This window comes from Gluconobacter sp. GP1, assembly GCF_032913585.1.
Taxonomy (GTDB): Bacteria; Pseudomonadota; Alphaproteobacteria; order Acetobacterales; family Acetobacteraceae; genus Gluconobacter; species Gluconobacter cerinus.
The window spans coordinates 172,601-286,511 of record NZ_JASGXC010000002.1 but is presented as its reverse complement, the minus strand read 5'-3'; the positions used below and the strand labels follow the sequence as shown (position 1 = coordinate 286,511).

Genomic DNA, 113,911 nt, shown 5'->3' with positions numbered 1-113,911 from the left:
CACGCCTCTCCCATGCACTGCAGACGAACCGGATGCATGCCGTCCGTTTCCGTCAGAACATAAAATGCTGAGTACTTTCCAGTAGGTTTGCCGGGCCGGCTTTTCAGCCAGTTGAAAACACTTCGATCTGCCGTCATCCCTCCCTGATCCTGCGGAAGAGGCTGATTCCAGAGATCCAGAACCTCCGGAACTCTCGTCCGATCAATCATCAGACAATTCGGGTCTACAAACCCTCCAAAGGACTCACGGAAGAGCCCCCCGCCCGGGCCCACAGATTCCCACTGATCTTCACAAACCGGCCTTAACGTTTTGGGATGTACAAACCATCGACCTGACCAGGCCCAGTCCTTTCCATCAATCGCTTCAAGAAGAGATGACAGATGATCTGGTGCCCACCAGTTGTCATCATCCAGATAAGCCACCCGACGCGCATTGGAGAGCTGGCTCAAGACACTCCGCAGCACGCCTCCATCACGTGCGCGGCCAAACCCTCCATGCCGCACAGACGTGGAATATCCGGGCCATAGCACGTCCACTGACCAGCCCTCCGGACGCGCCTGACAGGCACTCTCCAGCATCTCCTGCGCTCCATCTGGTGGCGTAGTATCCGCACCGATCATGACCTGCACGCGCAGGTCACCACTCTGGGCGAAGATCGACCGCAAAGCGTGAAATAATGAGGGCCTCAGCAGGCTGGGCATGACAACAGCGACATCAAACGACTGCTGGTCCGGCTGACCATCGTCAGCGAAAATATGAAGTCCAGGACGCATCCTGCAAGACTACGGCGTGCAGCACTCTCCGTCCATGCTACTCAACCCGGCACTTAATCTCGTCCTTACACAAAGAGCCACACCAACCTCACTAGAGCGAGGGTCCATCCACCTCAGACGCCCCCAGGCATGCTCTTGCACTTCGGTCGTGCAGCCCCCACGATGAAAAACAGAATTCCACTGCGAAAGAGCAAGATGTGTCCGCTACTTCCCAATTTTCGCACGAGCAGCTTCTTGACCGCCTTGGCGAAGTCGCAGTTCGCGTCGGACTGAACATCAAGCCGGGGCAGCAGCTCCTCATTACAGCCCCGCTGGATGCCGTTCCGCTTGTCCGGCGCGTTACCGAACACGCCTACAAGGCTGGAGCATCTCTCGTCACAACGCTGTACGCCGATGATGAAACGACACTCGCCCGTTACGTCCATGCCTCTGATGCCGCCTTCGATACAGCCCCGACCTGGCTGGCTGACGGTATTGCCCGCGCCTTCCGTGAAGGGGCAGCGCGCATGGCCATTACTGGCGCCAACCCAACCCTCCTTGCAGGCCAGGATCCAGAGCGCATTTCACGCGCAAACCGCGCAAACTCAGCAGCCAACCGCCCGGCGATGGAAATCATTACCCAGTTCGCAGTGAACTGGAACATCATCGCCTGCGCCACCCCGGCATGGGCCGCACAGGTCTTCCCCGATCTGGCTCCAGAAGATGCACTGACGGCGCTGTGGAACGGCATCTTCAAAGCTTCGCGCGTGGATGTCCCAGATCCGGTAGCAGACTGGAAGGCCCACAACGCCCGCCTGCATGCCCGTGCAAAATTCATGAACGACACACGCTTTGACGCTCTGCACTTCACCGGTCCCGGTACTGATCTTACGGTTGGCCTTGCAGATGGCCATGCCTGGGCTGGCGGATCGGAAGAGGCACTGAACGGCATTGTCTGCAATCCGAACATCCCGACCGAAGAAATCTTCACAACCCCGCATCGCTCCCGCGTAAACGGCACCGTCTGCAGTACTAAGCCGCTATTCCATCAGGGCACACTGATTGACGATATTTCCGTCCGTTTTGAAGATGGCCGCATCGTTGAAGCGCACGCGAGCAAGGGTGAAAACGTTCTCCATCGTATTCTGGACACCGATGAAGGCGCACGCCGGATTGGCGAGGTGGCTCTTGTGCCCCACTCGTCGCCAATTTCTGCAAGCGAAATTCTCTATCGGAACACCTTGTTCGATGAGAATGCATCCAGCCACATTGCGCTGGGCCAAGCCTACACCAAGTGCATGGTCGACATTGAAGGTCTGACGCCGGAACAGCTTCTGGAGCGTGGCGTTAATGACTCCCTGATCCATATCGACTGGATGATTGGCTCGGATAAAATCGATCTCGATGGGATCAAAAACGGCAGCCGCACGCCTCTGATGCGTTCCGGCGAATGGGTAAACGCATGACTTTGAACATCAAAACGCTCACAGCGCTCGCTCTCTTCGCCAGCGCGGCTCTTCCTTTTTCTGCACACGCACAGGGCTACCCAAGCCAGACACAGGTTGATGGGCAGCAAGCCCAGCAGCCGGCGCAGGTTCCCCCGCAGTTCAAGGCCGACACAGAGCGCGCCATGCGCTACGCCCTGCCCGCAGACTTCATGCCACGTGCAACGAGCGCGATTGGGGAGCTTCAGGCCCGCAATATTCAGCCACCCAACTCTCAGGGGCTCGGCTTGCAGGCGATGATTAGCCAGGCAGGTCAGGTTCCCGGTTTTGCCGCTGTGCTCTCATCCCATGGCTTTACGCCGGAAAGCTTCATCACGGGCATGACGACCTTTGGCATGACACTTGCCGTAAGCAACGGACAGGTTCCAGCAGGCATGCCGTCTCCCAACCCGAACAACGTTGCGCTGTTCAAAGCCCATCCGGATCAGGTCAACGCCCTGATGCAGGCCATGGGCAACCCTCCCCACTAATTTTTACGGGCGTGCCCTGACTTTATGCAGGGCGCGCCTTCTTTTCCCAATCCCTCGCTGATAAAAAGCCGACATGTCTGTCGTGCTTGATCCTTCCTCACTCCCTGCCGTCAACATTCTGGGGCTTGCCCAGTCTGGAGCTATTCTCCGTGCTGAACGGGAAACACCGCCCGATGGTGTTCCTGCGTTCATCACAAGAGAAGGATGGGACGAGCTTGTTGCCGCCCACGCCGCAGAACATGATAAGCCGCACACCATCGTGCTTCCGGCCCTCGAAAAAGCCGTAACGCGACTCTTGGCCCATGCCGCTCAGGCAGCGTCGGAAGAAGGCGGGACTGCTCCCGTCGTCAGCCTTGAAAGCGATCTTTTCCCGAGCGACGGGACTTTGATTCTCGCCTTCGTCCGTGATGAAACGCACCCTGTTGCCTGCACACTTATTGGAACGGCACACCAACTCGCAGGCGTTTTACGCTCAGCAACGTCAGTATAGGGCCCTCTGACGCAGAGCCAGTTCGTCCAGAGCGGCTTGCTCCTTACGAAGAGCGAGATAATTCATCTCAAGCCGCTGCTTATCCTGCAGTTTCTCAACAGCTTTTAGAGCTGCCTGAGCCATTAGTAGAGCCGAACGAAGACAATCCCGATCAAGGGCTGCCTCCCGGCAAAGATCCTGCGCGTCAGCGATCGCACGCTGGCCAACGGGCAACCAACGGCTGAATGCTTCTACTGCATCGTCATCAGCCTGTGGATCTGACGCCAGCCCCTGCTCCTGAATCAGGAGCAGATGGGCCTTGCTCAACACTGCTTCAGCAGCAGTCTCGCGCGCTACTGCTTCGCCAAACGCCTTCTCAACCACCTCGAGTTCATGGCGCCGCAGGCGCTTGAGCGTATCCAAGGGCATCTGCTTCATTTTACCTGCTCCCATCGTGTTCAGGCCTCGGTATTCATAATGCTGGAGAGCTGTTCAAACGCTTCCGCACAGTTAGACCGTTCGCTCTTGCCTTGAGAAAGAAACTCTTCAAGCCTGGGCATAAGCCGCACAGCCTCATCGACGTCCGGCTCTGTTCCAGCCTTGTACGCCCCCAGACGAATCATATCGGCCATCCGCTCATAGGTTGCCATGGTCGCCCGCGCCTGCTTCGTGAGCCTGTTTTCCTCATCTGAATTACATCCTGGTACGGCACGTGACAGAGACCGAAGAACGTCAATCGCGGGGTAACGCCCCTGCTCACCGATCCGCCGATCCAACACAATATGTCCGTCGAGAATTCCACGAACGGCGTCTGCAACCGGCTCGTTATGATCGTCACCTTCCACAAGCACAGTGAACAGAGCGGTAATCATGCCTTCTCCCGGATAACCAGGCCCCGCGCGTTCCAGCAATCGCGGCAGTTCAGCAAAAACAGATGGGGGATAGCCACGCGTAGCAGGAGGTTCGCCAGCTGACAGACCGATCTCACGCAGGGCCATGCAATAGCGGGTCACACTATCCATCAGCAGAAGTACGGATTTACCCTGATCACGAAAGTGCTCTGCAATCGCCATACCCGCAACGGCAGCATCCCGACGCATCAACGGCGGGGCATCTGATGTGGCAATGACCACCACACTCCGCGCCAGCCCCTCAGCCCCCAGATCGTCTTCAATGAATTCACGAACTTCACGGCCGCGCTCACCGACCAGTGCAATGACCGTTACATCGCAGTTGGCACCGCGCGCCAGCATGGACAGCAGAGTGGATTTTCCGACACCAGACCCGGCAAACAATCCCAGCCTCTGACCACGCCGACAGGTTGTAAACGCATCGAGCGCCCGCACTCCCAAATCTATGCGCTCTCCAAGCCGTGCCCGCGTTGCAGCGTTTGGAGGTGCGGCACTGACAGGCTGTTGCTGGAATGCCGGCGCTAATGGCCCCTTCCCGTCGATCGGCATCCCGAGAGGGTCCACGACTCTTCCAAGCCAGCTCTCATTCACACCCAGACCGGCGGACTGACGCCCACTCAAGGGAATACGCGCCTCACACCCAGGCCCAATCCCTTCAAGGCTCCCAAAAGCCATAACCCGGGCGTGTGCATTATGAAATCCTACAACCTCAGACTGTATCGACACTCCAGAACGTGCCTTCACGTTAATTCTATCACCGATGGAAACGAGTCCCTCAAGGCCGTGAATGGTCATGCACAACCCCGTTACATCCCGAACAACTCCGGTTGCACCGTCAACGTGCAGGGATGATAGCTCTTCGAGAAGGCTCTTCAACCCGCCTTTTCCCTGGATTTTCTGAGGGTTTCCGAGGTGTGATGTCATCAAACAACCATAAGGAGCGCAACCTTAACAAACCCTGAACACGCACCCTTTAATGAAGCAATGATGAAAATTTTACGCTTTTTGATTTGTATCTATCGACAAACACAACCTTGGGTAGTAACCATTGCTTCACCAATCCGGGAGTTGAGAAACATGCGTATCCTTCTTGTCGATAGCGATCTTCAGGCCGCAGCCCATCTGTCTCAGACCCTTCGTACGGCTGCCTTTACCGTCGATCATACGTCCTCTGGCGAGGAAGCAATCGAGATGCTCCGGCATTACGATTATGATCTGATGGTGCTGGAACTGATGCTGAACGATATCGAAGGTTACGATGTCATCCGCCGTGTCCGCGCAGCCCGGATTACAACGCCTGTTCTCGTTCTCTCTGCCCTGCTCCGCCCCCAGGCCAAAATCCGTGCCTTCTCGATGGGTGCCGATGATTACATGACAAAGCCTTATGACTCAGGCGAGCTTGTTGCCCGTCTTCAGGCCGTCATGCGTCGCTCTCGCGGCTTTTCCGAACCTTGCCTGCGCATTGGCAATCTGGAACTGGATCTGAACGGGAAAAACGTCACTGTTGAGGGCAGTCCCTTACACCTGACGGGCAAGGAATACGCCATTCTGGAGCTTCTGGTTATTCGGAAAGGCTCTGTCCTGACCAAGGATGCTTTCCTGAATCATCTTTATGGCGGCATTGATGAGCCTGAGATGAAGATCATCGATGTCTTCATCTGCAAACTTCGCCGTAAGCTTCAGAAAGCAGGGGCCAGCAACCTCATCTCTACAGTCTGGGGACGTGGTTACATTCTGCGTGAAGAAACAGCGGCGGAGCCCATGCCCGCTTCTATCAGCCCAATGACCAGAGCCGCATCTGAACTGACCGTCGCCTAAAGCGTACTCTTCAGGATTGGTACCAGTCCGGCCGGATCGTCACGCCATGATTGACCGGCCCGTGACCAGCGCCATATCCCGGCGCATTTGAGAGGGCGAGCCGTAGATAGGCATGAGCCCGACGCACCGCTGCTTCAAGATCCATGCCCTGTGCAATGCCCGTCGCAATGGCACTGGCAAGCGTACAACCCGTTCCATGAGTATGACGCGTATGAATCCGCGTCGCGCGGTGTACGTACTCATCACCATTTGGGAAGACCAGAAGATCTTCGAGATCCTCTCCCGTCATATGCCCCCCCTTAAGCAGAACGGCCGCGGCTCCCCGCTCTTGCAGGATATGAGCTGCCCGACGCATTCCTGCCAGATCATGAATGACCTCTCCCGTCATGACTTCTGCTTCGGGAATATTGGGAGTCACGATCAAGGCCCGGGGCAAAAGACGGGTCATCACAGCGTCTACAGCATCGTCGGCTAGAAGAGCTGACCCGCTGGTGGACACCATGACCGGGTCAAGCACCAACGGGAGATGCAGGTGGCATTCCAGTTCGTCAGCAACGGCATGAACAATATCTGCCGTCGCCAGCATTCCGGTTTTGCAGCAATCTGCACCCAGATCATCGAGAACGACCTGCATCTGCTGCCGAACAAATGATGGGGAAACAGCCTCCACCCCAAAGACGCCGAGTGTATTTTGTGCCGTCAGAGCTGTAAGGGCGCTCATTCCAAAGCCCCCCAGAGCGGTAATGGTCTTCAGGTCGGCCTGAATCCCGGCCCCGCCACCCGAGTCACTTCCCGCAACTGTCAGAACCCGGCCACGCATATGTCAGGCCTCCGTAATTGCTCTGATCGCCTCACAGACATGATCCACGACCTGAAGAACCAGAGCGTCGTCTTCTGCTTCCGCCATCACGCGAATCAGAGGCTCGGTGCCACTGGCCCTCAGAACCAGACGACCCCGCCCGGCGAGACGTTCTTCTGCCCAGGCTTTGGCAGCCGCCAGTTCGGGACTGCTCAACGGATTAGCCCCTGAGTAGCGAACGTTTTTGAGAAGTTGCGGGAAAGGCTGGAAGACCTGACAAATCTCACTAGCGGGCTTCTTGGTCTCCACTGAAACAGCCAGAACTTGGAGGGCGGCAATCAGCCCATCTCCGGTCGTAGCGTAATCGGACAGGACCATGTGCCCGGACTGCTCCCCGCCCAGGTTCCCACCATTCTCACGCATGCGCTCAACGACGTAGCGATCCCCGACTGCCGTCCGCTGAAGCTCCAGCCCATCTTCCGCAAGAGCCTTCTCCAGCCCCATATTGGACATGACCGTGGCCACGACCGTGTTGGTCCGCAGACGTCCATGCTGCTTCCAGAATCGGGCGATCAACCCGAGAATCTGGTCGCCATCAACCAGATTTCCGTTCTCATCGGCGATCAGAACACGATCAGCATCTCCGTCCAGCGCAATGCCGAAGTCCGCGCCATGTTCCTTCACGGCAGCACAAAGCGTCTCTGGGTGGGTAGAGCCAACACCGTCATTGATGTTCAGGCCATCCGGTGAACAACCAATCTTGATAACTTCCGCACCCAGCTCCCAGAGAGCAGTTGGGGCCACGCGATATGCGGATCCATTTGCGCAATCGAGAACAATCTTCAGACCATCCAGACGCAGCCCGCGCGGGAAGGAAGCTTTGGCATTCTCAATGTAGCGGCCAGCGGCATCGTTCAAACGAGAGGCACGACCGATTTCTGCCGGTGAAGCCAAACGCTGAGACAGGTCTTGTCCCATCATGGCTTCAATCTCCCCTTCTACTTCGTCGGAGAGCTTGAAACCGTCTGGGCCAAACAGCTTGATGCCATTGTCGGTGAAGGGATTGTGAGAAGCTGAAATCATAACACCGAGGTCCGCCCGCAAAGACCGCGTCAGCATGGCAATCGCTGGCGTCGGAAGCGGACCGACAAGGATCACATCCATACCGGCGGACAGAAAGCCCGCAACAAGAGCACATTCAATCATATACCCGGACAGGCGTGTGTCCTTGCCCAGCACAACAGTATGTCGACGGCTCTGACTGCGCATGAAATATAGGCCGGCGGCCTGTCCAAGCTTCTGGGAAACTTCCACCGTCATCGGAGCAGTGTTTGCGGTTCCCCTGATGCCGTCCGTCCCGAACAGAGCCCTCTTGCTGGCCATGGTTATGAAATCCTGCCTGTCTCGATAGATAAGAAAAAGGCGCGGCACCGGAGAGGAAATTCCCCCTCCAATGACGCGCCTTGCGGTGCGGTTAACGGTTTGATTAGCCTGCCTGAGGAGCCGGATCAAACGCACCCGGACGTGTCGTCGGCACAGAGGCGCGGCGATTATCCGGCAATTGCTCGTCATCGGACGGGCGCTCGATCGCCTCTCCCCGCATGATCCGACCGACATCGTCTCCGGTCAGGGTCTCATACTCGAGCAGAGCCGCTGTCAGACGGTGCAGATCATCAATCCGCGTCAGAAGCAGATGATGCGCCTGCTGGTAAGCCGTATCGATCAGAGCCTTGATCTCTACGTCGATATCGCGTGCGGTCTGCTCAGACAGATTCTTGTTCTGTGTAACGGAGTGCCCCAGGAAGACTTCCTGTCCGTTATCGCCATAGGAAATCATGCCGAGCTTGTCGCTCATACCCCATTCCGTGACCATTCGGCGAGCCAGATCGGTAGCGCTCTTGATATCACCAGATGCACCGGCACTGACTTCTTCCGGGCCAAAGATGATTTCTTCAGCCACACGGCCACCCATGGCAATCACCAGACGCGCCAGGCACCATTTCCGGCTATAGGAAATGTTATCTTTCTCAGGCAGCGTCATCACCAGACCCAGAGCGCGCCCACGCGGCACAATCGTAGCCTTGTGAATGGGGTCACTACCCGGCGTAAAGATCGCGCAGATGGCATGCCCGGCCTCATGATAAGCCGTCGAGCGCTTTTCGTCCTCGGTCATGACCATGGACCGACGCTCTGCGCCCATCATCACCTTGTCCTTGGCCTCTTCAAACTGAGCCATTCCGACCGTACGGCGTCCCTGACGGGCAGCCATCAGAGCAGCTTCGTTCACAAGATTGGCCAGATCAGCACCGGAGAAGCCTGGCGTACCACGAGCGATCACCTTCGGGTCCACATCTGAAGACAGCGGTACTTTCTTCATATGAACGCGCAGAATCTTTTCGCGACCAGCAACATCGGGGTTCGGCACAACGACCTGACGATCAAAACGCCCCGGACGCAGCAGAGCCGGATCCAGAACATCCGGACGGTTGGTTGCTGCAATCAGGATAACGCCCTCATTGCTCTCAAAACCATCCATCTCGACGAGCATCTGGTTGAGGGTCTGCTCGCGCTCATCATTGCCGCCACCAAGACCGGCACCACGATGGCGGCCAACGGCATCAATTTCATCGATAAAGATGATGCAGGGAGCAGCCTTCTTGCCCTGCTCGAACATGTCGCGCACACGGGATGCACCGACACCCACGAACATCTCCACGAAGTCCGAACCGGAAATCGTAAAGAACGGCACATTGGCTTCACCAGCAATCGCACGGGCCAGAAGCGTCTTACCCGTACCCGGAGGACCGACCAGCAGGGCGCCCTTGGGGATCTTGCCGCCCAGACGCGTAAACTTCTGCGGGTCTTTCAGGAATTCGACGATTTCCTCGAGCTCAGCCTTGGCTTCATCGATACCTGCCACATCGTCAAATGTGACGCGGCCCGTCTTTTCCGTCAGCAGACGAGCCTTTGACTTACCAAAACCCATCGCACGGCCACCGCCGGCCTGCATCTGGCGAAACACCATGAAGCACAGGCCGACAAGCAGAAGAACGGGAAGATAATTTCCCACATACCGCAGGATGGAGTTCTCACCGCTATCCATTGGCTTGGCTGTCACTTCGACACCCGCACCGGTCAGACGAGCCGGAAGGCCCGGATCCATTGGTGCATAGGTTTCGAAGGAGGTACCGTTCGTCAGTGTTCCAGAAATATTCTGTTCCTGGATAACCACCGAGCGCACCTGGTGCTCGTCCACATCATGGACAAAATCGGAATAGGCGATCTGCTGGGCAGCATGCTGGCTTCCACCGGGCTGGAAGGCGGTCAGCACTGCCATTCCGACCATGATGATGACCACCCAGATCGCAACGTTACGGCCTAAATTGTTCATCTCGTTCTCTGTCGTCCTTCAGACTGTCCGTCAGATGCAGCGGGGCTTCATCATCTCAACAGGCCGACGTCATAGTCTGCGTTGACTTCATAACATAGGCGGTCCTGCCCATGATCCTACCCCATCAAGGGCAGGAAAACGCATTTCCACGCATTTTGGTACGCTTTTCACCCGTTTACGCCGTTTTCGCCGGTAACTGGAACCCCTCCAGCCCAGACGAATGGAACCGTTCCGGCCCTTTCCATAAGATCTGGCAACCCTATGACATAGCCGTCGCGCCAGAGAGCGGGGAGTGCCTGTAATGCTTCGACAGGAATTCCCAATCGTCTGGCATCAAGACCCTGCGCCCCACTTCCAAGAGCTCCAATAAGAGTTCCTTCAGGCACATCCTCTTGCAGGCATCGCCAGCGCCCATCCCAGAGAGGCTGCCCGGCAGCACAGACAGATGCCTCTACAGATCGCATTTCTCTGACAAAGATAACGCCGTCCCCAAACCGCCCTGCTGCCCGCATGATCACGCCCCCGAGTGAGCCTCGTCCCTGCTTTATGAGTGACAGGACTTTCTCACGCGATGGGCGATAACGACTGCCAGAGACCAACCGCACCAGAGCAGACACACTGTCCTCGCAAACGCCGTTTTTTCTTAAGAAAACCCAGCCCGCAGGATGCCATACGGCCTCATTCGCCAGTAAGTCAGCTAAACCAGCATCTCTTACCGCGCGGTTCAGCACAGCGCCCGCTTGCCACTCGCGAGCTTGAGTCCGCTCGCTCTGCGTCAGGTCCTGGCGCCATCGCACCCGTTCAAATCGACGATTCTGATTGGAAGGATCTTCGACCCAACTCAGGCCGGCAACCCGCAGCGTCCCTCTCAGGCGTTCGGGATGACAGGCCAACAACGGCCTAACAATCCTGATCCACCCCCGAATGGCAGACGCAGAAATCCCGGCCAAACCAGCTTGTCCGCTTCCTGCACCATGCCGCATCGAGACGGTTTCATCCTGGTCATGAAGATGGTGCGCCACCAGAAGGTCCAGGCACCCTGCGTCGACACATGCCCGTTCCAGAGCATCAAATCTCGCATCCCGGGCTCGCTCCTGAAGCCGCCCCTTTGGAAATGGCGCCAGAGTTAATACCCGGGCTTCCACGCCCATCTCTGACAGCCTTTGAGCCGTTAGTCTCGCTTCTGCTGCGGACTCGGGACGCAAGGCATGGTCAACAATGAAGGCGAGAACATGCTGACGCCAACGCCGTGCAAGCCATGCGAGCGCCAGAGAATCTGCGCCTCCGGAAACGGCAAGCCCGACCGGCGCGATTGGCGTATCAGGCAACCAAGGCCCTAAAGACTCCATCCAGGCAGAAAATTCCGCCGCCTGGATGGGATTTTTCACATCAGTGACAGGCTGCACGCCCACGGAACGTCGCTGCTGCTGATTTGACGCGAGGCGTCGGTGTCGGGAATTCGGTCTTCAGCTTATCAAGTGCCTGACAGGCCGAGTTCTTATCACCCATAGCCAGCAGAGAAGCCGCAACACCCAGAAGGGAGTCCTGTGCTTTCGGCGTTTTCGGAGCTTTATTGTAGGCGTCGTAATAGGCGACCGCAGACTCACGATACTGCTTCTGCCCCGCAAGGGACTGAGCCAGTAGGAACTGAGAATCCATTTTACCCGAAGCGCTTTTGGCAGTCTTCACGGCAAAGCGTGCATTCGTTTCAGCATCTTCATACTTGCCAGCCTTGAGAGCAGCATTGCCGACCTTCAAAGCTTCAAGAGCCGTTTTGGGGGCCTCATCAGAAGACGCAGGCGCCGTCTCTGCCGCTTTAGACGTGGCTACAGCAGCACCGGCGGCGGCAGGAGCAGACGCTCCACCTCCACTGCCACCATTCTGGGAGGCGAACTGCATGTCAGAAATCTGCTTGGACAGATTGGCCTGTGTTTCTTTCTGCGCGTTGCTGAGCTGATCCAGTTCACCCCGCATCTGACGGTTTTGCTCTTCAAGCGCAGCAACACGCTCGAGAAGCTGGGCGGTCATGTTGCCATCAGCTCCCGAAGAGGAGGAACCACGCGATGATGACGAACTGGGCGCAGGCAGAGGCCCGCTATTCTGGATCTGCGAAAGCTGCTGCCTCAATGAGGCAATTTCGTCCTGAAGGGCAATCGCCTCGCGGGAGGAAATACCCCCACCATCTGACGCGTCCTGAGCCATGACTGGCAGGACAGGACAAAGCACAGAAAGCGCCGTTCCGAGCATGACGGCACGGAGGGGACGGGACAGGGCCATGCAAGATCTCCTGAAACATGTTCGACGCCCGGCCTGAGCGCCCTCTCGCAATCACCGGCGAGTTCGGCTGATGAACAGTCTTAAAACAGAAACGGCCGGGGGATAAACTCCCCCGGCCGTTCAAACTGTCAGTCCGTCAGACGGATGACCTGGGTTCAGCGAACCGAGGTGATCGCGTTACGGTTCTGAGCCCATGAGGCTTCGTCGTCACCGTCAGCCGTCGGACGATCCTTGCCGTAGGAAATCGTCGTGATGCGGGAAGCGCTCACGCCCTTGGCAACGAGGTAGTCACGAGCAGCATTCGCACGACGCTGGCCGAGAGCAATGTTGTATTCTTCGGTGCCGCGATCATCGCAGTTACCAGCGATCTGAACGCTGACCTGCGGATACTTCGCAAGCCATGCAACCTGCTTGTCCAGCGTTGCACGAGCTTCTTCAGAAAGCTGGGATACATTCAGCTCGTAGAAGATACGGTCGCCAACATTGGCAACCAGGTCAGCTTCGCTGCCCGGCGTCGGGCCGGCTTCCTGCGTGGCTGCGCCAGCACCGGTGCTGTTGCCCGTATCGGTTTTGCCGTCGGAGCAGGCTGCGAGAACAAGCGCCAGACCAAGCGCACCAAACACCTTGAACTTCATGTGTCTCAACCCTGAGAACGGTTCCGTATCAGAAACCGAAATGCGGCATATTGCCGCGTTGTTCCGGACCACACACCCTTCCACTCAGGAACGCTCAAGAATCCTTTACGAACTCTCTGCGAACCACTGGAAAAGCACTGGCCACTAGCGCCCATACCCATGACTTAAATCCGGGGTCAAGCATCCTGTGAGGGCCTACCCCCGAGCCAGAGAACGATTCTGTTTCGAAACTAGAAAATGCAACATAAATGTCACAGCAGTTAGACAGGAATGTGGCGGAATTCTGCCAGTTGTTTTGCTGAACATTCTTTAATCGTTTTATCCTCATGCAAGCCTTGCGTATCAGCCAAGCGCCGCATGCGGGGCACATTTAATCCGGGAGCTGAGGCGCTAAAGTCGATTTACAGAAGATGCGATGGAACGCCGGACTCTGACACCTGGAGAGAACGCCCAAAATCGACTCCATTCGAAGCCATTTTTTACACACTTCATCAGGACAGATGTTTCGTGCCCCTGTGTGGTCGAGCGAACGCTCCAGATCTGTTCAGGGCAAAATACTCCCCGTTGATCGTTGCCAACGGGGAGGGAAAAAGCTGCTCAGCCGTTCAGTGGAGACCAGGCTGGATCAGACGCACCTGTTGCCGTGCGAATTGGGCGCTCATTGAAGCCCGTGATGTCGATTGTACCGATGCCAGACGCAAATCCGGCACCGCCCGCACCCGAAGCGCTTTGACGGCAGAACGCCAGGACCCGGCCATTCGGGCAGAACGTCGGAGACTCAACAGTGAAGCCCTGCGTCAGGATACGTTCACCCGTACCATCTGGGTTCATGACGCCCAGAGAGAAGCCACCATGCCCAATGCGGGTAAAGGCAATCAGATCGCCACGAGGTGACCAGACCGGAGATCCATACTGGCCAGAGCCATAGGAAATCCGGCGCGCACCACCGCCCGATGCACCCATGATGTAAAGCTGCGGGCTACCACCACGATCGGAGTTGAACACGATCTGGCTGCCATCCGGGCTGAAGCACGGGCTGGTATCAATCGCACCACCAGAGCTGGTGATCTGATGCTTGCTGCGAGAAGCCAGATCCACAACAAAGATGTCAGATCCACCACCACGCGTTGCAGACAGAACAACGCGGCTTCCATCCGGAGAGAAGCGTGGCGCGAAGGAAATGCCGTCAAACTCACCCAGCATCTGCTGACGGCCAGAGCCCAGATCAAACAGATACACGCGCGGACGGTTGTTCGCATACGACATGAACGCAACCTGATCGCGCGCCGGGTTGAAGCGCGGCGTCAGGGTCAGCCACTGGCCGCCTGTCAGCATCCGGGAATTGAACCCGTCCTGATCCATCAGCGCCAAACGGGTGATCTGATGGCGACGCGGACCTGTACGGGCAATATAAGCGATACGGGTATCGAAGTACCCCTTCTCGCCCAACATCCGCTCGTAAATCACGTCAGCAATAATGTGTGCAATCCGACGCCAGTTGGATGGCGACGCCGTATAGGCCGTACCCTGAAGCTGCTCACCAGCAACAACATTCCACAGACGCATCTCAACGCGAACACTGCCCGAACCAACTGCACGTCCGGCAACAGCAGCGCGCGCGCCCTGAGCCTTGAGTGCACTGAAATCCGGTGTGCCACTGGGCGACACATCGCCTGTCATCACTTTAAACAGGCCGGTCCCAGCCAGATCGGAAGAAATGACACTGGAGATCTGTTCACCCATTCCAGCACCAAAGCTCGGAATGACAATGGGAATAGGCGCCTGACGGGCCTGATCAACAGTAATTTCAGCTTCCCCAGCCCCACCGGCCGCAGTTCCTTGCGCAAAAGCGGAAAGCGGGGTTGCAAGAAGACCACCAGCCGCGGCTGTGGCACCGAGGATGGAACGGCGCGACAGCAGCGCGCTCAGAGCATCAGCTTCGGAATCGGAAATGAAGGTCATGATGATTCCTCTAGGGTTTACGGCCTGAAGACAAAACGCAGCTGATGCGTCTGGCCTAGCAGGTTGGAAGGAATGGGGAGATGGGCACAGGTCGGGCTCAGAACCGCATCCCGTGCACGCTCCGCCAGCACACGATAGGATGGGTCTGACGCCATCTTCGCTGCCGTATCAGGAGCATACTTCACAAGACGCGCCTCACCCGTTGCATCCACCGTCACAATCAGATGCGCGACAAAGCTCGCATAGTTCCGCGCTTCCGTGTCTTCCGTATAGCAACGCCGCACGGAGCCACCGATCGCCTTCTGATCCGCCATGGACAGAGACTTGGTGATATCGCCATTTGGCACACCGCCGCCATCCGGCGCACCACCCTGTGGCGGATTGGCCTTCGCCTTGGGTGCATGCGTCTGCTTCTGGTCAGACCGGAAACTATCCAGTGTGGCCAGCAGGGAGTGACTGTCCGCCTGCGTGTTCTTGGACGCATTCGGCTGGGTCAGATGCGAGAATTTCGGCGTATCCGGCAGCTTGTCAGCCTTCTGTGTCTGCGGGCTCGGGGGAGCCACCATTGCAGACTTAGACGGCGGAGACGGCTTCGGCGGAGACGCAGGAACAGGCTCAGGCGACGGCTCCGTAATTTTTGGCGGAAGCTTCGTCGGCGGCAGAGGCTGAGGCTTTGTCTCAGGCGTAGGCGGAACCGGCTGCGGCGGCGGTGGTGGCGGAGGCGGTTCTTCCGTTGGCGCTTTCAGAGGAAGCGTCGGAGACGGAGGAGCCTCGTTCTTCACGGGCGCAGGCGCAGGAGCCGGCTTCGGAGCCGGATGGTCAGCCTTGATGGGATGGGTGGGAGGCCCTGCCTCCTCAAATTCCATCTGCACTGCCGGAGGCTCCGGCGGTTCAGGTGGTTTCTCGAACGGGATCCGCACAACCAGGTACAGGATCAGTGCCGCATGGACACCGACTGAACCCAGAAGCGCGTTGCGAAAGCGACGCCTGTCCGAACGACGTGGACGCACCACTGCGGTGTCCTCTTACTGGCCGCTCTGAGGCTGCTGAGCCAGCAGTGCCACATGCGTAAAGCCGCCAGACGTAATCTGTCCCATGACCTGCATCACGCGACCATAGTCGATATGTGCATCAGCCCGGACAAAGATCCGATGGTTCGGATCGTTCTGGGACTGGACCTTGAGCTGGTCCACAAGCTGCTCGGGTGTGATCGGGTCTTCCCCCAGGTACAACGAACCATCGTTGCGCAGGGAAACCGTGATCGGCTTGGTGTCAGCATTGACCGGGCTGGCATCCGTCTTGGGCAGATCGACATTGACGCCGCTGGTCATCATCGGCGCTGTCACCATGAAAATGATGAGCAGCACCAGCATGACGTCCACAAGCGGCGTAACGTTAATCTCAGACGCAGGGCGCCGACGACGGCCACCCATACGCCCACCTCCTCCAGCGGACATCCCCATGGATCAGGCCTTCCCGCTGGACGTCTCGTCCGCACGTTCTTCCGACTGACGGGAAAGAATGGCGGCAAATTCGGTCCCGAACGCATCCATGCGGTCCGCGAACTTGTCCAGCGAGTTGCTGATGACGTTATAGGCCACATAGGCCGGGATAGCGGTCACAAGACCGATCGCCGTTGCGAACAGAGCTTCGGAAATACCCGGAGCCACAACGGAGAGGTTGGTGTTGTGCATGGCAGCGATCGAGCCGAACGCATGCATGATACCCCAGACCGTTCCGAACAGTCCGACGAACGGCGCAACCGGGCCAATCGTGGCAAGGAAAATCACGCGGCGACCCAGACGGTCGTTTTCGCGCGAAACGGTGATGTTGATGGCACGGTCGATACGGTCCCGCACGCCACCGCGCGCCAGATCAATTCCGACAATACGTGCCGAGCGACGCCATTCGCCCATGGCAGCGCCGAACACGGCAGCCATCGGATGAGTCGGGCGTGCGCCATCAGATTCGTAAAGGTCGTCCAGCGAACCGCCGGACCAGAAACGGTCTTCAAATTCCGTTGCTTCGCGATTGACGCGACGCATCAGAAGGATTTTTTCCGCAATGATCGCCCACACGCCTGCACTGCACAGGACGAGCCCGACCATGACCAGCTTAACGACGATGGACGCGTGCAGGAACAGGTCCAGAGGCGACAGACCGGCCGCACCGACCGCCCCAAGCGCACTCGAACTTACCTCATGATCCACTGTTCTCTCCTGTCCAGATCCTGTCCCTTACGGGTCAGGACTCTCCATTGCACTTCGTGAGGAAACAGGAAAGTGGGTCAGACCTCTCCAGCCTCGAGTTTTCGAACAGCATCACACCACCGAGGCGGAATTTTGGCAGGTTTCATGGCTTCGGCAGAAAGACACGCCAGCTCTACGTCAATGACGACGGCGGTTTCGTTGCCATTCGTGCTGTTTCGAACAGTTTGTTCAAGTTTCAACCGCGTTGGCGTCATTGCAACCAGCGCTGTCTCGATTTCCATTTCATCATCGAGTCGCAACGGCGCGCGATAACGCACCCCAACCTGCCGCACGACAAACGCCAGACCAAAATCGCGCAGAAGCTCCGTCACCGAAGCCCCTGCATCGCGCATGGCTTCACTGCGCGCACGTTCCGCAAAGCCGAGATAGCGGGCATGATAGACGATGCCACCTGCATCCGTGTCTTCGTAATAAACCCGGAAACGGATCTTATGCGTTGCCATCAGTTTCTCCGCTCATTGGCAGTGGCTCTTCAGCCTGCCGTGTCGTCGTCGAGCCCGGACAGAAGATCAACCTGGCTCGCTGGCGGGTTCAGGCCCAGATGTCTCCACCCAGCCTCACCCAACATGCGCCCCCGCGCTGTCCGCAGGATGAGCCCCTCCTGAATCAGATAAGGCTCGATGACGTCTTCCAGTGTGTCACGCGCCTCTGCCAGACCGGCAGCCAGCGTCTCGACACCCACAGGGCCACCATGGTGATGCTCTGCGATACGCTGAAGATAGCGGCGGTCCATCGCATCCAGACCGCGCTCATCAACTTCAAGACGGGAAAGTGCGGCATCAGCCGTCGCGCGATCAATGATCGGCTTCTTCGCGACAAGCGCAAAATCCCGAACACGACGCAGAAGACGGCCCGCAATACGGGGCGTGCCGCGAGAACGACGGGCAATTTCCTCTGCTCCGCCATCATTCAGATGAACCCCGAGCTTCGTGGCGCCCCGTGAGACGATCGCCCGCAGCTCTTCCGGCGTGTAAAACACCAGTCGCAGGGGAATACCGAAACGATCCCGGAGAGGCGTTGCCAACAGACCTGCACGGGTTGTCGCGGCTACGAGTGTAAACGGCGCCAGATCAATCCGCACCGAACGTGCTGCCGGCCCTTCCCCGATAATCAGGTCGAGCTGGAAATCTTCCATCGCCGGATAGAGAATTTCCTCGATCGCCGGCTGAAGACGATGAATTTCATCGATGAACAGCACGTCACGAGGCTGGAGATTCGTCAGGATTGCCGCAAGATCTCCAGCGCGCTGAATCACTGGCCCAGACGTCGCCCGAAATCCAACGCCCAGTTCACGCGCTACAATCTGCGCCAGCGTGGTCTTGCCCAGACCTGGCGGTCCATGCAGCAACACATGATCCAGAGCATCTCCACGGGCCTTTGTTGCCTCGATGAAGATGGCCAGATTTTCACGGCTTGCTTTCTGCCCTGTAAAATCCGCGAGCGTTTCAGGCCGCAATCCACCTTCGGCAATATCGTCCGGCAGGCGTGCGGCGTCCGTTTCACGAAATTCGCTCATCGGGCGAGATCCTTCAGGCAAAGGCGAATTGCCAGATCAAGCGAGGCATTTTCGTTTTCGGCCAGAACACGACTGAGAACAGGCCAGGCCTCTGCCCGCCGAAAGCCGAGACCAGCCAGAGCCAGGAGCGCATCATTCTCGACGTTTGGCCCGGTCACCACGCCTGGCATCGGGGCGGACGCGCCACCACCGGGCATCTTGGCGACTTTGTTGCGAAGTTCGCTCAGAATTCGATCGGCAAGACGAGGGCCGACACCTGCCGCCCGCGTCAGAGAACCACGATCGCCCGCATTGATTGCCAAGAGAAGCTCACCGGGAGAGTTGGCCGAAAGGATCGCCAGCGCGACCTTGGCACCCACACCTTGCACGGTCGTCAACAGGCGGAACCACTCACGTTCGTCCGTTGTCACGAACCCATACAGAAGGATCGCGTCTTCCCGAACAACGGTTTCGATCAGAAGACGCACGACTTCCGGAGGCTGCGGAACGGATGAGAGTGTGCGTGTTGACGCTGACACCACATAACCAACGCCATTGACGTCAACGATGCAGCGCTCTCCTTCGATCTGCCCGACGAGCCCTGTAAGCTGTCCAATCACGCCATCCGCCTTCCAGCCGTTACATAGGCCGCACTTGCACGATAATGGGCATGGCAGATCGCTACAGCCAGCGCATCCGAAGCATCGGCCTTGTAGATGGCGACGCCCGGCAGAAGCCGCTTCACCATCATCGTGACCTGCTCCTTCGTGGCAGACCCGGTTCCCACAACAGATTTCTTGACTGTCATAGCACCATACTCTGCCACCGGGAGGCCTTCGTAGGCAGGCGTCAAAAGCGCCACGCCGCGGGCATAACCGAGCTTGAGCGTGGAGGAGCCATTGCGGTTCACGTAAGTTTCCTCAACCGCCGCCTCGGCGGGAGCATACTCACGGATCAGGTTCTGGAGTTTCCCGTGCAGCTCACAGAGCCGCAGGGGAACCGATTCATGACCATCCGTCGCAATCACACCAGAGGCCACATGCTTTAGGCGGTTGCCATCCACATCAATAATTCCCCAGCCCATGAAACGCAGGCCGGGGTCTATTCCCATCAGACGGATCAAGCGGCGAGCGCCTGCGCCACATCGTCTGGAAGATCAAAGTTGGCGTAAACAGCCTGAATATCGTCGTTATCTTCCAGAACGTCGATCAGCTTCAGAACCGTCCGGGCCTTCTCTTCGTCCAGAGAAATGCTGTTTTCCGGACGCCAGTCGAGCTTGGCGGACTGTGGCTCGCCGAAACGACCTTCAAGAGCGTCACGCACTGCGAAGAAGTTTTCCATCTCGCAGGTGATCTCGTGCCCTTCCTCGGTCAGCACGGCATTATCCGCACCAGCCTCAATGGCGGCTTCCAGCATCTCGTCTTCAGAGGCGGCATCGACCGGATACGTCACAACACCCAGGCGCTGGAACATGAAGGACACGGAGTTCGATTCACCCAGCGAGCCACCATGCTTGGAGAACGCTGCACGAACTTCACCGGCCGTCCGGTTCCGATTGTCGGTCAGACCTTCGACGATGATCGCCACGCCAGCCGGGCCGTAGCCTTCGTAGCGCACTTCCACATAGTCTTCGCCACCAGCAGCGCCAGATGCCTTCTTGATGGCACGCTCGACATTATCTTTCGGCATATTTGCTTCACGCGCTGCGGTGACAGCAGCACGCAGACGCGGGTTGGATGCCGGGTCAGGCAGACCGGACCGCGCTGCAACCGTGATTTCACGCAGGATCTTGGCGAACTGCTTGGCGCGCTTGGCATCCTGCGCACCTTTACGGTGCATGATGTTCTTAAACTGTGAATGACCGGCCATCGGTCGCTCCTTCCTCTACGGGTGTCAGAGGCTCAGACGAGCCTGCCATGACAGTGTTTGAACTTCTGGCCCGAGCCACACGGGCAAAGCGCATTGCGCGGCGTTTCTTCATACCACTGCTGAAGCGTCGCTGCATCCGGCTCGTTAACTGAGCCCGCAGCCGCAAACTGTGCCTGCGGCGCTGCAAAGCTCACTACAGGCTCTGGTTGTGTCAGTGCGGGCGCTGCTGGCGGCGCTTCGAAGCTTTCATGGTGTGCTGAGCTATCGACCACCGGATACGGCGGCGGCTCACTCACAGCCTGGATGCGGCACATCGTCTGCGTCACACGCAGGCGCATGTCATCCAGCATCGCCGTGAACATCTGGAAGGCTTCCTGCTTGTATTCGTTCAGCGGATCCCGCTGACCATACGCACGCAGGCCGATACCCTGGCGAAGCTGATCCAGCCCATGCAGATGCTCTTTCCAGACGGCATCGAACGTGGTGAGAACAACCTGCTTCTCGATCATGCGCATGAGGTCCGGCCCCATATTGGCCGTCCGGGCAGCCTGAGCCTTCTGGGCTTCAGCTTCCACGCGCTCGATCACGCTGTCAGCGTCCATGCCGTCTTCCTTCGCCCAGTCAGCGATCGGAAGCTCAAGATTCAGGACGCGGGAAATTTCAGCCGTGAGCCCGGCCGTATCCCAAGCCTCGGCAAAGGATTTCTCAGGAATATGGGCGTGAACCAGATCTTCGATTGTGTGCAGGCGCAGTTCCGCAATCACACCCGACAGATCTTCGGACGACATATATTCCTTGCGCTGGGAATACACTTCCTTGCGCTGGTCATTCATGACGTCGTCGTATTTCAGCGTGTTCTTGCGCATGTCGAAGTTACGGGCTTCAACGCGCTTCTGAGCCTTCTCTACGGCCTTGTTCAGCCAGGGGTGAACAATCGCCTCCCCTTCCTTCAGACCCATCTTCTGCATCATCGCGCCCATACGGTCGCCAGAGAAAATGCGGATCAGATCGTCTTCGAGGGACAGGAAGAAGCGGGAATTACCCGGATCACCCTGACGCCCTGAACGGCCGCGCAACTGGTTATCAACACGACGGCTCTCATGACGCTCCGTACCGATGACATATAGGCCGCCGGATTCATGAACCGCGCCATGATTGGCTTCAACGGCTGCGCGGATTTCTTCGGTGATGCGCGCACGCTCTGCGTCATCCTCGATCCCATCCGTATAAGCATGGGTCAGCATCTCGATATTGCCGCCCAGCTTAATGTCCGTTCCACGACCCGCCATGTTCGTGGCAATCGTAATCGCACCCGGCGCACCAGCCTGCGCGATGATACTGGCTTCTTTCTCATGATGACGCGCATTGAGCACGCTATGCTTGATGCCGCGCTGATCCAGAATACTGGAAAGGTACTCGCTTCTTTCGATAGACGTCGTACCCACCAGGATTGGCTGCCCCTTGGCGCTCACTTCCTGGATCAGGTCTGCAACCGCGTTATATTTTTCGCCCGCAGTCAGATAGACTTCATCGTCCGTATCAATCCGCTTGACGGCACGGTTCGTCGGAATTTCAACAACCGTCAGGTTATAGATTTCTGCGAACTCATCCGCTTCCGTCATGGCCGTACCCGTCATGCCGGAGAGCTTCGGATACAGGCGGAAGTAGTTCTGGAATGTGATGGATGCGAGCGTCTGGTTTTCCTGCTGGATCTCGACGTGCTCTTTCGCTTCGAGCGCCTGATGCAGGCCATCAGAATAACGACGGCCATCCATCATACGTCCGGTGAATTCATCAATGATGATCACCTTGCCGTCACGGACGATGTAATCAACATCTCGCGTGAACAGCGTATAGGCGCGAAGCGACTGCTGAACGTGGTGAACGACAGCCACGTTATGAATGTCGTACAGGCCACCTTCCTGCAAAACACCGTCCTGGTTCAGGAGCTCTTCGATACGGTGTGAGCCAGCTTCTGTCAGCGTAACACTGCGCAGCTTCTCATCCTTATCGTAAGCTTCCGGCTCCAGCACCAGCTTGGCCACAACCGCATCAACAGTCCGATAAAGGTCGGAGCTGTCATCTGCCGGGCCAGAGATGATCAGGGGCGTCCTGGCTTCGTCGATCAGGATGCTATCCACCTCATCCACGATTGCGTGGTTGAACGGTCGCTGCACCATATCGCCGAGCGAATATTTCATATTGTCGCGCAGATAATCGAACCCGAACTCGTTGTTCGTTCCGTAAGTAATATCTGCTGCGTAAGCTTCACGACGTTCTTCATCCCCCAGATTCGGGATGATCACGCCGGTTGTCAGACCGAGGAAGCTGTAAAGAACCGACATTTCCTCGGCATCACGACGGGCCAGATAATCGTTCACCGTCACAACATGCACGCCCTTGCCGGACAGCGCGTTCAGGTAAACAGCCAGCGTTGCAACAAGGGTCTTGCCCTCACCCGTCCGCATTTCCGCAATGCGACCGTCATGCAGAACCATCGCACCGATCAACTGCACGTCAAAATGACGCTTGCCCAGAACACGGCGAGAGGCCTCACGGCAGACGGCAAAAGCTTCAGGCAGCAGTTTATCAAGGGTTTCGCCTTGGGCGACCCGCTCCTTGAACTCTATAGTCTTGTGCTGAAGCTGCTCGTCACTGAGCCCCTGAACCGTGGGCTCCAGAGCGTTGATCTCCGGCACACGGCGCTGATACGCCTTGAGCGAACGATCATTGGCGGAGCCGAAAAGGGCGCGTGCGAGGCGTGCGAACATGCTGAACCTTGAGATGCCGAGCACCCGGCCGGAAAAGCTCTTTCCACCATCGGAAAGACCTCCCAAACCGGGCAATGACGATTTTCACGTCAGGTGGAGATAGGACCCGTGTGCCCATGGGTCAATGGAGAGGGACCAGAGAAGGCCCTCAAAATACCCATTTCCGCTACGTGACGGAATGGTAAGGGTGCGCGCACTTGCAGGGTTGAGCGGCCTTTGTCATGGTGCAGTCCATTCGGTTTTTCTTATTCTTTATGGTCCGAGGTATTTTCATGCGGCTTTCCCGCTCCACTCTCGCCTGTGCAGCTCTTCTGGCTGGCACGTCGGTTTCGGCTCCCCTCGCATTTGCTGCTCCGGCCGCACCTGCTGCAACCGCTCCGGCCCCGGCTGCTGCACCTGCTCCGAACCCGGACATGGTGATTGCAACCGTTAACGGCGAAAAAATTACCTTGGGTGACGTTCAGCAGGCTGCTGGCAACCTGCCGCCGCAGGCTCGTCAGCTTCAGCCGTCCATGCTGATCCCGCTGCTGGTCAACCAGCTCGTCGATCAGAAGGCAATCCAGATTGCCGCTGGCAAGGAAGGCCTGACCAACAAGCCTGAAGTCAAGGAAGCCATGCAGAACGCCGCCAACAGCGCGCTGCAGAATGCTTACCTTGAAACCAAGGTTGGCCCGCAGATCACGGATGCTGCCCTGCACGACTACTACCAGACGCATTACGCCAACCAGAAGCCAGAGCAGGAAGTCCACGCTCGCCACATCCTCGTGGAGACGGAAGCACAGGCCAAGGACATCATTGCCCAGCTCAACAAGGGTGCTGATTTCGCCAAGCTTGCTGGCCAGCTGTCCAAGGACAAGGGCTCCGCTGGTGCCAATGGTGGCGATCTGGGCTGGTTCAAGAAGGGCGACATGCTGCCGGCCTTCTCTGAAGCCGCTTTCTCCATGAAGCCGAACACAATCTCCCAGACGCCGGTTCACACGCAGTACGGTTACCACGTGATCCAGGTTCTGGGCTCCCGCACGGCTCCGATCCCGAGCTTTGACCAGATCCATGACCAGGTCCGTCAGGAACTGATCCGCGAGAAGGTTCGCCAGATCGTTCAGCAGGCTGAGTCCCAGGTGAAGGTTGTTCACTTCGACGCACAGGGCAAGCCGGTCACGGCCGCTCCGGCACCGGCTCCAGTCAAGAAGTAAGACTAAGACCATGGCAAAGCCGATCCCCGTCTCTCCGCTGGCCCGTCCTCTCCCGGACCTTTCAACGGTTGCTGGTGTTCGGCTTTCCGCCGTCGCCGCGGGCGTCCGCTATCAGGGACGAACAGACCTGATGCTCGCGGAATTTGTCCCCGGCACGATTGTTGCAGGCGTTTACACCAAGAACGCCTGCCCTGGCGCACCCATCCTGTGGTGCCGCCAGGCCCAGACAACTCCCTATGCGCGCGCTCTTCTGGTCAATGCCGGAAACGCCAACGTCTTCACAGGACGGGCCGGCATTCAGGCCTGCGAAGACTGTGCAGACGCGGTGAGCAAGCTGCTCGACTGCCCCCCGCAGGACGTTTTCCTCTCATCGACAGGCGTCATTGGAGAAAAACTTCCACAGGACAGAATTATTGCGGCCCTGCCCGCCGCACAGGCTGGCCTCTCGGAAGATAACTGGGCACAGGCTGCCCGCGCCATCATGACGACGGACACCTTCCCCAAGGCCGCGCGTCGCGACGTAACGATTGGTGGCAAGCCGGTTCGCCTTCAGGGTATTGCCAAGGGTTCTGGTATGGTCGCCCCCGACATGGCCACGATGCTGGCCTATGTCGCGACGGATGCGAAGCTTCCTCAGAATGTGCTCCAGTCCCTTCTGGCCTCTGGCTGCGCGCAGAGTTTCAACTCCATCACAGTCGATTCGGACACCTCCACGTCAGACACCCTGATGCTGTTCGCAACCGGCCTGGCCGATAATCCGGCCGTTGATGACGTCAACGATCCCGCTCTCGCCGAATTTACCCTCGCCCTGAATGACCTGCTTCTGGAACTTGCCCTGCTGGTTGTCCGGGATGGTGAAGGGGCGACGAAGCAGATCCGCGTTGAAGTCACCGGTGCGGATTCCAATCTTTCCGCACATCGCATTGCGCTCTCAATTGCCAACTCGCCACTGGTCAAAACGGCCATCGCTGGTGAAGACGCAAACTGGGGCCGTGTCGTGATGGCTGTAGGCAAGAGTGGTGAACCCGCAGACCGTGACCTTCTGTCCGTTGCCATCGGCGGGACCTGGATCGCGCGCGATGGTGGCGTTGTCGAGAACTACGATGAAGCCCCCGTCGTCGCACACATGAAGGGCCAGGACATCGAAATTACAGTCGATATGGGGCTTGATGATGGACAGGCCCGCGTGTGGACGTGTGACCTGACGCATGGCTACATCGACATCAATGGTTCTTACCGCAGCTAGAGCGATCAACACGAGAGCGGGAGCGGGGGTTGTGCAGCCCTCCGCCTCCCGTTAGCACAGGTATCGCTCCAATTGGCGGGCGCTTGGTATGAGGAAACTGTCCATGTCTGCTGCAACTCGTGTCGTTGTTCTCGGTGGCGGTGTCGGAGGTCTTGAGGCTGCTACGGCCCTTGGTCGCCGAAACAACATAGCCGTGACACTCGTTGACCGCAGCCCGGTCCATTACTGGAAGCCTTCCCTGCATGAATTTGCAGCAGGCACGATGCAGCATGACGGCAACTGTATTCCTTTCGCAGAAACCGCTGGAAAATTCGGTTTCAGCTTTGTCCAGAGCCTGCCCACCGCCGTTGACCGTACCGCCCAGACAGTCACGCTCGAAAACGGGAGCACCCTCCCCTACGACTATCTGGTTGTCGCGCTGGGTTCCCGCGCCAATGATTTTGGCATTCCAGGCATTCTCGATCACTGTCGCTTCATTGACAGCCTCAATGATGCAGACACTCTGTACTCCGAATTCCGCAAGGCCCTTCAGACAGCGCGCGCAGCCGGTCAGAAGCTGAGCCTCGGGATTGTCGGTGGCGGCGCCACGGGTGTTCAACTCGCTGCCGAGCTTTGCAAAGCCATTGATGAAGCGCCTGGCCTTGGCCCGTCAGTTCGCAAAACGGGTCTTGATGCTGTCCTGATTGAAACCGGGCCGCGCATCCTTCCCGCCTTCCCGGAAGCCGTGTCCACGGCAGCAGCCAGCCAGCTCGAAAAGCTTGGTATTTCTGTGCGTACGGGCGCCATGGTTGTTGGCGCTGACGAGCGTGGCTTTAATCTCAAGTCCGGCGAGCAGATTCCTGCGACCCTTCGGGTCTGGGCTGCGGGTGTTCGCGCCTCTGATGCCACAGGCCTTTTTGATGGCCTGGAACGCGGCCGTGCAGGGCAGCTTGGTGTGACACAGACTCTTCAGACAACTGAAGACGCCAAGATCTTTGCGATTGGCGACTGCGCCCGCATTGACGCCGCACCAGTGGCCCCAACGGCTCAGGCTGCCCGCCAGCAAGGCCAGTATGTTGGGCGCGTCCTGCCGCAGATCGTTGCCGGCCAGACACCTGCACCATTCGTCTATAATGATCGCGGCGCCGTCGTGGCCCTCGGCGATTATAACGGCTGGGGCATGCTGGATGCCAATCGCAGCTTCGGTGGCGGTCTGGTGTCCGGTCTGTTTGCACGCCTTATTCATGAAGGGCTGTACCGCCAGCATCAGGCTGGTATCGTGGGCCTGGTAAAGACGGCTTGCACAACGGTGAAAGAGCATCTTTCTCCCGTAAAGCCAGACCTCGGCGCCTGAAATCGCCCGACAGATGTGACCGTCGGGCCGTGGCATCACCAAGTGAGCGGACATGACCGACGCACATCTGCCTTCCACGTTCGATCAGACCATGCAGCGGGTCGAAAACGTCCTGTCTGACAAGGGCTTCAAATTTCTCCAGGCGGATACCATGCGTCCGCTTCTGGAGCACGAAGGCCTGACAGACTGGGACAGTTTTGCCGCCAGCTGGAACGACCTCGGTCTTGATCTCTACATGGCCGATGGGGGCCGCTACCGCCGCCGTCGCTATGCGACCTTTACGGTCAGTTCCGAAAACATCACGCGCAAACCAAATCAGCCCCACTACCAGAGCCGGGATCACAACCTGCTCAATGGCGGCATCGAGCGCTGGTTCGGGCCGATTGAAGACGCGATTGCCACTCATCCCGCCATGCTGGCAGCCATTCGGACAATTGGCCGATTCGCAGATGCCCTGACACCCTCCGAATCACGGCCCGAAACGTGGCATGCAGAGGTTCACCAGTTCCGGATTGAAGCCAATCCTGACAGTGAAGGGCGCCCCACCCCGGAAGGCATGCACCGCGACGGTGTGGACTGGGTGCTCGTCCTGATGATCGGCCGCCACAACGTTGAGCAGGGTGTGACGACAATCCATGATGACCAGAAAGATCTTCTGGGCTCATTCACCCTGACCAAGCCATTTGATGCTGCGATCGTGGACGATCATCGCGTTTACCATGGCGTTACAGCCGTCACCCCACAGGATGCAGACAAACCTGCCTATCGTGATGTGCTGGTTATCACCCTTCGCCACGAATAAACCTGAAATCTCCGATGGATCGACAGGCTTAATTCCGTGTTAAGAATAACATCATGACGATCCAGCAGATTCTTTCCCGTATCCGGCTTCGCCATCTGGCGCTGCTTACAGTCTCAGCCCTCTCGGTCGCCGCTACGGTGAGCGCTGCGACAACGCATCACCGGACGCATCACACGCGTCAGGCAAATGCCGTCAGCGCAGGGGCCGCACCGGTCATCCTGTCTGCCCATCCCGGCACACAGCTTGATATCGATGCCCGCAAACTGAACACAGACGATCTGGAAGATGCCGCCAAGCATCACGATCAGCCGGTCGTGCTCGTCGGCTCTGCCCCGCTCTCTGCTGGCAAGAATGACGAAGCCCTGTTCGTTCAGCTTCAGTCAGCCCGGCTCTGCGGATCTGCTGGCTGCACCACATCCGTCTATCTGCGCCACAACGACAGTTGGAAAACAGTTCTGGATTCCGTGAACGGCGATATTTCCGTTCTCCCCACACGCCATAAAGGCATGCATGACCTTCTCGTTGGCAAGAACGACAAGTGGATCTGGGACGGCAACGAGTATCAGGACACGCTCAGCGCGCCACCCATGCCCAAAATGAACGGGCCGAACTGACAATTTTCAGGAGAGTCTGGAGCGGGTGAAGGGAATCGAACCCTCGTATGCAGCTTGGGAAGCTGCCGTTCTACCATTGAACTACACCCGCGACGTCGCTGCTTATATCCCCCCCTTTGCGCCTCTGCAATCCATGCCGAAGGGGTGTTGACGCAAAACCACTCCTCGGCCCATAGTCCGCTCGTGAAATGGCCATAAAGACCGTTTCATCCTCGTGATTTGAGCGGCCGGCTTGCGGCGAGGATAAATAACTGCGCTAAAGAGGCCCTGCGGTTTTCCATCCAAGATTTCCCAGGACTTCCACGGCCCGCCACATGCTTTCCGCCTATCCGGGTGGAAACCTTATGGAGGGACTGATTAATGTCTTCAGAAAACTGGCGTACTGCCACCCGTCTCCTGCACGACGCACCGAACCGCACTGAATTCGGTGAAACGTCCGAAGCCATTTTCCTGACATCGGGCTTTGTCTACGATAGCGCCGAACAGGCTGCGGCGACGTTTACGGGTGACGTTGAGCACTTCCAGTATTCCCGCTTCGGCAACCCCACTGTCGACACGTTGCAGGAGCGTCTCGCTCTGCTCGAAGGGGCTGAAGCCTGCATCGCGACCTCTACAGGCATGGGTGCCGTTTCTTCGGCTCTTCTGGCCCATGTGAAAACCGGGGAGCGCGTCGTCGCATCCCGCGCCATCTTCGGGTCCTGTTACTGGATCGTCACCAGCCTGCTGCCGCGCTACGGCATTGAGACGGAACTGGTTGATGGTGATGACTATGAGGCATGGGAGCGCGCGCTGTCCCGCCCGACAGCTGCTGTTCTGATTGAAAGCCCGTCCAACCCAATGCTGGACGTTCTCGATATCCAGCGCATCGCAGACCTTGCTCACAAGGCAGGCGCGCTGCTGATGGTGGACAATGTGTTCGCATCCCCCATCGGACAGTCTCCCCTCAAGCTCGGCGCTGACGTGGTGCTGTATTCCTGCACGAAGCACATTGATGGTCAGGGCCGTGTCCTAGGGGGCGCCGTTCTGGGCAGCGACAAATGGGTCAAGGAAACCCTCCAGCCCTTCACCCGCAACACGGGTAACGCGCTGTCTCCGTTCAATGCATGGGTGCTGCTGAAGGGGCTGGAAACTCTCAAGCTCCGGACCGAAGCCATGGCGCGCAATGCGGCAGATGTCGCAGATGCACTTGCTGGCCTGCCGGGCGTCGTGAATGTCCGCTATCCAGGCCGTAGCGATCACCCGCAGCATGCACTTGCTCAGAAGCAAATGAGCAACGGTGGATCTCTCGTCGCTTTCGAAGTCGAGAACGGCAAGGCTGGCGCTTTCGCATGCCTGAACGCCTTCGGTCTCATCGCAATTTCCAACAACCTGGGTGACGCCCGCAGTCTGGCGACGCATCCGGCAACCACGACGCATATGCGTGTTGGCGAAGATGAACGCGCACGTCTGGGCATCACTGACGGTGTGATTCGTCTTTCCGTTGGTCTGGAAGATGCAGCCGATCTGATTGCAGACGTTACCGCCGGTGCCGCCGCTGCTCACGCTGCAAAATAAGTTTTCCTGACAAAGGCGCGGGATGACATTAGAATGGCATTATGCCTGACAAGTCATCCCAACCCCATCTCCTGGCTGATCCGGAAGCGGCAATGGCCGAAGCCATGGAAAACGCCCCCCGTTTCAGCCAGATAACGGACGACGTGACCGTAACCGTCCGCACGTTCTGGCTGGACGACCAGTCCCAGCCGGAAGACCACCGCTTTGCGTGGGCGTATCATATCTGCATTGAAAATGGTCGGAAGGACACCTTCCAGCTGATTTCCCGGAGCTGGGAAATTGTGGATGGCCTTGGACGGACCGAGCACGTTCACGGAGATGGCGTTGTTGGAGAACAGCCCATCATCGGTTCGAAAGACCAGTATGATTATACGTCTGGCGCCATGCTCACCACGCCAAGCGGTTTCATGCGCGGCACGTACCACATGCTCGAGCCGGTTTCAGGCCAGCGCTTTGACGTGCATATCCCCACGTTCAGCCTCGACAGCCCCCACGAAGCCGGGCTGCTGCACTAACTCCTAATACCTACCCTTGACGTTGCGCGCCCGGCAGCCCATTCCTGCGCGCATGCGTATTGCTGCCCTTCTTCTCGCCGCCGGTCGTGGCCGGCGCTTTGCAGCTGGCTCGCCCGAAGGTGAGGGCTCCAGCAAGCAATTCCGGATGCTGCGGGGAAAACCCGTCATCCGCCGTGCCGCTGAAGCTCTGCTTCCACACGTGGACATCCTGCTTCCCGTAGGAGATGACCCACTACTGGCTGACAGTCTGGCCGGGCTGAATGTTCTGCCGCCCGTATCAGGCGGTGCAGAGCGTCATGACAGTGTACGCAACGGACTGGAAACGCTCGCAAATCTGACAGAGCCCCCGGATCTCGTGCTTGTCCATGACGGCGCGCGCCCCTGCGTGCCGCCCGAGGTGGTTCAGAACGTCATTGAAGCACTGAAGGCCCATGCCGGTGTTATCCCTGCCGTTGCGGTCAGCGATACGATCAAGAAAGTGGAAAACGGTATCATTGTCGATACAGTCTCCCGTGAAGGGCTGTGGCGCGCACAGACCCCGCAGGGCTTTCACTTCCCGACCCTGCTCGAACTTCACCGAACCCAACGTGATGCCCGCACCGATGATGCCGCATTACTGGAACATGCAGGCCATCCGGTCGCAATCGTTCAGGGCTCGGACAACAATATCAAACTGACAGTTGCGGAGGATCTGATGCGTCTTGAAGGTGTAATCGACGGCAACCTGCTGCCCCGCGTTGGGCTTGGCTATGACGTCCACGCATTCGAGGAAGGCCGCAAGCTGATCCTCTGCGGTATTGAAGTTCCCCATACGAAGGGTCTGGCCGGTCATTCAGACGCCGATGTTGGCATCCATACGCTCTGTGACGCCATTTATGGTGCGCTGGCTGAGGGCGACATTGGCCGTCATTTCCCGCCGACTGACAACGAGTGGAAGGATATGGATTCCGCCCGCTTCCTCATCCACGCTGGCGAACGTATCCGTGCCCGTGGCGGCTTCCTCGTCAACGCAGACATCACTCTGATCTGCGAACGCCCGAAAATCGGCCCTCATGCCAAGGCGATGCAGGACCGTCTGGCAGAGCTGCTACAGGTGAATGTCAGCCGCATCTCCGTGAAGGCCACTACATCGGAACGCCTTGGCTTCACAGGCCGCGAAGAAGGGATTGCAGCAACAGCTGCCGTCAGCATTATGGTGCCGGATAACGGAGACGCCTGAGCGTCCAGGTTTACTTTCCAGGAAAATTCCAGAGCCCATTCTTCATAGCGGAGAGTGGGCTTTTTTCTTGTCGCACTAACAAAAGCGACAGGCCTGACAGGTTCTCAGGCCCAGTTCATGGCGCTTCAACCGTGGATAGCGCAGACCACGACAATAATCGGCGTAGCGGCAAGAAGAAACCATGCCCCCATAGAGCACTTTGCTACAAGACGTTTACCCATGTGACGCATGGGACGACTGACGGATACCGACATATCTTCCTCGACTCTGACATTGCAGGACAGAGCGGAAACTGCGCCATAACTCCCTGTGGAAGCCAGTCACTAATCATCTCGTTCTGTCACAGCGCCAGATGCGCCCCGATTATGGCAAGATCATGCCCTAAACCGGGAAATCAGGTGTTTCGGGCAAACTTTAGAAACTGAACGGTTTCCGCAGCATCTTTTTCCCGAATTGCCATGATGCGAATCAGCTCATCGTCCTGTCCCCAGACCAGAAGCTGCTGCCGTTCATCCGCATTTGCGACAAAAACCGCCTCTTCCAGACTGATCGCGTCGTAAAGCAGCGCCAGAGACAACAGAAGGCTTCCAAAGCACTGTGTCAGCACCCCTAGGGCCGCGAGCTCCGTTTCTCCCTGGCGGGATAGCAGACGCTCCAGCCCCGTCACGTAATCGCCAGACTGCGTTACAGGCATAAGTCCGTCTGTTACTTCCGGACGAATGCCCTGCGTCGCCAGCCAGGCAAAGACGCGCTCCACTGTCGAGTCGGCAGGACCTTTGCGATAGCAGAGCCCGTCATCCAGACCCAATCGTAGAAGCGCTTCCCGAGCCTCAATCAGATCCGGGCGAATCCGCTCGATCATGGTTCCGGCAACGCGGGTCATGGAGAGCTGTTCAGGCGTAAAGGAGGCATCCTTTGGAATAGCCTCCCATTCTGCCGCAATCGCCTTCGCCAGGCACTGCGAGGCAACGGCCAGTACAGTTCCCTGAGGAAGCCGGATGGGCCGCCCGTCCAACTCAGGAGAGAATAACCCGTCGCGCTCCCCGACTGAAACGCTCTGCCAGAATCGTTTGCGGCTGCTCAATGGAGAACTCCCAGCGCGCGCAGAATGTCACCCGCTTTGTTGTGATGATGAGACTGCTCGGGCGGCGGCGGTCCAGCCTGCCCTTCACGGGCAGCCGCAAGCGCGGCTGTGCAGGGATCAGCCAGGGCTTCCCCACCAATCGAAAGCTGGAATCGGCCACCGGCATCCCTGTCCTGCTTCGCCTGTGGCGCAGACAAGGTGCCCGTTACGATAACAGGGGTGGAAGCACCGGCACCTTCGAAGTCAATACTGGGCACGAGATGCAACTGGATTTCCTGCGATCCCAGACGGACCTCACCATGCCCAGCCGTAGAGAACCGGCCAGACTGGAGCCCAATCGTGTCCAGCGTGGCCGTATCGTTGGCAAGCGCCATGTGCAGACCGATACAACGCAGTGGCCGCACTCCGCTTCCCAGAAGAGAATCCGCGCCTGGGCCAGCAATACGGCCCAGGATCTGGCTGTCCACTTTCCCGTCCACCATGGAGACGCCCAGATGCCCGTTCAAAGACTGCCGCAGATCCTCAGCCGTCTGGCCCTGACCCGACACTTCCCCCACAAGCTGGACTGGCCCCTGAAGCAGCAATGGCAGCCCCAGGCCCTCTTCCAGCAGACCGATCGGGAGTACCAAAGGCTGGAACGTCAAATGAGTTGTGACCGGCAGATGGGATGCATCCAGATCCGCCTGTCCCGACAGGGTCAGCCCTTGGCCTTGTCCGGAAATCGGCTCAAGGCGCAGATGACCGTCTGACAGGGTCAGGTGCGTGGCCAGGTTGGTGTAGTCATGTCCATAGAACACAACCCGGTCGAGCGTCAGATGAAGGTCAAGGTCCTGGGCTCGCAGACGCTTGACCCATGAAGGCACAGCCGCGTTTTCCACAACACCTGCGTCAGACACGGCGGGAACAGAAGACTGATCCTGCATCTGAACAGGCTGTGTCGCTGCTTTTTCTACGGTCCCCGTCGCTCCCGGAATGATCGCAGGCGGAGCTTTCGCAGGCTGCTGAGCAGTTGCTTTCACATCCTTCAGCCAGACATCTCTCAGCGCATCCAGATCAAGCTGGGTCGCATGCAGATGCCCGTTAAGGAGCGGCGTAGAGTTTTCATCGGTCAGAAGATGAAGGGCGCCATCGAAGTCTGCCTCGCGGCTTTTGAAAGCCATATCATCCAGCGTGGCTTCACTCAGCCCTTTACTGCTGACCGTGCCCTGAAGCGAAACGTCATGCAAAAGAACGCGCGGCAGGTGAAGCGCTTTAGCCCCGCCCTGCACCACGAGATGACTTTTCTCGGCTCCCACCGTGCCGGAGACCGTTACTTTGGCATCATCCTGAGCATTAATGGGCGGCGTCGCGCCTTCAACATTCAACGCGGTGGACAGAGACAGCTGCATGGACCGCAGTTCAGCCTCAACAGGCACTTCCGTATGGAAATGATCACGTCTTGCGAGATCAACCTGTTCAAGGGTCCCGGCTTTACCAAGGATTCTCCAGTCCGTATCGCGCCACAGCACATCTGCTGCCACGGAAAGCGGCGCAGATGCTGCATCGGCATCAAGATGCAGATTACTGACCGCTGTTCCACGAACCGTCAGACCCGCAACATGCAGATGGATGCGGCTGGGTGCCAGACTCGCCAGTAAGGCCTGTGCCTTCTCGGTCCAGGTCGCATTCGCCACTTGCCCGGCATCACCCTGCACCGTGATGTCTCCACCCAGTCCACGCATGTCAGGCAGGCTGGCATGGGGAAACAGGCGATGAGCATCCTGCAGATTAGGCCATTCTCCCTGCGCAGTCAGAACGAGGCCGCGCAGATTCGATGCATCATGAATCTGACCGTCCACATTCAGCCAGTCGCGCTTGGCATCCGTTCCAAGCGTCGAACCCAGACTGAAAGTCCATGGCTTTGCGCCAGAGCGCAGAAGGGCCAGATCACCCACATGCCCCTGCACCGTGAAGGGGGTTCCGCCGTGGCTCCCCTGCAAATTGATCCAAGGGCTTTGGCTTCGCAGACCAGCCAGATCCATCGTGCCGATCTGGAAGCTACCGCTCATCTTCTGAGCCTGATCGCGCCAGTTCACTGCGCTGTTCGTCAGGTGCAGTGCATCCAGAGAAAGATCCCAGTGAGCCTGCACACGCTCACCAACATGCTGTCGAACCGGCAACGGAGCCTCTGCGCCACCTGCGTCTGAACGCGACGGCTGACTGAACGTCCAGTTGGCATTCCCGTCCGCATCGCGCTCCAAAGAGAGTGTGGCGCCATCCACTACGAAGTCCTGAAAGCGGACCTCGCGGTGAAGAAGCGCCAGAACGGAAAGACCCGCATGCACGGTCCTAGCCTGAAACACCGGAGCCTGGCCCGGACGCTGCAACACCAGATTGCGCGCCTCGAAAGACGGCCATGGCAGGATCTGGATGGTGGAGCTTTTCACCACCATCGAAAGACCCGTCTCTTTTTTCAGAGCCTCGGCCACACGCTGGCGCAGCGCATCCTGATCAATCAGCTCATGTGCAGCAATGCTGACGCCCACAAAGGCAACGATGACCCCGATGAGCGCGCCAGTGAGTTTCCTCATTTTGCAGGCCCTCTGCTGCCCTTGATGCGCTTCGGTGCAGGTGTATCGCCCGGCACGAACCCAAGTGAACGGAACGTTTCACGCATATGCGGCGGCAGTGGTGCCGTCACGATCAGACGACCACCGGCCGGATGCGGAATATCCAGCTGACGGGCATGCAGATGCAGCTTGTCGATAAAGCCTTCCGGATGAGCGGTTTTCCCACCGTAGCGCGGATCACCCACAATCGGCGTGCCCAGAGACTCACAGTGCACACGAAGCTGATGCGTCCGTCCTGTCAGTGGAGACAGGCCGAGCCAGGAGAACTTCTTTCCCGCAGCGTCGATCGTCTCGTATTCGCTCTTGGCAGAAACCGCATCTTCTTCACCGCGGGAAGCCGCCACGACAAGCGCAGCACCACCCGCACCGATTTTGGCCAGGGGCTGATCAATAATACCAGACGCCTGCGCCGGACGGCCGACAACAATCGCCCAGTAGGTCTTGCCAACATCACGCCCACGGAATGCTGCTGCCAGCTTGGCAGCCACACCAGGCGTACGCGCAATCAGGAGAATACCGGACGTATCCCGGTCAATCCGGTGCACAAGGCGCGGACGGTCTTCGTCTTCCTTGCGCAGGCCATCCAGCATCATGTCCACATGCTTGGTGATACCCGGGCCACCTTGCGTAGCCAGACCGGATGGCTTGTCCAGCACCAGAAGATGATCATCCTGATAGATCACCATCTTCTCGATTTCGCGCACCAGCATCGGATCTGGCGGCGGCAGCGGGGCCTGACGGGTCATGTCCGGCAGCGGCGGAATACGCACGCTCTGCCCAGGAGCAAGACGTGCGTTGCTCTGGACCCGGCCACCATCAACGCGGATCTGGCCTTTACGGCACAGCTTCTGAAGCGCGCCCTGAGTGAGATTGGGGTAGTGACGTCTGAACCAGCGATCGAGGCGCAGATCGGCTTCGTCTTCGGTTACAATGCGGTTGGAAACTTTCATGGATCGCGGGATGCCCTTTTGGCGGCCCGTATGTCCAGAAGTTTTCTGATACGGCCCTCGTAACCCCGGTCTGTCGGCTGATAGAGCGAGACCCGCTCCATGCCCTCCGGGAAATAATTCTGTCCCGAAAATGCGTCTTCGGAATCATGGTCGTACTCGTAGCCCTTCCCGTAGCCAATGTCTTTCATCAACGTTGTCGGGGCATTGAGAATATGAGACGGCGGCATGCGGCTTCCCGTCTCACGGGCCAGCTTCCGCGCCGCCTTGTAAGCCATATACACCGCATTCGACTTGGGCGCCGTCGCCAGATGAACCACGACCTGCGCCAACGCCAGCTCACCTTCCGGAGACCCCAGCCGCTCGTAAGTCTGCCAGGCGGCTACGGCCATCGGTAGAGCGTTCGGGTCCGCCTGCCCGACGTCTTCCGCTGCAAACCGGGTCAGGCGTCGGGCAATATACCGCGGATCTTCGCCACCTTCGAGCATCCGGGCGAACCAGTACAGCCCTGCATCCGGATCACTCCCCCGCAGGGATTTGTGCAGTGCAGAAATGAGATTGTAATGCTCTTCCCGGTCGCGGTCATACAGAATGGCCCGTCGGGACAGGATAGCCGCAAGATCTTTCGGGGTCAGTTCCCTGTCAGGGTCCAGAACAACCAGCTGCTCCACCATGTTCAACAGGTAGCGTCCATCGCCATCCGCCATTGCCCGAAGGCTGGCACGCGCCTCCCGATCCAGCGGCAGGCGATGGCCTACGTCTTTTTCCGCATGCGTCAGCAACGCTTCCAGACTGGCATCGTCCAACCGGTTCAGCACCAGAACCTGACATCGGGATAAAAGCGCGGCGTTCAGGGCGAAAGATGGATTCTCTGTCGTCGCCCCCACCAGCACGACCGTCCCGCGCTCGACATACGGCAGGAATCCATCCTGCTGCGCCCGGTTGAACCGATGGATTTCGTCCACGAAAAGCAACGTGCCACGGCCTGTTACTTCCTGATGCCGATCCGCCTCTTCAAAGGCTTTGCGCAGTTCAGCAACACCAGAAAAAACAGCCGAAATCTGTGCATAATGAAGATTGGCTTTGCCTGCCAGCAGGCGCGCAATGGTCGTTTTGCCACAACCAGGACCGCCCCACAGGATGAGGCTGGACAACGTGCCCCGCGCAAGCATTCGCGTCAGAGTACCTTCTGGCCCCAGCAGATGATCCTGGCCGCGCACCTCTTCCAGTGTTTTCGGGCGCAGACGATCTGCAAGGGGCTGCGTCCGTGAAGGCGAACGAGCGGGTATTTTTGGCGCCTCAATAGGGCGGGGCGATGAAGGCTGCCGAGCAGACTGCGTGTTCCCACGGGACGGCGGCTCGCGCCCCGCAGGTCCGGGATTTGTCCCGAACAGATCTGTCATGTCCGCCATGGCTGCCTCCTGATACGGGAACGATCATAGAACTCCCGTACATATTTCGGAACAGCTGTGACTTTAAGGAAGAGCGCCTACTGGAGAATTTTCCGTAAAGCTCCAGGAAGAAGCATGGAAAGCGGATTGACGGTCAACTCAGGCTGACCAACAACACCCGTCACATCAAATGTCGCGGCCAAGACACCGCCGCCCTTCTCTGGCGCCAGAATATGCCCGATCCCCGGCAGCTTCCCCGGCAGCGCGTTCAGGCCAAAGAGTGGCACAATAGTGCCATGCAGAGCCAATGCTGACGTATCCAGATCCACCGGCCCTTCTACAGTGGCGCCAAGCGCCTGATTCCCGATTGTTCCATCGCGCAGAACGAGCTTTCGCCCTTCCAGAGCAATCTTCGTGGACACGTGGCTTACGCTGAAACGATCCGTGCGGCTTTGCGACCAGTGAAGCGGGGAAAGATCGGAAACGGCTGTCAGGGTAAAGGGCGGCTGCAGGAACTGGAACGGCCCGATTTCCAGCTGCCCCCGGAAGGGCGGAAGTCCCAGCCCAAGGCCCGACGTGCCAGCTTTCTCGCGCAGGAAATTCCCATCCAGATGTGCCGCGCCGCCGCCGATCCGATCATATAAGCCCAGCCCTTTCAGCAGTGCTCCCAGATTGTCCACATCCAGAACGAAGGGCTGCCTCCGGCCTGTGTCTGCCAGAATGGCCCTCACACGCGACGGGGCATCCAGTGCAAATCGCCCGGATGTCAGGCTGCCGTTTCGCAGCTCAATATGCGACATGACGCCCCCAACCAGCCCTTTAGGACCAAAATAGACCCGCGGGGCGTGCAGATCGATGGACCAGGCGTCTCCGACACCGGAGGTCTTGTCGGCGGCAGGGCTCCCTGCTTCGCGTGACGCAGCTTCTGCCGCATCCCGGGCAGCCTTGCGCGAGGCCGGATCGAAGAGTGGCGCAAGATCCAGCGGATCAGCATCCAGAGCGATCTGAATGGGAGCGGACGGCTCCCTCGGTAAGGTAATCTGGGCGTCACCTTCGCTTCGGCCCAGACGGAATCCTTCAATAATGATGCTGCTTAAACGTCCGGCCTGCGTTACGCCGCGACCTGCGACAGAAAGCGTCTGACCATGCGCCTGCAACCCATCCAGCGCCACCATGTCATGGCCCCGAAAGCCAATATGGGCAGACGCGACAGCTGCCTCACCTTCAGGCTTGGTCCAGACCGGAACAGTAATTCCGGCCTTTTCCATGTTCAGGGAAAGAGCAAGATCCGCAAGCGTATCAGCATGCTCAATGTAATGCGCTGAAAGCGTGGCCTGCCCCGTGAACAAACCCGCCGGCACAAGGTGCGACTTCACTGCAGACAGGGGATCCAGAAGCGCCGTTGCACGAATATCCTGCAACACACGTCCCGGCGCTCCCTGCTGGAAATTTTCATCCAGCGCGACATGGACAGGGATGCCCGACAACCGCCCGTCCCCTGTCAGGTTCAGGCCGTTTTCCGTCGCCCCCAGTGTGCCGGACGCTCCATCAACAGGCCGCCCCATCAGAACATTGCCCAGATGCACGTTGGCGAATGAGGCTTTGGCCTGAACATGAATGTCACTGTTTTTGAGACGCGCCGTCAGCGGCAGCGTTAGCCGAGCCTCCGCATCAATAGTCCCGGAAGGCTCCGTGAACGGCAGCGGATGCCGTGACAGAAGATGCAGCCTAGGGTGAGAGAGAATATCCCGAAAGGCTGCGACCGATCCCTGAAGATGGGTTTTGATGTCCCCTGTCGTCGGACCTTTCTCATACAGATTGCCAATGCGCACCTGACCGTCAGGGATGCTGATGTTTCCATCTGGCGTGGCCTGCTGACCATGCTCCAGATCAAGAACCAGCGTATCAAATCCATCAAATCCGAGACGTGCATCAATCCCCGTCGCGGGCGGCACAGGCCGCAGCCAGTGCACCGTCAGGTCATGGCCGAGCAACTGACCATCCATACTGGTCGGCAGAATGTGCGACAGCCCATCGCTCGTATGAAGATGGGTTCGGACCATAAGGTCTCGGCCCTGCCCGCTGGTGATGTTAGCAGCGATCCACTTCCGGCCGCCCCTGATGATACCAGCAGGCCAAACGCTCCCGAGCGTCGCAAAATCAAACCCATCAAGACTGGCCGTCGCATCTCCATCCAGCACGTGAATATGCTGGAGATCATCGACGGTCAGATCAGCGGTCGCATGAAGGTGCGTCAGGGCATTATTGGTATCAGCAAGCGTCAGCGAACAGTCAGGAACGGAAAGTCTTGCGGCCCCCTCTGTCCCAGGTTTTGCCATAACCAGATGAAGGGATGCTTTGCCGTCACGCAGATCAACGGGCAGCGCCTCTTTCTGCGCAACATGCCCAGCTCCAAGCGCAACCTGCATCTCAATGCTGGCGGGAAGCTCTCCCATGCCATGAGGCACGACATGAATGTCCGCGCCAATGGTCAGCGGGACGTCCCATGCCGCCAGAGCCGGGGCGAACATATTCAACCCGGACGGTCGGAACGTCGTGGACGTCAAATGCCACTGACCAGTGGTCGCGGAGGTCTGCCCGCCTTTTGCCGTCAGAAGCGTCTGAAATGATCCAACGCGCACGGAACTGCGCCACCAACCATTCCATAGGTAATCATGAGCCGCAGCAGCGACTTTAAGCCGCTGCGCGTGTGCTGCAATCGGCCCTAATAAAAGTCGTTGCCCATTGGGAAGCCCCAGCAGCGTAATGCTAACGTTCTTGAGGTCCAGGGCCGCCAGTCGATCCATCTGTGTCGGAACACCACGGCCGCCGTGTTTCTGGGATGGCAGATCCAGATCGACATCACCATTCGGCTGACGACGCAGAACCAGCGTGACATCCTGCAGGCGCAATCTGCGCGGGGCGATGATGCCGTGCAGAAGTGGGGCAAGTGCCAGAACCGTATCAGCCTCACCAGCCTGTTCGGCAGGCGTGCCATCCAGCCGGGCAACCGTCAGCCCGCGCGCTTCAAGCATCAGCCCCGCAGAAATGCCGCCGGAGCTTGGTTGCCACTGAACACGCAGCCGGGACCACGAAAGGCGCCCGGCGGGATGCCCCGGCTTTTTGCCTGCGACAACAGACACCGGCTCAATGAGACGTGAAACCGCAGTGATATCGACCGGCCCATGCGCCAACTTCCACAACAGGACAGCCGACAGCGCCCCGGCCACGGCGACAGGAGCGACAAAGGCAATGCAGGCCCACCGTGCAACATGCAGATGACGGGGCAAATGAAACGGGCCGGGTGTGTAAGGATCAGGCAGGGCCATGACTGGTTTGCCGGGAAGCCTCCGGCGTTCTCCCTGTCTGTGAAAGAGATGGCTGGAGAGGCTCTCAGGCCCCTGAGGTCAGGCTCCGGAACGCTTCTGCCACGAGGGCAGAGTGCTCAGCAGGCTTAACTTTGCGCCAGATGTGACGGATTACGCCGCTCCCATCCACCAGAAAGGAACTGCGTTCCATACCCATATAGGTGCGGCCATACATGGATTTCTCAACCCACGTACCATAGGCCTCAGCCACCACATGGTCTTCATCCGACGCCAACGGGAACGTCAGTGAGTACTTTGCAGCGAAGCGCTCGATTTTCGAGACGGCGTCCGGGCTGACACCGATAATGGTGAGGCCTTCACTGTCAAAAGACGGCAGGTTCTCCTGAATGGAGCAGGCCTGCGTCGTACAGCCGGGCGTGTCAGCTTTCGGATAGAAATAAAGCAGATATGGCTTACCCTTCAGCGCATCGCTGCTGACGGTACCGCCTCCCGAGACGGGAAGCGAAAACGCAGGGGCCTGGTCGCCCACCTGAAGAGCATGATCTGTCATAGGCACCATGATTGCCTGACACCCTTCGCCCGATCAAGGCGGACGAAGGGTAAAAAGGGCTCAGTATTGCGGATAAACCACAACTGGCGGCGGCGGAGCATAGACGACCGGCGGCGGTGGCGCATAAACCACACGTGGCGGCGGGGCGTACACGACCGGCGGCGGTGGCGGCCCATAAGAGTTGCTCAGCATGGCGCCACCAACGGCACCGATCGCCAGACCGCCTAAAATGCCACCGACGACGGCACCGGTATTTCCACGATGACCGCCACGATGCCAGCCCGGTCCCGGGCCATAATATCCACGCCCTGGGCCACCGTATCCGGGGCCGCCATATCCGCCATGCCAATGAGCTTCAGCGGCGGGAACTACGGCATTCGGGGCAACTACTGCCGTGCCGATCAGCAGGGGCGCAGCCAGAAGGACTGCACGGGTGATGCGACGCATGGCAAATCTCCTCATTACGTCAGACGGGGGATCAGAAGAGATCCTGTCCGTCCTGTGAGAAGAAATCTGCCACACGAAAATGGCAGGAAAAGGCAACAATCATGGCAAGATTTTCTCAAATTATGACTATTGCCCGCCGCTCTCAGTGCTTCGGGTCAATCCGGTGATAACCAGCTGGTGGATCAAAGAGTTCTGCTGACTGAGACGATCGATTTACCAAGGCAGCCTGTACCACAAGCCGTCCGCTCTGGGTCGCGCCGAGCAGCAGACCATCCGCCGTGTAACAGAAGTCTGTGGGCTTGTTGTCGGTGTCCGCAGCTTCCCAGATGACGCACGGCTCCCCAGCAATTGTGGCCGGACCGACCTGTTTCCACGCCCCTGGCGCAGGTGTTCCCGGAGCGGAAAACGATTCGCCCGGCGCCTCGGTGACCGTGGCAGTTTTCAGAGCCGTATCCAGAACCATCAGACGATGAAGCCGGTAATCCGTCAGCATGACCGTTGCGGCCCCTTCCGGATCAACGCGCTGACGCCACATCTGCGAGTTCCAACGCATCCGCTGGTGCAGATGCTGCCCTCCCGGCCCCACCATGACGTAATCGATATCCGCATCGTGCATCGGTGTGACAAAGGGGGCTGTCATGGTGTCAGCAGCGTTCGCTGCGCCGACTACGAGAACAGCCAAGGTAAAGGCGGCGGCCAGAGAAATACGCTTCATTCTTTCATGCCACCGTTTACTGGTCCGCTTGGCGGCTGATCCGGCGATGAGACCGTTCCGTCGCCAGCCGAATCATTAGGAACAGATGGCTGGGTTGTATCCTGTGACGGCGCAACCTGCCCGGGCAAAAGCGTTGGAGCCGCAGGACCTGACGTTTCGGCAGGAGTACCTTCTGCCGCAATATGACCCGGCGTCTGCACACTGGAATCGCCTGCAGCCCCACCTTCCGGCACAGGAGACGGCGTTAGTGTGTTCGCCTGATTGCTGGCTCCCCCCTGACGGCGAGACGCCGTGCGGGGCGTAATTTCCTGGAAACCAGCCGGGGGCTGGAACGTCGCGGTAGGGAGATCCCCATAGGACAGGCTTACAGCGCGGATAGAGCCCGAGGCACCATCGGCATCCACACCATCCTCGGCGAGAATGACACCATCATCCGTCACGCAGGCCGAAGCTTTGCCATGGGCTGTCTGGATATCCCAATGATCACAAACGGCCCCGGCAATCGTCTCTTTACCGCCCTTGGTGTACTTCATGCCCAGATCCAGCATGAACGGATTATGCAGTCCGTGCTGGGGACGAATATGTGCGTACAGTTTGCGCGGCACCATTACGAGCGTCACGACCTGCCCCGGCCGGTCCAGAATCGTGATGCCTTGCCCATCCGCTGAGTCGATCCGCAGCAGATCACCCGAGCCTGAGAAATAGACCTTCACATCGCCGCCCTGAGATGCCGGAGCAGACAGGTGATAGGTCACGGTCGCATCACGCGCGGGCGCCAGTCTCGGATGGTCATCAGCGAGAGCCGATCCGCCACTGCCTGCGAGAAGCAGGCCGGTGAGAAGAGCAGACTGATGCCGCCGGAGGAATGAAATCATCAGGATTCTCCTGGATGTGGGCGCAGAGACGCGATGTCATCGCGCAGGGCGTGCAGACTGAAATCATCCGGCCAGATGGCACGGACAGTCAAAGCCTGGTTCAGCAGCGCCAGATAATCTGCCGCCGGGATACCGATGCCCCCAAGCGTTGTCAGATGGGGAGTGGTATATTGCGTATCCAGAAGGCGATACCCTCCCTTTCGCAATCCTGCAACGAGATGAACCAATGCAATCTTGGAAACATCGCGCTGGCGGGAAAACATGCTCTCCCCGAAAAATGCTCCGCTAAGGGCAACGCCATACAGCCCCCCGACCAGGGCACTGTCGTCCCAGACTTCGATCGAATGTGCAAAACCACGCTGATGCAGAGCGCCATAAAGGTCACAGATTTTCGGGCTGATCCATGTTTCCTCCCGGCCCGGCGCAGGGTCTGCACAGGCGAGCATAACATCTCCAAAGGCCCGATCCGATGTAACCTGAACCTTGCCGGACCGGATCGTACGCATCAGTTTTCGGGGAACAATCATTGCGTCGAGCGGAAGTACTCCACGCTCCTCTGGAAAATACCAGCTGAGCTCGTCACTGTCCCGATCAGGGGCCATCGGGAAAATCCCCGAGGCGTAAGCATCCAGCAGGATTTCAGGCGTAATGTCAGACATCCGGTTTCTGCTTCGCGTCGCACATGGGGGATTATTCACCTTTCTGTACCCGGATGTGGTACATAGTACTCCAATCTCGATGGAGTACTGCATTGCCTATAGCGTTTGTTTATCTGATCTGTCTGATTCCGCTCGGGCTCGCACGCTTCCTGCTCCCTGAAGCTGACGGCCTGCTGATGGCACTCGTCAAAATCTGTTTTGCAGGAATTGTGTTCTGGGGCCTACTGGACTTCTGGCGCCTTCGCCCCAAGCGAAGCTGATCGTCAGATCAGTCCGCCCAGAACCAGAAACAGCCCGATCATAGACACACCCCAGATCAGACTGCGGATGCTTCCCAGACCCAGGGCATAGGCTGGAATATAAGCCAGTCGCCCCAGGAAGTAGAGGCCTGCTCCCCAGGTCACCAGACCTCCGTCCCGACCAGCCACATGGGCCACAAGGACTGCCCCGATAAAGATCGGGAGCGTCTCCTGAAAATTTGCCTGTGCCCGCCGCATTCTGGCGGCAACGCCTGTGTATCGCGGGGCTTCGCCATCCCGGTTACTCGTGGCCCACTGCACACCATCCTGCCTGCGGCAGGCCGCTGATGTCAGAAACAGCTGCACGACAGCCAGAACCAATGTGAAACTCAGCCAGACAAGACTGCTCGGCATCATATTTCCAGCTTTCGTTCAGCGTCCTGAAAAATCAGGAAAAGGTTTCCGATGCGGCACCTGAGCGGATGTCCACGGCAGCTTCGTGAACAGCGCGACCGTGAGTGCGCTCCAGACGACGGATCGTGAAATGTGCCCGCGCAAGTGCGCGATAATGGGCGAGGAAGGCAGCGTTAAGCGAAGCACCACACAGCGCACCTGCAACAGGAACCATCTGCAACGCGAACTTCCGCGACAGGCCAATTCCATAATGAGAGGCCACTTCGGAAATCAGCATCACGACCGGGCGTCCACGCAGCAAAGCACGCGCTGAGAAGAACCCGAGCTCCCCATCTTCCTCTTCCTGACGGGCAGGAAAAGTTTTGAGTGCAAACACTTCAAGGCACGCGCGGCGTGTTCCCTCATCACGCAGGTCTTCACCCTCTTCACGGGCAATCCGCGCGATTTCCCGCATGATGGTCAGGGTTGTGAACCCGACGTCAGGGGCCAGTCCAAAAATTCCACCAAAACCACCGACGGCGCCCGATACGGCAACAGCAGCCTGCCCGGCATTCTCACGCCACGGCTCACGAACGAGCGGGACGTCATTCTTGATCCCGACAATCGCAATATTGAAAGCACGTTCAATCGCGATTTCAGCCGTCTTCTGAATTTTCTGTTGCACTGTGGGCGCAAGGCCGAGACCTTTCATCCCGAGTCGCGCAGCCTGCCCGACGGCTCCTCCCATCAGGTCCGCCAGACGGACAAGGACACCACGCCCCTGTTCGACGCGTTCCAGCACGGACTGAAGCTGGGCCAACGAGTCCCCGTCCAGCGCCAGTGATGCAAATTCGCTACTCGGAAGCTGCGAGCCATTCTCTACGGTCATGACGATCAAAACTCCTGTTCGTAAGACCTGAAACCGTTTACCCGATAGCAGGTTTCATATCGCATCACGAAAGCCCCCTGCTTGACGGGTGCCCCGGCCGGGTGTGGAGAAGGACATATTATGAAAACATTTTCCCGCTGGATCCTGTCTGCCCCGCTGGTAGCCAGCCTCCTTGTGACAGCAGCCACACCGGCTCTGTCCGCTCCACATCATGCCCATCGTAGCCACAGTACAGCCGATCTGCCACAGATCCCGCCGTCAACGGCGCATCAGCTGAACAACCCGCCAGAGAAGAACCTGACGCCGGCCCAGCAGGTTGCACTACCCGACGGTGGAGCGCCGCCGCCGCCGCACGGCTATGTTGCCGTGGAAGACTCCGAGGAAAGACTCGCAAATTTCAGCGGTGAAGTGCGGACGCACCTTCCTGTCGGCATGCCGGGCACCAATGCTGAGCAGAAAACCAACGGCACAAACAACCTGCCGTCCCACTTCAGCATTTTCGGTATGCCGGTGAAGTTCAACGCCCCCGTTACGGCGCCCTATCACAGCGAAGATCTTCCCCTCACCTACGCTGGGCACCCGTCTAACGGGCAGACCAATGTTCTCGTCAACGGGGATGCGTCAGACATTCACTGACCGGGAACGGGTCCGTCAGGCGCGGACCCACCCGCCGATTTTCGTCAAATGCCGGAACTCCTGCTCCGTCACCGGAGCGACAGAAAGGCGGGATTGCCTGAGAAGAGCCATCTCTTCCAGAGCCGGATCTGCCTTGATCTGAGCCAGGGTTACCGGAGTCGTGAAAGCACCATTCGCCTTCACATCCACGCAAACCCAACGCGGATCGTCCGCGGTCGGGTCCGGATAAGCCTCTTTCACGACCCTGACGACACCAACGATCTGCTTTTCGCTCACCGAGTGATAGAAAAACGCTAAGTCATCCGTCTTCATGGCCGCAAGATTGTTCCGCGCCTGATAGTTGCGAACGCCGGTCCATGGTTCGATGTCATTACGAACCTGTTCATTCCACGAAAAGGCTTCGGGTTCGGATTTTATCAGCCAGTACGCCACGTCTTTCTCCTGCGGAAAGTTCCCATTTCGCGCTCATTTCCGTGAAACGTGATAACAGTCATAGGAACAATGGGACAATGCGCCCCTTCCGAATGCGTGGGGTTCGGACTATTTCAAGTAGAAATATTTCTCCGAGTTGAGAGTTCCCGTGCGCCCTACGCCCAATCTGCTCCATCGTTATGCCAATCCGGGGCAATTCCTGCGTCTGGCCCGTGCGCTTCAGCCGTGGCTATCCACAGGTGCGATCATCTTCCTGACCGTCGGCATTGTCTGGGGCCTGTTCTTCGCTCCCGCTGACTGGCAACAAGGCGAGACAGTCCGGATCATGTATGTGCATGTCCCGATGGCCTGGCTTGCATCCTCCTGCTACCTCGGTCTCGCAGTCTGCGGGCTTCTCTCGCTCGTATGGCGGCATCCGCTGGCGGATCTCGCCGCCATCGAAATTGGCCCGGTCGGCGCCTGCGCAGCCGCTCTTTGCCTCGTCACAGGTTCCCTCTGGGGACAGCCGATGTGGGGCACCTGGTGGGTATGGGACGCGCGCCTAACGTCGGTGCTCGTGCTGTTTTTTCTATATTTAGGGCACATCGCCCTGATCCGGGCCTTCGATGAACCTGCCCGCGGGCAGCGCGCCGCTGCCATTCTGGCACTGGCCGGCGCCATCGATCTGCCGATCATCAAGTTCAGCGTCCAATGGTGGAATACGCTGCATCAGCCGGACAGCATCACGCTGACCGGTGCACCGACCATGTCCATGACAATGCTCTGGCCGCTCCTCATCACAACCATCGGCTTCACACTTGGTGTCGCCGCTGTCATTTTCGCCCGGCTGAGTGCCGCAATCCACGAGAGCCGCGCGCGTCAGCTGATGGCACGCTCCAGGCTCAACCGTCCGGACAGGTCCGCAGCATGATGCACCTTCCCAATCACTGGCCCTATATCGCCGCAGCTTATGGTCTCACCATCGGCTGCTCGCTGGTTCTCGGTATTGGCGCGGCTTTGCGCCTGCGCCGTGCCAAAGCCCGGCTGGCGGCTGTCGAAAGCCAGCTCCGCCACCGTGAAAGCTCTGCATCATGACCCGCAAGACACGTCGCCTGTGGATTGTCATCGCCTGCCTCGCCTGCATCAGTTCCGCGGCAGCCCTGACGCTGAGGGCCTTCTCGTCCAACATCGTGTTCTTTATGGCCCCGTCTCAGGTCAAGGCCCACCCTCCAGCGCCTGATCGCACGATCCGCTTGGGCGGAATGGTCGTTGCGGGCTCACTGCACCGCATCACGGAACACGATGCCCCGGTAAACTCCTTCAACGTGACGGATGGTCAGGCTTCAGTCGAAGTACACTACACCGGCATCCTTCCTGACCTTTTCCGCGAAGGCCAGAGCGTCGTGGCACTAGGCACGGTACAGAAGGATGGCGGTTTCACGGCCAGCGAAGTGCTCGCCAAGCATGACGAGACTTACATGCCCAAAGAAGTGGCCGAAGAACTGAAGCGTACCGGCAAGTGGGACCCACGCTTTGGTAAAGCCCCTGATGCGGCAAGCTGGGACACCATGACAGCCAAGAAAACCGGAGGCTGAACGCCATAATGTTTGGACCAGAACAGGGCCATTTTGCCCTGGCCCTCGCCTGCGTTCTCGCACTCATTCAGTTTGTCGTTCCCCTCTGGGGCGCTCACAAGCGCAATGCTCGCCTTGTCGCCATGGCGCCATTTCTCGCCGTTTCACAGCTTTTCGCTCTGGCCATCTCTTTCTTCAGCCTGATCATGTGCGCCGTTCGGGATGATTTCTCCGTCCAGAATGTCGCGGCAAACTCCGCTGCCTCCAAACCGCTGTTGTATAAAATCACGGGTGTGTGGGGAAACCATGAAGGGTCCGTTCTGCTCTGGACCCTGATCCTCGGCGTCTGCGGCGCAGCCGTATCGACATTTGGACGCAATCTCCCGGACATTCTCCGTGGCCGTGTTCTGGCCATTCTTGGCGGCGTTTCAGCCGGGTTCCAGCTGTTCTGCCTCCTGACCTCCGACCCATTCGACCGTGTTTTTCCGGCTCCCATGGATGGTCAGGGCATGAACCCCCTGCTTCAGGACCCCGGCCTCGCCTTCCATCCGCCCATTCTCTACACGGGCTATGTTGGCTTTGCCGTCCCATTTGCGTTTGCCGTTGCTGCTTTGCTTGAAGGCCGGGTGGATGCCGCCTGGGGCCGCTGGGTTCGCCCTTGGGCCGTAGCGGCCTGGTGCTTCCTGACCTGCGGCATCGCACTTGGGTCCTGGTGGTCTTATTATGTGCTGGGTTGGGGCGGCTACTGGTTCTGGGACCCGGTTGAGAACGCTTCGCTCATTCCGTGGCTGACCGGAACCGCACTCGTCCATTCCGCCATCGTCGTAGAAAAGCGCGAGGGTCTGAAAATCTGGACGGTTCTGCTGGCTATTGCGACATTCTCATTCTCCCTGTCTGGCACATTCCTTGTCCGCTCAGGTATTCTGAATTCAGTCCATGCCTTCGCGAATGATCCGGCCCGTGGCGTGTTCATTCTGGCACTTCTGGCTCTGGTTATCGGCGGTTCACTCGCGCTCTTTGCATGGCGCGCACCGTCTTTGACATCTGGCGGCCTGTTCTCGCCTGTCTCGCGAGAAGGCTCGCTCGTTCTGAACAATATCCTGCTGTGCTCGATCTGTGCGGTTGTTGTGACAGGCACGATGTACCCGCCATTCATGCAGCTTCTGGCAGGGCGCACCATTTCAGTGGGCAAGCCCTTCTTCGATGCGGCAACCATCCCGCTCACAATTCCGCTCCTTCTGGCCATGGGCGTCGGAACAGCGCTTCCGTGGAAACGGGCGCAACTGGCACGAACATTCTCCCATCTGTTTGTTGCAGCCATTCTCGCGGCTATCGGCCTGGTCCTGTGTTTCTGGAAGTTCTCAGGAGCATTGCCCATCGCCTGTGGCGCTCTGGCGATCTGGGTCATGGCGGCCTCCGTTACGGATGTTCTGCGCCGCATTGGCCTTGGTCATTCCAGCCGCAGTGACATGCTGGCGCGCGCCAAGAGCCTTCCCCGCTCAAGCTGGGGAGCAGCGCTGGCACATATCGGTGCCGGCATTACCGTGCTGGGTCTGTGTGGAATGTCTGGTGCCCAGCATGCGATCGTAGAGATCCATGTTGGCGAGACCCGCAGCCTTGCCGGTGATGACTGGACGCTCGTCAACGTTCATGACTATGCCGGACCGAATTACCGCGCGATGCAGGCAGATATTGCCGTACGCCATAACGGCAAACTGGTCACGATGCTGCATCCGGAAAAGCGGGACTTCACCACACAGAACCAGACCACAACGGAAGTCGCGATCCATACGAACTTCATCACGGATCTTTATGGCGTCGTGGGAGACCGGCACGGAACGGGCGCCGATGCGACCTATGTGCTACGTCTGCACAAGAACCCGCTTGCCCCGTGGATGTGGCTTGGCGGGCTTGTTATGGCCATCGGCGGAGCGTTCTCGCTCTCGGATCGTCGTCTGCGCGTTGGCGCACCGAAGCGGTCTGCCGCACGGACCATGGCCAAAGCCTGAGGAGAGACACGCATGAATGCAACACGACGCGGCCTCCTGACGGCCCTTCCGATTGTTGGCGCTGGCGTTCTGGGCGTCGGGTTCTGGAAAATGCTGCAAGGAATGGAAAGCGGCGGCTTTGACCCGCGGGCCATCAAAAACCCGAATGTTGGCCGCCCTATTCCTGAATTTGCCATGCCAGGTCTGCCCGGACTGGGCGACGGCTTCACCGATAAGGAACTGAAGGCTGAAACACGCCCGGTTCTAGTAAATTTCTTTGCGTCCTGGTGCATTCCCTGCGTTCAGGAGATGCCTGGGCTGCGATCCATTTCCCGCAATATGCCCATCTGGGGCATCGCGTATGAAGACAAGCCGGAAAACGCGAGCGCCTTTGTTCAACGTGATGGCACGCCTTATGCCCGCGTAGCTTCTGACAGACATGGCCGCGTCGCGATCGACTGGGGTGTAACAGGCGTTCCGGAGAGCTTTCTTGTCGCCCCCGGCGGCCGGATTCTCTGGCATGGCAGTGCTGCTCTCGATCCGCAAATCTATGACGCGGAAATTCGGCCGAGGCTTGCAGGACTATGACGAAACGTCTGTTTGGCCTGCTGCTCGCTATGGCACTGGCGGGAGGCGGCATCGCTCTCGCTGTTGATGACCCGTCAGAAATGCTCCCCAATCCAGTGCAGGAAAAGCGTGCGGAAGCCATCGGTGCTCACCTCCGCTGCCTCGTCTGTCAGAATGAGAGCATCGAAGACAGCAGTGCACCGCTCGCCCGCGATCTGCGCAAAGTTGTTCGCGAGCAGGTCGCGGCGGGGAAGTCTGACCAGCAGATCATGGACTGGATGGGAGATCGCTATGGCGAATTCATCCGTCTGGCTCCCCAGTTTTCATGGTCCACAGCCCTGCTCTGGCTGATGCCTGCTCTGGCTTTGATGGCCGGTCTTGTTATTGCGTGGCGTGCGACGAGGCGTCGCATCGTTACACCTGTGCCGCTCTCGGATGATGAGCGTGCACGCCTGGATGCCCTGTCGGGCCGGGAGTAAAGTCTTGTTCTGGTTGGGAATCCTGAGTGTTGCAGCTATCACGCTGCTACCGGCCCTTTATGGCCTCCGCCGCCTCCGCCGCCGCGTGGACGCGCGGGACTCTGCTTTGACGCTCTATCGCGGCCAGCTCGCCGAACTCGATCGGGACCGGGATCTGGGTCTCGTCAACGGAGATGAATACGGGGCAGCCCGCATCGAGGTCCAGCGGAGGCTTCTGGCTGCTGACGAATCTTCCGCCACACCAGACCTGAAAGACACAACGACCCGCTCGAAGCGGTTTCTCCCCGTTCTCGCCGTTGGTCTTGGCATCCCGGTTGCAGCATTTGCGTTGTATATCGTGAACGGGCACCCGTCCCTGCCGCCACAGCCTCTAAGCGCCCGTCAGGTCAAGCCAGACGCTAAAGCCATGGTCATGATCCAGAAGCTTCAAGCGCAGGTCGCCACGATTCCAAAGGACAATCCGACTTACGAGACAGGTCATGTCCTGCTGGGTCAGATCGAGGCGCGCGCTGGCCTGACCTCAGAAGCTATCGCTGACTGGAAGTCCGCTCTGGACATTCATTTCACTCCAGAGCTTGCAATCCAGCTCGCGGAACTCCAGACCCAGAAGGACGGGCACATTTCCGCGAGCAGTCTTGATCTGTATCGCCGTGCCCTGGTGGCCGCCCCGGCTGATGCGCAATGGCGCCTGGCTGTGGAAGCGCGGATCGCCGTCGGTGAACATGAGGAGAATCACGGCCAATGATGGAACCCCTTTCCACAGCCGTCACAATCTGTCCGGTCTGCCGGCAAAAAATCCGGTCGACCGCAGAGCACTGTCCGAATTGCGGTGCTGAACGTCATTTCGGGCCCCGGATGATCGAATCCGCCATCTGTGCCTTCGCAGGGATGGTTCTGCTTTCAGCCGTTTCGACCATGCTCCTCCCGATCTCCCTATGGACGATCGTCTTTGCGGCCGCAGGTCTTTGCGCGGGTTTTCTGTTCTCCCACAATCGCTTCGGTGGGGATCGCTGGCTCGGCCGTTAAAGGCCGACATCTCAGTCAGCAGTTGTCTGTGCTTCAAGCGGAAGCGCCATCTGCTGATTGTCTGCGTCGACAATGCTGGGGAACGTTTTTCACGCGCCCAGCCTCATCTGCACCCCTTCCCCTGTTTTCCCCCTGATCCTTCTGGGATAGTTTCCGCGCAGGCATGAACTCCGTCCTGCAGGAAAGCTCCAGACCGCATGAGCCGTATTGAAACCGATGGCATGGGCCAGATCGAAGTTGCTGATGATGTTCTGTGGGGCGCTCAGACACAGCGCTCCCTGAAATATTTCAGCATCGGCCGCGAACTGATGCCGCAGGAAATGATCGAGGCTTATGCGATCATGAAGCGCGCCTGCGCCTCGGCCAATGCAGCCAGTGGTCGACTGTCCCAGGATCGCGCCGATCTGATCCATACCGTCTGCGATGAGATAATGACCGGGCAGCATAACCGGATGTTCCCGCTCCATGTCTGGATGACGGGCTCTGGCACGCAATTCAACATGAACGTCAATGAAGTCATCGCAAACCGGGCCAGTCAGCTCACGGGTCAGCCGCTGGGTAGCAAGATACCGTTGCACCCGAACGACCACGTCAACATGGCGCAGTCCACCAACTGCAACTTCCCAACCGCCATGCACATTGCGGCTGTTCTGGGTGTACATCGCCGCCTTATCCCTGCCCTCACCAGACTGAGGGATGCCATCGCTGCCAAAGCTGAAGAATGGAAGGATCTGGTCAAGGTTGGCCGCACGCATCTTCAGGATGCTGTCCCCATTACGCTTGGTCAGGAATGGCATGGCTATGCCGGGATGCTGACAGACAATATCGCACGCCTTGAAGCGGCCCGTGATGGCCTCCTTCCACTGGCTCTTGGCGGAACGGCGCTCGGCACTGGCGTTAATACAGATCCCGGATTTGACACCCGCGCCTGCGGAGAAATCGCGCATCTGACGCAACTGGGCTTCACGGCTGGCGAAAACAAATTCGCCCTTCAGGGCGCGCACGATGCACTGGTCCACCTGTCGGGTTGCCTGCGGACTGCGGCGGGAAGCCTGTTCAAAATCGCCAATGACATCCGCCTCCTGGCCTGCGGCCCTCGTGCTGGTTTCGGCGAACTGCTGCTGCCAGAAAACGAGCCGGGCTCTTCCATCATGCCTGGCAAAATCAACCCAACACAGGCTGAAGCCCTGTCCATGCTGGCCCTGCAGGTCATGAGCAATGATGTGGCAGTTGGCCTGGGTGGCGCGTCCGGCATGATCGATATGAACGTGTACAAGCCACTCATGATCCACAACATCATGCAGGGCATCACGCTTCTTCATGATGGGTCAGAGAACTTCCGTCAGCATCTAGTCGAAGGTATTCGCGCTAACGAAGACAAACTGAAGCAGGATCTGGACCGCTCCCTCGTTCTTGTTACGGCGCTTTCTCCCGCCATTGGATACGACAAGGCCGCACAGGTCGCCCATCATGCGATGGAAAAGAACCTGAGCCCGAAGGAAGCTGCTCTGGAACTGGGCTTCATGACAGCCGATGACTATGATCGCGTTGCCAATCCGCGGCTGATGCTGTCTCCCAACATCAAGGCGCCTCAGGGCCAGTAACAAGACAATACCGGCCCCGCATGACGAAAACTTCATGCGGGGCCGGTGGCAGACGAGCATCCGTGCTGGTAGGGCAGAAACAACCCTGCAATTCTCATCGGAGATGACAGACAGATGATGTCCCGCCGCGCGCTGCTGCTTGCCCTGTCCCTTCTTTCACCCGTTTCTGCCTTTCCTGCCCTGGCGGCAGATGCCCCGAAGGACACGCCCAAAGCTGACGCAGCCAAGGCCTCAGACAGCTTTACCGGTGAAGCCGCTCTGCTACCCACTGACTCCGTTACGAAGCATCATCTGAATGGCATCGCCTACACCGCGCATGCTGGCACCCTGACCCTCCGTGGCCCCGATGGGAAGCCGACGGCGCGCATGTTCTACGTGTCCTACACCAAGGATGGCGCAGCGGACGCCAAGCGTCCTGTCTCGTATTTCTTCAACGGTGGCCCCGGTGCCGCAACAGCCTACCTGAACCTTGGCGCCGCAGGCCCGGTCGCCCTGACCATGCCTCCCAAGGATGCAACCGACGGCACCCACGCGAAGCTTGGTGACAATCCGGATAGCTGGCTTCCATTCACGGACATGGTCTTCTTCGATGCCGTGGGCACGGGCTATTCCCGCCCGCTCGATACGGCCAAAGCTGGAGACCAGTTCTACGGCGTCAAACAGGACGCCAGCACGTTTGCCAAGGCCATCCAGCTCTGGACAGCCAAGAACAGTCGCCAGTCCTCACCGCATTATCTGGTGGGTGAAAGCTATGGTGGCATCCGCTCCATTCAAGTCGCCAATGCGCTTCAGATGGAACAGGGAATTCTGTTGAACGGCGTCGTGATGCTGTCGCCTGCCATCGAGATGCCGCTTCTGGACACGGACGAGAACCCTCTGTCTGCTGCCCTCATGATCCCCAGCCTGATTTCGGCGCATGAAAGCCCGAACGTCACCCAACAGTCGGCTGATGCAGCGTATGAATGGGCGATGGGCACTTATCTTCCCAAGGTTGCGGGCAAAATTCCCAGTGGCGAAGACGGAAAGACATTCTACGCCGAAGTCGCTCACCGTACGGGTCTTCCGGAAGATGTGGTGACACGCCAGCATGGTGTGCCGGCTATCGGGTCGCATGACGTCATGTCCCAGAACGGTCGCCTTCACGGCCTGTATGACTTTACGCAGACGATTGCCGACCCTGCGGCAGACGGTCTGGACGAGAGCCCTGACCCAACGCTGTTTGGCTTTGGCCGGGCCTATGGCAACGCGTTCTCTGGTTATGCCGCCAACGACCTCGGTTTCCAGACTCCGCTGACCTATGATCTGCTCTCCTTCAAGGTCAATTCAAGCTGGAAATGGAGCGAGAACGGCCCCGCTCCCATCCATCAGATTCCGGTTCTGAACCGTCTTCTGGCGCTTGATCCCGGTCTGCGTGTGTTCGTTGCAAACGGGTACTACGATCTTGCCTGCCCATTCGGTACAGCCCGCTGGATGAAGGACCATCTGACGGTCGGAGCAGACCGCGTTTCCCTGCATCTCTATCAGGGTGGCCACATGCTCTATACGCGCCCGGCCAGCCGTCATGCCCTGTCTCTGGACGTCGCATCCTGGATGCAGCAGGACGCAATCCAGCAGTAAGCCAAATTGACAACAGGGGGCCGAAAACCTTAAGGTTCACGATATATTCCTGTTGAATTGTCGTATTTTCACAGGGGTTTGCTTTTCGAGCAGCCCCTGCCTAGATGACAAGACCAAACACTTTCTGCATTTCCGCCAAGAGGGATTTTCAGACCTTGACCTTATCGTCGAAGATCTCTCTCCAGTCGGGGCAGCCCCTTTCAGATGCGCTGCTCACATCCTGTGATCGTGAGCAGATCCATCGCCCGGATGCGATCCAGCCCTACGGGCTTCTCCTGATTGCCAAGGCCGATACTCTTCAGATTATTGCCGGCGCAGGCGATCTGGAAGCGCGCCTCAATCCGAACTGGCTGGGCCAGAGCCTACCTGATCTTCTGAACATTCCAGCGGATGGGCTGAAACAGTCAGGCGGCAAGGCCCTGAATAATACCCGGGTCTCCGGCCTGCAGGATGAGACGTTCAATGCCCAGTTCCACGTCTCTGGCGAGCACCTTCTGGTCGAGCTGGAGCCTCTGGACAGTCGTAATTTCCTGACGTGGGAAATCTTCAGCCAGATTGATGCCACAGCTGATCGTTTCGAGCGTTGCCCGGACATTGCCGCCGTGTGCCATCACGGCGCACAGGTCTTCGCGAAGCTGACCGAATTTGATCGTGTGCTTGTCTACCGCTTTCAGGAAGACGGCTCTGGCTGCGTGATGGGGGAAAAGCGCAATGAGGCTTTCCCATCCCTCATGAACCACCACTTTCCGGCCAGCGATATTCCCCGGCAGGCGCGTGCGCTTTATCTGCGCAACCGTATCCGTGTCATTCCAGACATTCATTATGAAGCTGCCCCTATTCGCCCCGTTGAGGCTGGCACCACAGGCATCGACCTGAGTGATGTTCAGCTTCGCAGCATCTCACCCGTTCATTTGCAATATATGTCGAACATGGGCGTGGCGGCCTCAGCCTCCATCTCCCTGGTTGTGGACGGCATTCTGTGGGGCATGATCACCTGCCACAACGCGACACCGCGCATTCTCTCCGAGGACATCAGAGCCGCATGCCGGACGCTCGCTGGCGTCATGTCACGTCAGCTTCGGAACAAGGAAGAACTCATCACGTATCAGGAGCGTCTGCGCCTGAGGAATGCGATTGAGTTCGCGACGTCCCATTTCGACCCTGCCGCGTCCGTAAAGGACAACCTGCAGCGATCCGTCACGGAGTTACGCAGCCTGTTTCCCTGCGATGGCTTTGCAGTCATTGATCAGAAAGAGATCAAAACGTCTGGCAAGGTTCCTGAACATTCGGATCTCCTGGCCATTCGTGACTGGCTCCGCCTGGGCAGCAACGGCGGGATTTTCTGTAGCTCCTGCCTGGGCAAGGACTACCCTCCCGCAGAAATGTGGCCCGAGGCTTCTGCCGGAATTCTGGCCATCACACTGCCTTTCCGAACCTCCCTGACGCTTGTCTGGAGCCGGGTCGAGATCGTTCAGGTCATTGAGTGGGCTGGCAATCCTCACAAGGGAGCGCCTGACCACGACGGGATTCTGCATCCTCGCAAATCTTTTGAGTCCTGGGAGCAGACCGTTCTGGGTCATTCCCATCGATGGACGACAGAACAGAAGCAGGCTGCCCGTCGTCTCCGCCGCAGCCTGATTGCCGATTATCAGACCCAGCAACTCCGTGAGCTGAATGCGACCCTGACGGCAACAGTTCAGGAGCGCGAAAGCCTGATTCAACAGAAAGACTTCCTGATCCGTGAGGTAAACCATCGTGTGCAGAATTCACTGCAAATGGTGGCATCTTTCCTGAAGCTTCAGGCCCGGACGTCCACGAACGAAGAAACCACCGAAGCCCTTTCTGAAGCCCAGCACCGAATTGCGGCCATCGGGCTGGTTCATCGGCGTCTGTATCGTGGCGATCAGATGGGCATGGTTGATCTGAGCCGCTACCTTGAAGAGTTGATGGAAGAGCTCTGCTCTTCACTTGGCGAGGAATGGCAGGCGCAACTTCGCATGGTTCTATCACCCGTCTCCATTTCGGCAGACCGCGCCATCAATGTAGGGCTGGTGCTGACGGAACTAGTCATCAATGCCAGCAAATATGCCTACGGTGGCCAGGCCGGTCCGCTTTACCTCTCGCTTTCCGTCACTGGCGACCGTCTGACGCTGACTGTTTCCGATCAGGGCCGTCATGATATCAATCTGAACGGAAATGGTTTCGGGACACGCATGATGAAGGCTGTCGTCGGAAGCCTTGGTGGTACCCTCACCTATACGCCGCTTTCCCCGGGCCTTGAGGCTGTCATGGCTGTGCCGCTCGACATCAACGGACCTGCCTCAGCGCATGAAGACATTCCTGACGGTCTGTATTCCTGAAAGCATCTTTCCGAGCACAAAAAAAGCGCCTGCTCCCTCATGAGAGCAGGCGCTTTTTTTATAAGGTCGCAATAGAGCGAATATCACTCAGGAAACCAGATTACCTTCTTTGTCCACGAGCGTGATCGGATAATCACCCGTGAAACAGGCATCGCAGTAGCGACCTGCGCCATCCGTACGACTTTCATGACCCAGCGCCCGATAGAGGCCATCAAAACTGATGAAGGCGAGGCTATCCACGCCAATAACGGCCGCCATTTCTTCCATCGTATGGGTTGCCGCCATCAGCTTGCTCTCTTCGGGCGTATCAATGCCATAGAAGCAAGGATGGCGCGTTGGCGGGGACGTAATGCGCATATGCACTTCCGTCGCACCGGCCGCGCGCACCATATCCACAATCTTGCGAGACGTCGTTCCACGTACAATCGAGTCATCGACCAGAACGACCCGACGTCCAGCCAGAACCGGACGATTGGCGGAATGCTTCATCTTCACGCCAAGATTCCGGATCTGATCCGTTGGCTCAATGAATGTCCGGCCGACGTAATGATTGCGGATAATGCCCAGCTCAAACGGGATACCGCTCTCAGCCGCATATCCGATCGCAGACGGTACGCCGGAGTCCGGCACTGGCACGACAACGTCTGCTTCGACTGCCGTCTCGCGTGCCAGCTCTGCACCGATGCGCTTGCGGGCTTCATAGACAGGCTGGCCTTCAAGCACTGAATCAGGCCGTGCAAAGTAGATGTATTCAAAAACACAGAAGCGCCCACCCTGATCGCCAAACGGGCGAAGGGACCGAAGCCCCTCAGAGTTTATCACCACGATTTCGCCGGGCTCGATGTCCCGAACATATTCCGCACCAATGATGTCGAGCGCACAGGTCTCACTGGAAAGAACCCAGCCACCATTCGAATCTTCGTAACCCGGCATCCGACCCAGAACCAGCGGACGAACGCCCAATGGGTCACGCATGCCAATCAGGCCGTCATCGGGCGTCAGGGTAATGAGGGAGTAAGCCCCCTTCACCTGCTTGACGGCGTCAATGAAGCGATCGAGCACGGTGGTATAGAGGGAAATGGCGATGAGATGGATGAAGACTTCCGTATCCGTGGAGGAATGGAAGATACATCCGCGCTTTACCAGCGCCTGCTTCAGTGTGGCAGAATTGGTCAGATTTCCGTTATGGGCAACGGCCAGACCACCGAACTCGTAATCCGCATACAGAGGCTGCACATTCCGGACATGCGTTCCGCCTGTGGTAGCGTATCGGTTATGACCGATGGCAACACTCCCAGGCAGCGTTGCCATGACACGGCTGTCTCCGAAGACATCACCGACCAGCCCCAGACCTTTGTGCTGATGGAACCGTTCGTTATCGAAACTGACGATTCCGGCAGCTTCCTGACCACGATGCTGAAGCGCATGGAGTCCAAGAGCGGTCAGGGCAGACGCATCAGGCACGCCCCAGACGCCGAAAACGCCACATTCCTCGTAAGGACGGTTGAGAGTATCGGAGGCAGTCATGCAGTTCGGCCTTTCCGGACTGGGTTCACAACGACGCGTCATGACCGCTTGTGGGCGGCGATGCAAGATGTGGTTGCAATGAATGTGGCAGATAACCGGCAAGTCGGGATGCTCCGGCCTCAATATATGGCCCGGTGAAGCTTCCCTGCATCAGGTAGGAGGTCCAGGACCCGAAAAAAGACCCCGCCAGCAGATAAAGTGCGATCAGCATCACATATCCGCGCAGAATGCCGAAAATAGCGCCCAATATGCGGTCTACGCCGCCAAAAAGAGTGCCCCTCACCGCTGCACCCACACGCCCGGCAATCGTCGTCAGCGTCAGCAGGATGACGATGAACAGGACTGCCGCGCTTGCGCTCTCCGCCAACCAGCTCTCATGCAGATAGGGAGAAATCCATGGAACCAGGGCAGCATGGAACCGATAGGTGAGAATGACGGCCGAAGCCCAGGCGACAAGCCCGGAAAGCTCTGTGGTAAAACCGCGTGTCAGCCCCCAAAGAGCAGACAGACCAATCACGATCAGCACGCCGATATCCAGCCGGCTCAGGTCATCCGGCGAAATATGAGACAGATCTGGAAGAGAGGGCATGGCTCAGGGCAATTTGGTGGAACGGTAGTGGCCGCCTTTACGCGGTCGGATGCCATTAGCACGAAGTTCTTCCGCAAGGCGGATTCTTTCGTTCAGTTCTGCCCAGACCTGATCAGCTTCAACGCCGCGAGCTTTCCACACCTTCTCAAGAAGACCGACGAAAGCCGCACTTTCACGGACCAAACCGGCGCGATCATTGACCATGACATGCAGAACGCAGTTTGAAGCCGAATTGCCCAGCCGGGTCGCCAGTTTCGTGACTTTGCGGGTTTTCCGGAATGGGAGAAGGTCTTCCTTAAGCGGCATCACTCTATGATGAGGGTGATGGCCTATGGACGCAAGGCCATCACCCTCAATCATTCCGCGTCAGGTGTTATTCCGCAATCGTTTCTACTTCATTTTCCGGAACATAAAGTTTTGCACCATGTTCCTGAAAGACTTCACTCATCTGCGCCATCCCATCCTGACGTTCTGCCTCACGGCGAATGTCATGGCTGATCTTCATGGAGCAGAACTTCGGGCCGCACATCGAACAGAAATGCGCCGTCTTGTGAGCCTCTTTTGGAAGCGTTTCGTCGTGGAAGCTCCGTGCCGTATCCGGGTCCAGCGCCAGATTGAACTGATCTTCCCACCGGAACTCGAACCGTGCACGGGACAGTGCGTCATCCCGCAACTGAGCTGCTGGATGCCCCTTTGCCAGATCAGCAGCATGAGCCGCAATCCGGTAGGTTATGACACCCGTCTTCACGTCTGAGCGGTCCGGCAGACCCAGATGCTCCTTCGGTGTCACGTAGCAAAGCATCGCCGTCCCGAACCAGCCAATCATGGCCGCCCCGATACCCGACGTGATGTGATCATAGCCCGGCGCAATGTCGGTCGTTAGCGGGCCAAGCGTATAGAACGGCGCTTCGCCACATTCCTTAAGCTGCTTGGTCATGTTGACCTTGATCTTGTGCATCGGCACATGACCTGGCCCTTCAATCATGACCTGGCAGCCCTTTGCCCAGGCCACTTTCGTCAGTTCACCCAACGTCGTCAGTTCAGCAAACTGCGCCGCATCATTTGCGTCGGCAATCGACCCCGGACGCAGCCCATCCCCCAGGGAAAAGGTGATGTCATACCGGCGCATGATGTCGCAGATTTCTTCGAAGTGCTCGTAGAGAAAGCTCTCACGATGATGCGCCAGACACCAGGACGCCATGATGGAGCCACCACGGGAGACAATTCCCGTCGTACGCTTTGCTGTCAGCGGGATGTGCTGAAGGCGGACACCAGCATGAATTGTGAAATAATCCACGCCCTGCTCGGCCTGTTCGATCAGCGTGTCGCGGAAGATCTCCCACGTCAGCTTCTCAGGAACACCATTCACCTTCTCCAGCGCCTGATACAGCGGCACCGTGCCGATCGGCACTGGAGAGTTCCGCATGATCCAGTCACGGATGTTGTGAATGTTTCGGCCTGTAGAGAGATCCATCACCGTGTCCGCGCCCCAGCGGATGGACCAGACCAGTTTTTCCACCTCTTCGGCCGCAGAAGACGTCACAGCCGAATTGCCGATATTGGCGTTCACCTTCACAAGGAAGTTGCGGCCAATAATAACCGGCTCAAGTTCCGGATGGTTGATATTGGCGGGAATGACAGCCCGCCCCCGCCCCACTTCTTCGCGCACGAATTCTGGCGTGATGAACGCTGGAATTTCCGCACCGAAATCTTCGCCATCTGCCCGGCGCTCTTCCGCTCCCTCTGCCATTTCAGCACGGCAGACGTTTTCGCGATGAGCAATATAGATCATCTCTTCCGTGATGATCCCGGCCCTTGCGTATTCATACTGCGTGACGTGCTGTGCACCCTCACCCGAATAGACTTCGTGCGGTGCCGGACACGCTGGAACAGCTTGCGCCTCGCTTGCGAAGCCGTTGTCTTCCGGCTTGACGGCCCGCGCTGCAACCCGCTCGAAGCCCCGCTTGGCAAGCCATTCTGCACGTGGAGCCGAGAGGCCCTTCGTCACATCAATCGTGACAGACGTGTCTGTATAAGGACCAGACGTGTCATAAACTCTGACAGGCGCTTCATTCGCTGACGGATGCAGCGCAATTTCGCGATATGGAACCAGAATATCCGGGCGTCCCGGCGCTTCGGACCACTTCTTGCAGGAACCCTGAATCGGGCCTGTCGTCACATGGCCTACAGCTGGTCTCTGGTTCAGATTTTGTGGAATGTCACCCATGTTCGCCCCCTCTGAGGCAGAGGGAGCAACAGCACGCACCGCTGGCAAAGCCAGTTTCGTTGTGTCTCAACACCATTCCCTCCGCCGGTTCTAACCGGATCAGGTTTCCCGGATGCAGGATGCACCCGGCAGGGTCGTCACACCGCAGACCTTACAGTCCTTCAGTGACCTCTCAGCTTCTTTTGGCGAAGCTCCCCCTGGTAGGGGCCACACTCATCGCATCAGCTTCGTCCTGTCAATGCGTTTCACCGTGAAGTGAGCCGGGGAAACAGCTATGACCTGCTTTACGTTTTGAGGAGACACGCTCTTGAACCTGTATGTTTTCTATCTCGGTGGCGCAGCACCCGGCGCGAACATCGAAGTTCATGATGTTCAGTTTGCAATCGCGAACAAGCCGGAAGATGCTTATCCATCACTTGCAGAACACTGGTTTGGGGTTCGGAATTCCCTGCACGTCGATGCCTACGGCATCATCACATGGGCGGACGGACACGCCGTCACACTCAGTCCTGAAAAACCTGCAGGCGCCCAATCACTCTATTTCATCAATATGGGTGGATATGCGGCCGGTGAGTTGAAGGAAGAGCACGCTTTTACCTTCCTCGTCGCCGCATCGGCAGAGGATGCCAAGGCAAAGGCCAAAAAGACCCTATTACCGGGCTATGACCATCGCCACCGCGACAACTTCATGGAAGTGGATGACTGCCTGCCTCTGGAACAGATTGACGGGCTTTATATCCATCTGACTCCACAGGACGACGGGCACCCTGTCACAGCGCTTTGGCAAGGCTACCGAAAGATCTGACGTCCCTGCGCTATATCTCACGGAGCTACTCATGCCTCACCAGATGCCGGTTTACCTGTTTTCCTACGGAACACTCCAGCAACCCGAGGTTCAGCTTTCCTCATTCGGTCGCCTGCTGCATGGCGAGGAGGATGCGATGACGGGCTATCAGGCGTCGATGATGGAAATCACGGATGCTGCTGTCATCAAGGCCAGCGGCAAACGCTTTCATCCTGTTATTCACCCGAGTGACAATCCACAGGACGAAATCACAGGGCAAGTCTTCTGCATCACTGAAGCTGAGCTTCTTGCTGCGGATGCTTATGAAGTGTCCAGCTACAAGAGGGTGCAAGTTACACTGCGCTCAGGCAAAAATGCGTGGGTCTACGTGCTCGCCTAACCAGCTTGGAATCAAAAAAGGCAGCCAGTGACCCGGCTGCCTTTTCCAGAATTCAGAACGCTGGCCTACCTGACTTCAGGCAGCCTCAGAGCGCTTGAGCTGACGTTCGCACCAAAGCGTAGAGAGTGCTTCAACCAGTTCGTCAATTGCTTCGTTTGTATGAAGCGGCGTCGGCGTCAGACGCAGACGCTCCGTTCCGCGCGGGACGGTCGGGAAATTAATCGGCTGGATATAATGCCCGAAGCGGTTCAGCAACTCATCGGAGAGATCCCGACATAGCTCAGCCTCGCCCACCATGACGGGTACGATATGGCTCGGATTGCCGACATGCGGAATGCCTGCCTTGTCCAGAGCGGCCCGCAGATAGGCTACAGCGCGCTGCTGTCCTTCACGTTCTGCGCTGCTGCGCTTGAGATAACGGACGCTGGCCAGCGCACCCGCAGCAATCATCGGCGGCAGAGCCGTGGAGAAAATGAAGCCTGAACCGAAAGAGCGCACGAAATCGCAAAGCGGTGCAGAGGCAGCAATATAGCCACCCACGACGCCATAACCCTTGCCGAGCGTCCCTTCGATCACCGTCAGACGATGGGACAGGCCCAGCTTCTCAGCAACGCCTGCACCGTGATCACCATACATGCCCACGGCATGAACTTCATCAAGGTAAGTCATGGCGCCGTATTTGTCGGCCAGATCACAGAACGCTTCGATCGGGGCGATATCGCCATCCATGGAATAGACGGACTCGAACGCGATGATCTTGGGGACGTCTGCTGGAAGTTCCTTCAGGCGACGCTCCAGATCTTCCACATCGTTGTGACGGAAAATCTGCTTTTCAGCGCGGGAATGACGGATGCCCTCAATCATGGAGGCATGGTTCAGTTCATCAGACAGAACCACACAGTTCCGCAGACGGCCCGCAATAGTGCAGAGCGTTACCCAGTTGGACAGATAGCCCGAGTTGAAAAGCAGGGCACTTTCTTTCCCGTGAAGGGAAGCCAGCTCTTTTTCCAGTTCCACATGATAGTGGTTCGTGCCGGAAATGTTGCGCGTTCCACCTGCGCCAGCGCCCGTCTCATCAAGGGCATCATGCATCGCCTTGAGGACTTCCGGGTGTTGCCCCATGCCGAGATAATCGTTGGAACACCACACTGTGACGTCACGACCGAGCCCATGATGATAGGCTTTCGGGAAATTGCCGGACCGGCGCTCAAGTTCCGCAAAGTAACGGTAGCTGCCATCGGCGCGCAGACCGTCCAGGGCGGACTGGAACATCGCATCATAATTCATCGCGTTTTCTCCTGCGCGGCACTGTAATCCTGTGAAATCTTTCCGCCAAGGGCCTGCTCCAGATAGGCCAGCAGAACACGGAGCCGCGCAGGCATCTGCATCCGGGTGGCACCACACCCCACGACCATGAACCAGACCGACAGAACACTGCCCCGCCACCTGGGCAGAACCTCAACCAATCGCCCCGCATCCAGATCCCTCCGCAGCATGAAATCTGGCAGAAGCGCTAGGCCTGAGCCATTTCGGAGCGCGGGCAAAAGCATGTCCCCACTATTCACCATCATCCTGCTTCGCAGACGAACAGAGGCCTGCTGGCCGCTCTCATGCGTAAGTCGAAGCAGGTCTGGCAGATCGGAATTCGCGTAGAGCAACCCTGCATTGCCTGAAAGATCTTCCGGCTTTTCGATCGTCCCGAGTCTCTCCTTCATCTGTGGCGAACAGACCAGCCGCATCACGGAACGACAAAGAAGATGAGCTCCTCCGTTGGTTACGGGGGCGAGGTCTCCCGGTGTGATGCGGACGGCTGCTTCAAACCGGCCACTCAGCAGATCGACGGTCCGATCATCCAGATCAATCTCCATGGAAATATCCGGATACCGGTCCATAAATTCCGGCAAAACAGGTCCGAGAATATCCAGCCCGAACCCCATGGGAGCCGCCAGGCGGATCGTTCCTCTCGGGCTGACTGAGCCTTCCCGTAATTCTGCTTCCAATCCTTCGCCATCAGCCAACATCCGCCGGGCACGTTCCAGGCACGCAACTCCGGCCGATGTCAGGGAAAGATGACGCGCACTCCGCTGAAAGAGAGTCGTTTTCAGGCGATGCTCCAGACGCGCAATCACCTTGGACACTGTAGGCGGGGACAGCCCAAGAGTGCGCGCGGCAGAGGCAAACGAGCCGCTTTCAGCGACACGGGCAAAAACAGCCCAGCCTTCCAGATCGGGGAGCATACAGCCTCTCTAAGATGCGCTTTATGGAAACTTTACATTTCCATCAATTCCATTTTCTTTACGCCACATCGCGCCCATCTTGAAGGCCATAACCTTTACTGAGGAGCGACCAATGCTCGATATCAGACCCTTCTCCTCGCTTGGCCACGCCAACCATGGATGGCTGGACGCCCGGCATCATTTCTCTTTCGCTGGCTACACGGATCGGCACCGCATGCACTGGGGCCGTCTGCGCGTCTGGAACGATGATAAAATCGAAGGTGGGACAGGCTTCGGCGCTCATCCGCACAAGGACATGGAAATCATCACCTATGTTCGCACCGGAGCCATTTCTCACGAAGACAGCCTTGGCAACAAAGGCCGTACGGAAGCTGGTGACGTTCAGGTCATGTCTGCCGGCAGCGGCATCGTCCATGCCGAGTTCAATAAGGAAACCGAAGACACCACCCTCTTCCAGATCTGGATCATCCCCAATGAACCAGGTGGCACGCCCAGCTGGGGCACCCGTCCTTTTCCTAAGGACGCCCGCAGCGGAAGGTTTGTAACTCTTGCGTCCGGCTTTCCAGAGGATGACGCTCTGCCGATCCGCGCCAAGGGACGCGTTCTGGGGGCAACCCTAAAAGCGGGCGAGACCCTGACTTTCGAAACGAGCCGGGAGAACTTTTCCTATCTCGTACCCGCAACAGGAAGTCTGGAAATCGAGGGTCGCACCGTTGCAACGCGGGACGGGGCAGCTCTGACGGATGTGGAAACCATCGTCATGACTGCCCTGGAAAACGCAGAAATTGTGCTGGTAGAAAGTGGCCCGTTAGACTGATGCGGAAGGGCGGAAACATCACGCAAAGGTGTTTCCGCCCCATGCTACACACGCCTTCCTCAAACGTTGTTATGACAGGGCCAAGTCCCACCGGATGCGGCCAGTTTCTCCCTTGATGAGGAGTACGGGTCATGACAACCACGACTGAGACCAAAGGCCAGAAATCAACCTCGCTGTTCGTCCGCTTTGGGGACTGGCTGAGCAATGCAAGCATGGACAGATCTGGCCTGACGGAAGTGACAATCCGTCTGATGCGTGACGACTGTCACCTTGCCACCCGTGTGAGCGAAATTCACAACACGGAAACCAACCCGCTCACCCCCAAGGAAGTCGAAACGCTCATGGGTGAGAAGCATCTCAAGTATATTGCAGACCAGACGGGACAGTCGCTTGAAGCGATTGAGGATGCTCTGACACAAGTCCTCCCGATGCTTGCTAATCTGCTTCGCGTGGATCCAGAGCGCCTGTTCCAGTACCAATGCAAGATCTGAAGTCATAACCGGCAGCTCTTTTTATGTTTGTAGAGAGCGGCCGGTTTTGCCGGCTACAGCCCTTCGGCTGTCCGGGTCATACGTCGTCGTCTTGACCGACCGTCTACACTGGCGAACCGCTCGGTAATCTGAGCGGTCGTTTCAGCGCCCGCCAAAATAAGGCCAGACGCCTCGGAGCAACCGGTTTTCTGAACGAATTCCAGTTGCTTTGGCGTGTCCACACCCGTGGCACGAATGCACAAGCCCAGCGCTTTGACGGCTTCAAGAGCGGCGCGATAGAAAACAACTGCACCTTCATCGAGCTCTGGCACATTCCCCTGCAAACTCCAGGACAGCGTTGATGCAGACAGAACTGCGAGATCAAACTGCACGCCATCCAACAGGCCGCTGATGGCGCGTTCTCTCAGCAAAGTCAGACTGGAGACCGATGAGCCAAACCCGTTCGTGAAGATCTGAACGCCACGGTCCCGAAGAGAGGCCAGCGTGTAACAGACTTCGCGCTCCTCCTGAGCAATCCCGCTTTCCTGGAAAACCAGATCTAGACGTGAAATCGGGAACCCACTCTGATCCAGAACACTGTTCAAACGACCATTAAAAGCGGTGTCAGGCGCCTGATCGTCTTCAAGTGAAACCATGAGCCGCATACCCTCTGGCCAGCTCGCGGCCTGCGTACAGGCAACCTGCAGGAGCTCCAGATCAAACTCTCTCTGCTGCTGCTCAAGTGGCTTGCGACGACTTCGCCTCACGGTCCGTCGGGGAATAGCCAACCAGAGCTGACTCATGTCCACCTGAGCACCAATCAGCTTTTCCATTCCCGCTCGGCCAGCCCCCATCCGAGGCAGCCATCGCAAAGGCGGCAGTGCACTTTTCTGGCGCGCCCGGCGACTGCGCAGGGTGGTGGCGAACATTGTGGCACTCGTCGGAGAAATATTCGTCTCGGACCTCACAGGATCATCTCTCCGGTCTCTGGTCACAGCGCCAGTCACTCCGGGACCAAATGAGGCTGCGTCCGCAAAACTGACATCCCGTCCTGCATCATCCAATTTCGAACATCTCCTGTTCCATCTGTGCGACAGAATGACGGGAGAAGGCTAATTTTCCCTTAACAACTCCCATTTCCCGCTCACTTTCCCGTGGGGTCGCAACAAAATGGCTGTGGAACCAAGAGTGAAATTCTTCGTTCGCTCAATCAGGACAATTCTGCTACCGATTCTGCTCAAGCGGATTTTCCGTGCCACTTCCTTCAAGCGCGCAGGTTCAATCTGCCTGTCAGGACATTGTTGATGACGGATGCTCTCGCTCGCTCCGCCCCGAACACGTCTTCCCGCAACTCTCTCAAGGCTTTGCTCCCTTTCTGGCAGGTGACGTTCGCGTCCTTTCTGGGATGGTTTCTGGACGCTTTTGACCAGACATCCCTGATGTTCACACTGCCGGACATCGCTCATGATTTCAGCTGCACCATCGGCACACTGGGAATGGTTCTGACGGCCCAATCCCTTGGACGCGCCATAGGCAATACAAGCTGGGGCTGGCTCGCGGACCGTTATGGCCGTCGTCTGGCCTTTATGCTCGGCGTGGTCTGGTTCGGTGTTTTTTCTGCCATGACGGGTCTGTCCCACAGTCTTCTGATGCTGGGCATTGTTCAGTTCCTGTTTGGCATCGGTTTTGGTGGTGAATGGACCGCCTCTGCAGCCCTGCTGATGGAAAGTGTTCCCGCCTGGACACGCCCGATGGCGTCTGCGCTCATGATGTCAGGTTATGAAGTCGGATATTTTGCAGCAGCTGGTGCGCAGGCTCTGATCCTGCCGCATTATGGCTGGCGCGTGCTGTTCTTCATCGGACTGGCGCCTGCTCTTCTGGCGATTTTCATTCGTCTCGGGGTCAAGGAAAGCCCCGTCTGGCTGCGGAACCGGGCAGACCGCGCGGCCGGTCAGGCCAAAACGCCGACACAGCCTCTTCCCAAGGTAAAATTCCGCCTGAACGGAGCGGCCATACAGGCAATTGCCTTCATGGCATTTCTGGAATTTCAGAAAGCGGCCATTTACACATTTTACCCGACGATCCTGCGTGGCAGCCATCACCTGACACCACAGGACATCTTCATTCCCATTACCCTCTACTGCATCGGATCGTTCGCTGGAAAAATCCTGTGTGGCTGGCTGGCAGAACGATGGGGTGACCTGAAGGTCATGCTTGGGGCGATTGCGATTGTCGTTTTGACAATCTGGCCGTTCCTGAGCGCTCCGTCCTGGAGCATGCTGCTGACGGCAGCCTTCGTCATGGGCGCTGCTGCATCCGGTATCTTCGCCCTCGTGCCGCATTATCTGGCGAAATGCTTCCCTTCCGAGACACGTAGCTTCGGCATGGGGCTGGGTTATGCTTTAGGGTCTATCGGGCAGGGTATTGCCGGATGGCTGATTCCGGGAATTGGCCGGACACCGATCACGCTCCCGCTCACTGCGGAAGCCTTCGTGGTCGGGTCCAGTGCCGTCACGGCCGGTATCGCCCTGCTTCAGCCGAAGCACCTTCCGGGCGAAACCATGGAAGGCGATGAAGAAGCAGCCTCTTAAAGAGAGGCTGCCAGCCACTCGGCGGTACGGATTCCATCTATGCCGGCGGACAGGATACCGCCGGCATAGCCCGCCCCTTCGCCCGCAGGGAAAAGCCCACGCAATGTTGGACTCTGGCCATCACGGTCTCGCTGAAGCCGGATCGGGGAAGACGTACGCGTTTCCACTCCGGTCATGACAGCATCATCCATCGAGAAGCCCTTTAACTTGCGCTCAAAACGCGGCAAGGCCTCACGAATGGCGTCCGAAACAAAATCCGGCAGGCAGAGCGTCAGATCAGTCGGCGTCACACCTGGCTGGTAGGACGGCACGACGTCCCCCAGCGTTGAGGAAGGGCGACCGGCCAGAAAATCCCCGACGCGCTGGGCAGGAGCACGGTAATCACCGCCACCGGCCACAAATGCTGCCTTTTCCCATTTCCGCTGAAGTTCGACGCCGGCCAGAACATCGTTCGGAAAGTCCTTTTCCGGCGTCACTTCAACGACAATTCCACTGTTCGCATTCCGCTCGGCACGGGAATACTGGCTCATGCCATTGGTCACGACCTGTCCGATTTCAGACGTCGCCGCCACGACCTGTCCGCCCGGGCACATGCAGAACGAATACACAGCCCGTCCATTCGACGCGTGATGAACCAGCTTGTAATCGGCGGCACCGAGCAGGTCGTTCCCGGCGTATGAGCCGAAACGGGCTGTATCAATGACAGACTGGGGATGTTCGATCCGTACACCGATAGAGAACGGCTTGGCGTCCATAGCGACATTCGCATCACGGAGCATTTCGAAGGTGTCGCGTGCGGAATGCCCAACGGCCAGGATAACGCGCTCCGCAGGCAGGGTCTCTCCCGTTGAAAGGCGTAGACCTCGCAAACGGCGTTCCGTTCCCTCACCCTCCATGTCAAAGCCATCGACGCGCGTCTCAAACCGGTACTCGCCGCCGAGACGCTCGATTTCCTCGCGGATGAACATCACCATCGTGACCAGTCGGAAGGTCCCGATATGGGGCTTGGAGACGTACAGGATCTCTTCCGGCGCACCCGCCCGAACAAACTCTTCAATGACACGTCGGCCCAGATTGCGGGGGTCGGACACGCCAGAGTAGAGCTTGCCGTCAGAGAACGTTCCGGCTCCACCTTCTCCAAACTGGACGTTGCTCTCGGGCGTAAGAACAGATTTCCGCCAAAGGGCAAACGTATCAACAGTTCGGGCGCGAACCTCTTTTCCACGCTCGATGATGATAGGCTTGAGACCAGCTTGTGCGAGCGTCAGCGCCGCCATGATCCCGCAAGGGCCTGCCCCGATAACCACAGGGCGCGGCATCCCCTCGGGCAACGTGGCTTTGGGAAGATGATAGGTTGTGTCTGGCGTGGAGCGAACATGCTGGTCCGCTTCGTGGGCCGCAAGGACAGACGCCTCGTCCGTCACGTCACAGTCGATGCTGTACACCAGAACGATGTGACCGCGCTTGCGGGCATCGTAGCCGCGGCGGGCGATCTTGAAACTTTTCAGGGCCTCGGACGGGATATTGAGGCGCGTCAGCACCGCCTCCCGGAGCGCCTCTTCAGAGTGCTCCAGCGGCAGGCGCAGTTCTGTCAGGCGAATCATGCGTCGTGCTTTTCTTTGTGCTGGGCGGCGTCAGGCTGCGGATCGGCGTGATGCGTATCCGGCGAACCTTCCATGATGCGATCCATGACGGCCATCAGAACACCGGACACAACGAAGGCCAGATGAATCCCGACGCTCCATTCCAGAGCGCGTGTGGAGGTGTCATCCACACGAATGAAATCAGCCAGAACATGGATGGCAGACATGGCGACGATGGACGCCATGAGCTTGATCTTGATATCCCCGAACGTCACGTGACCAATCCATGACGGATAGTCTTCGTGCTGACGGATATCGAGACGGGAAACAAAGTTCTCGTAGCCCGAGAACATGACGATCAGCAGCAGGTTCGCCAGCAGGACCAGATCGATCAGATCCAGCACACCAACGAAAACGTCATCGAAATCCAGCCCTGTTGCCTTGAGAACAAGACCCAGAAGCTGCTGGAAGAACTTGAAGGCCACCAGCAGCAGCCCGATGGTCAGGCCGAAATAAAGCGGTGCGGCAATCCAGCGGGTTGCGAAGAAGGCACGTTCCATGACGTGTTCTGCGCGTCGCGAGGACAAGGGATTGCTGCCAGGTTTCTGGCCCTGTGGGGAAGAAGGAGTCGTCATGGTCCTTCTGTACGATTTTGCGAGCGTTTCCGCCAATGCCTCTTTGCTGCGCCGTATCGATTATCCAACACGACGCAAGGCAACAGTCTGACCAACGGCGGAACTGGAACCTGACGGCACGCGACGTTCCCGGTCCAGATAGCGAAGGCAGCTGACGCGCAAAAACGACGCCATATTTGGCAGTTCACCACGAAGTTCGAGAATTTCGTCCGAAAGCTTGGTGATGAGCTGATTGACGGTCATGCCATCTGCCGCCGCGATTTCCGTCAGGATGTCCCAGAACATGTTTTCCAGCCGGATCGTCGTTACGACCCCATGAATCCGCAGCGACCGCGTGCGGCTTTCATAGAAGATCGGATCGGCACGGACATAGAGTTCACACATATGGGCTCTCCTGACGGAACAAAGGCTCAGGCTTCGATTTTGGTTCCCAGAACCTTCAGGAACTGACCAATCCATGCCGGATGTGCTGGCCAGGCCGGCGCTGTTACGAGCTTGCCGTCTGTCACAGCGCCATCAATTGCGATGGCCTGATAGTCAGCCCCCGCAAGGATCATTTCAGCCCGGCAGGCCGGATAAGCAGAGACCTTGCGACCTGAAATGACATTCGCTGCGGCGAGAAGCTGCGGGCCATGGCAGACAGCGGCAATCGGTTTGTCAGCCGTGACAAAAGCGCGGATCAGGTCCAGCACGCTTTCATCGGTGCTGAGCTGCTCTGGGGCACGGCCGCCGGGAATGACCAGTGCATCATAGTCTTCCGCTTTTGCGGCTGCATATGTGGCGTTCAGCGTGAAGTTATGACCGCGCTTTTCAGTGTACGTCTGATGGCCTTCGAAATCGTGGATGGCCGTTGCCACCTGCTCTCCAGCCTTCTTGCCCGGCGACACCACATCAACCTTGTGTCCCACCATCAGCAGCATCTGAAATGGCACCATGATCTCGTAATCTTCAACGAAATCACCTGCGAGCATGAGAATACGTTTACCGGCCATTGGATCATCCTGACAATCAAGGTTCACAATACTGCTCCCGTCTTACCGTATCCGGGAAGCGCGTGGGTAATAGGTGGTGACGACATTCCGCTCTGCCACCATGGCCTCCCACTTGCCTGAATATGAGAGCTCACGCAGAACTATTATTCCGTTCCGTCATGGCACTCTGGTGCCGTCAGAAGGCCCTGTTCCGTCATGAAGAATGCTGCCGCGATTGAGGTACATGACCTCCGCAAGACATATCAGGTCCGTGATGGCGGCAGCTGGCGTGGAAAAACGCGCGAAATCACGGCTCTGGACGGCATTTCTTTCACCGTCCCCGCAGGCGAGATTGCCGGTTTCATCGGGCCGAACGGCGCTGGGAAATCTACTGCCATCAAAATACTGGCGGGTATTCTGCGCCCGACCTCCGGGACCGTCCGCGTTGGCAACCTGATCCCTTGGGAAAACCGGATCGCACATGTCGCGCGGATTGGCGTGGTGTTTGGCCAGCGCACGCAGCTCTGGTGGGATCTTTCCGTTGGAGAAGGACTGGCGCTTCTCCGGGATATTTACAGCGTGGAGCCAGCGAGGTTCCTTCGAAACCGGGAGCGTCTGGCGGATGCGCTGGATCTGCCCGGCATCATGGATCAGTCCGTCCGGCAGTTGTCTCTCGGCCAGCGCATGCGGGCAGAAATCGCCGCTGCCCTGATCCATGATCCTGATGTGATCATTCTGGATGAACCCACGATCGGGTTGGATGCCCCGTCCAAGCTGGCGGTGCGCGCGTTTGTGCGGGATCTGCGACGCGAGCGCGGCACGACAGTGCTTCTGACCACGCATGACATGCATGATATCGAAGCATTGGCAGACCGGGTCATCGTCATCGGTCACGGTCGTATTCTTGCCGACAGCCCGTTTGAAGCCCTTCAGGCGACCACTCTGTCGGAGCGAATTCTGGAAGCCGATTTTATCGGACCTCTGCCAGACCTGTTCCTGCCCGATGGCGCGACAGAAACCGCGCGTGGCTCTCGCAGCGTGACGATCACGTTTGATCCGCAACGCCTGCCCGCGCCTGTTCTTGTGGCGCATCTTTCAACACTACCGGGCTTGGGTGATCTGCGGATCGGGCGCCCGGCGATTGAAGAAATTATTACACGTTTCTACGCGGACCACGCATCGTGACCATCAAACCCTATGTGACGTCCTTCGTCCTGCAATGGAAAATTGGTCTGCGATATCGTCTTGCGGTACTGGCGGGGCTTGTGGCGCAGATGTGGTTCGGCGCGATTTCCCTCATGGCCTATGCTGCGGTTTACCATCATGCCCCCGGCGTGGATGCTCCCATGACGCTGCGTCAGGCCATGACGTACACCTGGATCCAGCAATCCCTTTTCACCCTGCTTCCTCTTGGCTGCCTCCCCGCTATTGGTGAAGCGGCCAAGAGCGGAGCAATTGTCTATGACCTGTTGCGCCCCGTCGATCTGTGGAACTGGTGGCTTTCGGCCTCGCTTGCCCGTCTTCTTGGCAACGCCATTCCGCGCGCAGTTCTTCTTGCCGCTGTCGCAGGGCCGCTCGCCGCCCTCGTTGGGCTGAATGGTTGGAGCCTTGCCCCGCCAGCCTCATTGTGGGCCGCAATGCTGGCTCTGTGCTCCTTCATCCTTGGTGCTTTCATCTCTGCAAGCATCGTGATGTGGTGGAATATCGTCACGGCCCGAACGTTATCGCCGCTCGGAACGTATGCTGTCGGCACACCCTTGGCTGTTCTGCTCTCAGGAATGCTCCTGCCGCTGCCGCTTTATCCCGATTGGGCGCGTGAGTTGCTCCTGTTCCAGCCTTTTGCCGGAATTTCTGACATTCCCATCCGGCTTTACATGGGCATGGCCATCCCGGGCGGCGTTCTGACCGCGTTGGGCATTCAATGTTTCTGGCTGGCCGTACTCACGCTTGTGGGGCGCTTCTGGATGCATCGCACCATCTCCCGGATGGAGGTTCAGGGCGCATGAATGCATTTTCCCTCTACCGACGGATGGCAGCAGCCTCGATCAAGGCACAACTGCGGTATCCCGGGACATTCGCGCTTCAGTTAATTGGAAATTTCGTCACCACCCTGCTGAGCTTCTTCGGAATCTGGAGCTTGTTCCAGCGGTTTGGCAGCATCGCGGGCTGGGATATTGGCGCCGTGGCCGTTCTATACGGACTGGTAAACGTGTCTTTCGCGATTGCCGAAACCCTTGGCCGCGGCTTTGAGGTTTTTGGCGGCGAATACGTCAAGACAGGTTCATTTGACCGCCTTCTTCTTCGCCCACGCTCAACACTCGTCCTGCTTCTTGGCCACGAACTGAGACTTCGCCCGATCGGGCGCTTCCTTCAGGGGGCATTCGTTATGGGAGCAGGTTTCTGGCTCTCGCCACATGTCTCATGGGCGACAGTCTGGCTTTTGCCTTGGGCAGTGACGGGTGGAGCCGCCATGTTTCTGGGCGTTCTGATTGGGCAGGCCGCCCTGTGCTTCGTAACGGTCGAAGGGCTGGAGGTTGTGAACGTCCTGACCTATGGCGGCGTGGAAGCAGGACAATACCCGCTTACCATGTTCGCGCGCTGGCTCCGTAGCTTCCTGACATGGGCGCTGCCGCTGTCGGCCGTCTGTTACTATCCGGCTCTGGCCATGCTGAACCATCCTGACCCTTTGGGCATGCCTCTCTGGTTCGGCCTGCTGTCTCCGGGGATGGGCTTTGCGTTCCTTGGCCTGATGGTTCTGTGCTGGCAGAGAGGCGTAGCCGGATATGTTTCAAGCGGGAGTTAGGGCTGTTTGGCCGGATATCCCCACTTGTTGATGCGATAGTCAGTGTCGAAGCACATCATGATCCACACCGGAATCATTCCAATCACCGTAAAGTACAGGAGCATCCACCAGCCTGACCGGCCGGTATCGTGCAACCTCCTGACAGACACACTGAGATCTACAACGAACATGTAGAGGCAGGGCAGGATGAGGAGAAGGTTCAGCAGCCCTGCAATAACACTGCCACTGTGTTTGAGATCATCGGAAATCACGGAGACCAGTATCGTCCAGCAGATTTCAACAATCCTGAAGTACCAGTACTCCTTTCGGCGGGAGCGACCCTGAAAGTCTGTTGCTCGGCGGAAACAGCTGCGAACGGCGTCAGTGAAAGACATGTCCGCAGCGGGCACAGACGCAAACTGCCCGGCCTGAATATCCAGAAACACATTGTTGGCCATTGTGCCCCAAGGCTCGAAATCCACCCGCTGCCCCTTCATGGGCGCCAGAGTGTCCCGCCAGTTCATTTTCGAAAATGTATACCGGACGTCCTGATCATTCAGGATCACGCCTTCGCCCGTCTGAACATCAAATCCGAGAACGGTGCCTTTCATGGACACTCTCCCTGCAAGTCCCCCTCTGCTGACATTGCAGGGCTAGGTCTCCTCTTTGTTACGGAATATAACCGACGCGTCCACCCACAGCGTTGAAAAACCGTGCTCTATCAACATGCGCGCACTGACAATTCTGGACGAGCCAGATCATCGCTTGGGTTGATGGAACGAGATGCTATATGATGCGAGACCCCAGCCACAGATTTGCCCGGACATGACATCAGATCACAGCCATACGTGCGCACACGGCCATGACCACACCGATCATGACCATTCTCATGCAGATGGGCACGACCATGCCTCTCATGATCACCAGGATCATGACCATGAGGGCTGTGACGGGCACGATCATGGGTTTGGTTTTGGACGTCCGCATACGCATGCACCGGCGAATTTCGGCCGTGCGTTCGCCATCGGGATCGTCCTGAACACAATTTATGTTGTGGCCGAAGCCCTCTGGGGGGTCTGGGCACACTCGCTGTCCCTTCTGGCAGACGCAGGGCACAACCTGTCGGACATTCTGGGCCTTGGCGCAGCATGGCTGGCGGAAAGCCTGGCCCGCCGTGCACCCACGACACGTTTCACCTATGGCCTGCGTCGTTCCACCATTCTTGCGGCCTTCGTGAATGCGACGGTCCTGCTGCTGGTGACGGGTGGGATCATCTGGGAATCCATCGTTCGTCTTTTCGCGAATGCGCCCGTAGAGGGATCGGTCGTTAGTTGGGTGGCGCTCGTCGGAATTGCGGTCAATGCGTTTACCGCCCTCCTTTTCATGAAGGGGGCCTCGAACGACCTCAATATTCGCGGTGCGTTCATGCATATGGCGTCTGATGCCATGATGGCCTTTGCCGTTGTGATTGCAGGTCTCCTGATCACATGGACAGGCTTTCAGATCATTGATCCGATCGTCAGCCTGATTGTCTCTGTGTCCATCATTGTTGCGACATGGTCTCTGCTCAAAGGGTCGGTCTCGCTGTCACTGGATGGCGTTCCTGCCGGGATTGTACCCGCGGACGTTCAGGCTGCCCTACTGGCCGTTCCCGGCGTCAGTGGACTGCATCACCTGCACATCTGGCCGATGAGCACGACAGAAACAGCTCTTACGGTCCACCTACTGCGGGATGAGACGGCACAGCAAAGCCCCGAACAGATCATCACGCAGGCCACAATCCTCCTGCGTGACAAGTTCAAAATTTCTCACCCCACCTTCCAGATCGAAAGTCCACCAGCGTCCTGCGATCTTCAACAGGTCTGCTGCTGAGAGCTTCAATGACGTCCACACGTATCAAGATTGCCTACGCTTCCATTGGGGTGAGCGTAGTGGTTCTGGCCATCAAGTACGCAGCATTCTGGGTCTCCGGCTCAGATGCGCTGCTGTCTGATGCCATTGAAACCATTCTGAATGTCATTGCGGCATTCGGCACCCTGTGGGCGCTCTCCATTGCGGCCCTGCCGGCTGACGACAATCACCCTTATGGCCACGGCAAAGCAGAATACCTGTCCGCTGTTATTGAAGGCGTTCTAGTTGTTCTGACGGCACTCGGCATTCTCGTCGTGGCCGTACATGACTGGATGCATCCAACGCCGGTTCATGCCCCTTTCCAGGGTGTTGCACTGAATGCGCTCGCGGGTGTCGTTAATCTGGTCTGGGCACGCATTCTCATCGGGTTCGGCCGGAAGAACTCCTCACAGGCCTTGCTGGCTGCGGGCGAGCACGTTCAGTCAGACGTCTGGGCGACTGTTGCGCTGGTTATCGGCGTGTCCCTGATCCCCGTCATCAAATGGGACCGGCTGGACGCAGTTCTGTCTGCCCTGGTTGCCCTGAACGTTCTGCGGGCCGGCTTCTCGATGATGAGCCTGTCCATGTCAGGTCTTATGGATGAAATTCCGGGCACAGAGGCGGTGGAAACCGTAAAGGCTGTCATTTCCTCAAGCGGAACGGGCGCTCTCGAAGCGCATGATCTGCGCCTGCGGAAAGTGGGCCCCTTACATTTCGTCGAGTTCCACCTCGTCGTTCCGAGCGAAATGAGTGTGCATGACGCGCATGAAATCTGCGACTGTATTGAAGCGGGTCTGCGGAAAGAACTGGGCCGGGCTTCGATCCATATTCACGTAGAACCTGCTGACAAGGCCAAGCATTCCGGCGTTCTGGTTCTGTCCTGACAGCTTCGGACATTCCGACCATGATCAGTCTTTTCGACCTGTTCCGCATTGGCCTCGGCCCGTCTTCTTCCCACACGGTCGGCCCTATGCGGGCCGGACACGCCTTTGCCGAGACCCTTCCAGAAGGCATATCTGTCGCCAGAATTCAGGTGACCCTTTATGGCTCCCTGGCATGGACCGGCGTTGGACACGCAACAGACACAGCCGTTCTTCTCGGCCTTGAAGGATGGCTCCCGGATCAGATTTCGCCTGATCATGCCAAACAGGTCATCGAAAAAATCCAGTCTACGAAACATCTGACACTCCGGGGTCAGACCATCTCTTTCGACCCCGCATCCGATACCGTCTTCGATTACGAAACCGTTCCTTCTGTCCATCCGAACACGCTCCAGTTCGAAGCTTTTGACAGTGCTGGAAGGTCTCTCTTACGGGAGCGGTACTGCTCAATCGGTGGCGGTTTTATTGTTCCGGAAGACCACTCTACCGAGGCCACTATCATCCCGCCCGTCGCCGTTCCTTATGATGTCATATCGGGCCGCAAACTGCTGGATGATTGCCAGAAGAGCGGCCTGACTATTGCTGGCCTGATCTGGGCCAATGAAACAACCCTTCGCGCCGATAACGACGTCACTGCCTATATTGATCGTATTCTCGATACGATGATGGACTGCATCGACCGGGGACTAAGAGAAGACGGCATTCTTCCCGGCAAACTGCATGTCAAACGCCGCGCACGCACTCTTCACCGCAAGCTGGAGAGTGGAACCCGCTGGAATCAGCGCGCACCCCACGAAATCATGGATTGGGTGAGTCTTTTCGCGATCGCCGTGAATGAGGAAAACGCTGCGGGCGGACGCGTTGTAACCGCTCCGACCAATGGTGCCTCCGGCGTCATTCCTGCCGTCCTGCGTTATTACAGGGACTTCTGTCCCGGCGCCTCACGGGAGGGCATGCGGGATTTTCTTTTGACCGCCACGGCTATCGGCGCCTTGTTCAAACGCAATGCTTCCATTTCTGGTGCAGAAGTAGGTTGTCAGGGCGAAGTGGGTGTCGCTTGCTCCATGGCCGCAGCCGGGCTTGCCGCAGCGTTGGGCGCCACACCGGATCAGGTTGAAAATGCCGCTGAAATCGGCATGGAACATCATCTCGGCATGACCTGTGACCCGATTGGTGGCCTCGTCCAGATCCCCTGCATCGAGCGCAACGCGTTTGGAGCCATCAAAGCTATCAACGCGGCCTCACTCGCGATGCGCGGTGACGGAGTGCACCATGTTTCGCTGGATCAGGTGATCCAGACGATGCGCGAAACCGGCGCGGACATGAACCATCGCTACAAGGAAACATCGCTGGGCGGTCTGGCCGTCAGCTTTCCGGAATGCTGAGACCGTTGCAGCCACATTGCGAGTTATTGCGTTCATTTTCTACTTGATCGGTTCAGACTTCTTGACCCGGCGCGAAGAAGGCTGGCAGGACCGGACATGTAACGCGCGGGGTTTGAACCGGGCGTATCTTCCCTTGCCCGACACTCCTTCTTGGACGTCCTCCATTGGCCGATACCTTGCCCACTCCTCCAAGCCCTGCTCCCAAGCCCTTACCTCCGGGACATGTCTCCTCACAGCACGCGCTGCGCCGTAAGGACCGTATCCATCATCTGAGACGCTCGGCCCGCGCCACGACCACCCAGTGGCGGCGCACTGTCATCTACTGGATCGGCGCCGTTCTCATTGGTGTTGTTGCCGTGCTTTTCGCCCGCATGGGTGACGCTGCTGCTGATCTGAGAACGCGGATTCTGGAATGGCACCCCTGGGCGATGCTGTTCGTGGCCCCGGCAGGTCTCGCTTTCATCACATGGATGACCCGAACCCTTTTCAAAGGTGCACAGGGCTCAGGTATTCCGCAGACAATCGCCACCCTGCACATCGAGAATTACACGATGGTCGACAGGGTTCTGGCGCTCAAGATCTCGGTTGGGAAAATTCTTCTAACCTGTCTGGGCCTGCTTTGCGGTGCGTCTATCGGGCGCGAAGGGCCAAGCGTTCAGGTTGGGGCATCCATCATGCATGCCTTCTCCCGCCTCCTCGGACAGTCCAACATTGCCGCAAAGCGCAGCATGATCCTTGCCGGTGGCGCGGCTGGTATGGCCGCAGCATTCAATACGCCGCTGGCCGGTATCGTCTTTGCGATTGAAGAACTCTCCCATTCTTTCGAACAGCGCACCTCCGGTCGGACGCTGACCGTCGTTGTTGTCTCCGGTGTGACGGCCATCGCGCTGTTGGGAAACTACACCTATTTCGGCCATGCCGACGTTGATATCCCGGTTGGTACAGCGTGGATCGCGGTGCTGACATGCGGCATCCTCGGCGGCCTGGCAGGTGGAACGTTTGCAGCACTGGTCATCAAGGCGTCGCGTGGTCTTCCAGGCCCTGTCGGCCGTTTCGCCGGGAAGCGCCCGATTGCCTTTGCGGCAGCTTGTGGGCTCGTACTGGCTATCATTGGCCTGATCTCCAAAGGGACAACCTATGGAACGGGCTATGCGCAGGCTCGCGCCATCTTCTCGGGCACAGAGCACTACCCAGCTTCTTTCTTCGTCCTAAAATATCTGGCGATGCTGGTGTCCTATTGCTCAGGCATTCCGGGCGGCATGTTTGCGCCATCGCTGGCGATTGGTGCTGCGATTGGAGGCTGGGTTGAGCAGTTTCTGCCCCACACCACGCCCGGCGCAGTCGTACTATTGGGGACAGTCGCCTATTTCTGTGGCGTCGCGCAGTCGCCCCTCACAGCGACCATCATCGTCATGGAGATGTGTGACAACCAGCAGGTGACGCTTGCGCTGCTGGCCACGTCCTTTCTGGCGTTTGGTGTCTCTCGCATGGTGTGTCCTCGCCCACTGTACACGGCGCTGGCTGACAGATTCATGGAAGCCAACGAACATGCCCTGCGACCGCCCAGACCTGAGGCGCCAGAATCGAGCACAGCATCCACCGAAAATAAAAAAGCGCTCTGAGGAGCGCTTTTTTATTAAGAAACGAGGCTTAAGATTCTTTTCGTTAATAAGTAATTAATTCGACCCCAAACTCTTCCAATACGCTTCGATCTCTCTATCCATCAGTAAATCTATTTTACTGCACGATAACGCCTGATTAATCGTGAGTTTTCCGGCATTTCTTCATCTATTCAGAGATGCCGACGTGAAAATAAATTTCACATAAAGATACAAAAATCCAAAATCCGTATTGTTTTTAAAATTCGAACATGCGATTGAACCGCCGCGCCCGAAAAGAACGCTATTTCAGGCGCTTCACCGCAATAACAATCCTATATGCCCATAATCAAAATTATCTTTGATTGATTCAAGGGCATTCATTATGGGCGCACATGCGTCTTTCCCCAAGAAAAGACATCCTAGTGAATCACAGAAATCCTTCCAGATATCCTGATCCTTGCCATGATGGACTGAACCGTCGTCAGCACAATACGACCGTCAGCGGACTCTATATTTCAGGAAAGAATGACTACCTCATTGTGAATTCTGGTGGCACCGCCATCAAGACAACAGTCACAGCAGGCGGTCATGTGGAGGTTTACTCTGGTGGCAGAACCATCAGCTCCATTCTGACAATTCCAGACACTGAGGAAGTCATTTACTCCGGCGGAACGGCAACAGGCACAATCGCCACCAAAGGTGCGGGCCAGACCGTCAACACGGGCGGCGTTGCCAGTGACACGGTTGCGAGTAACGGCAATCAGTTCATCTTTGGCGGTTCGAGCTTCAATGCCTCCATCCAGAACGGTGGCAAGCAGACCCTGACATCGGGAACGGCAACGGCCAACACCGTGACCTCTGGCGGCACAGTGGCAGCGACAGGCGGCACGACAGTTCGTGATCGTATTCAGGCGGGTGGCGTTGAGACCATCAGCCAGAATGCCGTTGCCTCAGGTGCGACTGTTTCGGGCACTGCCGCGAGACTGAATGTTTCGAGTGGTGGCCGCGCCGTCAACACGATCGTCAATGCTGGAGGCAACATCGTTGTCGGAAGTAAGGGCATCGCAAGCGGGACGACAATTTCGTCTGGCGGATCTCTTGTCATTCAAGGCGGAAGCATCACCGATACGATGCTTGTTCCCGGTGGCCAGATCGACATCGGCACCTTGGATTATAAGGGCAATACGGCTGCCAAAATCGTCGGTAACGTCCTGACCGTGACACAGGGCAAGGCATCATACACTATCAAGCTCGTAGGCGATTACTCCCAGTATCACGCCCATTTCTCCCCAGACGGAAATGGCAAGACAATCATCTCGCTGGATAAGGGAGCAGAAGTCTGCTTCCTCGCGGATACGATGATCCGCACCACGACCGGTGACATGCCCGTTCAGGACATCCAAATCGGCGCTGAAGTTCTCGCCTGGACGCCCGAGGGAGAGCAGGTTCGCCCGGTCGTTTGGGTCGGTCGGAAGCATGCCATTGTCCGTCAAGGGCTGGCCCCGGATGTCGCGGGTTATCCGGTTCGCATTTGCAAGAATGCGATTGCAGATGGCGTTCCATCCAAAGACCTTCTGGTGACACCAGAGCATAGCCTGTTCATCGATGGCGGCCTGATCCCGGCCCGTATGCTCGTGAATGGCCGCAGCATTATTTACGATACCGCGATCACATCCTACGATTACTTCCACATCGAGACGGATGTGCATTCTGTCCTTACGTCTGACGGAATGCTGACCGAAAGCTATCTCAACACAGGCAACCGGGACGGCTTCACACAGGATGGCGCTGTCGTCAGCCTGAGTAGCCCGGTCCGCACATGGGAAGCTGATGCTGCTGCAACGCTGACTGTCAGCCGCAACAAGGTTGAGCCTGTTCATCACGCTCTTGCCGAGCGCGCGATAAACCTTGGCTTTGATGACGTCCGTGACGCCAGAGCAGTGGTGACAGACCCGGACCTGCATGTGATCACACCAGCCGGTAAAGTGATCCGTCAGTCCCGTGAGAGCAATGGTCGCGCGATCTTCACGTTGCCATCAAACGTCCGCAGCGTGCGCCTTGTCTCAAGAGCAGCCAAACCATCCGACGCTATTGGCCCGTTTGTGGATGATCGTCGTGAACTGGGCGTGCTGGTTGGGAACATCACCCTGTATACTCCTGAGAGTACACGTACGATCACGTCGCATCTGGAAGAGACTGATCTCTCAGGCTGGGCTGACAAAGAGAACTCCGCCATTCGCTGGACACTCGGCGATGCCCAACTCGATCTTGGCTCCAGTACTGTAGAACACGGCATGTCTCTTCTTGCCGTAGAGATTGTTGCTGGCGGACCATACATCGACCAACCGAACACCGAAGTCTCCGCTCTTCAGGCATAAAACTGAAAACGGCCACCCTACCCAGGGTGGCCGTGTGACGACGATTCAAAAACAATCCGGCCGTGGAGCTTTCTGCTCTTGGCCGGATTTTTATCATTCAGACAAAATGGAATGTGCGGCGGCGTCTGCTTCTGCAGCACAGTCAGCAGCATCTGGTGCAGGGGCCGTAGCCTTCATGGCGCGTAGTTCTTGCTGGGCGGCGGCAAGATCATCCTGCAATTCCGGAGCCGCAAGAAGCGCATCCATTTCAGACGATGCATTCAGGAAGCCAGCCTGCACGTCCGACTTCCAGTGCGCCCCACAGACAATCCGGCTCTCACCAAAAACACGCCCGCGCTGCAAAAGCATGGTGGCATGTTCAGGCATCAGATGAGCAAGCAGAAGAGCCATGCCATATCCCGCCGTCGTATGGCCTGATGGATATGAGGAATGCAGACCCAATCCCTCGGGAGAGGTGCAGATTGGCAGGTTCGTGCCAACGAATGGCCGGGTCCGATGCCAGTAATGCTTGGCTTCTGACGTCCGATGAATGATGGGATTTTCCATGCGCTTCAGCACAATCGCCAGATGGGGCGCCTTGGCCAGATCCAGCGTATAGCCGACGGAGCAGGAGAAATCGCGGACAAGATGTGGCACTTCCAGATCTGCATCTTTCTGTGCAAGCGCCCAGCGTGGCGTATCTTTCAAGGCGCGTGTCTCACGGAAAATACGGTCATCATCCGCCTGCGCGGCACTACCTGAGGCTGGTGGCTGCGGCAGCACCAGACGGGCATCCGGCACTGCGGACTCCGGCAATGGCTGCCGGGATGGTGTTTCACAGGCAGAAAGAAGAGTGGCGCACATCAGAAGTGCAACAGGCAGGCGGACAGACGACATCATGCGGCGCAGGGTCTCACGAAAGGGAATAAAGACGATCCACTTTCATAATGTTCTCTTCCTGTCGGGGGAAAGTGTTTCTTTATGACCGTTGCAAGTCGTGCCTAGTGACACATCTGACAGATGGCAGAGTTGCCGTGCTGTGCAATGATGCTCCTCAACGCCTCACCCCAGGAGAAAAGACATGTCCTCCACAGCACCGCGCGTCTCAATCCGATATTGCACGCAATGCAACTGGCTTCTGCGGTCTGGATGGATGGCGCAGGAACTGCTCTCCACGTTCGGGCAGGCTCTCGGGGAAGTTGCCCTGATCCCTGATACGGGTGGGCGCTTTGAAATTCATGTGGATGACGTGCTCGTCTGGGAACGCAAACGCGATGGGGGATTTCCTGGCCCGAAAGAGCTCAAACAGCGTGTCAGGGATATCATCGCACCTGAACAGGACCTTGGTCACACAGACCGCTGATACTCATCCCGGAGAAAGACCGTCAGGTCATTGGAGGGCCAGTTCTCCGGGATCTGCTTAAGCATGTCGCCTACAAATCCCCGGTGGTAAGTGGCGTGATTGACGACATGAAGAATGATCTGTTCACGGGTCATCACCCCTAGCTGGCCATCAACATATGTGAATGAAATCGGACAGCTCAAATCATCCGCGCTCCATTTCCTGACGGCATTCAGATACCACTGATGCATGGATTGCGTGGCCTGCCAGAGCGTTTCGAGATCGGGCACCTCATCGGTCTGACGTGACCGATACCCATGATCCTGACCCTGAAGATGATGGCGGAAAATATCGTCGACGACATAGACATGGTTCAACGTGCCCAAAAGGGAGCTGAACGTTGTCTGCCGCGGTTTCACAATCTCCAACTGCGGTAACTTGAACAGAGCTTCATATGTCAGCCTGTCAGCCCAGAAGCGATATTCCAGGAACATGATGAGCGTCTGCAAATGAGGCGAAGAAGATGGTCTGGGCATATGGCACCTCATTCCGATATCGTTCCATATGTGCCGCATTTAGCCAATCGAGACAATTCAGTCAGCCTATAGTGCCTCATTATTAGAACGCTATAAGCATATTTATGCTATATCCGAGAACACCCTATCCATGAAATGATTTGCGAGATCCTTCTTCAGCCCGCGGGGACCCTTCCATGACCGCAACCTGCGCCAGCCTCTCTCCTGCATCCGTTGACCTGCCACGGAACTGCACGTTCGAACCCGCAGACTGGCAGATCCTTGCCAAGTCCTGGTACCCGGTCGCCCTGTCCCGTGAACTCGGGGAGCGCCCGCTTGGGGCGGTGCTGTTGGATGCACCTCTCGTCATTTACCGCTCTGGAGATGATATCGTCGTTGCCGATGACCTGTGCCCTCATCGTGGGGTGCCATTGAGCATGGGCAATGGAAATGGCGAGACGATTGCCTGTGCCTATCATGGTTTCCGGTTTGGCCAGGATGGCCGTTGCGTGCGGGTGCCTGCCCATCCGGACAGCAAGATCCCGCCGAAGCTCCACCTGAAGACCTACCCTGTTGTAGAGCGGTTCGGCCTCATCTGGACGTGCCTGCGCCCCGAAGGAGAAATCAATCTCCCACCGATGCCACACTGGGACGATCCAGCCTTCCAGCAGATCACCTGCCCGTCCATCGATATCAAGGGCTTCGCAGGACGTCAGGTGGAAGGTTTTATTGACGTGGCACATTTTGCCTTCGTCCATACCGAGACCTTTGCAGACCCTGAGAACCCGATCGTCCCATCCTACTCACCCAAGCTGACGGAAACGGGGTTCGAGGCTGAATATCGCAGCAACGTCTCCAACTTTCCGCACGGGCTTCTGGGCGTTGAAGAGTTTGCGGACTTCGAATGGCTCCGGCATTTCCGGGTTTTCCTGCCCTTCACGGCAACGCTGGAAATCCACTTCCCGAACGATGGCAGGCTCGTCATCATGAATGCAGCCTCACCGGTTTCGGCTCGTGTGACACGCATGTTCGCGCCAATCTGCCGGAATTTCGATACGACTGGCTCCGTTGAGGATGTTTACGAATTCAATCGCCGTGTCTTTGAAGAAGACCGTCAGATTGTTGAGGCGCAGAAGCCGGAAAACCTGCCGCTTGACCCCAACCTTGAGGCGCATGTGATGGCAGATCGCAGTTCCATCGCCTATCGCCGGGGCCTGCGTGGGATGGGGCTGAGCCAGTTTTTCACAGCCTGAACGCAAAAAAGGAGGCCCGAAGGCCTCCTTTTCATGACGGTCTGAAGCGACACTCAGCTTGCAGCAGACAAGTCCACAACACCAACCGTTCCATCTTCCGTTCCGAAGATGATAGCCCCGCCCTGCGGGGTAAAGGACACGGACGTCACCTTGCCACGTGCAGCTTTCTGACCTGAGCAAAGAGGCAGTACACGCTGGTCCCCCCCCCCGATCTCAGCCAGAAGAACAGTGCCGTCTTCGTAGCCGGCCGCAATGATGTCTTCCTTCGGGTTCGGGCACACAGCGCTGACAAACAGCCCCGGCAAACGGGCCAGTTCGGACGGAGCCTTGCCCATCGGGCCACCACCAAAGAACGGCCACAGCACAATGGCATCCGCCCCGGCCGTCGCCAGCCAACGGCCATTGCGCGTAAACGCCATGGACCGCACCTGCTTTGGATAGCCGCTCATGCGCATGTTGTGCCCATCGGCCAGACGCCATCCATGCAGGTCATTTTCCTGCATGGACGTCACGAGAGCTTCCCCGCCCGGATGAATGGCAATGCCAATATGGCTGCCTTTCCATTCGAACGGGCGCACCGTATCGACCTTGGCCTGCACGAACCAGACAGACGCACCGTTGTAATGCGAGGCCGCAACGCGCTTGCCCTTGGCATCAAAAACAATGCCCGTCACAGATGACGGATGATCCAGCTTCTTAAGCGTTGTCGTGCCTTCAGCCGCCCGGACTTCAAGCTCCCGGCCAGCCGAGAACGCGAAATGCGTGGTGGATGACGCAATGCAATCGACCCACCGGCGTCCTTCGCTCAGAACCTCCGTCCGGCCATCGGCATAAGTGCGGACAAGTTTTCCGTCCTCGCCGCCCGTTAGAAAAGCATCCGGCAGGCTGTCCTGTGACAGGCACAACGCCCCCTCGTGAACCGAGAGAACCGTCCAGGCGCCAAGCGTATTCATCTTGTCGCGCGGAATGAGAATGATCTCACCATCCGCCGTGGCAGCGGCCAAAGTCTTGCCATCACGTGACGACACAACGCCGATGATCGGGCTTTCGAAGCGACGTTCTGCGCCGCGATCTTCAATGATTTCCCGTGTCATTCCGCGATGCAGCTTTCGAAGCCGCGACGAAGCTGCGGACGGTTCAGATTACGGCCAATGAAAACCAGACGGGAGTCCCGGCTTTCTCCCTCACGGTAGGGGCCGATGAAATCACCATCTGCCATCATGTGCACGGCCTGAAACGCAAAGCGCTGATCTTCACCCTTGAAGTGCAGAATGCCTTTGGAGCGCAGGATATCACCACCCTGTTCCTGCAGAAGCGCGCCAATCCAGGCCTGGAAGCGCCGCTGGTCAATCAACTCCTTCACAGAGAGGGAAATGCTGACGATGCCCTCTTCATGGGAGTGATGATCGTTTTCCAGAAAATCCGGCATCGTGGACAGGGCGCGCTGAAGGTCAAAGCCACCCCGATCCAGAATGTCCGTCAGCTTCACGCCGCCATGCTGGGCTTCGTGAATTTCAGCCACGGCATTGATCTGGCGAATGCGGGCAACGATTTCCTTGCGGCGTTCTTCATCGGCAAGGTCGGTCTTGTTCAGAACGATCACATCCGCAAATGCGAGCTGACTGGCGGCCTCCGGGCTTTCTTCCAGCGTCTGCATGATGTTGAAGGCATCAACAACTGTCACGACAGCATCAAGACGAGCCTTCTCGCGGATGTTCTCATCCACGAAAAACGTCTGTGCGACAGGCGCAGGATCGGCAAGACCGGTCGTCTCGACAATGATCCCGTCAAAACGACCACGACGACGCAGCAGCCCACCTAGAATACGGATCAGATCGCCACGCACGGTGCAGCAGATGCAGCCGTTGTTCATTTCGAACACTTCCTCGTCGGCATCCACCACGAGGTCATTGTCCACGCCAAGCTCACCAAACTCATTGACGACCACGGCATATTTGCGGCCGTGCTCAGCAGTCAGGATATGGTTAAGCAGGGTGGTTTTACCGGCGCCAAGAAAGCCGGTCAGAACAGTAACGGGAACGGTTCCGGCGCGTGCCGGATCACTGGTGCTGGACATGGGGGGTGCCTCCGTAATCTGCTTACGATATAGGCCCGCGCGCCGTGTCTTGAAAGCCGTTGCGATAGGCCAATCCCAGACCGAGCATCAGAAATCCCCACCCACCCAACGGCAGATTCATGAAATCCGAAGAGGACGCGATGGGCCATTCCTGAATGAAGACCGCAGCAAAAAGACCGATTGCAATGGCTGAACCCTGCCGTCCCGGCCAGAGCGCCTTGAGCCAGCAGGCCACCATCAGCACAAACAGGATCAGGCCCGGAATGCCGGCGTTCACCAGAGCCTGAAGATAATGATTGTGCGGATGCTGAACACATAGATCGCGCCAGCCTTTTTCTGGCGTTGCCATGGAAAGCCACGACAGACCGTGGAACGTCGCCGGGTCATCACAGTGATGGCGATAGGCGTCATAGCCCTGCCCCAGCAAAGGATGTTCCTGCGCCATCACCACAGCATGCGTGTAAATCTCGCCGTAAGGAGACTGGCTGAAATGCGTCAACTGCTGCCGGGCAAGCACAACGAGATGTGAGAAGCTACCGGGCGACAGCGCACTTGCGGCAAAGATCAGAAGCGGCATCATCGCCGCAGCAACAAGCGCTGCCGGGCGCATCGGCCGATACAGAAGCGCGCAGATGCCAATTCCGAACAGCGACAGCGCGAATGGCATTCTCTGCCCCGCGAGGACCATGACGGCCACAGCAAGAACCGTCGCAGCACAGAGCCCCAGAGTGCGGGACCAACGACTTTTCCACCCCTCGATCAACGTACAACCAAGCATCAGCATCGGCAAAATAAGACGTGACAGCGGGGCAGCGGCACGGGGGTGCGTGTAAGGGCCTGTGAGAGTGCCATCATGGAAGCGCGGCACGCCGAACAGATTTCGCCCGAACGCCGCCTGAACCATAATCTGGAATGCAATGTAGAGCCCGCATCCACACGTGACCCAGAGCGCTCTTCTACGCCAGACGTCATCGCGCAACAGCCAGCAGCCTAGCGCTGCGGCAGCCAGCGGAAAGCGGATGGCTGCCAGAGACTGGCCCAGTGCCCCATGCCCGGGCGAGACCCAGACTGTGCACAAAACCTGCCAGCCCCACCAACAGAAGGTCGCGATGACCCAGGGCTCTCTTGCCCAGTCCCATTGCCGCCTTCGTGCTGACTGCACTAACAGCAGAACGGCAAGAATATCGAGGTCTGCTTCCGCCAGCCCTCTGAGATGCGTGAGTGTCAGCGGCAGCAGAACAGCAAGCCACTGGCCGAGGCGGGTCAGGGAAAAAGAAGACAGGCGCATGGACATTGTGGATGGCGGGTTTCGACTTTCCATGCAACCACCTCCATCCGAATGCGCTTTTTTGAAACAGTCCCTTTCTTATGGAGACAGGCATGTCCTCAGACACCATTCTCATTCCCGGCATCGACACTCCGGTTTCCCGCGTGGCTCTTGGCACCTGGGCCATTGGCGGCTGGATGTGGGGCGGGCCGGACGATGAAAACGGCGTTCGCACCATTCATGCAGCTCTCGACGACGGCATCAATTTCATCGACACAGCCCCGGTCTACGGCTTCGGGCACTCAGAAGAAGTTGTTGGCCGGGCACTGGCCGAAAAGCCCAACAAGGCTTTCGTCGCGACAAAGCTGGGCCTGAACTGGACGGATGACAAACCCGAAGACCGCAAGGTTTTCCGTGATTCCCGCCCTGCCCGCATTCGCAAGGAAGTGGAAGACTCCCTGCGCCGCCTGCGGGTCGAGACAATTGATCTCGAACAGATCCATTGGCCCGATGACAAGACGCCCATCGATGAAAGCGCACGCGAACTGCAGAAACTTCATCAGGAAGGCAAGATCCGGGCGCTCGGCGTCAGCAACTTCTCGCCGGAGCAGATGGATATTTTTCGCGAAGTTGCCCCACTCGCAACAATTCAGCCCCCGCTGAACCTGTTCGAACGCACCTGCGAAAAAGATATTCTCCCATACGCCAAGAAGAATAACGCCGTGGTGCTCGCTTACGGCGCGCTCTGCCGCGGACTTCTCTCTGGCAAGATGAACAAGGACACGAGCTTCCCAAAAGATGACCTGCGTTCAGGTGATCCGAAGTTCCAGAAGCCAAAGTTCGAGAGCTATCTCGCCGCGGTCGAAGACTTCAAGGAGCTGGCCGCCAAGCGCGACAAGTCCGTTCTCGCCTTCGCTGTACGCTGGGTTCTGGATCAGGGACCAGTCATCGCACTCTGGGGCGCACGCAAGCCTGAACAGGTCTCCGGCGTGAAGGATGTCTTCGGCTGGTCTCTGACCGACGAAGAAAAGAAGGCCGTGGACGAAATTCTGGCACGTCACGTCCCGGACGCGATCGACCCGACCTTCATGGGGCCACCGAACCGCGACTGAAAGCAATGGCTGCCTGACGCAACGCGACAAGACGCGCGCGGGCAGCCCCCAGACTGAACAGAGTAGCCCGCTCGCGGCCCTTATGGCCCAGCTCCGCTCTGAGTGCCGGGTTATCCATCAGTTGACCCAGCGCCGCCTCTAGCGCTCCGGTAGCATCCGGGGCCGCTAGCAGGGCCGCATCCCCGACTACATCCGGTAGCGCGCCAAGTGGCGAGACGATTACAGCTGCCCCGCATGCCATGGCTTCCAGCGCCGTCATGCCAAATGGCTCCGGCCAGCGGCTTGGCACAACAACAATAGCCGCTTCCATCATGGCTTCCAGAACATCCGGATGGGACCGATAGCCCGTCATCAGAACATCAGCCTGCGCCGCCTGAGGCCGCAGCCGAGTCAAAAACGGAGTTTCCGGTGAATCCGGGCCAAATCTGTCAGCGCCCATAATGACAGCTGTCCAGTCCGGATACTGGTGCCGAAGACTTGCCCAGGTTGAGACAAAAGCATCTACCCCCTTGTCTGCAACGACCCGTCCCGCGAACAGAACCTGTTTTTTCCGCGGGCGCTCAGCTGGCAATACGGACAGATCCACGCAGTTCGGCTGAATTTCGACGCGTGGCGATGTATCGCTGCCTTCTGCAAAACACGTCGCAACCCATCGGGACACAGCGCACACTAGCACCCTTGCGGCGAGCCGGGATCTTTCTTTCGCAGTTTTGGCGCCCCTCATGGAGCGCGGATCATTGTGCAGAATCAGCCGGACGGGCGCGACACGGGACAGCGCCATGGCCAGATCCGGCCTGTTATGAACCTCGATCAGATCAGGCCGAAAGTGTCGGGCTGCGCGAACGCAGGACAGCGCATAGTTCAGGCGTTGAGGAAGTGGCCATATGCCGCGCTTCAGAGGAACAAATTTGCCGCCCGGCAATGGCACGCCGGAGACAGCTCTGCCGATAACCCGATCATCACAGAAGGCCACGCGGCTAACGAGCAGGGAAATCGCGCCAGCGTGGCCCTCAGCATAAAGTTCACGCGGCGGCAGAACCGTCAGTACACGCAGAGACACTGCTCAGCCCTTTTCCAGATCCGGCCCGACAAACAAGGGGCCGAGCGAGGATGAGGCTTAACAGCCTGAGGCAGAAGAGTGAAAGAGGCCTGCTCAGGAAGAGATCTGGCGCTTTTCCTGTTCAAGCTTCTGGCGGCGCACCACCTTACGATTCTCCCGCAGCAGACGGTATTTTTCCAGCGCCGTCATGTTGGCAGACCTGTTTTTCGTGGAAAGACGTGGCTGAGCGTCAGACGAGCGCACGGCTGTATTTCCGGGGTTCACGAGAGAGGCCATTATCTTTCCCTACAGCTAGAAAGAGAATCCAGACACGAAACGTAATACAATTCATACTACCGGTTTCTGAACACTCGCAAGGCAATATCCGCCCAACGCGCAATACGGCCCGGGGGTTTCCACTCTTGAGTTCGCGGAGTGTATCGCGCACATGCGCTATAAGACGTCTTTTCTGTTCCGCGCCCTGAATGCCGGAGCGTCTCCCAGGAGCATCCAATGAAGATCAATGGCATTGCCTATCGCAGCATCTGGCGCCCGTCTGACGACGCCAAAAGCATCCGCATTTTCGATCAGACCCGCTTTCCGTGGGAAGTGGAGGTGCTTGAACTCCGCGACGTCGGCGCTGTCGCGCATGCAATCCGCAGCATGCAGGTTCGGGGTGCTCCGCTGATTGGTGCTGTCGCGGCCTATGGTCTGGTTTTTGCCCTTCAGAACGACGCATCCGATGCTGCGCTGGAAAAAGCGGCCGCTGATCTGATTGAGACACGCCCGACCGCCATTAACCTGCGCTGGGCCATTGAACGCATGGTGACGCGTCTGCGCGCGCTCACGCCAGCAGAGCGCGTTGAAGCCGGATATGTGGAAGCAGATGCAATCTGTGATGAAGACGTTCAGGTCAATGAAGCCATTGGCCGCCATGGACTGGACCTGATCCGCGAAATCTGGGAGCGCAAAGGTAAGACAGGCCGCGTCAATCTTCTCACGCACTGCAATGCCGGCTGGATTGCCACGGTGGACTGGGGAACAGCACTGGCCCCCATCTACATGGCGCACGACGAAGGTATCCCGGTGCATGTCTGGGTGGATGAAACCCGCCCCCGCAATCAGGGTAGCCTACTCACAGCCTGGGAACTCGGCAGCCATGGTGTCGCGCATACCGTCATCGCGGACAATGCTGGCGGCCATTACATGCAGGCTGGCGATGTGGACATGGTCATCGTTGGCACGGACCGCGTAACGGCGCAGGGCGATGTGGCCAACAAGATTGGCACCTACCTCAAGGCGCTCGCAGCCAAAGACAACAACATCCCGTTCTGGGTGGCACTCCCGTCTTCCACGATCGACTGGCGTGTTCGGGACGGCGTGAAGGAAATCCCGATTGAAGAGCGTAGCCAGAACGAAGTCCTGTTCATGACGGGCCTGACGGATAACGGCGCTCCGGGCCGCGTCCGCATTGCACCGGATAACAGCCCGGCCGCCAACCCGGCATTCGACGTCACACCTGCCCGTCTGGTCACAGGCCTGATTACGGAACGCGGTCGCTGTGATGCTTCGGAAGAAGGGCTGAAGGGGCTGTTCCCTGACGGCAGTAAACCCGCCTCCTGACAGTCCTGTGAGGATAAGCCCCTGCCAGAAACAGGGGCCTGACTTGCCTTCAACATGAGGGTGTACGCTTCTGTCGATGCACCCGGGTTTGCACTCTATCAGGGTTTCCTCATTAGGGTGCGCCTGATCCCGTCCGCCCCGCTAAAACTCTCCGCAAAATAACGGCATCGGTTGCGAGCAGTCACGCCATGCTCTGCCCCAACTCTTGACGCCCCATCGCACTTGCCGTTCAAGATGCAGGTTCATCGAGCCAGCATGAGGATGATTGTGTCAGACTCGCATATTTTCTGGCGAACAGCTGCTACGGCCGCCCTGTTCGCACTGACCGGCTGCGCCAGTCAGAACAGTGTCCGTCCGTATCCGGCCCAGACTCCCAACGCACAGTATGCGAACGGCACAACAGGTCCGGTGGGCTACAACAGCCACGTTCCGGACTTTGCGACCCGTAATTTCGAGCCGTTCAACCGTCAGGACGTTGCAGCCATTGCCCTGCGTGAATGGCGAATGTTCGGTGCCCCCGTGTCAGATGATGACCCGGAAGACCGACCGGAACCCACCGATCCTGCCCTGAAACCGGAACGCATTCCCGGATTGTGGCAGCGCATTGGTGAATACTGGTGGATCGGCCAGGACCCGTATGAAACGGAAGCTGGCTGGACGGGCAAAACCGATGCGAACGGCACACGCTTCGAAGCCGTGCATGACGGGCGCTACGCCTGGTCGGCAGCATTCATTTCTTACGTCATGCGTGTCGCCGGCGCGAATGACCGCTTTCCGTATTCGCCTAACCACGCGACCTATATCAACGCGGCCGCCAGTGGGCAGTCCAGCGGCGTCAGCGCGCATGATCCGGGAAGCTACACTCCGAAGATCGGCGATCTGATCTGTGTAGGCCGTGGCCGTAGCAAGACCGTGACATTCTCGATGCTGCCTACGTCTTACGGTTTCCCGGCCCATTGCGGCATCGTCGCGGCCGTCAATCAGAATGACCAGCCTTTCGGTCATGAGCTGAGCATCGTTGGCGGCAATGTGGACGACGCCGTGTCCCTGACACATGTCCCCACGGATGCGAACGGCCGGATCGCTGATGGTTCAGGCCACAGCTACGACAGCCGCTATCCGTGGTGCGTCGTCCTTGAAGTCCGTTATGACGCCGATCAGGAACCTGACAGCGGCATGTGAACGAATGGCAGCCCCCCGGCGCGCCAGCCCGTGCCGGGGCCATGCTTGTCTTCGAAGCCGTCAACAATATTGCTTACATCCGCATATCCGGCATGTTCAGCCAGAAGCGCTGCATTATGGGAGCGCATCCCCGACCGGCACAGAAACAGGACGCGGCTGTTCTGATCAGGCACGGCATTCAGCAGTCCTTCCAGAAACATCTGTTCCAGACCCGGCTGCCACGTCAGACACACAACGGGCCTTGGCAGGGCAGAAGAATCGGGCAGGCCAATCTCCGCCCATTCCACAGGTGTCCGCACATCGACGAGGATGCTGTCGGCTTCATTTGCAAGCACGTCCCATGCCTGCTTTGCTGTCAGTACCTTCATGGCCTTCCTCATCCCTACAAAACGCGGTCTATAATTCCGTTAGCACAGGAGTGAACGTATGACTGACATCACCAGCCCACACCAGTCCGTTTCGGCAGGGTGGCAGAGCACCTCCTCCAGCATGACGGCCGCCATTGGCGGAACGCCGCTCATCCGTCTGAAGCGCGCCTCCGAAGAAACCGGCTGTGACATCTACGGCAAGGCGGAGTTCATGAACCCCGGCGGATCGGTCAAAGACCGTGCAGCACTTGCCATTATCGAAGATGCTTTCCGCACTGGCGCTCTCAAGCCCGGCGGAACCGTTGTCGAAGGAACGGCTGGGAATACTGGCATCGGACTGACGCTGGTGGCCCAAGCCATGGGCTGCAAGGCGATCATCGTCGTGCCGGAAACCCAGAGCCGCGAAAAGCTCGACTTTCTACGCATGATCGGCGCAGACCTGCGACTGGTCCCCGCCAAGCCCTTCCGTGACCCCGGTAACTACGTTCATGTGTCGCGTCGTCTGGCTGAAGAAACCGGTGCTTTCTGGGCTAACCAGTTCGACAATACTGCCAACCGCGAAGGCCATCGCACTACGACAGCCGTCGAAATCTGGAACCAGACGGGCGGAAAGATTGATGCCTTCACCTGCGCCTGCGGCACCGGCGGCACTCTGGCAGGCATCGGAATGGGCCTGCGGGAACAGGCTGCGGCAGCCGGGAAGACGGCCCCAAAGATCGTGCTGGCTGATCCTGAAGGTTCGGCACTCTATGGCTGGGTGAAATCCAACGACCTGACCATCAGCGGCGGTTCCATCACGGAAGGTATTGGCCAAGGACGTGTCACAGCCAACCTTGAGGGCTGCGCACCTGATGATGCAGAGCGAATTGCAGACCCGGAAGCGCTGGAGCAGATCTTTGCCCTGACGGCAGAAGAAGGCCTGTCCGTAGGTGGTTCGTCAGGTATCAATGTTGCAGCAGCTATCCGAACTGCAAGGAAGCTTGGTCCTGGACATACGATTGTTACAATCCTGTGCGATGGAGGGGCAAGGTATCAGTCCAAGCTGTTCAACCCTGAGTTCCTTCGTGCGAAAAACCTCCCGGTTCCCTCCTGGCTGGCGTAAGCACGAAAGTGGCGCGGCGGACCTGAACCGCGCCACAAGCCGATGGAAGGTAACATCATCATGGGTACAGAAACCCTTCCCCATCTTCTGGTCGTCGATGATGACCGTGAAATCCGGGAGCTTCTGAGCAAGTTCCTCGAACGGAACCACTTCCGCGTCACGGCTGCGCGCGATGGTCGTGAAGCCCGAAAAGCCTGGGCCAATGGTCATTACCAGCTTGTGGTTCTGGACCTGATGCTTCCGGGCGAAAGCGGCCTTGAAGTCGCACGCTGGCTGCGCACCCAGGATAATGTCCCCATCATTATGCTGACAGCCATGAGCGATGAAACCGACCGGATTATCGGGCTGGAATTTGGCGCAGATGATTACGTTGCCAAGCCGTTCAATCCCCGCGAACTCCTCGCCCGCATTCGCGCTGTTCTGCGCCGGACGGTTGATGCCTCCGAAAAGCGCCAGGCCACAGATACCCGCAAGATCATGTTTGCCGGCTGGTGCCTCGATCCGGTCCGCCGCCGTCTGCTCAACCCGGATGGAGCAGAAATCTCCCTGACTGGTGGCGAATATGACCTTCTGATCGCGCTGCTGGAACGCGCCAACCGCGTCCTGACCCGGGACATGCTGCTTGAGCTGCTTCGTGGCCGTCAGGCTGGACCGTTCGACCGCGCCATTGACGTCGCCATCAGCCGCCTGCGTCGCAAGCTGGAAGATGACGGCCGGAATGCACAGGTCATCAAGACCGTGCGTGGCGGCGGTTATGTTCTTGCAGCAGAAGTCGAACGCGTCTGACCGTGCGCTTTTTCCCCAGTTCCCTTGTCGCCCGCACCAGCCTGCTCCTGATTGTCGGGCTGGGCGTTATTGAACTTGCAGGACTGGGGATCCACGCGCTTGACCGCCTTGATCTGGCTGAACGCAGCCAGATGCATGACTATCAGATCCAGGTCTTTTCCATCTACCGCACGATTGCGGAAACAAAGGCGGAAGACCGGAAGAACGCCATAGACGACCTGCACATCCCGTCGAACACAACAGTTCTGCTGCTTCCGACGCCGGATCAGGAAATCCATAGCCACAAAATCCCGCTCCCCTTTTTCGCATCCGGGGGGCTCTCTCAGGGGCGATTTCATGCACCGCCGCCGGGCTTCGGTCCGGGCGGGGCTCCGTTTGGTCCAGGAGGAATGATTGAACCGGGCCTTCCGGGAGCGGGCCCGCCGAATGAAGAACATCCGTCTGGCGCTCCGGAACACGGCCCCTTCCCCGACGAACGGAATTTTGACCGCCCTCACGAAGGCGGCCCCGAAGGATGGTACGGGCCGGGACTGGGTGGCCGCGAAGGATATCGGGAAATCCCGCCTTTCATGCGCGGATCCTTCCTGCCTTCATCCCTTTATCCACTTGAAGTCTGGGCCGGGCAGGAACTTCGTACACATTCCACGTCAATGCTGTTGCCGGATGGTCAGTGCTGGCTTGTCATCCGTTACGTCATGCCATTGCCCAACCCTTTCGAAGCGCCGACATTCATCATTGCGTTTTTGATGATGTCCCTCTTCGGAGGTGCCTTGATCCTCTGGGCTACACGTCGTCTGATCGCCCCCGTCACGACGCTAGCCACCGCTGCCGAAGCGCTTGGCCGGGACGTGAACAGCTCAACGGTTCTTCCGGAAAACGGCCCATCAGAGATCCGTCGGGCGGCTATTGCCTTTAACACGATGTCCATGCGGATCCGTCGCTTCGTCTCGGATCGAACGCTCATGCTCACGGCGATCGGGCATGATCTGCGCACACCCATCACACGACTGAAGCTGCGCGCCGAATTCATTGACGATGATGAACTGCGCAACAAGATTCTGGCGGATCTTGATGAAATGGAGGCCATGGTGGCCGCCACACTGGCTTTCGGTCGTGACAGCGCATCTAATGAGCAGGTTGTCTTCCTTGATCTGCGCACCCTGCTGCAAACCATCATGGATGAAGCAGCCGAAAGCCATCCGGATCAGGCAGATACGCTTGTCTATGAGTTGCCGATGCAGCCAGTCCGCATTCAGGCACGGTCCGTGGCACTGAAGCGCGCACTGAACAATCTCATTCTCAATTCTTTGAAGTATGGTGGAAGTGCGCATGTCACGCTCATTCCACCGACAAAAAAGAAAGAAAAAGATCGCACTGCCCGCATCATCATTGAAGACAATGGCCCCGGCCTTCCCGAGAGCGAGCTTGAACGGGTTTTCGAACCTTTTGTGCGGATCGAAACCAGCCGCAATCGTGAAACAGGTGGCACCGGCCTAGGACTTTCCATCGCCCGGACAATCCTGCGGGCACAGGGCGGCGACGTGCGCCTCCAGAACCGTGGCGAAGGCGGCCTGCGGACGATCATCACACTGGCGGCGTAGCCCCCTCTCCTCATCACTTCTCTGCCATCCATAGCCTGAACCGCTCAAAGGCGGTTCCAATCTGTTCAGCATGTCTTTCTATGTCAGGGACGCCCCAACACAGGAGAGCCAAAGCATGAGTGACCAGAACTTTCGTAGCATTCTGACAGGATCATTTTCGACACCATGCGCAGACAATCCGACTGTCGCCATGATCGAAGCCGCATACATCCATGAAGGGCTGAACGCGCGTTACATCAACTGTGACGTCAAGGCAGACAACCTCGCTGACGCCGTCAAAGGTGCCAAGGCCATGGAATGGGTCGGGTTCAACTGCTCCCTGCCCCATAAGGTCGCAGTTCTGGAGCATCTCGATGCTCTGGATGAGTCAGCAAAACTGATCGGGGCGGTTAATTGCGTCGCCATCAAAGACGGGCGCCTGACGGGCCATAACACGGACGGCAAGGGGTTTCTGGCGTCCTTGAAAGAGATCACAGATCCAGCCGGAAAACGCGTTCTCCTTCTTGGCGCAGGTGGAGCTGCACGTGCGATTGCCGTTGAACTGGCACTGGCCGGGGCCGCCCATCTCACCGTCGTCAATCGTGACGTCAAGAAAGCCGAGACCATTGCTGCGCTCGTGCGTGACAACTCAAGCGCAGATGCCGAAGCCAAGCCCTGGGAAGGCGACGTCTCCGTTCCCGAAGGCACAGATATCATTATCAATGCCACATCCATCGGCCTTGGTGATCCGGAGGCGATTCCTCCTGTGGACATCAAAAGCCTGACCAAAGGGCAGATTGTTGCGGACGTCATTCCCAACCCACCGCAAACACGCTTCCTCCAGGAAGCCCACGCGCAAGGCTGCACAACCCTCGATGGCTTGGGAATGCTGGTCAACCAAGGCCTGATTGGTGTTGAGATCTGGCTGGGCAAAACGCTCGATGGAGACGTGATGGCCCAGACACTGGAAGAAATTTTTGAATCATCCGGAGACTGAACTCCGAGGCCCCTCCGTCTGGAACACAGGCGGAGGGTTTTATATTTTGCCTAGATAGGCTCTGCCCGGCGACGCAGCCAGACTGTCAGAACGAGGCAGACCGCCGCCAGCAACACACCCCACCAAAGCGAAGGCATCGAAAACAGGGCTAGAAAGTCCAGGTGTCCGGTTACGATCTTATCTGTTGGCGTATGCTGTACATCAAACCCATCAGACTGGGTGGCGATGATCTTCATCTGGGCATCATGGAAGCCGGTCCCGGGAAAATGCAAAAAGCGGTCCCATATGATGCCCGTAATATGGTTCGTACGCAGACCAATGGCTTCCACAATATAGAGACCCGCCAGTCCCCCTAATACCCACACGGCAGGCACGGTTCTGACACTGGCTGAGACCAGGAACAGAACGGCATAAATCGGTAACCACCACAGAGTATTCAGCACAATATAGGCAACATCATCGATTATCAGATGACCTACACTGGCTTGTTCTGCCAGACCCACCGGAGAAATTCCGTATGCCTGTGCAGTCGCGACAATAAGCACGACCGTCGCCACCCAGCTTAAAAACAGCGACAAAAGAGGGCCGATCGCAAGCACAACACTCGCCTTGGCCGCCACACTCAATCGGTCCGAGACAGGCAGAGACTTCCAGAAAAGCACCGACAGGTCCTTACGTTCATTATAGAACGTACCAAGCGCATAGATGCACCCCACCGTCAGGGCTGCGACATTGGCGATCCCGAACAGCATTTCCGCCGTGATCCTGAACATCAGGATTGGTGGAACACTTTCTGCCGTCCCTTTTATGACCTTGAGGTGGCTCGTGTGCAGCTGCAAGCAGAGAAGAACCAACGGCAGACAAACCATTACCAAGGGGCCGAGTATCAAAAACCGGTTTCCCCAAAGCTCTCGCCTGACAGACCAGACGTATTGCTTCAGCGGCCACGTCATTTTTCCATATTCGCTCATGCCCCTGCCCCTTTCCTGTTCCCACGGTTCTGTCCCATCAGCACCAGAAACAGATCGGCCAGTCGCGGCTGGCGTGTTTCGCCAAGGGCCGCCAGTTCACTGTGCGGCACACCATCAAAAAGCATGATCGGCTGCCCCATGATGAGCCTTTCACTGATCGGCCCCAGATGTCGGGCAGCGTCCGAGGTCTCCGCTCTGGGTTTCAGTTCCACGAAACGCTGCGCCAGATTTTCCATGCTGTCCTGCAACGTGATGCGACCATCCCCGATCAGGATCACATCCGTGAGGATATCCTCGATTTCCTCGACCTGATGGGTCGTCACCAGAATGGTGCGGTCATGGTCGAAATAATCATTAAGAAGCGTGATGTAGAATTCGCGGCGATACAGCAGGTCCAGCCCCAGCGTCGGCTCATCAAGCACCAGCAGCTTGGCATCAATCGCCATGACCAGCGCCAGATGAAGCTGCGCGACCATACCCTTGGACAGATCCCGCACGCGGGAACGCTTCTGAATGTCTGTTCGGGAGAGAAAGTGCTCCGCCCGGCTCCGGTCAAATCGAGGATGAACCCCTTCGACATAGTCCAGAACCTGCCAGACCTTCATCCAGCGCGGCAGCAAAGCCACATCGGCAATGAAGCAGACATCCTGCATCATCGCTTCGCGCTCACGCCAGGGATCACGCCCCAGAACCCTGAGGGAACCTTCATAGGGGACAAGGCCAAGAATGGCATTCAGAGCTGTCGTCTTGCCTGCGCCATTAGGCCCGATCAGCCCAACAATCCGGCCTGATGGAATACTGAGGTCAATGCCCAGAACACCTTTGCCCCCGCGATGCACTTTTCGCAGACCCTGTGCTTCAATACAGATCATGCGACATCTCCCTCTTTGAGAAGATCATTCAGGCTGAGACCAAGACGACGGATTGTCCGTAGCGTTTCCGGCCATTGTTCCGTCAGGAATTTCTGACGTTCGCTCTCACCGAGACGCGCCAGTGCGCCCTGCGCCACGAACAGTCCAAGACCACGACGCTTCTCGACGAGCCCTTCATCGGAAAGCTGCTGATACGCCTTCATCACGGTCAAAGGATTCACCTGACATTCGGCTGCAACCTGTCGAACCGACGGGATCGCATCACCCTCGGCGACAGCACCGTCCAGCATCATGCCGACCACCCTGTCCCGGAGTTGCTGATAGATCGGCTGGCTCTCATTCCACGCACCATCCACAACACACCTCCTCAAATCTCTCTATCCGGGACTCCATTTCGTACGCCTCATTTCCGTTCTGGTGATTTACATAACTATATCACCAAATCGGAAGCAAGGAGATTTCCGCATCAGCCTGCCCGCGACGTATCCAACCGCAGGTCAGGTCCTTTCAGGTTTGGACAAAAATAAAGCGCCATCTCCCAATAGATGACGCTCTAAAAAACCTCAGATCCAGCCATGCTGGCAGATCAGAACATGGCGCGATCTGGAATTGTATTTCCGTACGGTGAAATATTCTCAATCGTCTGAGAAAATTTTTCATTATTCTTAGAAGAATCGGAGAATCCGCTACCAGAACATGCAGACATCACCAGAAACAATGGAATAAATGCCAGAGCAAATACTGGTTTTACTGCCTTGTTTTTTGTCATTTTCTCGTCCTCTTCTTGTTTTTTTCGGACCATACTCCTTAAAAAAAATATTAGAATTAGATATTTTGGATCATGAAAACCTATTTATAAAAAAAATTTATAAAAGAATTTGACGCTACAAAAGCGCATGTGCGTTAAAATTATTCTGTTTGTTTTCATATCCTTAGAGGAAACAAGCGCACTTTGATAAAGACCCAAAAGGCTCTCCATCTACGCATTGAGGTACGATTTCGCGGTAAATATTCGCAGGTTGAGCGGGCAACCTTCGCACGAAAGCATTTTGCATATTATTTCTAAAATATTGGTATTTTCGGAGCGAATGCAAAAAAAAGCCTGCCTGAAAATTAGGCAGGCTTGTAAGTCTCAAACGCGGATTAATCTGGCGGCAAAGAAGCCGTCCATTCCGCCCCGATCCCACCAGAGACCGGGATGTGTTCGGAAAAATCCTTCCGGCGTCCGGGCAATCGCCATATCCGCCAGTTCTTCATCCGTGAACGGCACATGCTTCCAGCCCCCGCGTTCAAGCGCGGCTGCGATGCGATCCGGACCCTCTTCATCCTGAAGAGAGCACACGGCATACATCAGCATGCCACCCGGCTTCAGCATGTCACGCGCCGCGTCGATGAACGCATCCTGACCTTCCGCCAATGCCGTGACATCACGCGGGCGTTTGATCCACAGCACATCCGGATGACGGCGAAACGTCCCTGTTGCTGAACACGGTGCATCCAGCAGCACCGCATCAACCGGTGCTTTCGGGCGCCATTTCAACCCATCTGCAACAATCGTCTCAGCAGTTGCGCGCATCCGGGTGATGTTCTCACGCAGGCGAACTGCGCGGGACTCTTCCTTTTCGATGGCCGTGACATCTGCGCCGGCAGCAGAAAGCTGAGCCGTTTTGCCTCCTGGGGCCGCACAGAGGTCAATCACCGTCTTCCCGGCGACATCTCCCATAAGCTTCACAGGCATGGCAGCAGCCACATCCTGCGCCCAGAACTGCCCCTCTTCGAAGCCTTCCATTGTCGCGATCCGTGTCCCAGCCGGATAACGCACTGTCCCCGTCGGCAGGACATCGCCCCCTTCAGGAACCGTTGCCCCCGGGCGCAGGCTCAGATCCAGCGGCGCCTCACGATGCAGTCCGCGGGAAATGGACCGTGCGCGATGACCCCAGGCGCTCCACAACCAGGCCGGAACATCCAGTCTGGCGTCATCGAGCCCTTCCAGAAGATCACGCCCTTCACGCGCCACACGCCGAAGCACAGCATTCGCCAGCCCGGCGAAAGGCGCCAGACCGCGACGACGCAGCAGGTCAACAATCGTGCCTACCGCTGCATGTGGTGGCGTTTCCAGATGCAACAGCTGCGCCACACCCAGAATCAACGCACACCGCACAGGCTCGGGTGGCTCACGGCGCAGCATCGGCTGAAGAATTTCAGTCATGCTCCCCATGTACCGTAGCGTTGTTGCCGCCAGACGATGTGCAGAAGCACGATCCCGCGGGTCCATCGGCCCGGCACGGTCCAGCGTCGTTTCGAGCATGCGGCGATGTTCAACCACACCGCAGACAATGTCGAAGGCAAGATCACGTGTCGGATCTGGACTGGGGCGGCGCTCCTGTCCCGGCTTCGGACGGCGTCCTCCCTGGCGGGACGCGGACGGGTTCTTCGGACGGCCGGAGCCGCGAGGGGGCGTATTCTGTGTCATTATCGGGCGTTGATCTCTCGCATGCTGCCGAAATCGCATCTTGCGGCGCCGGACGCAATGGAGTCTTCTGCCGCAATGTCCGATCAGATTGCAGAAAATCTCTCCGCCATCCGTTGTCGCATCATTCAGGCCTGCGAAACATCAGGCCGCCCTGCCACGGATGTGGGCCTCGTTGCCGTCAGCAAATTTCATCCGCAGGATGCCGTGGAAGCGGCCTTGAAGGCCGGTCAGCGCGTCTTTGGTGAGAACCGCGTTCAGGAAGCAGCCTCCAAATTTCCAGCGCTTCGTGAGACCTGGCCAGACCTGCGTCTGCACATCATCGGTGGCCTCCAAACCAACAAGGCCGTAGATGCCTGTCGCATCGCAGATGTGATCGAGACTCTGGATCGCCCCGCCCTTTCTGATGCGCTGGAAAAGGCTGCAGAGAAGACAGGCCGCCTTCCGGAGTTGCTTATTCAGGTCAACACAGGGAACGAGCCACAGAAATCTGGCATCCTCCGCGATGAAGCCGACGCGTTCATCAAGGCCTCAATGCTGCGCTTTGGAGCGAAGGTGCGTGGGTTGATGTGTATCCCGCCAGAAGATGAAGACCCCGCTCCACATTTCCACTTCCTGACACAGCTTGCACAGCGCCACGGACTCCCCGTGGTGTCCATGGGCATGTCGGCCGATTTCGAGACAGCCATTGCCGAAGGCGCCACCCTTGTGAGGGTTGGAAGTGCCATTTTTGGCTCCCGCCCCATGACCGGATCCTAACGCGCACCTTGCATCCCTGTAAGAAATCTTGTCATGAGGGGGAATAGACCACGCTTCGACACATCCCTGTGAGGCGATGGTTTCCTGCGATGCCCGTAAATGGAACCACCGATGCCAGAACACGACGGCGATCACGCTTCCCCTCCTTACCCCGGCGCCGGGGTTCCGGTGGACAGCGGCGAAGTCCTTCAGACCATCGAACAGGCGCACAAAGACGGAAACACTTCTGAACTCGGTGACACAGAGGGCGCTGGCGGCCACAAGAAGCCCGGCGGCTTTGGCGCGCTTCTGGCTGTTCTGGGTGTTGTGTATGGCGATATCGGAACGAGCCCGCTTTACGCCCTTCAGTCTTCCGTCGGCATTGTAGGATCTGCCAAGCATCCGGCAGCAGCCTGGGAAGTCATGGGACTGGCCAGTCTAACGTTCTGGGCACTTATGCTAATCGTGACGTTCAAATACGTCATCCTCATCATGCGGGCAGACCACGACGGTGAAGGCGGCATCATTGCCCTGATGTCCCTCGCCCAGCGCGTCTGCAAATCCCAGAAATTCCGATGGCTATTCGGTCTCGTCGGCATTGCAGGCACCTGTCTTTTCTTCGGGGACAGCATTATTACTCCGGCCGTGTCGGTGCTTTCTGCCGTTGAAGGCATCGAAATCGCCGTTCCCTCTGCCAGCCATGTCATCATCCCGATCGCGATGGTGGTTCTGGTGGCACTTTTTGCGGCGCAGGCCCTTGGAACAGGCAAGATCGGCAAGGCGTTCGGGCCGATCATGGTGCTCTGGTTCACCGTTCTGGCCATTCTCGGTGTCCGCGGGATTCTGCTTTACCCACACATCCTGCTGGCGCTGTCTCCCACCTTTGCCCTCGAATTCATTGTCCTGCACGGATACCTGTCGTTTATCGCGCTGGGATCTGTCGTGCTGTCCGTGACGGGTGCAGAAGCTCTTTATGCTGACATGGGCCATTTTGGCCGGGCCCCGATCCGCAAGGCATGGCTGTTTTTCGTGCTGCCATCCCTCACCCTGAACTATTTCGGCCAGGCGGCTCTGCTGATCCATGATCCGGCAACACTGGCCAACCCGTTCTATCATCTCGGGCCACACTGGGCGCAGATCCCGCTTCTGATCCTTGCCACCTTTGCGACCGTCATTGCATCTCAGGCCGGAATTTCGGGAAGCTTCTCGCTCTGCCGCCAGCTTATTCAGCTCGGCTACCTGCCCCGCACCCGCATTGTGCACACCAATGCCTCAGAAGAAGCACAGATTTACCTACCGTCCCTGAACTGGATCCTCGGTTTCGGCGCACTGGTACTGGTTCTATCCTTCCGGTCCTCCGCTGCACTGGCCGCCGCATACGGCATCGCCGTGACCGGTACGTTCCTGTGCACCTGCGTTCTGGCAATGGTCGTGTTCCGCCGCACCTTCAAGTGGAGTGCTGCTGCCGTCGGCGCCGTGTTCGGACTATTCTTTGTCGTGGATGCGGTGTTCTTCTCCGCCAACGTCCTGAAGATCCCGGATGGCGGCTGGGTCCCACTCGCCATCGGTATTATCAGCACCATCGTCATGACCACCTGGAAGCGCGGACGTGGCCTGATTGCCGCCAAGCAGCAGGCTGACTCCATGCCCATGGCCTCGTTCCTGGCCCGTCTGCCGCAGTCCCGGACCATCCGTGTTCCGGGTCTTGCGGTCTTCCTGACAGCCAATCCGGATGTGGTCCCCAACTCGCTGCTGCATAATCTGAAGCACAACAAGGTTCTGCATGAGCACGTCATGTTCGTGACCGTGCAGAACCTTGATCAGCCGGAGGCTGAGCGTGGCCACCGCACGATCGTTCAGGAACTAGCGCCGAACATCAATCGCGTGATCGTCCGCTACGGCTTCATGGAAATGCCGAACCTGCCCCGTGCCCTGATGGAACTGAAGGCACTTGGTGTGGCGTTTGATGCCATTCAGGCTTCGTATTTCACATCCCACGAGCTTGTGGTTCGCTCCCGCGTTCCCAAGATGCAGCTCTGGCGGATGTGGCTGTTCCTGCTTCTCCTGCGTAATGCTGCCTCGACCACGGAATTCTTCCGTATCCCGCCTGATCGCGTGGTGGAGTTTGGCGTCCGGATTGCAATTTGACCGAACCTCTTTCTCTCTACATTCACTGGCCATTCTGTCTGGCGAAGTGCCCTTACTGTGATTTCAATTCCCACGTCCGGGATGAAATTCCGCAGAAGCGCTTCGCCGCAGCCTTACGTCGTGAACTGGCGCATGACGCGGCCCGTCTTGGCCGCCGTCCACTCCGCTCCATTTTCTTCGGCGGCGGCACACCGTCCCTGATGGCTCCGGAAACGGTCGCAGCTCTTATCGAAGATGCGCATCAGCTTTTTGATGCCGAGCCGGATCTGGAAATTACGCTCGAAGCAAATCCGACCAGCGTCGAAGCCGGAAAATTTGCGGCTTTCCGTCAGGCAGGCGTAAACCGCGTCTCGCTCGGCGTGCAAAGCCTTCGCGACGACGCCCTGAAAATGCTCGGCCGGGAACACTCCTCGGGACAAGCCATTCGTGCACTCGAAATTGCACGCACGCTGTTTCCGCGCATTTCGTTTGATCTGATCTACGCCCGCCCCGGCCAGAGCGATGCTGATTGGCAAAATGAATTGTCCACCGCGTTGGATCTGGTGGCGGATCATCTGTCGCTCTATCAGCTCACGATCGAACCCGGCACGAAGTTCGAAGCCCTGCACCGGCGTGGAGAACTGACGCTCCCGGATGCCGAAGACGCTGCGCGCCTTTATGACCTCACCGGGAATACAGCCGCAAAGCACGGCCTGCTGCCCTACGAGGTTTCCAACTATGCACGGCCCGGCGCGGAAAGCCGCCACAACCTAACCTACTGGCGCTACGCCGATTATATCGGCATCGGCCCCGGCGCGCATGGTCGCCTGACTTTGGATGGAAAGCTTTACGCAACCCGTCGTCACCGCGCCCCTGAACCCTGGGCGGACCGCGTTGAAAGAACGGGTTCTGGCAGTACGGACGAAACCCTTCTGTCTGCGGAAGAACGTGGCCGGGAAGCGCTTCTGATGGGGCTGCGTTTGTCTGAAGGCATCAATGAAGCCAGATTTGCCGAACGCACGGGTAGACCGATGGAAGATTGCGTCGATCCGTTCATGCTTGAGGCTTGTCTGGAAGAAAACTACCTCACCCGTGACGGCGGAATTCTAAAGGCAACGGGCGAAGGAAGACTTCGTCTTGAAGCATTACTGGCAAGATTGGTCACATGAAGGCATGATCGGGCGTTAATTAACAGGACGAGACCATGCGCCGATCCATTCTCTCTGCCCTCCTTGCTGCCTGCGCTCTGACCGGCATTGCGTCCGCTGCCCCTGTGGCTCCGGGATATTACATTCAGGATAACGACTATCTCGGCCCAGGCGGCTCAGACATCCAGTCCGTCATCCCGCTGCTCAACCGCGAAAACGTTAATCTTCTGGCTCTGACCGTGACGATCGGAGACGACTGGGAGAACGCTGAATCCGCGCATCTCCGTCGCTTCTTGGAAATCGCAAAGCAGGCCCAGATCCCCGTAGCGGATGGCGCTACCATGCCACTCGTCAACACCGTGGCGGCAACGAAACTTCGTGAGAAGCAGTACGGCACCATTCCCTGGAAGGGCGCATGGGGTGGGCTGGGCTCCATTGACCACACTCCAGAGACACAGCCCGCACTCGGCAAGATGGCCGAAGGCACACCACACATGGCCGTCGATCCGCTCCCCGCGGCGATGGTGCTGATCAAGGCCGTCCATGATCACCCGCATCAGGTCACGATCATCGCGGCGGGTCCTTTGACCAACCTTGCTCTTGCCATCCGTCTGGACCCCACCTTTGCCGCTACGGCCAAGCAGCTTGTATTCATGGGTGGCCTGCTGGACTCCAGCATGATGTCCATCACAGGCAATGCGGACTTTGCCTCAGACTTCAACATGATCGGCGATCCGGAAGCAGCCCACATCACACTGACCGCGCCATGGGCTGCCATCACATGCGTCGGCAATGTCTCCAACGACGTCATGATGACGCATGAGCTGATGAACCGCATCGCGGAGAAGAAAACGCCGGTCACGGAGTATCTTCAGAAGTTCTACGGCCCACTTCCGCTGTGGGATGAACTGACCTCTGCAATTGCTGTAGAGCCAGATCTGGTTACGAAGTCTGTCGATGCCTATATGGACATCAACACGGCACCCGGCATGGATTACGGACATGCGCATGTCTGGCCGGACGCGACTGCACCCAAGGGCATGGGCCTTCGCAAGGTGAAAATCGTTCAGTCCGTGGATACGAAGCGCTTTATCAACGAGTTCGTCGCCCAGGCTCAGAATGCCATGGGAACGCACTGACACCAGACTTTCCGGAAGGGCACCCGACATGCTGAACATCATCAAGCTGGCCGTCGGTTGCCCGACCATCGAGGTACTGCGTGAGCGCATGCAGCACCCGCGTGTGAACGGTCATGGCGCCGTCCCCACGCGAACAATGCCCAAGCGTGCAGCCGAAGTCCTGGACGGCGGCTCTCTTTATCGCGTGATGGACGGCATGATTCTATGCCGTCAGCCCATCATAGGGCTTGAAGCCTGCCGTCGCCCGGATGGGACGGAAGGAACGCTGATTGTAGTCTCAGACGACATCATCCCCGTTCAGCCCCGCACTATGCGCCCCTTTCAGGGATGGCGATATCTGGATCCGAAAGATGCGCCTCCTGATCTCGGCCAGTCGGCGGGCAGTGATGGGGTTGCTGATCTTCCGCCTCAACTCCGCAGAGAGCTGGCAGAACTCGCTTTAATCTGAAAACGCTCCCTCAAAAGGGCCGATATGGAACAATACAGTCATTCAAGCGTTCACCCTGAACGCCGAGACTGCATTGCAGGCTCTCTCCTGCCCTGAAGGAGATTTTCCTTGCCTCCGTTCCATTCAATTCCTCGCAAAAGACTGCGTCACGCGTCCCTGCTCCTGGCCGGCAGTCTGTGCCTAGGTGCGGCTCCTGCGCTTCAGGCCGCTGATGCACCTGCGACCGCCAGTGCACCGTCAAAGGCGCAACTCCTGCCGGGCAAAATTGTCTATGCCCAACTCACAACGCCAGACCTCAAAAGCGCCAAGGCTTTTTACGGTTCGCTTCTGGGATGGACCTTTCAAGACGTTCCCGTCTCAAAAGGGCAATATGCACAGGCGTTGGTGAACGGAGCTCCAGTCGCAGGCCTGGTCGAGCTTCCACGCATGGCACATCATGGGGACCCGCTTTGGCTCCCGTTCATTTCCGTGTCAGACGTAAAAGCGGCCGCAGAAGCAACGAAAATCTGGGGCGGCCATATTCTCTTCAAACCTCAAATGGTTGAAGGACGTGGCCACGAGACTGTCCTGGCAGATCCGCAGGGTGGCCTGTTCGCCGCACTCCATTCCAGCGCAGGTGATGAGCCGGATGTTGAGACTCCACCCGCTCAGGGAACATGGATCTGGAGCGCCCTGCTGACGAACAATCCCTACGCAGCGGCCGGATTTTACCAGAAGCTGTTTGGATATACGGTCGAAGCAGTTCAGGACGCCAAGCGTGGCACGGCTTATTTGCTGGAATCCCAGTCCTTCGCGCGTGCTACAATCAATCCGCTCCCCGCTCGCCTCCCGGAAGGGGCACACGCACGCTGGATGAACTTCGTGCAGGTGGCCAGTGTGGATGCTGCGGCCCAGAAAGCCGTAACGCTTGGCGGGACAATTCTCGTACAGCCCCATCCAGACCGGCAGAACACCACCATTGCCATTATCGCCGACCCTGCAGGCGCGGCCTTCGGGCTGATGGAGTGGCATGACCCCAACGCATCGGGGGACGCAAAATGATCAGACGTTTATCTCGCACACTGGCCCTCATGGGCGCTTTTTCCCTCGTCCCGCTTCTGTCAGGCTGCGTCGGTTATGACGGCTACGACGGATATTATGGCGGGGGTGGCTACGGCGGCAGCTACTACAACACTGGCTGGGGCGGCGGTGGCTGGGGCGGCTGGGGACCGGGCTATGCTGTTGGACCGGCCGGAGGGGGCCGCTGGAGAGGTGGATACCGCGGTGGCGGCCGACCCGGGGGTGGCCCACCACCAGGCAGACCCGGAGGAGGCGGCCGTCCAGGCGGAGGCTTCTCTGGTGGTGGTGGACGTCCCGGCGGCGGTGGCTTCCATGGCGGAGGCCCGGGCGGCGGAGGAGGCCCTGGAGGGGGCGGACATGGTGGCGGCGGTCACGGTGGCCCCGGTGGTGGTGGACGCCACTGACACCCTGCTCAGGGGCCGGAGAGAACCGGTCCCTGAGCTTCTTCACTGGCAGCGGGGCGATCAGAACGCTTCAGCGCCGCAATACTCGACATGATCTCACCACTCTCAAGCTGCCCCGCAATTTCCGCGAGTGGCTCTCGTGCTTCAAGAGCTTCGGCCTTTTCCTTCCAGAACTGGCCGGTCTGAGGATCAGGCGCACACAGCCCGGCAGCCATATCAAACCGAAGCAGCGTGACTTCTCCGCTCAGGCTTCTAAGTGCGCGTAACAAGGCATGCATGCGCTCCGCCCCCGGCCCCACACCAGAAAGCCCACCAAGAAGCGGAAGCGAGCCACGGGCAAACTCCGCCCGTGTAGTGTCAATCCCTGCCTGACGCTGCGTCCGATCTGTAGAAACCGTATCATTGCCATTCAGTACGGCAGACAGATAGCGAATGTTCCCCACAATCGCGGCGCGCAATAGACCGTCCATGTCCTGCGTCTGCCGTTGGGGAAAGAGTGCAAAAGCGCAGCCAAGGCCAATCAGGCTGCCAAGCGTATTATCCAGAATACGGAGCCACGCGACACCATCAGACGGCATCGTCATTTCCGTGACGATAATGAAATGTGCGCTCAGGAACAGGACCAGAAGCGTATAGTTGACCGCGCGCATGGCAATCGCGCCAATCACGAACAACGCAAGCGCGACCATCATTTCGGTCGGCCCCGGCAGGAACGGCGTTGCCAGAAGTGCCAGAACACCCCCGCCGATTGTTCCCAGAACGCGCTCCAGAGCCCGCACCAGAGTTGTCTGGCCGGAGGGCTGGATAACAAGCAGTACGGCCACAAGAGCCCAGAAGCCATAGCTCAGGCCTAGCCACTGTGTTGCCAGATAGGTTCCCAGAAGGCCAACGACCATCCGGAGGGCATGACGCCAGATCACAGGCGTCAGCCGGGCAACGTGCTTGGGCGCATCCGCGTCAAAAGGGAGCCGGGCTTTCTCAGCCAGACCATCCGCGAGCGTGCCCAGCGTCCGTGCACTGGTCGCCACCAACTCTCCGATCGTGCCAGACCGCACACGAATACGATCAGCTAAACCGAGAGCCTCCCCGGAAAGGCGCTTCAGATCGGGATTCGGCGACAGAGCAGCCTCACTGGCATGCTGACAAAGCGCCGAAAATGCTGCGAGCGTTCCGCGTGCTTCAAAATCCAGTCCGCGCGTTTCAACAAGATGCTCAACAGCGAGCATCGCCGTGAAAAGACGTTCTGCGCCGGCAAGAGAGGCAATCAGGCGACCACGCATACTGTAACTGGCATGGCCTGCATCAATCTGAAGGGCAACGCCTCTCGCCCGCTCAATGGCCGTGCGGATCGTCTGGCGATGAACCGTCTCCTGAAGGCGACCTGCGGCCAACTCTCCGGCCATCACGGCAAGAAGCTGATAGCAGCCGCCAACAGCCCGCCGTGCAGGCGCATAGGGATGCTGCGGCCACAGGATCAGGCACAGCACGATCGCCCATGTACCACCGCCACCGAAGGCGAGCGCAATCGTCAGGGCGTCGTTGAATGAATGTGCCGGAAACCCGATCCCGGCGAGCATGACGCAGCCCAGCAACGCGCAGAGGAGTGCCATGCTGGGGACTAAGGCACGCGCCAGCCCCGCGAACAGGCCCGTCACGATCAACCAGGGAATAACCCCCCAATACGGGAATGTCGCAATCAGGGACGTCACACCGCCCAGTACCGCACCCGCAACCGTAAAGATGCCGAGGATGCGCATCTGCTCACGCGGTGTGCCACCGGGTTCAATCAGGCAGCACCAGAATGCTGCAAAGGCAGCCCAGGCAAAAACAGCCTGATGAAAATAAAGAGCAGGAAGAAGGGCAACAACCGTTGCAAGGGCGGCCCGGACACCCTCAGCAGGAGCAAGTTGCTCCGGGCTGAGGGGAACGGAATGACGGGCCAGAAACTGTGACAGGAAAGTCAGATGACGGGTGCGGTTCAATGAAGCCTGTCGCGCCAGTGGATCACGCACCGTCATGTTATCGTCCTGTCAGAATACGCTCCACGAGCTGACCAACTGTAGGAACAAATCCATTCGCATAGAAAGGATCAGTTCCGAAGCGCCAGGCATTCGTGCCACCAAACATCAGGTTGTGGTCAACCACATCATCCGCATGCTCGTCATTCGGAGCATGCGCAATCGTCTGAAGCGTCTTCTGGATGCAGAAAGACCGCGGATCAGCCTTTTGACCGTTGGTGTAGGGCTCACGCTGCATCCAGTTGGAGAACTTGCACGCCGACAGGCAGCCCATGCAGTTCGTCTGGT

The 113,911-nt window shown here is 58.0% G+C and carries 113 protein-coding genes, 1 tRNA gene and 2 riboswitches (2 of these 116 cut by a window edge); of the genes, 54 read left to right on the top strand and 60 right to left on the bottom strand.

What is annotated here, in order from left to right:
• Positions 1–773, bottom strand: partial view of a glycosyltransferase gene (locus R5H23_RS05910; RefSeq protein WP_317214797.1) — the 5' portion only. Its footprint begins 19 nt before the window's first position; only the first 773 of its 792 coding nucleotides appear in the window; the start codon lies at positions 771–773; the stop codon falls past the left edge of the window.
• Between the two features lie 197 nt (positions 774–970).
• Between R5H23_RS05910 and R5H23_RS05905 the strand changes: the two genes are divergently transcribed.
• The 3 genes from R5H23_RS05905 (at position 971) to R5H23_RS05895 (ending at position 3,217) form a co-directional block, all read left to right on the top strand.
• Positions 971–2,218 carry an aminopeptidase gene (locus tag R5H23_RS05905; RefSeq protein WP_099210664.1) on the top strand — a complete coding sequence of 416 codons (1,248 nt, stop codon included), beginning with the start codon at positions 971–973 and terminating at the stop codon, positions 2,216–2,218.
• Positions 2,215–2,727 (top strand): hypothetical protein, encoded by a 513-nt coding sequence (locus R5H23_RS05900; RefSeq protein WP_052750021.1) that lies wholly within the window; start codon positions 2,215–2,217, stop codon positions 2,725–2,727. Before R5H23_RS05905 ends, R5H23_RS05900 begins: the two co-directional genes overlap by 4 nt.
• A gap of 73 nt (positions 2,728–2,800) precedes the next feature.
• Positions 2,801–3,217, top strand: a complete 417-nt coding sequence (locus tag R5H23_RS05895; RefSeq protein WP_317214796.1) for a hypothetical protein — start codon at positions 2,801–2,803, stop codon at positions 3,215–3,217.
• Here R5H23_RS05895 and R5H23_RS05890 read toward each other — a convergent pair.
• Together R5H23_RS05890 and fliI are read right to left on the bottom strand one after the other, a co-directional pair.
• Complete coding sequence (locus R5H23_RS05890) at positions 3,209–3,634, bottom strand: flagellar FliJ family protein (RefSeq protein WP_317214795.1); 426 nt, start codon at positions 3,632–3,634, stop codon at positions 3,209–3,211. The genes R5H23_RS05895 and R5H23_RS05890 overlap by 9 nt on opposite strands.
• A 20-nt stretch (positions 3,635–3,654) precedes the next feature.
• Positions 3,655–5,031, bottom strand: a complete 1,377-nt coding sequence (gene fliI / locus R5H23_RS05885; protein WP_317214794.1) for a flagellar protein export ATPase FliI — start codon at positions 5,029–5,031, stop codon at positions 3,655–3,657.
• Between the two features lie 153 nt (positions 5,032–5,184).
• Between fliI and R5H23_RS05880 the strand changes: the two genes are divergently transcribed.
• A complete protein-coding gene (locus tag R5H23_RS05880; protein ID WP_317214793.1) occupies positions 5,185–5,925 on the top strand; it encodes a response regulator transcription factor in 741 nt (246 codons plus the stop codon).
• 10 nt (positions 5,926–5,935) lie between these two features.
• On the opposite strand, the gene thiD is transcribed toward R5H23_RS05880, so the two are convergent.
• From thiD to secA, 16 genes are all read right to left on the bottom strand, one after another.
• A complete protein-coding gene (gene thiD, locus R5H23_RS05875; protein ID WP_317214792.1) occupies positions 5,936–6,745 on the bottom strand; it encodes a bifunctional hydroxymethylpyrimidine kinase/phosphomethylpyrimidine kinase in 810 nt (269 codons plus the stop codon).
• A 3-nt stretch (positions 6,746–6,748) separates the two neighbouring features.
• On the bottom strand, positions 6,749–8,107 hold the full coding sequence (glmM, locus tag R5H23_RS05870; protein WP_086634403.1) for a phosphoglucosamine mutase: 1,359 nt from the start codon (positions 8,105–8,107) through the stop codon (positions 6,749–6,751).
• Between the two features lie 103 nt (positions 8,108–8,210).
• The gene (gene ftsH, locus R5H23_RS05865) at positions 8,211–10,115 is read right to left on the bottom strand and encodes an ATP-dependent zinc metalloprotease FtsH (protein ID WP_064273855.1); all 1,905 of its coding nucleotides are present in this window, start codon (positions 10,113–10,115) and stop codon (positions 8,211–8,213) included.
• A 167-nt stretch (positions 10,116–10,282) separates the two neighbouring features.
• Complete coding sequence (gene tilS, locus R5H23_RS05860) at positions 10,283–11,464, bottom strand: tRNA lysidine(34) synthetase TilS (RefSeq protein ID WP_317214791.1); 1,182 nt, start codon at positions 11,462–11,464, stop codon at positions 10,283–10,285.
• 40 nt (positions 11,465–11,504) lie between these two features.
• Positions 11,505–12,392 carry a tetratricopeptide repeat protein gene (locus R5H23_RS05855; protein ID WP_317214790.1) on the bottom strand — a complete coding sequence of 296 codons (888 nt, stop codon included), beginning with the start codon at positions 12,390–12,392 and terminating at the stop codon, positions 11,505–11,507.
• 155 nt (positions 12,393–12,547) lie between these two features.
• Positions 12,548–13,027: a peptidoglycan-associated lipoprotein Pal gene (gene pal / locus R5H23_RS05850; protein ID WP_046899934.1), complete on the bottom strand. Its 480-nt coding sequence runs from the start codon at positions 13,025–13,027 to the stop codon at positions 12,548–12,550.
• 597 nt (positions 13,028–13,624) lie between these two features.
• Positions 13,625–14,989: a Tol-Pal system beta propeller repeat protein TolB gene (tolB, locus tag R5H23_RS05845; protein ID WP_086634401.1), complete on the bottom strand. Its 1,365-nt coding sequence runs from the start codon at positions 14,987–14,989 to the stop codon at positions 13,625–13,627.
• Between the two features lie 17 nt (positions 14,990–15,006).
• Positions 15,007–16,002 carry an energy transducer TonB gene (locus R5H23_RS05840; RefSeq protein WP_317214789.1) on the bottom strand — a complete coding sequence of 332 codons (996 nt, stop codon included), beginning with the start codon at positions 16,000–16,002 and terminating at the stop codon, positions 15,007–15,009.
• 12 nt (positions 16,003–16,014) lie between these two features.
• Positions 16,015–16,452: a protein TolR gene (tolR, locus tag R5H23_RS05835; RefSeq protein WP_046899937.1), complete on the bottom strand. Its 438-nt coding sequence runs from the start codon at positions 16,450–16,452 to the stop codon at positions 16,015–16,017.
• A gap of 3 nt (positions 16,453–16,455) precedes the next feature.
• Positions 16,456–17,199 (bottom strand): protein TolQ, encoded by a 744-nt coding sequence (tolQ, locus tag R5H23_RS05830; RefSeq protein WP_046899938.1) that lies wholly within the window; start codon positions 17,197–17,199, stop codon positions 16,456–16,458.
• 77 nt (positions 17,200–17,276) lie between these two features.
• A complete protein-coding gene (gene ybgC, locus R5H23_RS05825; protein ID WP_046899939.1) occupies positions 17,277–17,702 on the bottom strand; it encodes a tol-pal system-associated acyl-CoA thioesterase in 426 nt (141 codons plus the stop codon).
• A gap of 29 nt (positions 17,703–17,731) precedes the next feature.
• Positions 17,732–18,775 carry a Holliday junction branch migration DNA helicase RuvB gene (gene ruvB / locus R5H23_RS05820; RefSeq protein WP_317214788.1) on the bottom strand — a complete coding sequence of 348 codons (1,044 nt, stop codon included), beginning with the start codon at positions 18,773–18,775 and terminating at the stop codon, positions 17,732–17,734.
• Positions 18,772–19,374, bottom strand: a complete 603-nt coding sequence (ruvA, locus tag R5H23_RS05815; RefSeq protein WP_064273851.1) for a Holliday junction branch migration protein RuvA — start codon at positions 19,372–19,374, stop codon at positions 18,772–18,774. The genes ruvB and ruvA overlap by 4 nt, the downstream gene beginning before the upstream one ends.
• Entirely contained in the window at positions 19,371–19,877 is a 507-nt protein-coding gene (gene ruvC / locus R5H23_RS05810) for a crossover junction endodeoxyribonuclease RuvC (RefSeq protein ID WP_046899942.1), read from the bottom strand. The genes ruvA and ruvC overlap by 4 nt, the downstream gene beginning before the upstream one ends.
• Complete coding sequence (locus tag R5H23_RS05805) at positions 19,874–20,623, bottom strand: YebC/PmpR family DNA-binding transcriptional regulator (protein ID WP_046899943.1); 750 nt, start codon at positions 20,621–20,623, stop codon at positions 19,874–19,876. The genes ruvC and R5H23_RS05805 overlap by 4 nt, the downstream gene beginning before the upstream one ends.
• 32 nt (positions 20,624–20,655) lie before the next feature.
• Complete coding sequence (gene secA, locus R5H23_RS05800) at positions 20,656–23,394, bottom strand: preprotein translocase subunit SecA (protein WP_046900883.1); 2,739 nt, start codon at positions 23,392–23,394, stop codon at positions 20,656–20,658.
• A 272-nt stretch (positions 23,395–23,666) separates the two neighbouring features.
• Between secA and R5H23_RS05795 the strand changes: the two genes are divergently transcribed.
• From R5H23_RS05795 to R5H23_RS05775, 5 genes are all read left to right on the top strand, one after another.
• On the top strand, positions 23,667–24,587 hold the full coding sequence (locus tag R5H23_RS05795) for a peptidylprolyl isomerase (protein WP_099211107.1): 921 nt from the start codon (positions 23,667–23,669) through the stop codon (positions 24,585–24,587).
• A 10-nt stretch (positions 24,588–24,597) separates the two neighbouring features.
• Positions 24,598–25,833 carry a bifunctional glutamate N-acetyltransferase/amino-acid acetyltransferase ArgJ gene (gene argJ, locus R5H23_RS05790; RefSeq protein WP_046899945.1) on the top strand — a complete coding sequence of 412 codons (1,236 nt, stop codon included), beginning with the start codon at positions 24,598–24,600 and terminating at the stop codon, positions 25,831–25,833.
• 103 nt (positions 25,834–25,936) lie between these two features.
• Positions 25,937–27,166, top strand: a complete 1,230-nt coding sequence (locus R5H23_RS05785; RefSeq protein WP_317214787.1) for an NAD(P)/FAD-dependent oxidoreductase — start codon at positions 25,937–25,939, stop codon at positions 27,164–27,166.
• Between the two features lie 52 nt (positions 27,167–27,218).
• Positions 27,219–27,968 carry a 2OG-Fe dioxygenase family protein gene (locus R5H23_RS05780; RefSeq protein ID WP_046899947.1) on the top strand — a complete coding sequence of 250 codons (750 nt, stop codon included), beginning with the start codon at positions 27,219–27,221 and terminating at the stop codon, positions 27,966–27,968.
• A 53-nt stretch (positions 27,969–28,021) separates the two neighbouring features.
• Positions 28,022–28,582, top strand: coding sequence for a hypothetical protein (locus tag R5H23_RS05775; RefSeq protein ID WP_064273848.1), 561 nt, complete (start codon positions 28,022–28,024; stop codon positions 28,580–28,582).
• A gap of 17 nt (positions 28,583–28,599) precedes the next feature.
• On the opposite strand, the gene R5H23_RS05770 is transcribed toward R5H23_RS05775, so the two are convergent.
• A tRNA-Gly gene (locus R5H23_RS05770) sits at positions 28,600–28,673 on the bottom strand.
• Between the two features lie 110 nt (positions 28,674–28,783).
• Positions 28,784–28,863, top strand: a riboswitch (SAM riboswitch).
• Between the two features lie 79 nt (positions 28,864–28,942).
• Between R5H23_RS05770 and metZ the strand changes: the two genes are divergently transcribed.
• The 3 genes from metZ to R5H23_RS05755 are packed head-to-tail and all read left to right on the top strand — an operon-like array spanning position 28,943 to position 31,870.
• On the top strand, positions 28,943–30,136 hold the full coding sequence (gene metZ, locus R5H23_RS05765) for an O-succinylhomoserine sulfhydrylase (protein WP_211497739.1): 1,194 nt from the start codon (positions 28,943–28,945) through the stop codon (positions 30,134–30,136).
• 41 nt (positions 30,137–30,177) lie between these two features.
• Positions 30,178–30,651, top strand: a complete 474-nt coding sequence (apaG, locus tag R5H23_RS05760; RefSeq protein ID WP_086634393.1) for a Co2+/Mg2+ efflux protein ApaG — start codon at positions 30,178–30,180, stop codon at positions 30,649–30,651.
• A 52-nt stretch (positions 30,652–30,703) separates the two neighbouring features.
• Positions 30,704–31,870, top strand: a complete 1,167-nt coding sequence (locus R5H23_RS05755) for a bifunctional 2-C-methyl-D-erythritol 4-phosphate cytidylyltransferase/2-C-methyl-D-erythritol 2,4-cyclodiphosphate synthase (protein WP_317215077.1) — start codon at positions 30,704–30,706, stop codon at positions 31,868–31,870.
• Between the two features lie 394 nt (positions 31,871–32,264).
• On the opposite strand, the gene R5H23_RS05750 is transcribed toward R5H23_RS05755, so the two are convergent.
• The 10 genes from R5H23_RS05750 to aat form a co-directional block, all read right to left on the bottom strand.
• Positions 32,265–32,954: an ATP12 family protein gene (locus R5H23_RS05750; protein WP_317214785.1), complete on the bottom strand. Its 690-nt coding sequence runs from the start codon at positions 32,952–32,954 to the stop codon at positions 32,265–32,267.
• The gene (locus R5H23_RS05745) at positions 32,951–35,524 is read right to left on the bottom strand and encodes an AsmA family protein (RefSeq protein ID WP_317214784.1); all 2,574 of its coding nucleotides are present in this window, start codon (positions 35,522–35,524) and stop codon (positions 32,951–32,953) included. The genes R5H23_RS05750 and R5H23_RS05745 overlap by 4 nt, the downstream gene beginning before the upstream one ends.
• Positions 35,521–36,513: an RluA family pseudouridine synthase gene (locus R5H23_RS05740; protein WP_086634390.1), complete on the bottom strand. Its 993-nt coding sequence runs from the start codon at positions 36,511–36,513 to the stop codon at positions 35,521–35,523. Before R5H23_RS05740 ends, R5H23_RS05745 begins: the two co-directional genes overlap by 4 nt.
• Positions 36,510–37,922 carry a replication-associated recombination protein A gene (locus R5H23_RS05735; protein WP_317214783.1) on the bottom strand — a complete coding sequence of 471 codons (1,413 nt, stop codon included), beginning with the start codon at positions 37,920–37,922 and terminating at the stop codon, positions 36,510–36,512. Before R5H23_RS05735 ends, R5H23_RS05740 begins: the two co-directional genes overlap by 4 nt.
• Before the next feature lie 77 nt (positions 37,923–37,999).
• Entirely contained in the window at positions 38,000–41,230 is a 3,231-nt protein-coding gene (locus R5H23_RS05730; RefSeq protein ID WP_317214782.1) for a DUF3971 domain-containing protein, read from the bottom strand.
• A 64-nt stretch (positions 41,231–41,294) separates the two neighbouring features.
• Entirely contained in the window at positions 41,295–41,780 is a 486-nt protein-coding gene (gene bcp, locus R5H23_RS05725) for a thioredoxin-dependent thiol peroxidase (RefSeq protein ID WP_086634387.1), read from the bottom strand.
• A 60-nt stretch (positions 41,781–41,840) separates the two neighbouring features.
• Positions 41,841–42,227, bottom strand: coding sequence for a hypothetical protein (locus tag R5H23_RS05720; protein ID WP_046899957.1), 387 nt, complete (start codon positions 42,225–42,227; stop codon positions 41,841–41,843).
• A gap of 142 nt (positions 42,228–42,369) precedes the next feature.
• Positions 42,370–42,942 carry a hypothetical protein gene (locus R5H23_RS05715; protein WP_317214781.1) on the bottom strand — a complete coding sequence of 191 codons (573 nt, stop codon included), beginning with the start codon at positions 42,940–42,942 and terminating at the stop codon, positions 42,370–42,372.
• Positions 42,939–43,817 (bottom strand): hypothetical protein, encoded by an 879-nt coding sequence (locus tag R5H23_RS05710; protein WP_317214780.1) that lies wholly within the window; start codon positions 43,815–43,817, stop codon positions 42,939–42,941. The genes R5H23_RS05715 and R5H23_RS05710 overlap by 4 nt, the downstream gene beginning before the upstream one ends.
• Positions 43,817–44,476 carry a leucyl/phenylalanyl-tRNA--protein transferase gene (gene aat, locus R5H23_RS05705; protein ID WP_317214778.1) on the bottom strand — a complete coding sequence of 220 codons (660 nt, stop codon included), beginning with the start codon at positions 44,474–44,476 and terminating at the stop codon, positions 43,817–43,819. The genes R5H23_RS05710 and aat overlap by 1 nt, the downstream gene beginning before the upstream one ends.
• Before the next feature lie 92 nt (positions 44,477–44,568).
• Between aat and R5H23_RS05700 the strand changes: the two genes are divergently transcribed.
• Entirely contained in the window at positions 44,569–44,736 is a 168-nt protein-coding gene (locus R5H23_RS05700) for a hypothetical protein (RefSeq protein ID WP_157091174.1), read from the top strand.
• Positions 44,737–44,739: 3 nt separating this feature from the next.
• Here R5H23_RS05700 and R5H23_RS05695 read toward each other — a convergent pair whose 3' ends face one another.
• Both R5H23_RS05695 and R5H23_RS05690 read right to left on the bottom strand, forming a co-directional pair.
• Complete coding sequence (locus tag R5H23_RS05695; RefSeq protein WP_317214777.1) at positions 44,740–45,132, bottom strand: MAPEG family protein; 393 nt, start codon at positions 45,130–45,132, stop codon at positions 44,740–44,742.
• Between the two features lie 31 nt (positions 45,133–45,163).
• Positions 45,164–45,997, bottom strand: coding sequence for an EcsC family protein (locus R5H23_RS05690; protein ID WP_215768406.1), 834 nt, complete (start codon positions 45,995–45,997; stop codon positions 45,164–45,166).
• Positions 45,998–46,117: 120 nt separating this feature from the next.
• Here R5H23_RS05690 and R5H23_RS05685 point away from each other — a divergent pair, with 120 nt between their 5' ends.
• Positions 46,118–46,633 (top strand): hypothetical protein, encoded by a 516-nt coding sequence (locus R5H23_RS05685; RefSeq protein ID WP_099210700.1) that lies wholly within the window; start codon positions 46,118–46,120, stop codon positions 46,631–46,633.
• A gap of 15 nt (positions 46,634–46,648) precedes the next feature.
• Here the strand turns inward: R5H23_RS05685 and R5H23_RS05680 are convergent, their stop codons facing one another.
• The gene (locus R5H23_RS05680) at positions 46,649–47,065 is read right to left on the bottom strand and encodes an EVE domain-containing protein (RefSeq protein ID WP_099210702.1); all 417 of its coding nucleotides are present in this window, start codon (positions 47,063–47,065) and stop codon (positions 46,649–46,651) included.
• A 148-nt stretch (positions 47,066–47,213) separates the two neighbouring features.
• Here R5H23_RS05680 and ccmC point away from each other — a divergent pair, with 148 nt between their 5' ends.
• From ccmC to R5H23_RS05625, 11 genes are all read left to right on the top strand, one after another.
• Positions 47,214–47,975: a heme ABC transporter permease CcmC gene (gene ccmC / locus R5H23_RS05675; protein ID WP_203548383.1), complete on the top strand. Its 762-nt coding sequence runs from the start codon at positions 47,214–47,216 to the stop codon at positions 47,973–47,975.
• Complete coding sequence (locus R5H23_RS05670; RefSeq protein ID WP_143412318.1) at positions 47,972–48,139, top strand: heme exporter protein CcmD; 168 nt, start codon at positions 47,972–47,974, stop codon at positions 48,137–48,139. Before ccmC ends, R5H23_RS05670 begins: the two co-directional genes overlap by 4 nt.
• On the top strand, positions 48,136–48,639 hold the full coding sequence (gene ccmE / locus R5H23_RS05665) for a cytochrome c maturation protein CcmE (protein ID WP_064273832.1): 504 nt from the start codon (positions 48,136–48,138) through the stop codon (positions 48,637–48,639). Before R5H23_RS05670 ends, ccmE begins: the two co-directional genes overlap by 4 nt.
• A gap of 8 nt (positions 48,640–48,647) precedes the next feature.
• Positions 48,648–50,627, top strand: coding sequence for a heme lyase CcmF/NrfE family subunit (locus tag R5H23_RS05660; RefSeq protein WP_215768405.1), 1,980 nt, complete (start codon positions 48,648–48,650; stop codon positions 50,625–50,627).
• A gap of 12 nt (positions 50,628–50,639) precedes the next feature.
• A complete protein-coding gene (locus tag R5H23_RS05655; RefSeq protein ID WP_046899968.1) occupies positions 50,640–51,194 on the top strand; it encodes a DsbE family thiol:disulfide interchange protein in 555 nt (184 codons plus the stop codon).
• Positions 51,191–51,652 (top strand): cytochrome c-type biogenesis protein, encoded by a 462-nt coding sequence (locus R5H23_RS05650; protein ID WP_317214775.1) that lies wholly within the window; start codon positions 51,191–51,193, stop codon positions 51,650–51,652. The genes R5H23_RS05655 and R5H23_RS05650 overlap by 4 nt, the downstream gene beginning before the upstream one ends.
• 4 nt (positions 51,653–51,656) lie before the next feature.
• The gene (gene ccmI, locus R5H23_RS05645) at positions 51,657–52,397 is read left to right on the top strand and encodes a c-type cytochrome biogenesis protein CcmI (RefSeq protein ID WP_317214774.1); all 741 of its coding nucleotides are present in this window, start codon (positions 51,657–51,659) and stop codon (positions 52,395–52,397) included.
• Positions 52,394–52,678: a hypothetical protein gene (locus R5H23_RS05640; protein ID WP_046899971.1), complete on the top strand. Its 285-nt coding sequence runs from the start codon at positions 52,394–52,396 to the stop codon at positions 52,676–52,678. The genes ccmI and R5H23_RS05640 overlap by 4 nt, the downstream gene beginning before the upstream one ends.
• 197 nt (positions 52,679–52,875) lie before the next feature.
• Complete coding sequence (locus tag R5H23_RS05635) at positions 52,876–54,282, top strand: class II fumarate hydratase (RefSeq protein WP_317214773.1); 1,407 nt, start codon at positions 52,876–52,878, stop codon at positions 54,280–54,282.
• A gap of 114 nt (positions 54,283–54,396) precedes the next feature.
• Positions 54,397–55,899 (top strand): S10 family peptidase, encoded by a 1,503-nt coding sequence (locus tag R5H23_RS05630; protein ID WP_086634375.1) that lies wholly within the window; start codon positions 54,397–54,399, stop codon positions 55,897–55,899.
• A gap of 155 nt (positions 55,900–56,054) precedes the next feature.
• Positions 56,055–58,259, top strand: coding sequence for a histidine kinase dimerization/phosphoacceptor domain -containing protein (locus tag R5H23_RS05625; RefSeq protein WP_317214772.1), 2,205 nt, complete (start codon positions 56,055–56,057; stop codon positions 58,257–58,259).
• A gap of 87 nt (positions 58,260–58,346) precedes the next feature.
• On the opposite strand, the gene purF is transcribed toward R5H23_RS05625, so the two are convergent.
• From purF to thiC, 4 genes are read right to left on the bottom strand one after another with little or no spacing between them, the layout of a single operon-like run.
• Entirely contained in the window at positions 58,347–59,786 is a 1,440-nt protein-coding gene (gene purF, locus R5H23_RS05620; RefSeq protein ID WP_046899973.1) for an amidophosphoribosyltransferase, read from the bottom strand.
• Positions 59,787–59,811: 25 nt separating this feature from the next.
• Positions 59,812–60,375 (bottom strand): CvpA family protein, encoded by a 564-nt coding sequence (locus tag R5H23_RS05615; protein ID WP_086634374.1) that lies wholly within the window; start codon positions 60,373–60,375, stop codon positions 59,812–59,814.
• A 3-nt stretch (positions 60,376–60,378) separates the two neighbouring features.
• Positions 60,379–60,735 (bottom strand): hypothetical protein, encoded by a 357-nt coding sequence (locus tag R5H23_RS05610; RefSeq protein WP_086634373.1) that lies wholly within the window; start codon positions 60,733–60,735, stop codon positions 60,379–60,381.
• Positions 60,736–60,748: 13 nt separating this feature from the next.
• On the bottom strand, positions 60,749–62,602 hold the full coding sequence (gene thiC / locus R5H23_RS05605) for a phosphomethylpyrimidine synthase ThiC (RefSeq protein WP_317214771.1): 1,854 nt from the start codon (positions 62,600–62,602) through the stop codon (positions 60,749–60,751).
• Between the two features lie 58 nt (positions 62,603–62,660).
• A riboswitch (TPP riboswitch) is annotated at positions 62,661–62,810 on the bottom strand.
• 99 nt (positions 62,811–62,909) lie between these two features.
• Between thiC and R5H23_RS05600 the strand changes: the two genes are divergently transcribed.
• Positions 62,910–63,407 carry a DUF1543 domain-containing protein gene (locus tag R5H23_RS05600; RefSeq protein ID WP_317214770.1) on the top strand — a complete coding sequence of 166 codons (498 nt, stop codon included), beginning with the start codon at positions 62,910–62,912 and terminating at the stop codon, positions 63,405–63,407.
• Positions 63,408–63,438: 31 nt separating this feature from the next.
• Positions 63,439–63,786: a gamma-glutamylcyclotransferase family protein gene (locus R5H23_RS05595; protein WP_249207414.1), complete on the top strand. Its 348-nt coding sequence runs from the start codon at positions 63,439–63,441 to the stop codon at positions 63,784–63,786.
• A 75-nt stretch (positions 63,787–63,861) separates the two neighbouring features.
• Here the strand turns inward: R5H23_RS05595 and hemA are convergent, their stop codons facing one another.
• On the bottom strand, positions 63,862–65,073 hold the full coding sequence (gene hemA / locus R5H23_RS05590; RefSeq protein ID WP_317214768.1) for a 5-aminolevulinate synthase: 1,212 nt from the start codon (positions 65,071–65,073) through the stop codon (positions 63,862–63,864).
• Positions 65,070–66,023 carry a LysR family transcriptional regulator gene (locus R5H23_RS05585; RefSeq protein ID WP_317214767.1) on the bottom strand — a complete coding sequence of 318 codons (954 nt, stop codon included), beginning with the start codon at positions 66,021–66,023 and terminating at the stop codon, positions 65,070–65,072. Before R5H23_RS05585 ends, hemA begins: the two co-directional genes overlap by 4 nt.
• A 112-nt stretch (positions 66,024–66,135) precedes the next feature.
• Here R5H23_RS05585 and R5H23_RS05580 point away from each other — a divergent pair, with 112 nt between their 5' ends.
• The gene (locus R5H23_RS05580; protein ID WP_317214766.1) at positions 66,136–66,840 is read left to right on the top strand and encodes a pirin family protein; all 705 of its coding nucleotides are present in this window, start codon (positions 66,136–66,138) and stop codon (positions 66,838–66,840) included.
• Positions 66,841–66,971: 131 nt separating this feature from the next.
• Positions 66,972–67,331 carry a YidB family protein gene (locus R5H23_RS05575; RefSeq protein WP_086634368.1) on the top strand — a complete coding sequence of 120 codons (360 nt, stop codon included), beginning with the start codon at positions 66,972–66,974 and terminating at the stop codon, positions 67,329–67,331.
• A gap of 53 nt (positions 67,332–67,384) precedes the next feature.
• Here R5H23_RS05575 and R5H23_RS05570 read toward each other — a convergent pair whose 3' ends face one another.
• Positions 67,385–68,278 (bottom strand): EAL domain-containing protein, encoded by an 894-nt coding sequence (locus R5H23_RS05570; RefSeq protein ID WP_317214764.1) that lies wholly within the window; start codon positions 68,276–68,278, stop codon positions 67,385–67,387.
• A 336-nt stretch (positions 68,279–68,614) separates the two neighbouring features.
• On the opposite strand from R5H23_RS05570, the gene R5H23_RS05565 reads away from it, so the two are divergent.
• The gene (locus R5H23_RS05565; RefSeq protein ID WP_046899984.1) at positions 68,615–69,901 is read left to right on the top strand and encodes an MFS transporter; all 1,287 of its coding nucleotides are present in this window, start codon (positions 68,615–68,617) and stop codon (positions 69,899–69,901) included.
• On the opposite strand, the gene R5H23_RS05560 is transcribed toward R5H23_RS05565, so the two are convergent.
• Genes R5H23_RS05560 through R5H23_RS05545 form a run of 4 tightly spaced genes read right to left on the bottom strand, consistent with a single transcriptional unit; the run spans position 69,898 to position 73,111 of the window.
• On the bottom strand, positions 69,898–71,505 hold the full coding sequence (locus R5H23_RS05560) for an FAD-dependent protein (RefSeq protein WP_317214761.1): 1,608 nt from the start codon (positions 71,503–71,505) through the stop codon (positions 69,898–69,900). The two genes, R5H23_RS05565 and R5H23_RS05560, sit on opposite strands and share 4 nt — an antisense overlap.
• Positions 71,502–72,119 (bottom strand): TIGR00645 family protein, encoded by a 618-nt coding sequence (locus tag R5H23_RS05555; protein ID WP_064273814.1) that lies wholly within the window; start codon positions 72,117–72,119, stop codon positions 71,502–71,504. Before R5H23_RS05555 ends, R5H23_RS05560 begins: the two co-directional genes overlap by 4 nt.
• Positions 72,120–72,179: 60 nt before the next feature.
• Positions 72,180–72,503 carry a ribbon-helix-helix domain-containing protein gene (locus R5H23_RS05550; protein ID WP_211495949.1) on the bottom strand — a complete coding sequence of 108 codons (324 nt, stop codon included), beginning with the start codon at positions 72,501–72,503 and terminating at the stop codon, positions 72,180–72,182.
• Between the two features lie 26 nt (positions 72,504–72,529).
• Positions 72,530–73,111, bottom strand: a complete 582-nt coding sequence (locus tag R5H23_RS05545; RefSeq protein WP_317214760.1) for a DJ-1/PfpI family protein — start codon at positions 73,109–73,111, stop codon at positions 72,530–72,532.
• Between the two features lie 195 nt (positions 73,112–73,306).
• Between R5H23_RS05545 and R5H23_RS05540 the strand changes: the two genes are divergently transcribed.
• Genes R5H23_RS05540 through R5H23_RS05530 form a run of 3 tightly spaced genes read left to right on the top strand, consistent with a single transcriptional unit; the run spans position 73,307 to position 75,893 of the window.
• Entirely contained in the window at positions 73,307–74,275 is a 969-nt protein-coding gene (locus R5H23_RS05540) for an ABC transporter ATP-binding protein (RefSeq protein ID WP_317214759.1), read from the top strand.
• Positions 74,272–75,096 carry an ABC-2 family transporter protein gene (locus R5H23_RS05535; RefSeq protein WP_203548370.1) on the top strand — a complete coding sequence of 275 codons (825 nt, stop codon included), beginning with the start codon at positions 74,272–74,274 and terminating at the stop codon, positions 75,094–75,096. Before R5H23_RS05540 ends, R5H23_RS05535 begins: the two co-directional genes overlap by 4 nt.
• Positions 75,093–75,893, top strand: coding sequence for an ABC-2 family transporter protein (locus R5H23_RS05530; protein WP_317214758.1), 801 nt, complete (start codon positions 75,093–75,095; stop codon positions 75,891–75,893). Before R5H23_RS05535 ends, R5H23_RS05530 begins: the two co-directional genes overlap by 4 nt.
• On the opposite strand, the gene R5H23_RS05525 is transcribed toward R5H23_RS05530, so the two are convergent.
• Positions 75,890–76,483 carry a DUF805 domain-containing protein gene (locus R5H23_RS05525; protein ID WP_317214757.1) on the bottom strand — a complete coding sequence of 198 codons (594 nt, stop codon included), beginning with the start codon at positions 76,481–76,483 and terminating at the stop codon, positions 75,890–75,892. The genes R5H23_RS05530 and R5H23_RS05525 overlap by 4 nt on opposite strands.
• Before the next feature lie 214 nt (positions 76,484–76,697).
• Here R5H23_RS05525 and R5H23_RS05520 point away from each other — a divergent pair, with 214 nt between their 5' ends.
• The 5 genes from R5H23_RS05520 to R5H23_RS05500 all read left to right on the top strand — a co-directional run bounded on the left by R5H23_RS05520 (position 76,698) and on the right by R5H23_RS05500 (position 84,007).
• Complete coding sequence (locus R5H23_RS05520; RefSeq protein ID WP_211507303.1) at positions 76,698–77,744, top strand: cation diffusion facilitator family transporter; 1,047 nt, start codon at positions 76,698–76,700, stop codon at positions 77,742–77,744.
• Positions 77,745–77,752: 8 nt separating this feature from the next.
• Positions 77,753–78,646, top strand: coding sequence for a cation diffusion facilitator family transporter (locus R5H23_RS05515; protein ID WP_046899993.1), 894 nt, complete (start codon positions 77,753–77,755; stop codon positions 78,644–78,646).
• Positions 78,647–78,666: 20 nt separating this feature from the next.
• On the top strand, positions 78,667–80,028 hold the full coding sequence (locus R5H23_RS05510) for an L-serine ammonia-lyase (protein ID WP_317214756.1): 1,362 nt from the start codon (positions 78,667–78,669) through the stop codon (positions 80,026–80,028).
• Between the two features lie 371 nt (positions 80,029–80,399).
• A complete protein-coding gene (locus R5H23_RS05505) occupies positions 80,400–81,650 on the top strand; it encodes a chloride channel protein (protein ID WP_374195563.1) in 1,251 nt (416 codons plus the stop codon).
• A gap of 401 nt (positions 81,651–82,051) precedes the next feature.
• The gene (locus R5H23_RS05500; protein ID WP_317214754.1) at positions 82,052–84,007 is read left to right on the top strand and encodes a Hint domain-containing protein; all 1,956 of its coding nucleotides are present in this window, start codon (positions 82,052–82,054) and stop codon (positions 84,005–84,007) included.
• Between the two features lie 93 nt (positions 84,008–84,100).
• Here the strand turns inward: R5H23_RS05500 and R5H23_RS05495 are convergent, their stop codons facing one another.
• Positions 84,101–84,886 (bottom strand): phosphatase PAP2 family protein, encoded by a 786-nt coding sequence (locus R5H23_RS05495; protein ID WP_211501918.1) that lies wholly within the window; start codon positions 84,884–84,886, stop codon positions 84,101–84,103.
• A gap of 181 nt (positions 84,887–85,067) precedes the next feature.
• Here R5H23_RS05495 and R5H23_RS05490 point away from each other — a divergent pair, with 181 nt between their 5' ends.
• Positions 85,068–85,349 (top strand): SelT/SelW/SelH family protein, encoded by a 282-nt coding sequence (locus R5H23_RS05490; RefSeq protein ID WP_046899997.1) that lies wholly within the window; start codon positions 85,068–85,070, stop codon positions 85,347–85,349.
• Here the strand turns inward: R5H23_RS05490 and R5H23_RS05485 are convergent.
• Positions 85,334–85,864 carry a DinB family protein gene (locus tag R5H23_RS05485; RefSeq protein WP_317214753.1) on the bottom strand — a complete coding sequence of 177 codons (531 nt, stop codon included), beginning with the start codon at positions 85,862–85,864 and terminating at the stop codon, positions 85,334–85,336. The two genes, R5H23_RS05490 and R5H23_RS05485, sit on opposite strands and share 16 nt — an antisense overlap.
• A 176-nt stretch (positions 85,865–86,040) precedes the next feature.
• On the opposite strand from R5H23_RS05485, the gene R5H23_RS05480 reads away from it, so the two are divergent.
• Positions 86,041–87,096, top strand: a complete 1,056-nt coding sequence (locus R5H23_RS05480) for an aromatic ring-hydroxylating dioxygenase subunit alpha (protein WP_317214752.1) — start codon at positions 86,041–86,043, stop codon at positions 87,094–87,096.
• 53 nt (positions 87,097–87,149) lie between these two features.
• On the opposite strand, the gene R5H23_RS05475 is transcribed toward R5H23_RS05480, so the two are convergent.
• Genes R5H23_RS05475 through R5H23_RS05465 form a run of 3 tightly spaced genes read right to left on the bottom strand, consistent with a single transcriptional unit; the run spans position 87,150 to position 90,494 of the window.
• Complete coding sequence (locus R5H23_RS05475) at positions 87,150–88,190, bottom strand: WD40 repeat domain-containing protein (protein ID WP_211495938.1); 1,041 nt, start codon at positions 88,188–88,190, stop codon at positions 87,150–87,152.
• On the bottom strand, positions 88,187–89,173 hold the full coding sequence (locus R5H23_RS05470; protein WP_211501915.1) for a GTP-binding protein: 987 nt from the start codon (positions 89,171–89,173) through the stop codon (positions 88,187–88,189). Before R5H23_RS05470 ends, R5H23_RS05475 begins: the two co-directional genes overlap by 4 nt.
• A gap of 22 nt (positions 89,174–89,195) precedes the next feature.
• Positions 89,196–90,494 carry an O-antigen ligase gene (locus R5H23_RS05465; protein WP_232309095.1) on the bottom strand — a complete coding sequence of 433 codons (1,299 nt, stop codon included), beginning with the start codon at positions 90,492–90,494 and terminating at the stop codon, positions 89,196–89,198.
• Positions 90,495–90,553: 59 nt separating this feature from the next.
• On the opposite strand from R5H23_RS05465, the gene R5H23_RS05460 reads away from it, so the two are divergent.
• Positions 90,554–91,552 (top strand): aldo/keto reductase, encoded by a 999-nt coding sequence (locus R5H23_RS05460; protein ID WP_046900003.1) that lies wholly within the window; start codon positions 90,554–90,556, stop codon positions 91,550–91,552.
• Here R5H23_RS05460 and R5H23_RS05455 read toward each other — a convergent pair.
• The gene (locus R5H23_RS05455) at positions 91,527–92,606 is read right to left on the bottom strand and encodes a glycosyltransferase family 4 protein (protein ID WP_317215076.1); all 1,080 of its coding nucleotides are present in this window, start codon (positions 92,604–92,606) and stop codon (positions 91,527–91,529) included. The two genes, R5H23_RS05460 and R5H23_RS05455, sit on opposite strands and share 26 nt — an antisense overlap.
• A 99-nt stretch (positions 92,607–92,705) precedes the next feature.
• On the bottom strand, positions 92,706–92,855 hold the full coding sequence (locus R5H23_RS05450; protein WP_232309094.1) for a hypothetical protein: 150 nt from the start codon (positions 92,853–92,855) through the stop codon (positions 92,706–92,708).
• A 249-nt stretch (positions 92,856–93,104) separates the two neighbouring features.
• Between R5H23_RS05450 and mtnA the strand changes: the two genes are divergently transcribed.
• Positions 93,105–94,214 carry an S-methyl-5-thioribose-1-phosphate isomerase gene (gene mtnA / locus R5H23_RS05445; RefSeq protein ID WP_317214750.1) on the top strand — a complete coding sequence of 370 codons (1,110 nt, stop codon included), beginning with the start codon at positions 93,105–93,107 and terminating at the stop codon, positions 94,212–94,214.
• Positions 94,215–94,475: 261 nt separating this feature from the next.
• A complete protein-coding gene (locus tag R5H23_RS05440; RefSeq protein WP_086634000.1) occupies positions 94,476–95,396 on the top strand; it encodes a DUF2272 domain-containing protein in 921 nt (306 codons plus the stop codon).
• Here the strand turns inward: R5H23_RS05440 and R5H23_RS05435 are convergent.
• A complete protein-coding gene (locus R5H23_RS05435) occupies positions 95,372–95,764 on the bottom strand; it encodes a rhodanese-like domain-containing protein (protein WP_174694771.1) in 393 nt (130 codons plus the stop codon). The genes R5H23_RS05440 and R5H23_RS05435 overlap by 25 nt on opposite strands.
• Before the next feature lie 58 nt (positions 95,765–95,822).
• Between R5H23_RS05435 and R5H23_RS05430 the strand changes: the two genes are divergently transcribed.
• The 4 genes from R5H23_RS05430 to aroE all read left to right on the top strand — a co-directional run bounded on the left by R5H23_RS05430 (position 95,823) and on the right by aroE (position 100,229).
• Positions 95,823–96,866, top strand: coding sequence for a cysteine synthase A (locus R5H23_RS05430; RefSeq protein ID WP_086634001.1), 1,044 nt, complete (start codon positions 95,823–95,825; stop codon positions 96,864–96,866).
• A 60-nt stretch (positions 96,867–96,926) separates the two neighbouring features.
• Entirely contained in the window at positions 96,927–97,652 is a 726-nt protein-coding gene (locus tag R5H23_RS05425) for a response regulator (RefSeq protein WP_046900890.1), read from the top strand.
• A gap of 2 nt (positions 97,653–97,654) precedes the next feature.
• Positions 97,655–99,253 (top strand): ATP-binding protein, encoded by a 1,599-nt coding sequence (locus R5H23_RS05420; RefSeq protein WP_317214746.1) that lies wholly within the window; start codon positions 97,655–97,657, stop codon positions 99,251–99,253.
• Between the two features lie 115 nt (positions 99,254–99,368).
• The gene (aroE, locus tag R5H23_RS05415; RefSeq protein WP_317214744.1) at positions 99,369–100,229 is read left to right on the top strand and encodes a shikimate dehydrogenase; all 861 of its coding nucleotides are present in this window, start codon (positions 99,369–99,371) and stop codon (positions 100,227–100,229) included.
• A gap of 50 nt (positions 100,230–100,279) precedes the next feature.
• On the opposite strand, the gene R5H23_RS05410 is transcribed toward aroE, so the two are convergent.
• The 5 genes from R5H23_RS05410 to R5H23_RS05390 form a co-directional block, all read right to left on the bottom strand.
• Complete coding sequence (locus R5H23_RS05410) at positions 100,280–101,200, bottom strand: ABC transporter permease (RefSeq protein WP_317214743.1); 921 nt, start codon at positions 101,198–101,200, stop codon at positions 100,280–100,282.
• Positions 101,197–102,072 (bottom strand): ABC transporter ATP-binding protein, encoded by an 876-nt coding sequence (locus tag R5H23_RS05405; RefSeq protein WP_211497704.1) that lies wholly within the window; start codon positions 102,070–102,072, stop codon positions 101,197–101,199. Before R5H23_RS05405 ends, R5H23_RS05410 begins: the two co-directional genes overlap by 4 nt.
• On the bottom strand, positions 102,069–102,428 hold the full coding sequence (locus R5H23_RS05400) for a GntR family transcriptional regulator (RefSeq protein ID WP_083956250.1): 360 nt from the start codon (positions 102,426–102,428) through the stop codon (positions 102,069–102,071). Before R5H23_RS05400 ends, R5H23_RS05405 begins: the two co-directional genes overlap by 4 nt.
• A gap of 230 nt (positions 102,429–102,658) precedes the next feature.
• Positions 102,659–102,841 (bottom strand): hypothetical protein, encoded by a 183-nt coding sequence (locus R5H23_RS05395; RefSeq protein ID WP_317214740.1) that lies wholly within the window; start codon positions 102,839–102,841, stop codon positions 102,659–102,661.
• 363 nt (positions 102,842–103,204) lie between these two features.
• A complete protein-coding gene (locus tag R5H23_RS05390) occupies positions 103,205–104,545 on the bottom strand; it encodes a transcription antitermination factor NusB (protein ID WP_317214739.1) in 1,341 nt (446 codons plus the stop codon).
• Positions 104,546–104,566: 21 nt separating this feature from the next.
• Here R5H23_RS05390 and R5H23_RS05385 point away from each other — a divergent pair, with 21 nt between their 5' ends.
• The 7 genes from R5H23_RS05385 to R5H23_RS05355 all read left to right on the top strand — a co-directional run bounded on the left by R5H23_RS05385 (position 104,567) and on the right by R5H23_RS05355 (position 111,605).
• Complete coding sequence (locus tag R5H23_RS05385) at positions 104,567–105,301, top strand: YggS family pyridoxal phosphate-dependent enzyme (RefSeq protein ID WP_408874335.1); 735 nt, start codon at positions 104,567–104,569, stop codon at positions 105,299–105,301.
• A gap of 99 nt (positions 105,302–105,400) precedes the next feature.
• Positions 105,401–107,428, top strand: a complete 2,028-nt coding sequence (locus R5H23_RS05380) for a potassium transporter Kup (protein WP_064273768.1) — start codon at positions 105,401–105,403, stop codon at positions 107,426–107,428.
• The gene (gene hemW, locus R5H23_RS05375) at positions 107,425–108,576 is read left to right on the top strand and encodes a radical SAM family heme chaperone HemW (protein ID WP_317214738.1); all 1,152 of its coding nucleotides are present in this window, start codon (positions 107,425–107,427) and stop codon (positions 108,574–108,576) included. Before R5H23_RS05380 ends, hemW begins: the two co-directional genes overlap by 4 nt.
• 35 nt (positions 108,577–108,611) lie before the next feature.
• Positions 108,612–109,694, top strand: a complete 1,083-nt coding sequence (locus R5H23_RS05370) for a nucleoside hydrolase (protein ID WP_317214737.1) — start codon at positions 108,612–108,614, stop codon at positions 109,692–109,694.
• 28 nt (positions 109,695–109,722) lie between these two features.
• Positions 109,723–110,142, top strand: coding sequence for a DUF1489 family protein (locus R5H23_RS05365; RefSeq protein ID WP_046900021.1), 420 nt, complete (start codon positions 109,723–109,725; stop codon positions 110,140–110,142).
• A gap of 108 nt (positions 110,143–110,250) precedes the next feature.
• A complete protein-coding gene (locus R5H23_RS05360; protein ID WP_317214736.1) occupies positions 110,251–111,183 on the top strand; it encodes a VOC family protein in 933 nt (310 codons plus the stop codon).
• Positions 111,180–111,605: a hypothetical protein gene (locus R5H23_RS05355; protein ID WP_211501905.1), complete on the top strand. Its 426-nt coding sequence runs from the start codon at positions 111,180–111,182 to the stop codon at positions 111,603–111,605. Before R5H23_RS05360 ends, R5H23_RS05355 begins: the two co-directional genes overlap by 4 nt.
• 8 nt (positions 111,606–111,613) lie before the next feature.
• On the opposite strand, the gene R5H23_RS05350 is transcribed toward R5H23_RS05355, so the two are convergent.
• Together R5H23_RS05350 and R5H23_RS05345 are read right to left on the bottom strand one after the other, a co-directional pair.
• The gene (locus R5H23_RS05350; RefSeq protein WP_317214735.1) at positions 111,614–113,623 is read right to left on the bottom strand and encodes an FUSC family protein; all 2,010 of its coding nucleotides are present in this window, start codon (positions 113,621–113,623) and stop codon (positions 111,614–111,616) included.
• A gap of 1 nt (position 113,624) precedes the next feature.
• Positions 113,625–113,911, bottom strand: the 3' portion of a protein-coding gene (locus R5H23_RS05345) for a nitronate monooxygenase family protein (protein WP_086634013.1). The gene runs 1,132 nt beyond the window's last position; 287 of the gene's 1,419 nt are visible here — the last part of the coding sequence; its start codon lies off the right edge, out of view; its stop codon occupies positions 113,625–113,627.

What these genes read in the sequence shown, in the direction of transcription:
- R5H23_RS05900 (WP_052750021.1), top strand. Translation starts at nt 2,215, where the DNA reads ATGACTTTGAACATCAAAACGCTCACAGCGCTCGCTCTCTTCGCCAGC.
- R5H23_RS05895 (WP_317214796.1), top strand. Translation starts at nt 2,801, where the DNA reads ATGTCTGTCGTGCTTGATCCTTCCTCACTCCCTGCCGTCAACATTCTG.
- R5H23_RS05890 (WP_317214795.1), bottom strand. Translation starts at nt 3,634, where the DNA reads ATGAAGCAGATGCCCTTGGATACGCTCAAGCGCCTGCGGCGCCATGAA.
- fliI (WP_317214794.1), bottom strand. Translation starts at nt 5,031, where the DNA reads ATGACATCACACCTCGGAAACCCTCAGAAAATCCAGGGAAAAGGCGGG.
- R5H23_RS05880 (WP_317214793.1), top strand. Translation starts at nt 5,185, where the DNA reads ATGCGTATCCTTCTTGTCGATAGCGATCTTCAGGCCGCAGCCCATCTG.
- thiD (WP_317214792.1), bottom strand. Translation starts at nt 6,745, where the DNA reads ATGCGTGGCCGGGTTCTGACAGTTGCGGGAAGTGACTCGGGTGGCGGG.
- glmM (WP_086634403.1), bottom strand. Translation starts at nt 8,107, where the DNA reads ATGGCCAGCAAGAGGGCTCTGTTCGGGACGGACGGCATCAGGGGAACC.
- ftsH (WP_064273855.1), bottom strand. Translation starts at nt 10,115, where the DNA reads ATGAACAATTTAGGCCGTAACGTTGCGATCTGGGTGGTCATCATCATG.
- tilS (WP_317214791.1), bottom strand. Translation starts at nt 11,464, where the DNA reads ATGGAGTCTTTAGGGCCTTGGTTGCCTGATACGCCAATCGCGCCGGTC.
- R5H23_RS05855 (WP_317214790.1), bottom strand. Translation starts at nt 12,392, where the DNA reads ATGGCCCTGTCCCGTCCCCTCCGTGCCGTCATGCTCGGAACGGCGCTT.
- pal (WP_046899934.1), bottom strand. Translation starts at nt 13,027, where the DNA reads ATGAAGTTCAAGGTGTTTGGTGCGCTTGGTCTGGCGCTTGTTCTCGCA.
- tolB (WP_086634401.1), bottom strand. Translation starts at nt 14,989, where the DNA reads ATGACCTTCATTTCCGATTCCGAAGCTGATGCTCTGAGCGCGCTGCTG.
- tolR (WP_046899937.1), bottom strand. Translation starts at nt 16,452, where the DNA reads ATGGGGATGTCCGCTGGAGGAGGTGGGCGTATGGGTGGCCGTCGTCGG.
- ybgC (WP_046899939.1), bottom strand. Translation starts at nt 17,702, where the DNA reads ATGGCAACGCATAAGATCCGTTTCCGGGTTTATTACGAAGACACGGAT.
- ruvB (WP_317214788.1), bottom strand. Translation starts at nt 18,775, where the DNA reads ATGAGCGAATTTCGTGAAACGGACGCCGCACGCCTGCCGGACGATATT.
- R5H23_RS05805 (WP_046899943.1), bottom strand. Translation starts at nt 20,623, where the DNA reads ATGGCCGGTCATTCACAGTTTAAGAACATCATGCACCGTAAAGGTGCG.
- secA (WP_046900883.1), bottom strand. Translation starts at nt 23,394, where the DNA reads ATGTTCGCACGCCTCGCACGCGCCCTTTTCGGCTCCGCCAATGATCGT.
- R5H23_RS05795 (WP_099211107.1), top strand. Translation starts at nt 23,667, where the DNA reads ATGCGGCTTTCCCGCTCCACTCTCGCCTGTGCAGCTCTTCTGGCTGGC.
- argJ (WP_046899945.1), top strand. Translation starts at nt 24,598, where the DNA reads ATGGCAAAGCCGATCCCCGTCTCTCCGCTGGCCCGTCCTCTCCCGGAC.
- R5H23_RS05785 (WP_317214787.1), top strand. Translation starts at nt 25,937, where the DNA reads ATGTCTGCTGCAACTCGTGTCGTTGTTCTCGGTGGCGGTGTCGGAGGT.
- R5H23_RS05780 (WP_046899947.1), top strand. Translation starts at nt 27,219, where the DNA reads ATGACCGACGCACATCTGCCTTCCACGTTCGATCAGACCATGCAGCGG.
- R5H23_RS05775 (WP_064273848.1), top strand. Translation starts at nt 28,022, where the DNA reads ATGACGATCCAGCAGATTCTTTCCCGTATCCGGCTTCGCCATCTGGCG.
- metZ (WP_211497739.1), top strand. Translation starts at nt 28,943, where the DNA reads ATGTCTTCAGAAAACTGGCGTACTGCCACCCGTCTCCTGCACGACGCA.
- apaG (WP_086634393.1), top strand. Translation starts at nt 30,178, where the DNA reads ATGCCTGACAAGTCATCCCAACCCCATCTCCTGGCTGATCCGGAAGCG.
- R5H23_RS05755 (WP_317215077.1), top strand. Translation starts at nt 30,704, where the DNA reads ATGCGTATTGCTGCCCTTCTTCTCGCCGCCGGTCGTGGCCGGCGCTTT.
- R5H23_RS05745 (WP_317214784.1), bottom strand. Translation starts at nt 35,524, where the DNA reads ATGAGGAAACTCACTGGCGCGCTCATCGGGGTCATCGTTGCCTTTGTG.
- R5H23_RS05740 (WP_086634390.1), bottom strand. Translation starts at nt 36,513, where the DNA reads ATGAAAGTTTCCAACCGCATTGTAACCGAAGACGAAGCCGATCTGCGC.
- R5H23_RS05735 (WP_317214783.1), bottom strand. Translation starts at nt 37,922, where the DNA reads ATGGCGGACATGACAGATCTGTTCGGGACAAATCCCGGACCTGCGGGG.
- R5H23_RS05730 (WP_317214782.1), bottom strand. Translation starts at nt 41,230, where the DNA reads ATGGCCCTGCCTGATCCTTACACACCCGGCCCGTTTCATTTGCCCCGT.
- bcp (WP_086634387.1), bottom strand. Translation starts at nt 41,780, where the DNA reads ATGACAGATCATGCTCTTCAGGTGGGCGACCAGGCCCCTGCGTTTTCG.
- R5H23_RS05720 (WP_046899957.1), bottom strand. Translation starts at nt 42,227, where the DNA reads ATGCGTCGCATCACCCGTGCAGTCCTTCTGGCTGCGCCCCTGCTGATC.
- R5H23_RS05715 (WP_317214781.1), bottom strand. Translation starts at nt 42,942, where the DNA reads ATGAAGCGTATTTCTCTGGCCGCCGCCTTTACCTTGGCTGTTCTCGTA.
- R5H23_RS05710 (WP_317214780.1), bottom strand. Translation starts at nt 43,817, where the DNA reads ATGATTTCATTCCTCCGGCGGCATCAGTCTGCTCTTCTCACCGGCCTG.
- aat (WP_317214778.1), bottom strand. Translation starts at nt 44,476, where the DNA reads ATGTCTGACATTACGCCTGAAATCCTGCTGGATGCTTACGCCTCGGGG.
- R5H23_RS05695 (WP_317214777.1), bottom strand. Translation starts at nt 45,132, where the DNA reads ATGATGCCGAGCAGTCTTGTCTGGCTGAGTTTCACATTGGTTCTGGCT.
- R5H23_RS05690 (WP_215768406.1), bottom strand. Translation starts at nt 45,997, where the DNA reads ATGACCGTAGAGAATGGCTCGCAGCTTCCGAGTAGCGAATTTGCATCA.
- R5H23_RS05685 (WP_099210700.1), top strand. Translation starts at nt 46,118, where the DNA reads ATGAAAACATTTTCCCGCTGGATCCTGTCTGCCCCGCTGGTAGCCAGC.
- R5H23_RS05670 (WP_143412318.1), top strand. Translation starts at nt 47,972, where the DNA reads ATGATGCACCTTCCCAATCACTGGCCCTATATCGCCGCAGCTTATGGT.
- ccmE (WP_064273832.1), top strand. Translation starts at nt 48,136, where the DNA reads ATGACCCGCAAGACACGTCGCCTGTGGATTGTCATCGCCTGCCTCGCC.
- R5H23_RS05660 (WP_215768405.1), top strand. Translation starts at nt 48,648, where the DNA reads ATGTTTGGACCAGAACAGGGCCATTTTGCCCTGGCCCTCGCCTGCGTT.
- R5H23_RS05655 (WP_046899968.1), top strand. Translation starts at nt 50,640, where the DNA reads ATGAATGCAACACGACGCGGCCTCCTGACGGCCCTTCCGATTGTTGGC.
- R5H23_RS05650 (WP_317214775.1), top strand. Translation starts at nt 51,191, where the DNA reads ATGACGAAACGTCTGTTTGGCCTGCTGCTCGCTATGGCACTGGCGGGA.
- R5H23_RS05640 (WP_046899971.1), top strand. Translation starts at nt 52,394, where the DNA reads ATGATGGAACCCCTTTCCACAGCCGTCACAATCTGTCCGGTCTGCCGG.
- R5H23_RS05635 (WP_317214773.1), top strand. Translation starts at nt 52,876, where the DNA reads ATGAGCCGTATTGAAACCGATGGCATGGGCCAGATCGAAGTTGCTGAT.
- R5H23_RS05630 (WP_086634375.1), top strand. Translation starts at nt 54,397, where the DNA reads ATGATGTCCCGCCGCGCGCTGCTGCTTGCCCTGTCCCTTCTTTCACCC.
- purF (WP_046899973.1), bottom strand. Translation starts at nt 59,786, where the DNA reads ATGACTGCCTCCGATACTCTCAACCGTCCTTACGAGGAATGTGGCGTT.
- R5H23_RS05615 (WP_086634374.1), bottom strand. Translation starts at nt 60,375, where the DNA reads ATGCCCTCTCTTCCAGATCTGTCTCATATTTCGCCGGATGACCTGAGC.
- R5H23_RS05610 (WP_086634373.1), bottom strand. Translation starts at nt 60,735, where the DNA reads ATGATTGAGGGTGATGGCCTTGCGTCCATAGGCCATCACCCTCATCAT.
- thiC (WP_317214771.1), bottom strand. Translation starts at nt 62,602, where the DNA reads ATGGGTGACATTCCACAAAATCTGAACCAGAGACCAGCTGTAGGCCAT.
- R5H23_RS05595 (WP_249207414.1), top strand. Translation starts at nt 63,439, where the DNA reads ATGCCTCACCAGATGCCGGTTTACCTGTTTTCCTACGGAACACTCCAG.
- hemA (WP_317214768.1), bottom strand. Translation starts at nt 65,073, where the DNA reads ATGAATTATGATGCGATGTTCCAGTCCGCCCTGGACGGTCTGCGCGCC.
- R5H23_RS05585 (WP_317214767.1), bottom strand. Translation starts at nt 66,023, where the DNA reads ATGCTCCCCGATCTGGAAGGCTGGGCTGTTTTTGCCCGTGTCGCTGAA.
- R5H23_RS05580 (WP_317214766.1), top strand. Translation starts at nt 66,136, where the DNA reads ATGCTCGATATCAGACCCTTCTCCTCGCTTGGCCACGCCAACCATGGA.
- R5H23_RS05575 (WP_086634368.1), top strand. Translation starts at nt 66,972, where the DNA reads ATGACAACCACGACTGAGACCAAAGGCCAGAAATCAACCTCGCTGTTC.
- R5H23_RS05565 (WP_046899984.1), top strand. Translation starts at nt 68,615, where the DNA reads ATGACGGATGCTCTCGCTCGCTCCGCCCCGAACACGTCTTCCCGCAAC.
- R5H23_RS05560 (WP_317214761.1), bottom strand. Translation starts at nt 71,505, where the DNA reads ATGATTCGCCTGACAGAACTGCGCCTGCCGCTGGAGCACTCTGAAGAG.
- R5H23_RS05555 (WP_064273814.1), bottom strand. Translation starts at nt 72,119, where the DNA reads ATGACGACTCCTTCTTCCCCACAGGGCCAGAAACCTGGCAGCAATCCC.
- R5H23_RS05550 (WP_211495949.1), bottom strand. Translation starts at nt 72,503, where the DNA reads ATGTGTGAACTCTATGTCCGTGCCGATCCGATCTTCTATGAAAGCCGC.
- R5H23_RS05545 (WP_317214760.1), bottom strand. Translation starts at nt 73,111, where the DNA reads ATGGCCGGTAAACGTATTCTCATGCTCGCAGGTGATTTCGTTGAAGAT.
- R5H23_RS05540 (WP_317214759.1), top strand. Translation starts at nt 73,307, where the DNA reads ATGAAGAATGCTGCCGCGATTGAGGTACATGACCTCCGCAAGACATAT.
- R5H23_RS05530 (WP_317214758.1), top strand. Translation starts at nt 75,093, where the DNA reads ATGAATGCATTTTCCCTCTACCGACGGATGGCAGCAGCCTCGATCAAG.
- R5H23_RS05525 (WP_317214757.1), bottom strand. Translation starts at nt 76,483, where the DNA reads ATGAAAGGCACCGTTCTCGGATTTGATGTTCAGACGGGCGAAGGCGTG.
- R5H23_RS05520 (WP_211507303.1), top strand. Translation starts at nt 76,698, where the DNA reads ATGACATCAGATCACAGCCATACGTGCGCACACGGCCATGACCACACC.
- R5H23_RS05515 (WP_046899993.1), top strand. Translation starts at nt 77,753, where the DNA reads ATGACGTCCACACGTATCAAGATTGCCTACGCTTCCATTGGGGTGAGC.
- R5H23_RS05510 (WP_317214756.1), top strand. Translation starts at nt 78,667, where the DNA reads ATGATCAGTCTTTTCGACCTGTTCCGCATTGGCCTCGGCCCGTCTTCT.
- R5H23_RS05505 (WP_374195563.1), top strand. Translation starts at nt 80,400, where the DNA reads ATGGGTGACGCTGCTGCTGATCTGAGAACGCGGATTCTGGAATGGCAC.
- R5H23_RS05495 (WP_211501918.1), bottom strand. Translation starts at nt 84,886, where the DNA reads ATGATGTCGTCTGTCCGCCTGCCTGTTGCACTTCTGATGTGCGCCACT.
- R5H23_RS05490 (WP_046899997.1), top strand. Translation starts at nt 85,068, where the DNA reads ATGTCCTCCACAGCACCGCGCGTCTCAATCCGATATTGCACGCAATGC.
- R5H23_RS05485 (WP_317214753.1), bottom strand. Translation starts at nt 85,864, where the DNA reads ATGCCCAGACCATCTTCTTCGCCTCATTTGCAGACGCTCATCATGTTC.
- R5H23_RS05480 (WP_317214752.1), top strand. Translation starts at nt 86,041, where the DNA reads ATGACCGCAACCTGCGCCAGCCTCTCTCCTGCATCCGTTGACCTGCCA.
- R5H23_RS05475 (WP_211495938.1), bottom strand. Translation starts at nt 88,190, where the DNA reads ATGACACGGGAAATCATTGAAGATCGCGGCGCAGAACGTCGCTTCGAA.
- R5H23_RS05470 (WP_211501915.1), bottom strand. Translation starts at nt 89,173, where the DNA reads ATGTCCAGCACCAGTGATCCGGCACGCGCCGGAACCGTTCCCGTTACT.
- R5H23_RS05465 (WP_232309095.1), bottom strand. Translation starts at nt 90,494, where the DNA reads ATGGAAAGTCGAAACCCGCCATCCACAATGTCCATGCGCCTGTCTTCT.
- R5H23_RS05460 (WP_046900003.1), top strand. Translation starts at nt 90,554, where the DNA reads ATGTCCTCAGACACCATTCTCATTCCCGGCATCGACACTCCGGTTTCC.
- mtnA (WP_317214750.1), top strand. Translation starts at nt 93,105, where the DNA reads ATGAAGATCAATGGCATTGCCTATCGCAGCATCTGGCGCCCGTCTGAC.
- R5H23_RS05440 (WP_086634000.1), top strand. Translation starts at nt 94,476, where the DNA reads ATGATTGTGTCAGACTCGCATATTTTCTGGCGAACAGCTGCTACGGCC.
- R5H23_RS05435 (WP_174694771.1), bottom strand. Translation starts at nt 95,764, where the DNA reads ATGAAGGTACTGACAGCAAAGCAGGCATGGGACGTGCTTGCAAATGAA.
- R5H23_RS05430 (WP_086634001.1), top strand. Translation starts at nt 95,823, where the DNA reads ATGACTGACATCACCAGCCCACACCAGTCCGTTTCGGCAGGGTGGCAG.
- R5H23_RS05425 (WP_046900890.1), top strand. Translation starts at nt 96,927, where the DNA reads ATGGGTACAGAAACCCTTCCCCATCTTCTGGTCGTCGATGATGACCGT.
- aroE (WP_317214744.1), top strand. Translation starts at nt 99,369, where the DNA reads ATGAGTGACCAGAACTTTCGTAGCATTCTGACAGGATCATTTTCGACA.
- R5H23_RS05410 (WP_317214743.1), bottom strand. Translation starts at nt 101,200, where the DNA reads ATGAGCGAATATGGAAAAATGACGTGGCCGCTGAAGCAATACGTCTGG.
- R5H23_RS05405 (WP_211497704.1), bottom strand. Translation starts at nt 102,072, where the DNA reads ATGATCTGTATTGAAGCACAGGGTCTGCGAAAAGTGCATCGCGGGGGC.
- R5H23_RS05395 (WP_317214740.1), bottom strand. Translation starts at nt 102,841, where the DNA reads ATGACAAAAAACAAGGCAGTAAAACCAGTATTTGCTCTGGCATTTATT.
- R5H23_RS05390 (WP_317214739.1), bottom strand. Translation starts at nt 104,545, where the DNA reads ATGACACAGAATACGCCCCCTCGCGGCTCCGGCCGTCCGAAGAACCCG.
- R5H23_RS05385 (WP_408874335.1), top strand. Translation starts at nt 104,567, where the DNA reads ATGCTGCCGAAATCGCATCTTGCGGCGCCGGACGCAATGGAGTCTTCT.
- R5H23_RS05380 (WP_064273768.1), top strand. Translation starts at nt 105,401, where the DNA reads ATGGAACCACCGATGCCAGAACACGACGGCGATCACGCTTCCCCTCCT.
- R5H23_RS05370 (WP_317214737.1), top strand. Translation starts at nt 108,612, where the DNA reads ATGCGCCGATCCATTCTCTCTGCCCTCCTTGCTGCCTGCGCTCTGACC.
- R5H23_RS05365 (WP_046900021.1), top strand. Translation starts at nt 109,723, where the DNA reads ATGCTGAACATCATCAAGCTGGCCGTCGGTTGCCCGACCATCGAGGTA.
- R5H23_RS05355 (WP_211501905.1), top strand. Translation starts at nt 111,180, where the DNA reads ATGATCAGACGTTTATCTCGCACACTGGCCCTCATGGGCGCTTTTTCC.
- R5H23_RS05350 (WP_317214735.1), bottom strand. Translation starts at nt 113,623, where the DNA reads ATGACGGTGCGTGATCCACTGGCGCGACAGGCTTCATTGAACCGCACC.